Source organism: Rhizobium leguminosarum (genome assembly GCF_001679785.1).
GTDB lineage: Bacteria > Pseudomonadota > Alphaproteobacteria > Rhizobiales > Rhizobiaceae > Rhizobium > Rhizobium leguminosarum_R.
Genome location: NZ_CP016286.1, coordinates 4,780,015 through 4,894,218, shown reverse-complemented (window position 1 = coordinate 4,894,218; position 114,204 = coordinate 4,780,015). Strand labels below are relative to the sequence as shown.

The following is a 114,204-nucleotide window of genomic DNA, read 5'->3' as shown; positions in this document are numbered from 1 at the left end:
CGCCTCGAAGCCTTCGGCGCCAGCAAGGACGAGCCTAGCAGCCCGGCGCCGGCGGAACCCGCCGTCACGGAAACGGCCGGCTTCGAAGAGGCCCTCGGACCCGAAGCGTTCGACGTCGAAACACCCACCACTGAGCAGGCGGACATACCGTCTGACGAGGAGATCGTGCCGCAGGAGGCGATTTTCGAGAATGCCGTCGAGGCGCGCGAAGACGATGGCGCCACAGAAGAGCCGAACGTTATATACGAGGACGAGGCAACGGAAGGGCTGGAGGAGACGGCCAGCCAGATCGAGGTTCTCACCAGCTTCATCCCGCCGCGCATCAAGATGACGGGCGGGCTGTCGGTGGGAACGGTCGACCAACTGCCTGTTGCCGTGCTGATCCATATCGGCGATGCGTTGATCCATGCCAATCCGGAATTCATGCGGTTGACGGGCTACGGCACGCTCGAGGCATTGCGCGAAGTGGGCGGCATCGAAGCCCTGCTGCAGCGCCGCGAACTCGAGGAGAATGCCGCAGGCTCCGGCACCATGATGCTCGTCAAGGCCGATGATACGCTGGCGCCGGTGACCGCGCGGCTGCAATCTGTGCGCTGGGAAGACGCCAACGCCCTGATGCTGGCGCTGATGCCGGTGGAAGGCAAGGAGGATGGCCGCGGCGACGCAAACCGCTCCGAGGGCCGTTCCGAAGGCCGCCCTGAGCGGATGGTCGAGAAGGTCGCTAAACTCCAGGTCGAAGTGGAAGAATTGCGCTCGATCCTGGAAACGGCGACCGACGGCGTCGTCGTCATCGGCACGGAGGGCGACATCCGCTCGATGAACCGGTCGGCCAGCGCGCTTTTCAATTACGACGAACAGGAAACGCGCGGCAAACCCTTCGTCATGCTATTTGCCCATGAGAGCCAGAAGGCAGTCATCGACTATCTGAACGGCCTCTCCGACCATGGCGTGGCAAGCGTGTTGAACGACGGGCGCGAAGTGATCGGCCGCGAGGCCGCTGGCGGCTTCGTACCGCTGTTCATGACGATGGGCCAGCTCACTTCCTCCAACGGCTATTGCGCCGTCATCCGCGATATCACCCAATGGAAGCGCACCGAGGACGAGCTGCGCAACGCCAAGGGTGCGGCCGAAACCGCCAACGCCCACAAGACCGATTTCCTCGCCCGCGTCAGCCACGAGATCCGCACGCCGCTCAACGCCATCATCGGCTTTTCCGACATGATGGCCGGCGAGCGCTTCGGGCCGATCGGCCATCCGCGTTATATCGAATATGCCAACGACATCGGCCGCTCCGGCCGGCATGTCCTCGATATCGTCAACGACCTGCTCGACATTTCGAAGATCGAGGCGGGCGAGATGGATCTCGATTTTGCCGCCGTCGGCCTCAACGAGGCAGTCTCCGAGGCTGTGGCTCTGGTACAGCCGCAGGCGAACGGCCAGCGCGTCATCATCCGCACGGCGCTGTCGCATGCGGTACCCGAGGTCGTGGCGGATCTGCGCTCGATCAAGCAGATCGCGCTCAACATCCTGTCGAACGCCATCCGCTTCACCCCGTCAGGCGGGCAGATCGTCGTTTCCACCTCCTATGAGGCGAATGGCAGCGTTGTCCTCAGGGTCCGCGATACCGGCATCGGCATGACGCGCGGCGAGCTCGACCAGGCGATGAAGCCGTTCAGGCAGGTCTCCTCGACCCAGTCGCGTCATCGCGGCGACGGCACCGGGCTCGGCCTGCCGTTGACCAAGGCGATGGTGGATGCCAACCGAGCGACCTTCTCGATCAATTCAGCGCCGAACGAGGGCACACTCGTCGAGATCACATTCCCGTCGCAACGCGTGCTGGCCGGTTGATAAAGAAAAGGCAGCCAAGAGGCCGCCTTTGAATTTGGTGCTGTTCAACAAGAGCTCAGTCGATCAACGTCATGTTTCGGAGGCCGGAAGGCCCCAGGCCGCATCGTTCATGTGCGGCCCCCAAGTTAGCTTCACCTTTGACAAACCTTTCTTAACGAAAGGTTTCCATGACAGGAAATTGATAAAGGGTGAAAGCTTGTAATCTACGATCGCTGTCAATCCTTCAGCTCGCTTAGCCCGGCGAAGAGCCCCAGCGCCTCTGGATTGGCAAGCGCTTCCTGGTTCTTCACCGGCCGGCCGTGAACGACCTCGCGCACGGCAAGCTCGACGATCTTGCCGGACTTGGTGCGGGGAATATCGGCAACCGCGATGATCTTCGCCGGCACGTGCCGCGGCGAGGCGCCGGTGCGGATGCGGGTCTTGATCGCCTTGACGAGATCCTCGGTCAGCGTCACATCCGGGGCAAGGCGGACGAAGAGGATGACGCGCACGTCGTCGTCCCAGTCCTGGCCGATGCAGAGCGCCTCGGCCACCTCCTCCATCTGCTCCACCTGATTGTAGATCTCGGCCGTGCCGATGCGAACACCGCCTGGATTGAGCGTCGCATCCGAGCGGCCGTGGATGACAAGGCCGCCATGCTCCGTCCATTCGGCGAAATCGCCGTGGCACCAGACATTGTCGAACCGGTCGAAATAGGCGGCGCGATATTTGGCGCCATCGGGGTCGTTCCAGAACATCACCGGCATCGAGGGGAAGGCCTTGGTGCAGACAAGCTCACCCTTCTCCCCACGCACCGGCTTGCCGTCATCGTTCCAGACGTCGACCGCAAGGCCGAGGCCGGCCCCCTGGATTTCGCCGCGCCAGACCGGCTGCAGCGGATTGCCGAGCACGAAGCAGGAGACGATATCGGTACCGCCTGAGATCGAGGCGAGCTGTACGTCTTCCTTGATGCCCTCGTAGACGAAGGTGAACCCTTCCGGCGACAGCGGCGAACCGGTGGAGGTCATCAGCCGCAGGCTGGAGAGATCGTGGCTGACGCGCGGCGTCAGCCCGCCCTTGCGCACCGCATCGATATATTTCGCCGAGGTGCCGAAGATGGCGAATTTTTCGGCCTCGGCATAGTCGAACAGCACGTTGCCATCGGGGGCGAAGGGCGAACCGTCGAACAGGCAGAGCGTCGCGCCGCTGGCGAGACCGCTGACCAGCCAGTTCCACATCATCCAGCCGCAGGTGGTGAAATAGAACAGCTTCTCGCCCGTCTGCAGGCCGCAATGCAGCCGCTGCTCCTTGAGATGCTGCAGCAGCGTGCCGCCGGCCGAATGCACGATGCATTTCGGCACGCCTGTCGTGCCCGACGAAAAGAGAATGTAGAGCGGGTGCGAAAAACCAAGCTGCGTGAACTCGACCTCCCTTGCCTCATAGGGCGCGACAAAGGCCTCAAGCGTTAAAGCCCCCGGCGTCTTACGCGCCACGGCCTCCGCATCGCCGGCGTAGTGGACGATGACTGTGGGCACACCCAGATTTTTTGCGACCGTCGCGACCTTGGCGCCGACATCCTGCAGCTTGCCGGAATACCAATAAGCATCGCAGGCAATGAACAGCTTCGGCTCAATCTGGCCGAAGCGGTCGAGCACACCCTGCTCGCCGAAATCAGGCGAACAGGACGACCAGATAGCGCCGATCGAGGCGGCGGCGAGCATGGCGGCGACGGTCTCCGGCATGTTCGGCATCATCGCGGCGATGCGGTCGCCTTCAGAGATGCCGAGTGCTGCGAAGGCCTGCTGCAGCTTCGAGACCAGCGCGCGCAGCCGGTCCCACGACCAGCGGTCCTCGGCCTTGTCCTCACCGCGGAAGATGATGGCATCGCCCTCCCCGCGGCCCGACAGAAGGTTCTCGGCGAAGTTCAGCGTCGCATCGGGAAAGAAGCGAGCCTCCAGCATGCGGTCGCCATTGGCTAACACCTCTGCGCCGCGCTCTCCCTTGACGCCGCAGAAATCCCAGACGGTCGACCAGAAATTCTCCCGCTCGGCCACCGACCATGCATGCAGATCCTCAAAGCCTGAAAGAGAAAGCCCGAAATCGGCATTGCAGCGCTCCATGAAGGCATGGATCGGGCTTTTTGCAACGGCATCCTCCGAGGGCACCCAAAGTGGTCTGTTATCTTGCATTCAATCCTCCTCCCCAATACCGCCCTTATATCATGCTGCATTGCGTTATAAAGTACGGAACCGGCGTGATCCGATGCCGTCAATTCAAAGGTTACAGCGTCCTTTGCGCGTCTGAAAAGACGTGCGGCGCTGTAAGAGATTTGCATATGCCTGGCATTTCCTATATCCGGCGAAATCAGCGCATAACGGGATGACCGGCTGAATTTGCCGGCGGAGATCATGAGCACGTCAAGACATCGCAGGTGGCGCAGGAAGATCGGACCCGTTTCGCGCTGGCTTCCGGCCTTCGCCCGCCTGTCGACGGTGTTCCTGCTGATCGCGCTGGCGCTTTTCGTGGCGCTCAGGGTTGCCGCACCCTATCTCATCTCGACCGGCTTCGTGCGCTCCGGTATCGAGGACGCGCTGTCGAAATGGACAGGCTACCATGCCGAGATCAAGGGCAGTCCGGTTCTCGAATTCTGGCCGACGCCGCGCATCACGCTGAACCAGATCACTATCCGCCAGCCGCGCGAAAGCGGTGACAAGCTGCTCGGCAGCATTGAAAGCCTGTCGGCCGATTTTAGCCTCATCGATGCGTTGAGAGGCCGGACGAGTTTCCACGAATTCCATCTGGTGCGTCCCAACCTGGCACTGACGCGCGATGAAAAAGGGCTCATCGACTGGAGTTATGCCGGCCTGCTGGCACGCGCGATCAGCGGCGTACGCTACGAAAACGGAGCTGAGATGCTCGATCCCGATCTCGATGCCGAGATCGGGGCGGTGACCGTCGAGGACGGCACACTTGTGGTCACCGACATCAAGACCGCCAAGACCTATCATTTCGACAGCGTCACCGCAGATATCGCCTGGCCGAGACTCTCCGGCGCGATCTCGGCGGTGGTCATTGCCCGCATCAACGGCGAAGACCTGAAGGTCGATTTCGCCTCGCGCCAGCCGCTGCTCGCCTTTGCCGGCAGGAATGCCGAGACACGAACGTCGCTCACATCAAACCTTTTGACCGCGCACTTCCAGGGCATTGCCAGTATCGCGAGCCTTTCGGCCTTTTCCGGCAATGCCACCGTCACCATTCCCGATGTGCCCGCACTTCTGACATGGTCGGGCAAATCGGTCCCCGGCATCGCAACATTGAAGAGCGCCTCGCTGGAATCCGATATCATGTCGTCGGGCAACGGGCTGCGTTTCAACAATCTCAGCCTCTCGCTGAACGAAGCGAGCGCCACTGGGGTGATGGACCTTTTCACCCAACCCGGCAAACGACCGAAGATCGGCGGCACGCTCGCCTTCGACCAGATGAACCTCAAGCCCTTCCTCGACGCCTTCGCGCTCAGGCTCGCGGCCGGCGAGGCGGAGGACATATCCACCGGCATGAGCGGGCCGCTGCAGGTGCTCGATGTCGACGTCAGGCTTTCGGCACGGCGCGCGCAGATGGGTCTCTTCGAGCTCTCCGATGTCGGCGCCAGCATGATCGTTGCCGGCGGCGAGGCGAAATTCGATATTGGCGACAGCCAGTTCGAAGGCGGTGAAATGACCGCGCATCTCGAAGCAACGCAGCGCGACTTCGACGGCGGCGGCAAGCTGCAGCTGTCGATCCGCAATGCCGACTTCGCAGCCCTTGCCGAGCGCCTGCAGCTGAAGGGTCCGCTGCCGCTTGCAACCGGATCGCTCGATCTCGACCTGCAGTCGCCGAAGGCGATCTGGACGACCGGCCTTGCCGACGTCACCGGCAGACTGCACTTCTGGACGGGGGAAGGCACGATTCCCGGCATCGATGCCGCAGCACTCCGGACGCAGGCGGCCGAAAAACCGTTCTTTCCGCTGAGCGCGGCAGCAGGCGGCGTCTTCGCCTTCAACCAGCTCAACCTTCAGGCCGATTTCGCCAACGGTTCCGCCGAAATGCACGACGCCCGCATCGCCGGCGCCACACAGACGCTGACGCTTTCCGGCGTCATCACCTATCAGTCGAACGGGCTGGCGCTTTCCGGATCGCTTGATGCAACCGATCCGGCCAAGGCGGCGGAGCTGCCGCTTCTGCCGTTCTTCATCGGCGGTTCCTGGCCGAACCCGGTGATCTCGCCGGTTCCGCTTTTCGGCAATACGCCTCAGGCGCAATAAAGCGCGTCGCACGGCATCAGGCGCCGGCTGCTGCCGCACGCTCGTCCCGCTGGCGCTGGATTTCACGGCGCTTGGTGACGACCGAGGCGCAGATGACACCAACGGTCACGATCGCGATCAGGATCGTGCACACCGCATTGATCTCAGGCGTCACGCCGAGGCGCACCTGGCTGTAGATCCTCATCGGCAGCGTGGTGGCGCCCGGCCCCGAGGTGAAACTGGCGATCACCAGGTCGTCGAGCGACAGGGTGAAGGCAAGGATCCAGCCGGAGAGCACAGCCGGCGCGATGATCGGCAGGGTGATCTCGAAGAAAGTCCGCACCGGCGGCGCGCCGAGATCCTGCGCCGCTTCCTCGATCGATTGATCGAAGCTCAACAGGCGCGACTGCACGACGACGGCGACGAAGCACATGGTCAGCGTCGTATGCGCGAGCGTGATCGTCCAGAAGCCGCGGTCGAAACCGATCGCGACGAAGAGCAGCAGCAGCGACAGGCCGGTGATGACGTCGGGCATGACGAGCGGCGCGTAGATCATGCCCGAAAACAGCATGCGGCCATGAAAGCGGGTGTAGCGCACCAGCGTCAGCGCCGCCATCGTGCCGAGGATGGTTGCGACCGTCGCCGACAGGAGGCCGACACGGATCGTCACCCAGGCGGCGTCGAGCAGGCCCTGGTTCGAGAGCAGCGAGACATACCACTTGGTGGAGAAGCCGCCCCAGACGGTGACGAGCTTCGATTCGTTGAAGGAGAAGATCACCAGCAGCACGATCGGCAGGTAGAGAAAGGCAAAGCCGAGCGTGACGGAGATGATGTTGAAACGGGTCCATTTCAGCATGGATTATTTCCCCCGCTCTTCGGCCTTGGCCTGGGCGTTCTGGAAGAAGACGATCGGGATTACCAGGATCATCAGCAGGATCGTTGCGACCGCCGAGGAGACCGGCCAATCGCGGTTGGCGTTGAATTCGTTCCAGAGCGTCTTGCCGATCATCAGCGTCTGCGAACCGCCGAGCAGGTCGGGAATGACGAATTCACCGACGGCTGGAATGAAGACCAGCATGCAGCCGGCCACCACGCCGGGGATCGACAGCGGAAAGGTGACGCGCCAGAAGGCCTTGATCGGCGTGCAACCAAGATCCTGCGCCGCCTCGATCAGCGTACCGTCCATCTTCTCCAGAGCCGAATAGAGCGGCAGCACCATGAAGGGCAGATAGGAATAGACGATGCCGATATAGACGGCGGTATTGGTGTTGAGGATGATCAGCGGGCTGTCGATGATTTGCAGCGACAGGAGAAGCTGGTTGAGAAGCCCCTCCGGTTTCAGGATCGCGATCCAGGAATAGACGCGAATCAGGAAGCTCGTCCAGAACGGCAGGATGACCAGCATCACCAGCGTCGGACGGATGCTGCGCGGCGCCTGTGCCATGCCATAGGCAATCGGATAGGCGATCAGCAATGTGAGGAAAGTGGAGATCCCGGCAATCACCACGCTCGAGACATAGGCATTGAAATAGAGCGAGTCCTCGGTGAGGTAGCTGTAATTGTCGAAGGAGAGCTCTCCGATCTTGCTCCAGAGCCCGGCCCAACCGTCGGCAAGTGAGAAGACGGGCTCGTAAGGCGGCATGGCGATCGCCGTCGTCGACAGCGAAATGCGAAAGACGATGAAGAAGGGCGCCAGGAAGAAGAGCAACAGCCAAGTGTAGGGAATGGCGATGACGAGGCGATTGTAGAGGCCGGACGTGAGCTTGCCCATGATGTCAATCCTTCAGCAGAATGCCGGCGTTCTCATCGAAGGAGACCCAGACTTCCTGATCGTAGGTGAAGGGGTCGTCGACGGAGCGCTGCGCATTGAGGGACGAGGCCTTGACGATAGTGCCGCTTTGCAATTTCACATGGAAGACGGTCATATCGCCGAGATAGGCGATATCCCAGAGTTCGCCCCTGGCAGCGTTGACCGAAGCGTTGGCGGGAGGCGTGCGCCCGACCCGCATCTTTTCCGGCCGGATGGCGAAGCCGACGGCGCTGCCGGCCGAGGGTGTCTCGGAAGAGGCGACGCGCACGCTGAAGCCGCTGTCGATTGCGATCTCGATGGTGCCGTTGCCCGATGAGGCGACCTTGCCGTCGAAGATGTTCACGTCGCCGATGAAATCCGCGACGAAGCGGGAATTCGGCGCCTCATAGATCTCGGCGGGTGTCGCCACCTGCACGACCTTGCCGTGGCTCATGACGGCGATGCGGTCGGCCATTGTCATCGCCTCTTCCTGGTCGTGGGTGACGACGACGAAAGTGAGGCCGAGGTTCTGCTGCAGGTCCATCAGCTCGAACTGGGTTTCCTCGCGCAGCTTCTTGTCGAGCGCGCCGAGCGGTTCGTCGAGCAGCAGCACCTTCGGGCGCTTGGCAAGCGAGCGGGCAAGCGCCACGCGCTGGCGCTGGCCGCCGGAAAGCTGGTTCGGCTTGCGGGAGGCGAACTGCTCCAGCTTGACCAGCTTCAGCATCTGCGAGACGCGGTCAGTCATCTCGTCCTTCGACATGCCGTCCTGCCTCAGGCCGAAGGCGATATTCTTCTCGACCGTCATGTGCGGGAAAAGCGCATAGGACTGGAACATCATGTTGACCGGCCGCCTGTAGGGCGGCGTGCCGGCCATGTCGGTGCCGTCGAGAACGATTTCGCCCGAGGTCGGCTGCTCGAAACCGGCGAGCATGCGCAGGAGCGTCGACTTGCCGCAACCCGACGCGCCGAGCAGCGCGAAGAACTCGCGGTGATAGATATCAAGCGACAGATCGTCGACGGCGGTAAAATCGCCAAAGCGCTTGGTGACATTCTTGAAAGCAATGAAGGGTTTTGCAGACGGATCGGTCCAAGGCGCAAAAGCGCGGCGGATATTGCCGAGAGACTTCATATTATTCCCCGAAATATAAGGTTCTGCCGGCCTCCACCCCGGCCGGTAATTGAAAGGCCCGGACGTTTCCGTCCGGGCCCAAGGCTGCATTACTGGCCGGTGACGACCTTCGTCCAGAGGCGCGTCCCCAGACGCTGCGTTTTCGGATCCCACGGCTTGACGGTGAAGAGGTTCTTCATCACCTCTTCGGTCGGATAGATCGCCGGGTCTTCCAGAATCTCCTTGCTGACGAACTGCTGCGAAGCCTTGTTGCCGTTGGCATAGAAGGTATGGTCGCTCGCCTTGGCGATGACCTCAGGCCTCATCATGTAGTTCAGGAACTCGTGCGCTTCCGCGACATGGGGCGCATCGGCGGGGATAGCCATCATATCGAACCACATCTGGGCACCCTGCGAGGGGATCGAATAATCGACCTCGACGCCGTTCTTGGCTTCGGCCGCACGGTCGCGAGCCTGCAGCATGTCGCCGGAATAGCCGAAGGCGATGCAGATATCGCCGTTGGCAAGCGCATTGATATATTCGGACGAGTGGAATTTGCGGATATTGGGGCGGACGGCCGTCAACAGCTCTTCGGCCTTCTGAAATCCTCAGCCTTTGTGGAGTTCGGGTCGAGGCCGAGATAACGGAACGCCGTGGAGATGACGTCCTTCGGCGTGTCGAGAACGTAGATGCCGCAATCCTTGAACTTTTCGGCGACCTTCGGATCGAAGATCACTTCGAGGCCGGGCTTGACATCGGGGCCGAGGATTTCAGCGACCTTCTTGACGTTGTAGCCGATGCCGTCCGTACCCCACATGTAATCGACCGCGTGTTCATTGCCGGCGTCATATTCGGCGGTGCGCTTCTGGATCACATCCCACATGTTGGAAAGGTTCGGCAGCTTCGACTTGTCGAGCTTCTGGAAGACGCCGGCCTGTATCTGGCGCTGCAGGAAGTCGGCAGTGGGAACGACGACGTCATACCCCGTGCCGCCGGCAAGCAGCTTGGTTTCCACGGTCTCGTTGGAATCGAAGGTGTCGTAGACGACCTTGATGCCGGTTTCCTTGGTGAAGTCGGTCAGGATGGAGTCGTCGATATAATCCGACCAATTGTAGACGTTGACCACGCGCTCCTGCGCATAGGCCGGCGCGGCAGCAAGGAGTGCGGTAACGGCGGCGGCCGTCACGCATAGGATGGTTGACCTCATGACTTCTCCTGTTTTGTTCAAAGATTCCGCACCCGGAGCATCTTTTCCCTCTGGTTTTCGACGCAGACTAAGAAGGAATTTCTAAGCCCACAAGCGCAAAATCCTGCGCGCTCAATGATTTCACAATCACTGGAAGTCGAAGGCGCTGAGGCCTGCCACCATCTCGTCGAGCCCGAGCGGTCTCGTCACCGGCGGCTCGGCGCGGGAAAGGCATCCACGCCGCTCGCAAAGGCGGCAGGCCGGACCGACTGCGACCGGCTCGAGCGCCATCGCCTGCCCATAGACCACGCTCTCGCCAAGGGCAGAGTCGCACCCGATCAGGATCGCAGTGCGCCTGACCCTTTCCCCGAATTCGACAGTTGGTCCCTCCAGGGTGCGGGCGACCGTCAGGAAGGAAGCGCCGTCAGGCATGACGACCGTCTCGGCGAGGATCTGGCCCGGCTGGAGGAAGGCGGCATGGATATTGAGCTTCGGACAGCCCCCGCCGAAACGGGCCTGCGGAAAACCCTGGGCGCCTGCCCTGCGCAGCCGGTGGCCCGCGGCATCGATCTCGATCAGGAAGAAGGGAATGGCGGCCGCGCCCGGGCGCTGCAGCATGGCAAGGCGCGCAGCCGCCTGGCCGAAAGAGACGCCGAAGCGCGCACGCAGAATATCGATATCGTAGCGCGTCGCTTTCGCCGCCGAAAGAAAGGCCTCGTAGGGCATTGCGAGCGCGAGCGCGGCGATACGGGCAAGCTCGAAGCGGGCGATGCGGCGCGCCTCGGCGGAAGAGAGCGAGAGATCGGCGAGTTCGGCATCGATTGCCGGCAGCAAAGCGAGAGTCGCGGCCTCGATTGATATCTCATGCGCACGGTCGGCCTGTGACAGGCGCTCCGAGATGAAAAGCCGCATCGAATGGCGATCGAAACGGCGGCGCAGATCCGGCATGACATGGACAGGCAGGACACGTACCGCGATGCCGCGCTCGGAACGCAGCCAGTCCTTCAGCCCGGCAGCAAGATCGAGGCCGCCGGGGAGCGTTGCAGCAAAGGCTTCCGCCGCCGTCTCGATCTGTCCGAAATAAGCGGACCTACGCTCCAGCGTCTCGCGCACCTCGTCCAGCGGCAAGCGGCCGGCGGCGACTGGCGCATGCCCTTCGGCGGCCATCAGCGCCGTCAGATCGGAGAGCCTTGCCGCCTGCTCGCGATAGGCGCGGTAGAGCTTGATCATGCCGCTCGCGGCATTGGGGGCGGCCTCGGCCACCTCCACCAACTCCTGATCACCCGGCAGCTCGCCCAAAAGCAGTGGATCGGCAAAGACCTCCTTGAGCTGGCCGAGACTGCCGCCGGTCTGCCCCCGCAACTCTTCCAGATCGACCCTGTAGACGCTTGCAAGCTTGAGAAGGAGCTGCACCGTCAACGGCCGCTGGTTGCGCTCGATCAGGTTCAGATAGGACGGCGATATTTCAAGCGCCTCGGCCATGGCGGTCTGCGTCAGCGCCAGCGCATTGCGGATGCGCCTGACTTTCGGGCCTGCGAATATCTTCCGTTCCGCCATGTCACACCCTTTGACAGGAAGGAGCGCTCATGTTTACAAAATTTTACAAATTCACAGCGCCACTCTGTCAATCCTCCTCATCTTAACCTCTTTCTGCCCCGGAAATCAAAGGTTTTTCTGGTCATAGCGCGTCATATTGTCAATCTTGTCACGCAGCACCTTTGTCGGGCTTTTAGTGAGGAGAGCACATGACTGATTTTTACAAGCTTGTTCCAAATGCATCAGCCAGCCGCTTCGACGGCATCGAGAGACCGTACTCGGCCGAAGACGTGCAGCGGCTCAGAGGCTCGGTGGCGCTCAGTCATACGCTGGCCGAAATGGGGGCGGACCGGTTGTGGCGGCTTCTGCATCAGGAGGATTTCGTCAATGCGCTCGGCGCACTTTCCGGCAACCAGGCCATGCAGATGGTGCGCGCCGGGCTGAAGGCGATCTATCTCTCCGGCTGGCAGGTGGCGGCCGATGCCAATACCGCATCGGCGATGTATCCCGACCAGTCCCTTTATCCGGCCAATGCCGGTCCGGAACTGGCCAAACGCATCAATCGCACGCTGCAGCGCGCCGATCAGATCGAGACCGCGGAAGCCCAGGGGCTTTCCGTCGAGACCTGGTTCGCACCGATCGTAGCCGATGCCGAAGCAGGCTTCGGCGGGCCGCTCAACGCCTTCGAAATCATGAAGGCCTATATCGAGGCGGGTGCCGCGGGCGTTCACTTCGAGGACCAACTCGCCTCGGAGAAGAAATGCGGCCATCTCGGCGGCAAAGTGCTGATCCCGACGGCCGCCCATATCCGCAATCTCGACGCCGCGCGGCTTGCCGCCGACGTCATGGGCGTTGCGACGCTGGTGATCGCCCGCACCGACGCGGAAGCGGCAAAGCTCTTGACGTCAGACATCGACGAGCGCGACCAGCCCTTCGTCGACTATGATGCCGGCCGCACGGTCGAAGGTTTCTATCAGGTGCGAAACGGCATCGAGCCCTGCATCGCACGCGCCGTCGCCTATGCGCCGCACTGCGATCTCATCTGGTGCGAGACCTCGAAGCCGGACCTCGAGCAGGCGCGGCGTTTTGCCGAAGGCGTGCACAAGGTCCATCCCGGCAAGCTGCTCGCCTATAATTGCTCGCCTTCGTTCAACTGGAAGAAGAACCTCGACGAAGCGACGATCGCAAGGTTCCAGCGCGAACTCGGAGCGATGGGCTACAAGTTCCAGTTCATCACGCTCGCCGGCTTCCACCAGCTGAACTACGGCATGTACGAACTGGCGCGCGGCTATCGGCAGCGGCAGATGTCGGCCTATTCCGAGCTGCAGCAGGCGGAATTCGCCGCTGAGGTCAATGGCTATACCGCCACAAAACATCAACGCGAGGTCGGCACCGGCTATTTCGACGCCGTGTCGCTCGCCATCACCGGCGGCCGGTCTTCGACCACGGCGATGCACGGCTCGACCGAACATGCGCAGTTCAAGCCGGCTGCGGAATAAATCGAAGAGGAGGAGAAGATCATGGCATCCATTACACGCGTCAGAGAACGGGCCGAAGAGCAGGCAAGCAGCATGAGCGAGGATCAGCAGACGACGATCCGCATGCTCGCCAACGACCTGCATCGGCTGAACCAATCGGTCATGAAGGCCGTCGAGGCCGGCGTCTCGGTCGAACTGGTGCGCTCGGCCCGTCATCACGGCGGCGACGGCCACTGGGGGGACCTGCTGATCCCGGTCGTCGTCACCAACCGGCATTGACCAAAGCCGGCCGGCGGGCCGATGACGTCAGCCTGCTTCTTCAAGCGCCGCGCGACCTATCGGGCGCGCGGCGCTCTACGTCTCTATTGGATGCATGTCGCCCAAAACCGCTCACACTTTTCGGCATGATGCTCTAGCCGCGGCTCGGTCGTTTTCCGGCGAAGAGATCGGCATAACTTTTGATGAGCTTGGTCATGCGGTCGGCGACCGTCCGGATCTCCGGGCGGTGGCGGTCCTCGGCATTCATGACGATCCATTGCCGGTGACGCAATTCCGGCAACTCGCTGCCTTGCCGCTGCAATTCGGGATGGAGATCGCCGACGAAACAGGGAAGCACCGTCTTGCCGGCGCCGGCCCGCACCAGATCCGGCAGCGAGCGCGGCCGATTGACGGTGGCGACGATCCCCGCTGCCGCATGGGCGTGCGGCCAGCGCAGATAGGCCGATATCGCCTCTTCCTCGGTGACGGCAATCCAGCGCTCGTCGGTCTCGGCGGCGTTGCGCCTGACATAGACGGCATAGGCCACCTCCCCGAGCAGACGTGCGGCAAGATTGGCCTCTGCAGGCTCGAAGGCGCGAATACCGATGTCGCTTTCACGATAGGCAAGGCTTGCCCGCGCCTCACCGATGGTGAGCGAAATGGCGAAGGCATCGCCCGGCATGCGGATTGCGGCGAAATTCTCGGTCAGCAGCCAGGCGAGCCAGGTGCCGGCGGCGACCCTCACGGTGGTGCCGCCCTCGCCGGATTGCCGCCACGCAGCCACCTTGCGGGCGGCGGCCTCCATTTCCTGCAGGTGATCGAGCAGCGCCTGGCCATCCTGGGTCAGACGGTATCCGGTCTGGCTGCGCGAAAACAATGCGCGGCCGATTTCCTGCTCGAGATCGAGCATGCGCCGGCCGACGGTCGCAGGACTGAGCCCGCTTGCGGTGCTTGCCCCCGTCAGCCCGCCGAGCCGGGCCACCTGCAGGAAAAGCTGATAGGAATCCCAACTCGCATTTTTCATGGATGAAAAACATAGCGGGATTTTTCCCGTTTATAAAGAGAAATTCGACGCCTAGATCAGGTGATGTCTTACATAGGAAAGGACATTGTCATGATCGACATGCTCACCATCGCAGGCACCATCGGCTATCGGCACTATCCCCAGCGAAGCGATAGCAAGGCGGACGAGGACAGATTCTATGCCGAATTCGGAAACAATAGCCTCATTGGCTTTGCCGCCTGGCTGACGTCGCTCGACCTCAATCTAGGAAGGCGCCGCAAGGCCGCGGCGCAATCCCGCAGTGGCAGCGGCTGCGCGGTTCAGGCGACTCTTCTTGCTCCGAGATGAGCCGGTGCCGACTCTGCGACGATGCGGAACCGCTCGATCAGCGCCATCAGCGTATCGGCCTCGCCGGCAAGCAGACGGCTTGCCTGCGTCGTCTCGGCAACCATCGCCGCGTTCTTCTGGGTCATCTGGTCCATGGCGTTGACCGAACCGTTGACCTCCTGCAGCGCGGCCGACTGATCGCGGCTGGCGGTGGCGATGGTTTCGACATGACCGCTGATCGCGATGATCTCCTGGCTGATCGAGGCAAGGACGCTGCCGGTCTTCTGGACCAGTTCGGACCCTGCCGTCACTTCGCGGCTCGATGTCTCGATGAGCGACTTGATCTCGCGTGCCGCATCGGCCGAACGTTGGGCGAGTTCGCGGACTTCCTGGGCGACGACGGCAAAACCCTTGCCCGCCTCGCCGGCGCGCGCCGCCTCGATGCCGGCATTCAGCGCCAGAAGATTGGTCTGGAAGGCGATATCGTCGATCACCTCGATGATCTGCTCGATACGCTGCGAAGCCTGCTCGATGCGATCCATGGCGGCAACGGCATCGCCGACGACGGCGCCGGAATTGTCGGCCGTCTTCTTGGTCGCAGCCACGACATTGTTGGCTTCACGGGCACGCTCGGCGGAAGAACGAACCGTCACGGTAATCTCTTCCACCGCGGCCGCAGTCTCCTCGAGGTTCGCCGCCTGCGCCTCGGTGCGTTTGGAAAGCTCGCCGGCAGAGGCGGAGACGGCACCGCTGTTGCGCTGGATCGTCGCGGCGCTGTCACGGATACCGGACAGCGTATCCTGGAGCCGCAAGAGGGAAGCGTTGAAATCGACGCGCAGCTGCTCCAGCCGGCCGACGAAGGGCGTGGCGATCGTCTGCGAGACATCGCCCTGCGACAGGCGCCCGAGGCCGGCGGCAAGCTGGTTGACGGCAAAGTCGATCTGGCCGTCGAGCGAGCGCTTGTCGGCATCGTTCCTGGCACGCTCGGCATCGCTCAATTCGCGCTGTTCGGCAGCCTGGGTTTCCAGGTCGCGCCTTGCACGGGCACTGTCGCGGAAAAGCGCCAAGGCCCGGCCGATGTCGCCGAACTCGTTCCTCTTTTCGACACAAGGGATCGCCGCTTCGAGATCGCCCGCGGAAATCGAGTGCACGCTCACGGTCAGCGCCTGCAAAGGCTTCACCGACTGGCGGATCGCATAAAAGGCGAGAACGCCGACGAGCAGCATGACGATGCTGCCGACGCCGAGAACCAGCATCTGCAGCTCATACATGCGCTGGCAATAGAGCTCCATCGGAATGCCGATGAAGAGAATGCCGACATTGGCGTTCGAGGCGTTCTTGATGGGGAAATAACCGGTCATGAACTTGCGGCCGAAAAGCTCCGCCGGTCCATAATAGGCTTCACCCCTGGCGAGAACCGGCTGGGCAGGGTGCTCGGCTACCAGCTTGGTGCCGACGGCGCGGTCGCCGTTTTCCTTCTTGACGTTGGTGGAGATGCGGACGTAGTCGCTGCCCTGCTTTTGAAAGATGGTCGCAACGCCGGCGATCGATTGCGCCGTGCGGTCGACCAGCGAATGGTCGGCAAGGGCGGGAATAGCGTCTTCCGTGACAGTGGAGAGCTGATTGTCCTTCAGCTCGATCTTTGCGGCCTGATCGGCCGCGCCGTAGAGGACGGCCATGGCGCGGGTGGCATCCCTGGCGTCGGAGACAGCCCCGTCCATGACATGGTGGCTCAGATTGTAATAGGTCACGCCGACGATGGCGGCCGTGCTGATCGCCAGCAGAAACAGCGTGATCGCAACGATCTGGCTTACGATCGACGTAGAGAAAAGGCGCAGCATCGAGACCCCCGGGAGATAGACCAAGGTTAAATTAGACTAAAAGCGTTAAGGAAGATTCTCCGTAAATCAGGGTTGTCGGAGGTATTCATCGGTCTCGTTTTCGGACGGATCATCTCTGCGTGATCGCCGCACTCGCAATCCGGCCGATCGCGATTTCTGCGAAATAAATAGAAACGGCCCCGGAAAGTCCGGGGCCGTTCGAATAAGACGGGTCGGTCGATGATCAGGCGGCGCGATAGACCGGCGCACCGGTGGCTTCGCCGTCGATCTTGAACTGCTGGATGAGCCTGCGCAGCGAATCGGCCTCGTCGGCCAGTTCGCGGCTGGCGGCAGTCGTCTCCTCCACCATGGCGGCGTTCTGCTGGGTCATCTGGTCCATCTGGTTGACCGTCGCGTTGACGCTCTGCAGCGCGTTGGACTGGTCGTGGCTGGCGCGGGCGATCATCTCGACATGCTGGCTGATCGTGACGATCTGGGCGCTGATCTTGGCGAGCACCGTGCCGGTCTCCTGCACGAATTGCGAGCCGGAATTGACCTCGTTGGTCGACTTGTTGATCAGGCCCTTGATTTCCTGCGCCGCGGCGGCGGAGCGCTGGGCCAGTTCGCGGACCTCCATCGCGACCACCGCAAAGCCCTTGCCGGCTTCACCGGCGCGCGCTGCCTCGATGCCGGCGTTGAGCGCCAGAAGGTTGGTCTGGAAGGCGATCTCGTCGATGACGCCGATGATCTGCTCGATCTGGCGCGAGGCACCTTCGATGCGGCTCATCGCGTCGATCGCATTGCTGACGACGACGGCGGAATCGTCGGCGCTGCGTTTGGCCTGACGGACGATCTGGTCGGCATCCTTGGCGCGTTCGGCCGACGAGCGGACCGTGACGGTGATCTGGTCGACGGCAGCCGCGGTCTCTTCGAGCGAGGCAGCCTGCTGTTCGGTACGCTTGGAGAGATCCTCGGCCGACTGGGCCATCTGGTTGCCGTTGCCCTGGATCAGTTCGACATTGTCGCGGATCTGGCTCATCGTCGCCTGCAGGCGCATCATCGAACCGTTGAAATCCTGGCGCAGCTGTTCGAGACGGCCGATGAAGGGCGTTTCGATCGTCGTCGAGATATCGCCCTGCGACATGCGTTCGAGGCCGGCGGCAAGCGCATTGACCGCGAATTCGATCTGACGATCCATCTCGCGCTTTTCGGCGTCGTTGCGCTGGCGCTCGTGTTCGGCGGCAGCGCGTTCCTCGTCGCTCTGCTCCTCGATGCGGATCTTCGAGATGGCATTTTCCTTGAAGATGCCGAGCGCGCGGGCCATGTCGCCGATTTCATCGTGGCGCTGCTCGCCGGAGATGCTGGTATCCAGCGCCCCTTCGGCGATGCGGCGCATGGCGCCGGTGATATGGCTGATCGGGCGCTGCAGCGTCAGCACCAGGGCAATGCCGCCGAGGATCGACAGGAGGATGCCGAGACCGGTGGTCATGACGGAGATGCTGTTTGCCTGGGTGCGCTCGGTGCCGGCCGTCTGCTTCTGCAGCTCGGCGAAATCGGTCAGCTTTTTCCAGATCTGGTCGAGTTCCTGGCGGGCCGCGGCATAGGCAGCGACGCGCTGGCCGATCGTGTCGACGATCTTCGAACCGCCGCCGGAGATGACGTCGAGCGCCGGCTGGATCGCGCCGGATATGCCTTCGGCAAAGCCCATGCCCTTGGCGCTGGTGACCAGCACCTGCATGTCCTTACCGAGCGTGCCGGCCTGCTGCTGCAGGCGCACGAGATTTTCCTTGCTGGAGTCGGCGAGAAAGTCGGAAAGAACGATCTGAAGCGAATAGACGGAATTTTCGAGACGCCGCGTATCCTGCAGGACCGAATTGGCCTGGGCAATCCGGCCGTCGAGCGCGGCGAATTCCTGGGTCGCGTCACGCATCTTCTGCGTTGCGGTCAGCTGCGTATAGGTCGAGGTCTGGCGGAAGCGCGAAATGAGACGGCCGAGTTCGGTGGCGGTCTCGTCGGTCGGATTGGGCGTCTGGGCGATCGCCTTGATGCCGTCGATGGTCGCAGCCAGCGCATCGATGACATTCTTCTGATTGCTCGGAACCGAGATGGCGATCAGACGCTGCGATTTGATGATCTCCGGCATCTGTTCATTGATGAAGGCGATCTTCTCCTGCGGTGTCTGCGGCTTGCTGAAGCCGCTGGCGACGGTGCCGAGGAAATCGCCGCCCTTCAGCAGGCGGTCGGCCGTGCGAAGGGTAGCTGTGGCGGCGCTCTCGTCGCTCTGGACGGTGTTCTGCAACTGCTCGGCCTGGTAGGACACGGTGAAACGGGTGCTGATCACGCTCTTCTGGGCGGCGTCGATCTGCTCATGCAATGCCTGTTCCTGCTCGTGCAGGGCCCACAGCTTGTCGACGACGCCCGAAATTTCCTTGGTGCGGCGCGATGCTTCCGCAAGGCTGTCGCGGCCGGCGGCATCCTCACCGACCTGGTTCAGCGTCTGATCGAGCACGCCTTGCTGGGTCTTCAGATCCGCGATCAGCTTGTCGCGCGCCTCAGGGCTGGTGACGCGCAGGAAGTCGTCCATCGAACCATAGAGATCCTTGAAGCCGCTCAGCGACTGCAGCACGCTGTTGGATATTTCCATGCGGCCCTGCAGAAGTCCGGAAGCATAGAGCCCCGTCAGGCCCACCGCCGAAATGGTGACGACGAAAGGTAGAACGAAGATCAAAACCTTGGTCTTGATCCTGAAGCGGGAAAGAATCTTGTCAATCAACATGGCGTTCCGGGCCTTTCATACACCACTCCTCCCGCAGGCGGCCACATGGCGCCAGCCGGGTGCACATCGAGCTGTTCTTATTTTACATTGGGGAACCCGGAGGCCAGGCGGCAGTCATTGCCAGTTCACGTCCAAACAACTTGGAGATGCCCAAATATTCGCGAGCAATTGTGTCAGATTAGATATTAATTTTCGGATAAGCGGTTATGGCGGGTTAAGCCAAGGCAGTGAAATAGTTGCAAATTATGGGCCGCGACGCCGCGGTGCGACAGTGAGCATGTCGCAACGTTCGTTCCAGATCGGCGGACAGGATCAGATGAAGTGCGAGAGCAGCAGCGCGAGGCTGGCGGCGGTGGCGCCGGCTGCAAGCATCAGATAGCGCAGGGCGACCATCCGGGCGTTCGGCTTTGCCTCGGCAATTGCGATGGCGCGGGCGCGTCGTGCGTTTCTGTTCATGGCGAAACCTCACTTCTCTCTGACACAACAACAATCCAACAAATCGGCTCGCCGGTAAAGCTTAATTTAGGAACGACCTTACAAACCGCCAATTGAGACAGGATGGCGCACCTCTATTAAGAAGTCTTGAATCGCTATCTCCGGATACTTCCAAGGCATGTCAAAAAAGTGCAGCGGTTTTGGGCCCACGACATGCATCAAAACAAGGAGCGTTAGACGCATTCGCCCGCGGCAAAACCGGAAGCCCAGGCCCACTGAAAATTATAGCCGCCGAGCCAGCCGGTGACGTCGACGCATTCGCCGATGAAATAAAGGCCGGGCACGGCTTTTGCTTCCATGCTGCGGGAATCGAGCGCTGCCGTGTCGATGCCGCCGAGCGTCACTTCGGCGGTGCGGTAGCCTTCCGAGCCAGACGGTTTGACCACCCAGTTCTGGGCGCCGGCGGCAAGGCGCAGCAGCGCCTTGTCGGGCAGGTCGGCCATGTTGCCGGAGATCTTTTCGCGCTCAACGAGAAACTGCGCCAGCCGCTTCGGCAGGATGTCGCCGAGCGCCGTCTGCGGCGACTGGCGGCCATTCAGCTGCTTTGCTGCCTTCAGATGGGCAGCAATGTCGATATCCGGATCGATCGCAACGACGATCTCGTCGCCTTCGCGCCAGTAGGAGGAGATTTGCAGGATGGCGGGGCCGCTCAGCCCGCGATGGGTAAAAAGCAGCGCTTCGCGGAAGCCGGTCCTGCCGTGGTGGATTTCGGCCGGGGCTGCGATGCCGGCGAGCGGGGCGATGCTTTCCAGCAGACCGGGATCAAGCGTCAGCGGCACGAGGCCGGGTCGGGTTTCGAGCACGGCCAAGCCGAACTGCTCGGCGAGGCGATAGGCAAAGCCGGTGGCGCCCATCTTCGGGATCGACTTGCCGCCGGTGGCGACGATCAGCGACGATGCTTCACAGTGACCTTCGCTCGTCGATACACGGAAGCCGGCTTCGGTCTTTTCGACGCCTGATATCTCGGTGCCGAGATGCAGCACTGCACCGGCCGTGCGCATCTCCGCGAGCAGCATGCGGATGATGTCTTTGGCGCTATCGTCGCAGAAAAGCTGGCCGAGCGTCTTTTCGTGCCAGGCAATACCGTGGCGATCGACCATGGCGATGAAATCGGCGGGCGTGAAACGGGCAAGCGCCGACTTGCAGAAATGCGGGTTCGCGGAGAGGAAATTCTTCGGTCCGGCATGGATATTGGTGAAATTGCAGCGGCCGCCGCCTGATATGCGGATCTTCTCGCCAGGCGCCCTGGCATGGTCGAGGATGACGACCGAGCGGCCGCGTTTTCCGGCACGGATGGCGGCCATCATGCCCGCCGCTCCGGCGCCGATGACGATAACGTCGCTTTTGCGCTGCAAACCCGTTTCCCCGATCAAACCCGCGTCTTCTTTTTCCATCAAAGGGCGAAAGTCAACGTTCTCAACCCCTCGCCAATTGGCAAAGTCTGGTTATGATGGCGCCACGATCAATACAAACCGGTGTGTCATGTCCCCAAAAAAGACGACGCTGAAGCCTGCCAGAAACGTACCCGCCTCGAAGAAAACTCCCCCGGAGCCCGGATCCCTGCGCGGCGTTGCGAACTGGAAGGAAGCAGCGCGGTGGCTGAGGGACAGGGGCATCGAAGACATCGAATGCATCACGCCGGACCTTGCCGGCGTTGCGCGCGGCAAGATGATGCCGAGCTCGAAATTCACCTCCAACACCTCGCTGGCGCTGCCTTCGGCGATCTACCGGCACACGATTTCGGGCGAATATCCCGACGAGACGGAGAGCTTCCGCTATGAGCCGCGCGACAGCGATCTGAAGCTGATGCCCGACCTTTCGACGCTTTCCGTCGTGCCCTGGGAGACCGACCCGACGGCGCAGGTGATCTGCGACATCGTCGATTCGGACGGCGGGGAAGTCCCCTATACGCCGCGCAACGTGCTGAAGCGGATCATGAGTCTCTATCATGAGCGCGGTTGGAAACCGATCGTGGCGCCCGAGATCGAATTCTACCTTGTCGCCAAGAACGACGATCCCGACTATCCGCTCCACCCGCCAAAAGGCCGGTCCGGCCGCTCGATCCTCGGCGGCCAGGGCTATTCGATCGCCGGCATCAACGAGTTCGACGAACTGATCGACGACGTCTATCATTTCTCGGAGAAGCAGGGGCTGGAGATCGATACGCTGATCCATGAAGAGGGACCGGCACAGCTCGAGATCAACCTGCGTCACGGCAATCCGATCGAACTTGCCGACCAGGTGTTCCTGTTCAAGCGGACGATCCGCGAGGCGGCGCTGAAACACGACATCTACGCGACCTTCATGGCCAAGCCGATGCAGGGCCAGCCGGGCTCGGCGATGCATATCCATCAGTCGGTGGTCGATATCGAGACCGGCAAGAACATCTTCTCCAATGCCGATGGATCGGCTTCGAAGGAATTCTTCCACTTCATCGGCGGCATGCAGAAATTCGTGCCGAGCGCGATGGCGATGCTGGCGCCCTATGTGAATTCCTACCGGCGCCTGCAGCCCGATATGTCCTGCCCGGTCAACAATGCCTGGGGTTACGACAACAGGACGACGGCCTTCCGTGTCCCGGTCTCCGATCCGCAGGCGCGGCGCGTGGAAAACCGGCTGCCGAGCTCGGACGCCAATCCCTATCTCGCGCTCGCCGCGTCGCTCGCCTCCGGCCTGCTCGGCATCATGAAGCAGATCGAGCCGACGGCGCCGACAGAGGATTCGGCCAATGAGGGTTCGATCGACCTGCCGCGTGGCCTGCTGGAAGCCGTGGCGTTGCTCGAGGACGAACCCGCCTTCGAGGAGATATTCGGCAAGCAGTTCATCGGCCTTTATGCCGGTGTCAAGCGCGGCGAGTTCGAGACCTTCATGCAGGTGATCAGCCCCTGGGAGCGGGAATTCCTTCTGCTCAACGTGTGAGGGAAGCATCATGGCATTGCAGGAGACGTGGCAGAGCCCGATCGCGCCCGGGCTGTCCTGGTATCAGGCAACCGTCGGGGAGCGGCCCACCTACCCGGCTCTCGACGGCTCGAGAACATGTGACGTCGCGATTGTCGGCGGCGGTTACACCGGCCTGCAGGCCGCCTATAATCTTGCCAAGTCAGGCGTTTCGGTGGTCCTGATCGACGCCTGCCGCTTCGGCGACGGAGCGTCCGGGCGCAATGGCGGCCAACTGGGCACCGGTCAGCGATGGTGGCCGGAAGAACTTGAGGAGAAGATCGGCTACGAACGCTCGAAGGCGCTGTTCGATCTTGCCGAAGCGGCCAAGCGCCATCTCATCGATTTCGCCCGCGAGCATCAGATCGAGATCGACTATGTGCCCGGCCAGCTCAATGTCGCGCACAAGGCAAGCTACAAACGCGACTATTACGAAAATGCCGAAATTGCCGCCTTACGCTACGGCTATCCGCATCTCAGCTTCATGGACGAGGAGGAAACGCAAGAGAGGCTCGGCTCGAAGCGTTTCCATTGCGGCGTGCGCGATGTCGGCACCGGCCACATCCATCCGCTGAAGCTGCTGGTCGGGCTGGCGCGGGTCGCTGCCAATGCCGGTGCTGAAATCTTCGAGATGACCAAGGCAACGGCGATCCGCCAAAGCGGCGGCAAGGTGACGATCGAAACCGAAAGGGGGACGATCACCGCTGAGCGCGCGCTGATCGCCTGCGACGGCCATATCGACGGCCTCGAGCCGGTGACGGCGAGCCATGTCATGCCGATCCGCTCCTTCATCGGCGCCACGGCGCCGCTCGACGGGCATCCCGATGTGCTGCCCGGGGGCGAGGCCGTGGCCGATTCGCGCTTCGTCGTGCGCTACTTCCGCAAATTCGGCAACGGCCGCCTGCTGTTCGGCGGACGCGAGGCCTATACCTCGGACAATCCGCGGGACATTTCGCAGCACATCCGCCGGCAGATCGCCGAGATCTACCCGGACCTCAAGGACATCGAGATCACCCATACCTGGGGCGGCAGCGTCGGCATCACCCTGCCGCGCCAGCCCTTCGTGCGCGAGGTCATGCCCGGCGTCATCTCGATCGGCGGTTATTCCGGCCATGGCGTCATGTTGTCAAACTACTGTGGCAAGCTCTACGCGGAAACGGTGCTTGGAAAATCTCGCGATCTCGACCTCTTCACATCGCTTGATATTCCAGCCTTTCCCGGTGGTGCGCGCATGCGGGCGCCGTTGCTTTTCCTCGCCTTGTCGTGGTTTGCGCTTCGCGACAAGTTTTAGTCCGATTGCGGATTTCATCTTCCGGAAATTCGCTCTAAAACCGGTGCCTGAGAGATTCATTGCACTGCACACTGGCTTTTTTAAATCGATTAGATTAAAAGAGCCGTCAACCAAGCCTGATTGAGAGACAAGCTCATGAGCAGCCAAATCATTCCCGTTGAGCCTTTTGATTACGTCGTTTTCGGCGGCAGCGGCGACCTTGCCGAACGCAAGTTGCTGCCCGCCCTTTATCATCGCCAGATCGAAGGCCAGTTCAGCGAACCAACCCGCGTGATCGGCGCCTCGCGCAGCCCGTTGACCCACGAGGAATACCGCAATTTTGCCCGCGATGCGCTGAAGGAACACCTGAAGAAGGGTGAATATGACGAGGCTGAGGTCGAGAAGTTCTGTGCCCGACTTTACTACGTCTCGGTCGATGCACGCACCGACAGCGGTTGGGATCAGCTGAAGAAACTGCTCGATGAGGGCAAGGAGCGTGTGCGCGCCTTCTATCTGGCGGTCGCGCCCGGCATCTTCGGCGACATTTCGCAGAAGATCCAAGACCACAAGCTGATCACCAAGTCGACCCGCATCGTCGTCGAGAAGCCGATCGGCCGCGACCTCGCCTCGGCGCTGCAGCTCAACGACACGATCGGCCGCGCCTTCAAGGAAGAGCAGATCTTCCGAATCGACCATTATCTCGGCAAGGAGACGGTGCAGAACCTGATGGCGCTGCGCTTCGCCAACGCGCTCTACGAGCCGCTCTGGAACGCCAACTACATCGACCACGTGCAGATCACCGTGGCTGAATCGGTCGGCCTCGAAGGCCGCGCCGGCTATTACGACACGGCGGGCGCATTGCGCGATATGGTGCAGAACCACATCCTGCAGCTGCTCTGCCTGACGGCGATGGAAGTGCCCTCGTCGATGGATTCGGAAGCCGTGCGTGACGAGAAGCTGAAGGTGCTGCGCGCGCTGAAGCCGCTCAATGCCTCCAACGTCGAGCAGGCGACGGTCCGCGGCCAGTATCGCGCCGGCGCATCGGGCACGGGCCCGGTCAAGGGCTACCTCGAAGAGCTCGAAGGCGGCGTCTCGAACACCGAGACCTTCGTTGCCATCAAGGCCGAGATCAACAATTGGCGCTGGGCGGGCGTCCCCTTCTATATAAGAACCGGCAAGCGCCTGACCGGGCGCATGTCCGAGATCGTCATCACCTTCAAGCCGATCCCGCACGCGATCTTCGACCAGGCGGCCGGGCGCATCGTCGCCAACCAGTTGATCATCCGCCTGCAGCCGGATGAGGGCGTCAAGCAGTCGCTGATGATCAAGGATCCGGGTCCGGGCGGCATGCGCCTGCGCAACGTCTCGCTCGACATGAGCTTCGCCCAGGCCTTCAACGTCCGCAATCCCGACGCCTACGAGCGCCTGCTGATGGACGTGATCCGCTCCAATCAGACATTGTTCATGCGCCGCGACGAAGTGGAGGCCGCATGGAAATGGGTGGATCCGATCCTCAAGGGTTGGGAAACGACCGGCCAGCAGGTGCAGGGCTATACGGCCGGCACCTGGGGACCGAGCCAGGCCATCGCGCTGATCGAGCGTGACGGCCGTACTTGGCATGACGAAATCTAGGACGACATCGATGGCATCGACCCTCCATTCCTTCGCCAGCGCCGCAGACCTCGCCGGCAGCCTCGCCGATAAGGTCGCGAATACGCTTTCGGCAGCGATCGCCGCCCGCGGAACGGCGTCCATCGCCGTTTCCGGCGGCTCCACACCGAAGGCCTTCTTCCAGGCGCTTTCGACACGCGACATCGCCTGGGAAAAAGTGACGATCACCCTCGTTGACGAACGCTTCGTGCCGGCCGACAATCCGCGCTCGAACCATCTGCTGGTCGACGCCAATCTTCTTCAAAACAAGGCAAAGGCGGCGCGCTTCGTGCCGCTTTACCAGCCGGCACCTTCCGTCGAGGAAGCTGCAGGACTTGCGACGGCAAAAAGCGCCGAGATCGGCATCCCCTTCGACATCGTCATCCTCGGCATGGGTGGCGACGGCCACACCGCCTCGTTCTTTCCCGGCGGCAGCAATCTTGCCAAGGCGCTCGACGCATCGACGCCGCGCGGCATCATCACCATGGAAGCGGAAGGGGCCGGCGAGCCGCGCCTGACCTTCACCTTCTCCAGTCTTGAGGATGCCGCACTCCTGGTTCTCCATATAGAGGGCGAAGGCAAAAAAGACGTTCTCGCCAAGGCGGAAGGCAGCGGTGAAGAGGCAGAAATGCCGATCCGCGCCATTCTGCGCCGGGCCACTTCCCCGGTCGAGATCTACTGGGCTCCCTGATCCGCCGCAGATCTGAAATTCAGATCTAGGCCGGAGCCGCCGAAACAGATAGAGACAACGAACAAGGCAGGGATTTTCCATGTCCGCTCATGCACGCATTTCTGCGATCACCGATCGCATCGTCGAACGCTCGAAGCCCACCCGCGAACGCTATCTCGAACGCCTGCGCGCGGCCGCCTCGCAGAGCGTGCAGCGCTCGGTGCTTGGCTGCGCCAACCTCGCCCACGGCTTCGCGGTCTGTTCCCCCTCCGACAAGGATGCGCTTGCCGGCGACCGCATCGCCAATCTCGGCATCATCACCGCGTATAACGACATGCTCTCGGCCCACCAGCCGTTCGAGACCTATCCGGCGATCATCCGCGAGGCGGCGGCCGAAGCAGGCGGCGTAGCGCAGGTGGCAGGCGGCGTGCCGGCGATGTGCGATGGCGTCACCCAGGGACAGCCAGGCATGGAACTCTCGCTCTTCTCGCGCGACCTGATCGCCATGTCGGCGGGCGTCGGCCTGTCGCACAACATGTTCGATGCCGCCCTCTTCCTCGGCGTCTGCGACAAGATCGTGCCGGGCCTGGTGATCGCGGCACTGTCCTTCGGGCACCTGCCGTCGATCTTCGTTCCGGCCGGCCCGATGACCACAGGCCTGCCGAACGACGAGAAGTCGCGCGTGCGCCAGCTCTTCGCCGAGGGCAAGGTCGGACGCGCCGAACTGCTGGAAGCGGAATCGAAATCCTATCACGGTCCCGGCACCTGCACCTTCTATGGCACCGCCAATTCCAACCAGATGCTGATGGAGATCATGGGCTTCCACATGCCGGGCTCCTCCTTCATCAATCCCGGCACCCCGCTGCGCGAAGCGCTGACGCGCGAAGCTGCCAAGCGCGCGCTGGCGATCACCGCGCTCGGCAACGAATTCACGCCGGCGGGCGAGATGATCGACGAACGCTCGGTCGTCAACGGCGTCGTCGGCCTGCATGCGACCGGCGGCTCGACCAATCATACGCTACACCTCGTCGCCATGGCGCGGGCAGCCGGCATCCAGCTCACCTGGCAGGACATTGCCGAGCTTTCGGAAATCGTCCCGCTGCTTGCCCGCGTCTATCCGAACGGACTTGCCGACGTGAACCATTTCCAGGCGGCCGGCGGCATGGGTTTCCTCATCAAGGAACTCTTGAAGCACGGCCTGGTGCATGACGACGTGCGCACCGTCTTCGGCCAGGGTCTTGATGCCTATACGGTCGACGCCCGTCTCGGCGAAAATGGTGCCGTCCTGCGCGAGCCGTCGCCGGAAAAAAGCGTCGATCCCAAAGTGCTCTCCAGCATCGAGACGCCGTTCCAAGCGAATGGCGGGTTGAAGATGCTGCGCGGCAATCTCGGCAAGGCGGTCATCAAGATATCGGCCGTCAAGCCGGAGCGTCACATCATCGAGGCGCCGGCGATCATTTTCCACAGCCAGCAAGAGCTGCAGGATGCCTTCAAGGAAGGCAAGCTCAACCGCGATTTCATCGCTGTCGTGCGCTTCCAGGGTCCAAAGGCGAACGGCATGCCGGAATTGCACAAGCTGACGCCGCCGCTGGGCGTGCTGCAGGACCGCGGCTTCCGCGTGGCGCTGCTGACCGACGGTCGTATGTCGGGCGCATCCGGCAAGGTGCCGGCGGCGATCCACGTCACCCCGGAAGCGGTCGATGGCGGTCCGATCGCCCGCATCCGCGAGGGCGACATCATTCGCCTGGACGCGATCAAAGGCACGCTCGAGCTGCTCGTCGATGCGGCCGATTTGGCCGAGCGCGAGCCGGTGACCGTCGATCTCTCCGACAATGAATTCGGCATGGGCCGCGAGCTCTTCGCACCGTTCCGCCGCGCCGTCGGACCTTCGGACCAGGGTGCGAGCGTGCTCTTCCACCACTGAGCGTGGTCACTGGAGACAGACAAAAACCCACGGGGCGCGCGCAGCACCCCGTGGGTTTTTGATTTCAGTCGGATGGTCCCTCAGGCCCGGATATCGAGAACGTAGTCGCGGTGGGCCGGATGGGTGCTGTAGACGAAGATCTTGTTCAGCTCCTTCTGCGTCAGCAGGCGCAGGAAGCGCACGTCGATCGTATTGTTGACGTTGACCTTCATCAGCAGGCAGCCGACCTTGGTGATGCGGGCATCCGGAATATCCAGATAGAACTGCTTCGGCAGGCTGAACTGAGTCAGGATCGCGAGTGTCGCGCTGCTCATCGAGATCCGGACAATGTCGCAGCGGCGCGAAGCCGCGTGCATGACGCCCTTCTCCGTATATTCGATGCGCGCGGCATTCATCGTGTCCTCCATTTTGAACCGCGCCTCGCGGTCGTACATGAAGGATTCTTCCTTGCTCAGGAAATGAGATTTTGGCTGTGACGGATTGGAAGCGGCCACGTGCTTATCCCCCTCATAAATTGACGAGGAAAAGGTAGCAGCCGATCTTTAACAGAAAGTGAGAATTCGGCCCGTCCTGCACAATTCCTGGGGTAATCACCCCAAAAATGGCCGCCTCATTTCCGGTAGGTATGACCGGTTGCATCAAAGAGATGCAACTTCTGCCTGTCGGCGGCAAACCGCATCCGCTGGCCCTTCTTCACATCGTAGATGCCGGGCAACTTGACGACGATCGGCTCGCCGGGAACCAGGCCCTCGATATAAAGCAACGTCACTTCACCGAGCGCTTCGACGATCGACACTTCACCTTCGAAAAGGTAGTCGGCGCCGTCGGCAACCCCGAGATCCTCCGGACGAACGCCGAAGCTTGCCTGCTTGCCCATTTCCGTCGCGTCGGTCGCCACATCCAGCGTCACCGACATGCCGCCTGTCAGCGTCACCGTCGTTTGGCTTCCGGTCCCTGATATCGTCGCAGGGATGATGTTCATCGCCGGCGAGCCGATGAATTTCGCAACGAAGAGGTTTGCCGGGCGCTCGTAGAGGTCCAACGGCGCACCGACCTGCTCGATATTGCCGGCGGAGAGAACGACGATGCGGTCGGCGAGCGTCATCGCCTCGACCTGGTCATGGGTGACGTAGATCATCGTCGTATCGGCCATCTGTTCGTTCAGGCGGGCGATCTCGATGCGGGTCGCGACGCGCAGCGCCGCATCGAGGTTGGACAGCGGCTCGTCGAACAAGAAGACCTTGGGATCGCGGCAGATGGCGCGGCCGATCGCCACGCGCTGGCGCTGGCCGCCGGAAAGCGCCTTCGGCAGGCGACCGAGATATTGGGTCAGCTGCAGGCTCTCGGCCGCCGCTTTGACGCGGCGATCGATTTCCTGCTTGCTTTCGCCGGCGATCTTCATGCCGAAAGCCATGTTATCGAACACGGTCATATGCGGGTAGAGCGCATAGGACTGGAAGACCATGGCGATGCCGCGCTTGGAGGGCGGCACGTCATTGACGAGATGGCCGTCGATATACATCTCACCGCCGGTGATCGCCTCGAGACCGGCGATCATGCGCAGAAGCGTGGACTTGCCACAGCCGGACGGACCGACGAAGACGATGAATTCGCCCTGCTTGATATCGAGGTCGATACCGTGGAGAACGTCCACGGAACCGTAGGATTTGCGGATATCCTTCAGCGTCAGTCCAGTCATTTCTCTCTCCCCTGTTCCTTAGGCAAGACGGGCGAAATACGCCCCCCAGGCCGGAATATCGATCTTGTCGCCATAGTTGTTGCTGGTAAAGCCGTGGCCCGTCAATGCCTGCCATTCTCCCGCAGGCAGAATGACGGCGGCCTCGGCCGGGCTCATGTTGAAGATGCAGAGCAGCTTCTCATTGCCGTATTCACGGGTGAAGAGCAGCGTATCGCCCTGTGTTTCCTCGAACTCGATCTCGCCTTTGGCAAAAGCCGGGTGCAGCTTACGGAAGGCGATGAAGCGGCGATAGTGCTCCAGCACGGAAGCCTCGTCGCCCAGCTGAACGCTGACGGCACGCAGGATATGCTCGACCGGCACCGGCAACCAGGGCTTGACCGTCGAGAAGCCGCCCTGGGCGACCTGGCTGTCCCAGACCATCGGCGTGCGGCAGCCGTCGCGGCCCTTGAATTCCGGCCAGAACTGGATGCCATAGGGATCCTGGAGATCCTGATAGGCGAGATCGGCCTCCGTCAGCGCCAGTTCCTCGCCCTGATAGAGGCAGACGGAGCCGCGCATGGTCATCAGCAACGAGGCATAAAGCTTGGCAAAGGCGTCGTGATCGGCGACCAGCCCACCCCAGCGGCTGACATGGCGCATGACGTCGTGATTGGAGAAGGCCCAGCAGGCCCAGCCATCCGGTGCTGCGGCTTCGAAATCCTGCATCACCTCCTCGACCCGCTCCGGCGTCAGCGGATCGGGCGCCAGGAATTCGAAGGCATAGCACATATGCATCTTGTCGTTGCCGGAGGTGTATTCACCGACGATTTCGAGGCCGCGCTGGCTGTCGCCGACTTCGCCGACGGCGGCGATCGCCGGGAACTCCTCGAGAACGGCGCGGAAGCGCTTCAGGAAGGCAAGGTTTTCGGGCCGGTTCTTGTCGTAGAGATGCTCCTGAAAATTATAGGGATTGACCGCCGGCGCCGTCGAGGCGTTGCGGCGCTCGGGCGCAAGCGCCGGATTGTCGCGCAGTTGCGTGTCATGGAAATAGAAATTGATGGTGTCGAGGCGGAAGCCGTCGACGCCGCGATTGAGCCAGAAGCGTACGACATCGAGCAGACGGTCCTGCACCTCAGGGTTATGCAGGTTCATGTCCGGCTGCGAGGTCAGGAAATTGTGCAGGTAATATTGCATGCGCGTCGGATCCCACGCCCATGCCGAGCCGCCGAAGATCGACAGCCAGTTGTTCGGCGGCGTGCCGTCCGGCTTGGCGTCGGCCCAGACATACCAGTCGGCCTTGGCGTTGGTCTTGCTGGAGCGGCTTTGCACGAACCAGGGATGCTGATCCGAGCTGTGGGAGATGACGAGGTCAATCATCACGCGGATGCCGAGGCGATGGGCCTCGGCGATCATCGTGTCGAAATCCACCAGCGTGCCGAAGATCGAATCGACATTCTCGTAGTCGGAAACGTCATACCCGAAATCGCGCATCGGCGAGGTGAAGAAGGGCGAGATCCAGATCGCATCGACGCCAAGGCTTGCCACATGCGGCAGGCGGGCGGTGATGCCTTTAAGATCGCCGATGCCGTCGCCGTTCGAATCCTGGTAGGAGCGCGGGTAGATCTGGTAGATCACCGCGCCGCGCCACCAGTCCTTGTCAGGGGTCGAGATCGATTGGGGAGCCACGTTCATGGAATATCCTGTTTGAAGTCACGTTCGGGAATGATCAGCCTCCCTTGACCGAACCCGCCAGCAGACCGCGCACCAGGTAACGCTGCAGCCCGAAGAAGACGAGCAGCGGCACGATGATGGTGACGAAGGCTGACGCCGTCAAAATCTCCCAATTGCCGCCGCGTGAGCCGAGCAGCGCGTTCAGGCTGCCGGTCAGCACGATGTGGTCCTTGTCGGTGCCGAGGAAGACCATGGCGACGAGCAGGTCGTTCCACACCCACAGGAACTGGAAGATGGCGAAGGAGGCGAGTGCCGGGAAGGAGAGAGGTAATACGATGCGGACGAAGATCTCGAAATCGCTCGCGCCGTCGACACGGGCGGATTCGATGATCTCCTTCGGCAGGCCGGCGATATAGGCCCGCAAGAGATAGATGGCGAGCGGCATGCCGAAAGCGGTATGAGCCAGCCAGATGCCGGGATAGGTCTTCGACGGCTCGCCGAGCATGTTGCCGATCTCGTTGTAGAGACGCAGCAGCGGGATCAGCGACATCTGCAGCGGCACGACGATGAGGCCGACGACGAGCGCAATCAGAAGCCCGCGGCCGGGAAACTCCATCCAGCTGAGCGCATAGGCCGCGAAAGCGGCAATCAGGATCGGGATGATCGTCGCCGGGATCGTCACGGTCAGCGAGTTGATGAAGGATTGGCCGATGCCCTCGCCAGTCAGAACCGTGTTGTAGTTCTGCATCGTGAATTCCGGCGGCGCCGAGACGGATGCATAGATGCGCCGCGGGCGTTGGTCGGGCGAAAAGGCGGCGTTCTTCACATAGCGATAACTGCCGTCGCTGTTGATCTGGAGGGTTTCACCGTCGCCGAGATCGGCGGTCTCACCGGCCTTGAAGGCGGCCGGCTGCTGCACGCGGTTGCCGAAGGCCTTCACCTCGCGGCCGGTCTGGCCTTCCAGCACATTGCCTGAGATGACGTAGCTGGCGCCCTCTTGCTTTTGCTGGTCGGGTGTACCGAGGCGGACCGCGGCGGTTTGCGTCGAGCCGACGAAGGCCGTCCACCAGCCGGAGACGACGATTTGGTCCTTGTCGCGCAGGGCGCTGACGAAGATGCCGAGCGTCGGGATGAGCCAGATGATGACGATCAGCAGAACGGCGAGATGAACGAAGAGCCGGGCGGGGCCGATCTTGAAGTAGCTTCCGATAGCGGTCATCTCAGTGCCCCTTCAGTTCGCGATTGGCGCGGCGCACGTTCCAGACCATGATCGGCGTGACGGCGAGCATGATGATGATGGCGATGACGGCACTTCGGCCGGAATCGCCGCCACCGCGGAACATCCAGTCGAACATCAGGTTCGCCAGCACCATCGTCTGCCATTGGCCGTTGGTCATGGTCAGCACGATGTCGAAGACCTTGAGGACGAGGATGGTGATCGTCGTCCAGACGACGGCGATGGAGCCCCAGACCTGCGGCACCATGATGCGCCAGAAGATCTGCCAGCCATTGGCGCCGTCGATGACGGCGGCTTCGATCGTCTCTTCCGGAATGCCGCGAAGAGCGGCCGACAGGATGACCATGGCGAAACCGGTCTGGATCCAGATCAGAATAATCATCAAGAAGAAGTTGTTCCAGAAGGGAATGGAGATCCACACCTCCGGCGTGCCGCCGAAGGTCTGGACGATAGCGTTCAGCAGGCCGATCTGGACGTCGTTGCCGCCGCGATACTCATAAATGAATTTCCAGATGACCGAGGCGCCGACAAAGGAGATCGCCATCGGCATGAAGACGATGCTCTTGGCGATATTGCCCCACCAGATGCGATCGGTCATCACGGCGATGACGAGGCCGAAGAAGGTGCAGGCAGCAGGCACCACCGCGAGCCAGAGGATGTTGTTGAAGATCGACTGGCGGAATTCGCGGTCGCCGAGCGCCCATTTGTAGTTGGCGAGGCCGACGAACTGCAGACCGGCGCGGTCGTAGAAGGAGAGGATGAAGGTCGCAACGACGGGATAGACGAGATAGACGATGAGCAGGAACAGCGCCGGGCCGATGAACAACCATGGCCGGATCAATGCGCGGCGGTTGAGATTGCGCGATGCGGCGCGGATGTCGCCATCCTTCACTGGCAGTGCGAGATCCAGGATCTTGTTCGAAAAATAGAAATAGGCCGAACACGCGATCACGGCGGCGACCACGACACCCAAAGCGGACACTATCTGCGACAGCATTTCGTCCCTCCCCTGCTTCCCCTGATCTTATTCCGATCGGTTTTTAATTCTGACGGGTCGACCCCGGTCACCGTCAATCTCTTTGATTGCCTGATCACAATATATGCTGCGATGGCCGGGCTCTTTGCGAACCCGGCCAGTCATGCAAGCCATGCCGCCGGCAAGCCGGCGGCATCATTTTGAAGGATTACTTGATGCCGTCCCAGGCGCTCTGGATTTCGCCAGCGGCCTCTTCAGCGGACTTGCCGCCGACGAAATCGACCATGCCCGTCCAGAAGGCGCCGGCGCCGATCTTGCCCGGCATCAGGTCGGAACCGTCGAAGCGGAAGGTGGTGGCGGAGGTCAGGATATCGCCTTCCTTCTTCATCTGCGGGTTGGCATAGGCCTCAGTGCTGACGCCCTTATACGGCGTCAGGAAGCTCGACTGCGCCATCCAGACCTCATGGGCGATCGGAGTCTTCAGGAAGTCGATGAAAGCGCGAGCAGCCTTCGAGTCCTTGGCGATCGAGACGAGCGTGCCGGCGCCCAGAACCGGCTTGCCGAGTTCGGGATGCGAAGCAAAGGTCGGCATGTAGAAGAAGTCGGCATCCTGGCCGAGCTTCGTGCCTTCAGGGAAGAAGGACGGGATGAACGAGGCCTGATGGTGCATGTAGCACTTCGGCGGAACCGCGAAGAGGCCCTTCGGGCTGTCGCGGAAATCGGTCGAGGCCACGGCTGCGACGCCACCATCGACGTATTTCGCGTTCTTAGCGAACTTGCCGAACTCGTCGATCGCGGCAACGACGGCCGGATCGGTGAACTTCAGCTCATTGGTCGTCCACTTGTCGTAGGCTTCCGGCGGCTGCATGCGCAGCATAATGTCCTCGACCCAGTCGGTCGCCGGCCAGCCGGTGGCGCCGCCGGAACCGAGACCGATGCACCAGGGAACGCCGCCGTCCTTGACGATCTGGTCCGTCAGGGCATGCAGTTCTTCCATGGTCGTCGGGATCTTGTAACCGGCTTCCTCGAAGTTCTCCGGAACATACCAGACCAGCGATTTTACGTCGGCCTTATATGGGAAGGCGTAGAAGGCTTCCTTGCCATCCTTGCCCTTGTAGGTGCCGTAACCGACCCAGCTGTCGCCGGCGCCGTAATTGTCCTTGATCCACTTGGAGTTGTCATCGCCGAGCGGCGTCAGGAAGCCCTTGCTGGCGAGATCGGCCAGGAGGCCGGGCTGCGGCAGAACGGCGATGTTCGGTGGCGAGCCCGCCTGCGTGTCGATGACGATCTGCTGTTCGTAGTTTTCGGAAGAGGAGTATTTGGCATCGATGCCTGTGGCTTCGGTGAAATAGGCAAGCACGCTCATGAAGAACGCCTCGTCCTCGCCGCGCCACGGCCCGAAGATCGTCAGCGGCTGGCCCTTCAGATCGGCATGAGCAGCCTTGAACTCGTCATAGCTCTTCCAGTTGAACTTGGCATCCTGTCCCGGCGCAAATTTCAGCTCGGCCGCAGACGCAGCACCGGCAAAAAGCGCTGCCACGGCAACGCCCATCAAAAATGACTTTTTCATGTGATCATCCTCCCATCACAATCCCAACGGCGCCGATTTCCCTCAATAAAGAAATTTCAAAGCGCTTTGACACCCAACTCATTCCACTTTCGGTGGAATGGAGTCAAGTTAATTCGCGAAAACCCGCCGTGAAACATGCTGGATATCGCGGCATATCGCGGCGCAACAGCGCCTATCGGGAAATATGGAGCGATTTTCCTTGAGTCAAGCGCGCCAGATGATACATATTTGAAAGCGCTTTGGATGCCACTGGGAGGCGGCAGGTCTTTTTGAAGACGGCTAACGGGCGGGGCTGGGAGGAAGCATAGCAGGTGAATCTCAAACAGCTATCGGAATTGCTGGGGCTGTCTCAGACGACGGTGAGCCGGGCACTCAACGGCTATCCCGAGGTCAACGAGGCGACCCGGGAGCGCGTGCTTCAGGCTGTCAAGGAAACCGGATACAGACCGAACAAGGCGGCGCAGCGGCTTGCGACCGGCAAGGCAGGCTCGATCGGCCTCGTCATGCCGACGGCGCCCGGCCACCAGTCCGACGTGCATTTCGGTGAATTCCTGGCCGGGCTCGGCGAAGAGGCCGTGCGCCACGACTTCCACTTCGTCATCATGCCGGCCGACCCGGATGACGAGGTCGCGGCGCTGCGCCGCCTTGCGATCAGCGGCAATGTCGATGCCCTGTTCGTCGCCTATATGCGCGGCCACGACCCGCGGCTCGCCATGCTGAAATCGCTCTCCATTCCCTATGTCGTACACGGCCGTTCCTTCGGTTCGGAGCCGGATTACCCCTATCTCGATATCGACAATGAAGGCGCCTTCTACGATGCGACGCGGCTCTTGCTGCAGCTCGGTCATACGCGCTTTGCGCTGATGAACGGGCCGATGCATCTCGATTTCGCCATCCGCAGGAAGAACGGCGTCCTATCAGCCCTTGCCGAGCGCGGGCTCACGCTCGAGGAGGGTTGCACGAGCCACGCGCTGATGACGGATGAACAAGGTCTGCTGGCGATGGAACATTTCCTGCAATTGCCGGAGCGGCCGACAGCGATCCTCTGCTCCAGCACAGTGCTGGCGCTTGGCGCGATCCGCGCGGTCAACCAGGCCGGATTGCGGCTCGGTGAGGATATCTCGCTGATCGCCCATGACGACGTGCTGCCGCTGCTGAAACCGGAAAGCTTTTCCGTGCCGCTGACGACGACACGCTCTTCACTGCGGGCGGCGGGCGTTCGCATCGCACAGCGGCTGATCGGCACGGTAAAGCAGGCCGGCCCCTTCCCCGACCAGGAGCTCTGGAAGACCGAGCTGATCGTCAGGGCCTCGACCGGTCCCGTTCCCCAGGTCTAAAATCTGACTCCTGTTCTACATCATACAGTTAGAGCAAGATGTCGCCCAAAAACCGCTCACACTTTTCGGCATCATGCTCTCATCAAAACTGCGGCGGTGTCTGCCCTGCCGTGCGATGAGCGGCGATGACCGTGTTGGCCATCAGCATGGCGATGGTCATCGGCCCGACGCCGCCGGGAACCGGAGTGATGGTGCCGGCGACCGCCGAGACCTCTTCGAAGGCGACGTCGCCGACGAGCCGGGTCTTGCCCTCGCCTCTTTCGGGGGCTGCCACCCGATTGATGCCGACGTCAATGACCGTCGCACCGGGCTTCACCCAATCGGCCCTGACCATCTCCGGTCGGCCGACGGCGGCCACCAGGATATCGGCGTTGCGGCAGACCTCGGCGAGATTCTTGGTCCTGGAATGAGCAATCGTCACCGTCGCATTGGCGTTGAGCAGCAATTGCGCCATCGGCTTGCCGAACAGGTTGGAGCGACCGATGACGACGGCGTTGAGGCCGGAGAGATCCTCGCCATGGGTGCGGCGGACGAAGACCATGGCGCCGGCCGGGGTGCAGGAGACAAGTCCGGTCTTCAGGTCGCCGGTGGCGAGCTTGCCGGCATTGACGACGCTCAGGCCGTCGACATCCTTTTCCGGCAGGATCGACTGGATGATCGCCTCGCTGTCGAGCGGCTTCGGCAAGGGCAGCTGCACCAGAATGCCGTGGATCGACGGATCGGCGTTGAGGGTGGCGACGAGAGCTGCCAGGTCCTCCTGCTTCGTTTCCGCCGGCAGCGTGTGCTGAACGGACTTGAAGCCGCACTCCTTGGCCATGCGGCCCTTGGAGCCGACATAGGCGTGGCTTGCCGGGTCGTCGCCGACGATGACGACCGCAAGGCCGGTGGTGACGCCGCTGCTCTTTTCCAGCGCCGCCGTCGCACTCTTGACCGTCTGAATGACCGATGCAGCTACGTTCTTTCCGTCGATTACTGTCGTCACACGTGTCTCCGCCCTGTTTCGCGTCAATCTATGGATACTCGGCGAGCGTCAATTGCCCGCTAACGCCCTATCCTGTCGGAAAGCGGCAATGCAATAGCAAGCTTGCAAGGAAATTTTCGTTCAGCGCATCGGCTGCCGCGCTTCGAGCGCATGAACACGAAGCCGGTCGCGCAGGCCGGAGATTTCGGAGCGCAGCAGTTCCATTTCGTCGACCGGCGCGGGGGCCTGCGCGGGCATCGAGGGCAGTGGGGCCTGCGGCCGGGATATGGGCATTTTTTCCGTTGCGGAACCGGCGATGGGCCTACGCAGCCGGAGCAGCAAAGCCGCAGCAAGGCCTATCGCAAGGCCCGCCGCGGCACCGGTCAGCGCGCGGCCGGTCAGGCCATCGCTTCCCGATACTGTGGTTGCCAACGCCGGCTTCAGGAGGACGATACGACCGTCGGCGGCCGTTTCCACAGTTGCGGACGTCGCCTCTTCGAGGCGCGAGCGGGCGGCATTCGCCTTTTCGCTGAGTTCGGTCAGGCGTGACAAATCGACGCCGGTGTCCCGGCTCTGGGCGATCAGCGTGTTGCGGCGATCATTCAGGCCCTTGCGCGCATCGACGGCGGCCTTAGCAGTGAGGTTGGCAGTCTGGGCAAGACGGGTAAGCTCCTTGCCCATGTTCTCCTTGAGACCGTCCGTTTCGGCCTGCTGCTGCAAGAGGCGCGGATGGCGCGGGCCAAGCTCGGCCGAAAGCTGCGCAAGCGTCGTTTTGGCGACGGCATATTTGTCGCGCCAGTCCTGCAGCGCCGGCGAAAGCATATTGGAGGGGAGCGAACCGTCGAGCACTTCGGCAAGTTTTGCGGCCTTGAGCCCGTCGGCCTGCACCTTGGCGGCAAGGATGTTCTGGTCGGCCTCTTTCAGATCGGCATCGAGCCGGTCGATCTGGCGGCGAAGATCGATCGCTACCTTGACATTGCCCTCGCCGCTCTTCGCGGTGAAGGCGGCAAGCTCCGCTTTCACCTCGTTATAGGTTTTACGCAAGGCGGTATCGGTCTCGACGTTGCCGCCGGCTCCGCCTGCTGCGGACGCTTCGGCAAGCCTTGCGGCGATGCGCATGGATTTGCCGCTGTCGCCGGTCGTCACCCTGACGAGGATGGTGCCGGCGGCGGCATCGGGCAGTATCTCGACCGCATGTTTCAGCGTCGCCTCGGCGCGGGAGGCCGGATCGGCAGCAGCACCGGTCGCCGAAAGGAGATCGAGAGCGACGCCGAGCGCATTGGCGCTGGCGCCGGCAAATTCGGGATCATGATCGAGTTTCAGGGCGGCCACCGTCGCAGCAACCACCCTTGCCGACAGCAGCCCTTTCGCCGCGGCCTGGGTGAAGGCAGCGCGGCTTGCTGCATCGCTCTTCACCGCAAGCGTCGCCTCGGCACGGTAGAGGGTGGGCGAAGCTGGCATCAGCGCCGGCAAGCCCGCGCCGATCATCGTCGCGGCGGCTACCATCATCGCAAGGCCGATCCCGCTCGCCCGACGCCGCGGCGCTACCGGCCGGGGCTCGGCGGGTCCTTCACGGACCGCGGCCAGCGGTGCGAGTGAGATCATCGGCTGGTCGGCCGGAACGCCCAGCTCTTCATCGCCCGCCGGCTCCTGAGGAAGCGGATGGCCGACGTCGTTGGCGGCCCGAAGGCGGTTGCCGAGGATGGTTTCGATGCGGTCGACCAGCGGTGCGGTGCGTGCCGCACTTGCGCGCTGTTCTTCCAGCGCGCGGCCGATGGCGCGCAGCAATTCGGCCTCAGGCGGCGCGATATCAGGCCGGGTCGACCGGGGCGCCCCATAGGAATCGTCATAGGGGCGCGGCCCTGCGGCTGCGCGATCCTGGAAGCTGTTTCTGGCCCTGATATCGTACATTTGCGCCACATCTCATGCACATGATGGCCGAGTTCGCTCATCCGCACGAATGCAGATGATTAAACGACTCTAAATATTCATGGCAAAGAAATGGTTAACCGCAGCGGGCAAGAATTGCTAAGCCGCGCGTCCTGTTAGACACGCGGCGCTATTAGGTCAGCTCGCCTTCTTATGGTCCGATCGCGGTTGCAGCGCGTTGCCGTGCTCTTCCGGATGGCTGAGGATCCTTTCGCGCCGGCGGAAGCGGTAGCGCAGGACATGGAAGAGGAAGACCGGGATGCCGATGATGTAACGGCGCCAGAGGCGCGTCGGCTCCTGCAGCAGGCGATAGGCCCATTCCAGACGCATCATCCGCACCGTTTTCGGCGCGCGCGGGACGGCGCCGGAGACGAAATCGAAGAGAGCGCCCACCGTCAACACCAGCCGCGCATGATCGGCGCGAATGTGATCGTGAACCCATTTCTCCTGCAGCGGCGTTCCCATGCCGACAATCAGGATATCGACCTTCTGGCGCTCGAGCTCCTCGATGACATCAGTTGGATCGACCTTGTCGAAGTAACCGTCGGAAACGACGACGAATTCATGCCAAGGCGTGTGCCTGCGGAAATTTTCTGCCGCCGCCTCGACGACCGTGCGCGTGCCGCCGATGAGGCCGATGCGGCGCGGGGCCTCCATGAAGGTCAGGAAGGCCGGCACGAAATCGGTGCCGTTCAGATTGGCGGGAAACGGCGCACCATGGGCGATCTGCGATGCGATATTGAGGCCGATACCGTCCGGCAGCACCAGATTGTGCGACATGATCCGGTAATATTCGTCGTCGCGTAGCGTCGTCAGCATGTTGTGGGCGTTGACGAAGCAAACCACGGTCTGGCCGACGGGAATGGAGGCCAGCTCGTTGATGAAAACGAGGGCGTCGTCCCAGCCGAGATCGCAGACCGGCAGATCGAAGATCGTCCGCCGCGATGCGAGCACCGCGAAGTTTGCAATCAGATTCATTCCTACCTCCTGCCGAGGGTGCTGCATGCGCCCGACATCCCGGAAAACAAGCCCATATTTCCGCACCGGAGGTCTCGAAAGGACCGGTCGCGTCCCGCCGGTGCGCGTCCCTCCGATCCCGGATAAGCGGCGCATGCCAAGCTGTGACACCTGATATAACAGGACGGTTTCAAACAACCCTTAGGAAAATTCCTTGAATTTCCATGCTCGTATAAGTGGTTTATTAACCACGCGCGCCAAGGACAAACGGCGCCCTCGGGCGCCGTTTGTCGTCGATGATCGATGATGTCTAAAGCATGTCGCGCAAAAGTGTGCAGCGGTTTTGCGACAACGACATGCGCAAAAAACAAAGACCTAAAGCGCGAGGAGCGAATCTGAAAGATCGCGATGCGCTTTAGTGGGCCGCTGGCGCCGGTGCTTCGGCAGCCGGTGCGGTCTCGACGATCTTGACGGGTGCACCCACCTTCTTCGGCTGACCGGCGGAGCTTTCCTTGACCTCTTCCTTGGAGAGATAGTCGAGCTGCTCCAGCATCACGTCGGCGACGTATTCGCCACCGAGGCGCTCGTTCATGCCCTTCTTGATCTCTTCGCGAAAAGCGTTCGGATCGAAGGATTTGATGTGGGCGATATCGACCATCTTGTTGCCGACCAGCAGGCTGAAAAGCTCGTCCGTCGTCATCTCGCTCAGCGGCAGCGTCACGCCTTTCAGCATGTCCTTGTTCATCATGAACGAAACGCGGCCGAGGAAATAGCCGGTGATCGCACCGTTGCCGATGATCGGCACCGTGATCGTTTCGCCCTTCACCAGTTCAAGCGCGCTCTGCTTGGAATCCGTTGCTGCGGGCGCCGGCGCGGTCGCCAGGTACACCGAGAAATAGACCGAGGCCAAGGTGATGGCGCAAACCCAGACACCGGTGACGACGAGCTTGATCATCAGTTTCCACGCGCGGCGAATTGTTCCTGGGAATAGGTGCCGTCGGCGTCGGCGTCCTGAACTGCGTTCTTCAGCAGGTCGGCGACAGCGCGAACCGCTTCGAGATGCGCCTCAACGCGACGGGCATTGAGAACCAGCTTCTTCTTCAGGCCGTGCAGCTGATCGAGATGGGCAGCGGCAAGCTCGGCCGGATCGGTGTCGCGGAAAAGCGTCGACAGCTCGTAGAGGCAGCGGCTCTTATGGGCATTGGAGACCTTCAGATCGAACTGCGGGTCGTTGCCGATCCGGGTGTTCTCATTGTCGATGATCATTTCGAGGCGTCCGAGAACGGATTTGATCCTGTATTCGTTCGAAATTATTTCCATGGTACCCTCGGTTATGCTTCGCTTAGAGCATGATGCGAAAAACGTACGTAGTTTTCGGACAACAGCATGCTCTAACTGTTAATTGGAACGGGATTCGGATTTTTGGCCAACCGGCCTAAGATCATCCTGTTCTATCGGTCTTGGCTTCGGCAGTCGGCGTGCCAAAGGTCTTACGCTGGAAGTCGTCGATCATGCTGAGCGCGGTGTTGCGGTCATCGTCGTCGGTCGAGGCATTGACGATCTTGCCTTCCTGCCGGCGCAGAAGTTCGCTGTACATCTGCTTGGCAATGCCGATGCCGTCACCCTTGGCCATGGTGTTGCCGAGCTGCTCGGCCATCATGCCTTTCCAGATATCGCCGGTCGCGCCCTTGCCGTAGACCTCTTCGCTTTCGCTCGGCAGCATGGACTTGACGAAATTTTGCAGGACCATGGCCTCGAACTTCCGGTAGCTTTCCGGAACTTCCTCGGTCTTGGTGCGGTTCTGGATGTTGGCGAGGCCGCTCTTCTGGCCGACATGATCGAGAACGTCGACCGTGTTGGAGAAGCCCTTGCCATTCTCGGCGAGGCTCGTTGCGGCAAAGGCCGCACGATTTGCCTTCAACTTTTCCTGGGCCGCCTGAACCTCCATAGGGTCGGCAGCTTTGACAACGTCCAGGACCAGATCACTAGGGGGCGAAATAGCCACGTTACAATCCTCTGAATTTAAGATCGTAACGACTATGGTTTTTGAAGCTTGCTGGAGGCTGGCGTTGCGAATTGCTGATCGATGACATCGTAGACGGCATTGTCATCGGCCTCGCGGCGCTCGACTTCCAGGGCTTCCTTCATGCCGTTTTCGAGGCGGTCGCCCTTGGCACGCTCGCGCGTCAGCCGCATCTCATGGATCTGCTGCATGCCGGTTAGTTGCTGGTCCTTGATGGTGAGCTTGCCGAATCGATCGGCGTAATTCTGCGAGAAGGCGTGGTGGACGGGGTCCATCGAGCCGAGCGCGAGGATGACGTCGTCCATCGCCACATTGACCTCGACACGCTGGCGGCTGGTTTCGGCCAGGTCGTTCTCGGCAATTCTTTCGATATGCCGCTGCACCGAGAGCAGCCGCTTGAGCTTCTGAGAGCGCTTCCTTTCGATCATATCAGCCTCATCGCCCGATATAGATCGAGGCGAAGGACTGGCCGAACTGGCTGACCATCGCCGCAATCGAGAAATAGATCAGGAAGAGCCCGCCCATCAGCAGATAGGGCGTGGAGATGAAGTAGACCGGGATCTGCGGCGCCAGCTTGTTGATGAAACCGATCGAGACGTTGAAAATCAGGCCGTAGATCAAAAACGGGCTCGACAGCCGCAGCATGATGTAGGTGGTCTGCTGCAGCGTGTCGGTAAAGGAGATCAGCGTCGCGCGCATCTGCATCATGCCGCCGAATGGCATGGTCGTGTAGGAATCGATCAGCGCGCGGAAGACGATGTGATGGAAATCCATGATGAAGAGGATCATCATGCCGGCAAAGGTGATAAAGGCCGACAGGCTGGTCTCCGGCGTATCTTCTATGACGTCGGCGGAGCCCGGCTGGGTGTAGCCGACCATCATGGCGGTGATCGAGGCGGCGAACTGCATGCCGAGCGTGTAGATCCTCGCCAGCATGCCGTACATCACGCCGATCAGCGATTCGCTGAAGATCAGGCCGATATAGGTTCCGGCACCGGTGTGAACGGCCGGATAGACGGTATCCCAGAGCAACGGCATGACGGCGATCGAGAGCGCCCCGGCGATGAAGACCCGCAGCTGTGCGGGCACGCGCGCCGAGGAAAAACCCGGAAGAGCCAGCACACAGCCACCGATCCGGCAGAAAACCAGAAACAGCGCGAGAACGGTCCCTTGCGGGTCTGTTATCATGAAATAGAGCCCAAAATCTTTATCTCGATGCCCTTGGCCAGTTCGACATGCGACAGGACCGGGAGCGTGGCGAACAGCCTCTCGATGATCATGCGCACATAGGAGCGTGTTTCCGGCGACGTGACAAGTGCGAATGGCAGGCCGCGATCCATGAACTCACGGATAACTTTGGTGGCCTGTTCGCTGAACTCCTCCAGGCTGCGCGGATCGATGTCGAATTCGATCACCTCGCCCTTGGCGTCGCGCTTCAGCGCCTGATGGAAAGCCAGATCCCACTTGCTGCCCAGCCGCAGCACGCGCAGCACGCCGTTGTCGGCGAGATCGCCGCAAAGCTGCTGGGCCATGCGGATGCGGACATGCTCGACGATCTGCTCGGTCTTCCTGACATGCGGGGCGAGCTCGGCCACCGCCTCGAGAATGAGGTGCAGGTTGCGGATCGAGACGCGTTCGGCAAGCAGCAGCTTCAATACCGCCTGCAGGCCGGAATAGGACATGTGCGACGAGCAGATCTCGTCGGCGAGCTTCTTGTATTCGGGGTCGAGCCGATCGATCAGCACCTTGACGTCCTTGTAGGACAGCAGCTGCGGCAGGTTGTTGCGGATGACCTCGCTCATATGGGTCAGCACGACGGAGACGTTGTCGATCGGCTGGAAGCCCTCGCGTTTCAGATCGTCGGCGAAGTTTTCGAGGATCGAGACGGCAGGCATGCCGAAAGCGGGTTCGCGGATTTCGTCGCCGGGAATGCTCGGCCGACGGCCAGCACCGGTAACGACGAGGACTTCGCCGACGCGCAGCAGGTTGGAAGCGACCGTCGTGCCGTGGATGCGGATCTGGTAGGACTTCTCGGCGATGGCGATATCGTCGGTCACCTTGATCTCGGGCACGACGAAGCCGTATTGCGTGGCGAACTTCTTGCGCATCTTGCCGACGCGGAAGGCGAGCTCCTGGTGGGCGCCGAGCAGGCGCGTCGAGACCATCTTGCCGAGTGCAAGTTCGATTTCGGAGGTGCGCAGCACTGCCTTGACCGAATCCTTTTCCAGCTCCTTGTTCTGGACGACCTTCTTTTCTTCCTGCTCGCGGCGAAGCATGTTCTCTGCCTCGACTTGACGTGGGATGAACCAGGCGCCGAAGGCGAGAAGACCGCCGAGGACCACGAAGGGGATAAACGGCAGACCCGGCATCAGGGCCAGGATGAACATCAGCACCGCCGAGACGGAAAGCGCACGGGGATAACCGCTCAACTGGTTGACGACCGCCTGGTCGGTGGAGCCGGTGGTGCCGCCGCGGGAGACGAGAAGGCCGGCGGCGAGCGAGACGATGAGAGCCGGCATCTGTGCGACGAGGCCGTCGCCGACGGAGAGCTTGACGAAAACGTCAGCGGCTTCGCCGATCGGCATGCCATGGCGGAAATAGCCGATGATGATGCCGCCGAAAATGTTGATGCAGGTGATGATCAGACCGGCGACGGCATCGCCGCGCACGAATTTCGACGCACCGTCCATCGCACCGAAAAAGGAGCTTTCCTCCTCGAGCTCCCTGCGCCGGCGCTGCGCTTCCCTCTCGTCGATGATGCCGGCCGAGAGATCGGCGTCGATCGACATCTGCTTGCCGGGGATGGCATCCAGGGTGAAACGAGCGCCGACTTCGGCGATACGCGTGGCGCCCTTGGTGATGACGATGAAGTTGATGGTGATGAGAATCAGGAAGACGATCAGACCGATGACGAAGTCGCCGGACATCACCAGGCTTGCAAAACCGGCGATGACGCCGCCTGCCGCATCGTGGCCCTCATGGCCATGCGAAAGGATCACGCGTGTCGTCGCTATATTCAGCGCCAGCCGGGTCATCGTTGCGATCAGCAGAATGGTTGGGAAAGACGAGAAATCGAGCGGCTTCTGGATCCACAGCGCGACCATCAGGATCAGCACCGAGAAGGCGATCGAGAAGGCCAGTCCCATATCGATCAGGAACGGCGGGATCGGCAGGAAGAGAATGCAGATAATGCCGATGATGCCGAGGGCAAATCCGACATCGCGCAGGTTGGGGGCGACTTTTGGAAGGGGGAGTGCAGGTGGTTGCGCCATGACGATTCCGTCTCTTCATGAGAGGAGGCGGACATGCAGTCCGCCCAATTCGGATCGAGAATTAAATGGCGAAGCTTGCGCGAAGGTGGCTCAGAGCGGTTCAGCTTCTCATGGAAGCGTAGAACCGCTCTAACCTTTTGTTTCTACGCAATCCCCGACGCAAAACCGCTGCGCACTTTTGCTGGAATTGCCCTAGAAACCGGACTGGATGCGAGAGAAGACCAGATTGGTGAAAATCGAGATCTGCGAGCCGACGAAGGGTGCTGTGACCCCGACGGTGATCAGCACCGCTACGATCTTCGGCACGAAGGTCAGTGTCGCTTCCTGCACCTGAGTCAGCGCCTGGATCAAGGCAATGACGAGACCCACCACCATTGCCGCAATGACGGCGGGACCGGCGGCAATCAGGACGGTCCAGATCGCCGCCTGAAACAGATCCAATGCATCAGCTTCATTCATCCGAAGGCAACCTCATATCGCCCTGAAGCGGCCCCGCCGTGGCCGGACCGCCATTGATTGGTATCACCCGACTTATGCGGCGCACCGGCGCCGTGGGTATCAGGTATCGCTGGTGTCGGTCGACGTGGTCGGCGCCTTGTCGGCAATAGTGATTCCCGCCTGCACGAGTATATTCCCGCCAGCCGTGGTTGTCGCAATGATTCCGTCCGAATAAACCTTGACGGATTCGATGGTGCCCTTAACCTTACCGTCGGCGCTTTCCATGTATTTGCCGACGTAGCTGCTCGCTTGGGTGAGGCTGGAGCTTGCCAGAAGTGTGTCCAGCTTGGTGTTGGTCTGGATCGTCTGTTCGACCTGCGAGAAGCTTGCCAGCTGCGACATCTGCTCGCTGGCATCCATCGGATCGGTCGGATCCTGGTTCTTCATCTGCGCGATGAGCAGTTGAAGGAAATTGTCGTAGTTCAGCGTCGCCTTCGTCTGGGCCGTGTTCGTTGTGGTCGTCGAACTCGTTTTGGCCACGTTCGATGTTGCATCTACCGCCATGGTGCAATCTCCCTGCGAATCTGCTCGACCATCGTCGGCGGCATTTCGTGGTTGTTGAGGATATTGTCTTCGATGGCGTAAAGGCCGCGGATCGCCTTGAGTGCGTCGAAGGCACGGCCTGTCGAGACGAGCGCATCGATGCGCTTCAGTTCGGCGAGGATTTCCTCGTTCTTGAAGCAGGAGAGCAGCATGGTGATCGACTTGCGGAACAAAGCCGTCGACTGGTCCTTGCCCTCAGGGTTGATGAGGATCATCTGCGCGATGAAATAGAGCTGACGCAGCGGCGTCGTGGCGCCCTCCGGCTGGAGGACGTGGTTTTCGAGAAGGAACGTCACATCATTCAGGAATTCCAGCGCGACCTTACGGTCGACGCGCAGGACGGCGCCGTTGATGAAGATTCTTTCTCCGGCTTTCAGAGAAATGCGAAGTGTGCTTTTCATTTAAGTCCATCCCTGATGATGGTGGTAACGTCGATGATGCCCTGGTAGTTATTAGACTGACGTTTTCTGATCCTGTCGCATTCCTTCAATATCCAGATCGCGATCGAGATGAGGTTGGCCCTGAGCCCGATCTCCAGCTGGTTGTCGGGATGTTTGAGATCCTCGATGAAGCTGATCCACACCCGGCGGGTATAAAACAGGGCTTCAATGGCTTCCCGGCCGTATTTTTCCTTTTCGCGCGCCGCCGCCAGCAGGTCTATGGACCGGTCAAGAACCTGCCATTCCCGCTCTTTCGCGTCGGCCACCGAGTCCTGCATGACTTCGGCATATGAGAACTGATACATTCATGCATCCTTCTTTATTGCGCGCCTTTGATCATCAAAGGTAGTTTACTAGACTCAACTGCTGGATCTTCGAGACGATCGTGTAAGCCGTTTCAAGCTGCGTTTCCAAAGTCTTGACGAGGGTCGACGCCTCGTAAGGATCGACGCCCTGGAGATCGACGAGCTTGTTCTTGATGATGTTCGATTGAGCGTCGAGAGCGTCGTTGGACTTCTTGACGCGCTCCTGGGAAAGACCGAGCTGGCTTGCCTGTGTCACGAGGCCGCTGGTCGCCTTTGCTGTGTAACTGATCGCCTGCTTGGACACCGTGCTCATCGCATCGCTGCTGAGGCCCTGTCCTAACAGTGCCGAGGCCATCACCGAGGCGAGCGCGAAGTAGCGCATGCCCTCGGAATTGGCATTGGTCGAGGATTCGATCACTTCGGAGTTGCTGATGCGGCTCGTCATGTTCTGGTTCGACGCCTGCGACCAACCGGTCGTCGGGTCGGTCCAGGCAGCCTGGCTGAACATCGGCTCCACCGTCGTGGTGATGAAGGTGCTCATTTCGGCGCCGGTCAGATCCTTGACTGCCTTCGGGGGGACAAGAGCGGCGGCGTATGCATTCAACTGCGTGACGATGGCAGCACTCGTCGCGGCCGTCTTGTCTGTCAGCGGCTGCACATCGGTGTTGATGCCCGAGAACAGATATTCGCCGTTTACCATGGTATTGGCCGTATCCATCATCGTGGACAGGGCGCTGGTCGCCGATTGGATGGCGACGGTGATGCTGCCTGGGTCGTGGCTGCCCTGGAGCGCCGTCAGCTTCGAAACGAGGCCGTCGCCGACATCCTTCATCTTGGAAAGGCCGAGCTGCGAGGATTCCATGCGCGCGGTGACAAGCGAATTGCTTGATTTGATCGAGGCTATCCGGTCGACCTCGCGGCTGAAGTCGACGCTCCTGGCGGCGTTGCCGCCGAGCGAGACGCCGATATCGGCATAGACTCCCGTCGTCGCTTCCATCGTCGCCTTCGTCATCTGGTTCTGCGCCTGACGGATCGTCAACCGCATCGCATTCTGAATGGCCGAACTTGAAATAAATGAGCTCTTCATGGCTTAACTCGCAATATCCAGCAATGACTTCAACATTTCGTCAACGGCGTTCAGGATCTTGGTCGCCGCCTTGTAGGACTGCTCTATGTCGAGGAGCAGCGTCAGTTCCTCGTCCAGGTTGACGCCCGTCTCGTTGGAATAGGCTTCGTCGGAGCGTGACAGCGCCGCCGAGGTGTTTTCCGCCGCCGTCGTGGCGTTGCTGCGGTACTGTTCGAGCCAGCCGAGGGAATTTGTGGCGAATTCCATGATGCTGACGTTTGAATCGATGCCGGTCGTGGCGTCGAACCCGACCGGCGTCCCCGCCGCTGGATCGAAATCGATGTCGGAGCCCAATGCAGTATAGAGACGATCGAGTTCAGTCGTATAACCGCTGGCGCCTGACGTGTTCAGGACGAGGCCAGTGGCGTTGACGCCACCATCGCGCAGGCGCATCGGATCGCCGCCTTGCGAGGTAATGACTCTGCTGCTGACCGTGATAGTCGCCGCCATGCCGGCAACCGCGGTGGCGCCGGTATCGACCGTACCGCCGCTCCAGTTGAAGAGGCCTGGCACATAGGCGGGACCGGCCACCGTGTTCTGCTCCTTGAAGAGCGAGACCAGGCCGCGGGCGACTTCGTCGAGCTGCTTCTGGAAGTTCGGGGCGATTTCGTCGCGCACCTGGAGGAGAGACTGAAGGCTTCCCTGTGCCGTCGTCGTCGATCCGCTGCCGCGCGGAAGTGCCACACCGTCGATATAGACCGAATTGCCGGTGATGGTCGCGGTATAGACATCCTGAGACTTGAACGTCACCTTGCGCGGGATTGTCTCGAAGAGGATCGTCCCGTCAGACGTGCTCAGCACCATGTCGTTATTGTCGCGCGTCGTCGTGTTGACGCCGACGATCTGCGAAATCTGCTTGAGAGCCTTCTCACGTTCGTCGAGGGCGCCGGATGCATCCGCACCCGAGGCCGTGGCGGTCTTCACCGCATTGTTGGCCTTCTCGAAGTCGCTGAGAAGCGTATTCAGCTTATCGACGTCGGTGGCGATCTGCTTGTCGGCGGTGGCGCGGACGTTCTGAACAGATTGCGAGGCATTGTTCAGCGAGTTCGCGACGTCCTGCGCGGCGGTGATGGCGCCCTGAGCGGCGACGGTGCTGCCCGGCGTCGTGCGGAAGGCCTGAAGCTTTTGCTGGAAAACACCGAGATAGGTGGATGGCGACGTTTCGTAGTCGTTGCCACCCACGATCGACTTGAGGTCCTCAAGACCGCCGAGCAATGCCTGCTGGGCACTGTCCTGAGAGGATGTCTTCAGGTATTGGCGCAGCAGCGCCTCTTCCTGCGCCCGGTCGATCTTGACGACCTGCGCGCCGTTCAAGGACGTGGTGAGCATCGCCTGCCGGCGCACGTAATCTTTGTTGCCCGCATTCGAGATATTGTTCGATACGACACTGCTCTGAGTGCCCGTATTGTTGAATATGTTCTGCGCGGTATTAAGTGCTGACGTGAGCGACATGGCTTACCCGGTACCTTGCTTATCTCTTGAGGTTGACGAGAACGTCCATAATGTCGGATCCCGTCTGGAACACCTTGGAATTGGCGGTATAGCTGCGCTGCGATTCGATCATCTCGGTCAGCTCGCCGGCGAGGTCGACGTTCGAGCCTTCGAGAGCGCCTGATTTGATCGTGCCGAGACCGTTGGTCTGCGGGAAGCCGGTGACGGTGACGCCCGACTGGCCGTTGGCGCTGTAGACGTTGCCGCTCATCAGCGTCAGCTTGTCGGGGCTGGCGACATTGGCCAGCGGAATACGATAGAGCGGCTTGGTGCTGCCGTCTTCGTATTTCGCGTAGACGATGCCGTCCCCATCAACCGTGACGTCCTTGACCGGGGTCGCTGCCTGGCCGTTCGGCGTACCGGTGCCGGAGAAGTCGGCACCGAGCTGTGTGAAGGCCGAGAAATCCATGGCAATCGTCTGGCCAGTCACCGGATCGACAATGTTAATGGCGCCGCCCGTGGTCAACTTGCCGTTGGCGTCGAAGGTGATCGTTCCGGTGCCGACATCGCCCCCGGCGGTGGAGTAGGGGAAGGAGGTTGTGCCGCCGACCGCAGCATCGGCGTTGCGGAACATTGCCACTTCCCAGGTGGCAGCCGTAGCGGGGGGTGCCGGCGGCGGCGTCACGACCGATTGCTTCGTGAAGTAGAAGTCGTACATCACCTTGTTGCCGAGACGGTCATAGGCGACCATCGAGACCTTCTTCGTGTCGGTTGTCGTGGTGGCGGCATTGGCGCTCGGCAGCGTCGCAGGAGCGACCGGAGCGACCTTGGCGTTGGAATCGAGGTTGCCCTTGAAGACACCGGATGTCGAGGCAATGGCGGTCAGGCCATCCTGGTTGACATTGACGGGAACGAGGCCGTCGAAGCCGTTGACGACGACAGCCGGAGCGCCGGAGTCGTAGGAATAGCCCATCAGCTGAAAGCCGGCGGCGTTGACGAGGTTGCCTTCGTCGTCCTTGGTGAAGTCGCCGGCGCGGGTCAGAACCGGCGTACCATCTGCACCCTGGACGATGAAGAAGCCGTCGCCTGAGATTGCAAGGTCGGTGCTCGACGTGGTGTAGGAAATATCGCCCTGGTCGGAGACGGCCTGGCGGACAGAGGTCTGAACGCCGCCGGAATTGTAATTGCCACCCGAGGAGGGCAGAACCAGCGACGAGAAGCTCGTCGACACAGCCTTGTAACCGGTGGTGTTAACGTTGGCGATGTTGTCGGCGACGGTGCTGAGGCGGTTGGCCTGCGCGTTCATCCCCGATACTGCCGTCTTCATGCTGCCGAAAATGCTCATCTGAAAACCTCGTTTTACCTGTTATGCACGAGAGTATTTGTCGGGCCTTGCGTGAAGCTGTCTGTCATGCGAGCTGCGAGGCTAACTTGAGGTTCAGCCGGGCGCCGCCGCCCGGCCGAGAAATCAGGCCCAATCGATGCAGTAACCAAGGAAGCGCTTGGAATCGACCGGATCGACGCCGAGCTTTTTGCGCAGCTTCTTGCGCAGCTTCGAGATGTGGCTTTCGACGACGTTCTCCTCGACTTCTTCATCGAAGATGCCGTAGATGGCGTTGAAGATCTGGGTCTTGGTGACCCGGCGACCGCGATTGGCGATCAAATATTCGAGGATGCGGCGCTCGCGCCGGGGAAGTGCGAAGACTTCGCCGTTGATCTCGGGGTCACGACCATCCGAGAAGACGCGGATCCCGCCGATCTCGGTGTAGTTGGTGATCGCCTTCAGCCGGCGCCGGATCGCAGCCGCCCTTGCGAGGATCTCGCGGGGATGCACCGGTTTGCGCACCACGTCGTCGACGCCGCAATCGAAAAGCGCAAGAGTGTTTTCGAGCGAGTGCTGGTCGCTGACTGCAATCACCGGCGCCATCGACCGATCCCGGATCGCCCGGGGCAGTTCGAAGTTGCGCTGGCCCTGACCGATCAGAAAGGCCTCGACTGCAGCTATATCGGAATCGGCGGCGGTCTGTACCCACTCGCCAAATTCCGCTGGATCAAAGCCGGTGGAGGGAATGCCCTCACGACCGAACAGAGATGTGTATCCATCTTTCACGAGCTCACGCTCATCAACCACTACGATCATTCGTCCGCCTCCGAATCAGTGTGGCACTTCGATGATCTATGGGTACGAATCGCACGAATCGGCGACAACTCGTTAAAGTTAATGGCAGAAACTAATAATTGATTAAGATCTGGGTAGCGATTTGATCTATATCTAGTGGGTACGCCTGATTATGCACACCAAAATTTCGTGGAAAAGTTAACAGTCGGTTAAATATGACTTGCACGGGAGATTCACGCCGGATTCCTGCCACATTGTGACACAGTTTCGTCACAATACGCCTCTTCCATCTTTGGTTGAATCAATTTCGACAAAAGTTACTCGCATTGAGAGTCCACTTGCCGTAGCCCGTGGCGACGAGATTGGAGATGACGCGGCAGACATATTGCTTCTGCGCCGGATTGTTGTTGGGTCCGGCATGGTATCTGGCTACCGCCATCGTCCATGTCTCGTGACGGTCATGCAGATTGCGGAGGAATTTTGCTGCATACTCCACGTTGCGATGCGGGTCGAACATCTCCTCGGCGGAGCGGAAATTCTCGCCGTGAAAATAATGGTTGATCTGCATGCAGCCGATGTCGATGAGCTTCGCGCCGCCGCTGCGGGCGACATCGAACTGCCGCATCGCGTCCTGCTCCGAGGGCGGAAAGATCGCCTTGCCTTCGACGTTCATGGCGTAGGGATAGAGCGAGCCCTTGCGGCCGGTCTCCGTCAGCCCAACCGAATAGAGGATGCCTTCCGGGATGCCGTATTTGGCCGCTGCCGACTGGATCTCGCGTTCGCAGGCGCCGGTGGAGGCGATCGCCTCAGAGGTAAACGCCACCAGTGCCGCTGCTGCCGCCAGAACGAGTGTCTTCAATACTGGTATCGCCTGCGCCATTGAAGCCTCCGTCCGTCCGCTGTGCCGTCTGATTTTGGCGCTCGCGCGCCTCGCCGCCCTGCCCCTGCTGAGGAAGCGACTGCTGCTGAGAGGCCTGGCCCTGATTGCCGGCGTCGGGACGCTCGACCGGCGCCATGCTGATGGTGACGTTTTCGACCGCGTAACCCTGGCTGCGCAGTGCTTCGAGAATCTTGCCGTGATCTTCCTTCATTTGACGATAGGCCGCCCCGGTTTCGACCTTGAGGTCGATGTTCAGAGCGTCGCCGGACAGGCGCATGGTCGCCGTCACCAGGCCGAGATCGAGCGGGTTCATCTGGATCTTCAGCGTATTGACCACCTTGCCGGTGCTCGTCCATTCCGCCGCGTTGGAGAGCGCCGAGCTCGGCTCCATGGCGCGCGCCCATTCGGAATCGCCGGAGAGAGCAGCGGTGACGGCGGCGGAATTCGTATTCTGCATCAGGCCGATATAGCGGCGGGATTCGAGCACCGAAACGTTTTCGACATCGGCCTTCTTCGAACCATCTTTCGGCCCGGCCTGATCGGTGCCGATGTGGACATCCATCGACACGCCGCGGCCATCGGCGCGGCTGATCCTGAATGTCTTGCCATCGGCGGCTTCGGGATTCTCCGATCCGGGAACCCTGAGATCATCCGCTTTGCCGCTCTCGACGTTGCTGCTGACGGCAGCAAGAGCGTCCGACGCATGGCCGCCCGTCTTGGCTTCGATACCATTGAGTTTCTTGTCGGCCGTCTCAGCCTCATCGGCTTTGGCGGAGACGTGATGCGCGGCTACCGCCGTCGGCAAAGTCACGGCACCCTCGGCGGGCTCCTGCTTCAGCAGACCCAGAACATCCGAAATGCCGCCGTCATCATCGTCACTCGCCTTATCCGTATAGATTTCCAACGCGTCGGCCTTGGTGTGTTTGCCACCCTTGGCTGCCGGAGCGACCTCGTCTGCGGGGCTGTCCTTCGGATCGAGCTTGCCGAAGGCGAGATCGGCCGGCATTTTGACCTCAGCCTTTACGGGCTTTGTCGTGGCATTTTCAACACTGGCAATCGTTTCCGGCTGCACCTCGGCCTGTGCCTTCAGCGCGGCGTCGCCGAGGTCGATCAACGGCTTTGCACTGCTGCGGCCGCGGTTCGTCCGCGCCGCTTTCTCGGCGCCGGCATCGGCAGCCACGCCCTGATCCGGCTGCGCATCGTCGGGCTCGCCGTTGACGGCATCGCTGCCAGCCTTGGCAAGCGCGTCGAAGAAGCCGTTCTTTTGGCCGTCAGCATCACCTTTTCCGGCCAGTCGCGCGGATTTCGCAACCGCGGTCGTCTCCGTACCGGAGGCTCCGCCCGAGACGCTTATATCCATCATGGTTCGTTGCCTTCTTGCGCCAGAAGACCATCGATCTCATCGAGCTTGGATCGACTGGTCGTCACAAATGCGTTGAATGAGGGGTCGGTATCCTGGCTTTGGCCAGTCGATACCACACCTCCCGGAACAGGCTCGGGAAGCGCGCCTGGCGCTCCCGTTTTCATGGCTATCGCCGCAGCCTTTTCAGAAGTGATTTCTTGATGATCAGTGTTAGGATTGGAGGCTTGCGTCAAGCTTGCCGGGTCGGGAGCGCGCAGGATCTGCTCGGCAACGGATCGCGCCGCCTCCTGCAGCGCCTGATCCCGCCGCGAAAGCGCATTGCCGTCGATGCCGCTGACATTCTTTGCTGCCTGATCGATATCCTCCGTGGGAAGGCCGGCCATGCCGCCATAGAAATCCGCGAGCGGACCGAAAGCATTGTCGGTGCTGCCGCCAAGCGACTGCACGCGTCCGACCGCCATGCGCGCCAGCTCCGGCTTGCCTGATATAGCGGCGGCGCGGGCAATGCGCAGATAAACCTCGCGTTGGCGCGGTGCGTCCATGAAGGACAGGATGTCGATGACATCCTGCGGCTTTACGTCGTGATCGTGGCCGACGACGAGGGTGACGAAAAGATCGGCGAACTGGCTGGCATAGGGCGAATGCAGGAAGCGTCTGACATAGCGCTGCGAATAGGCCATTCCCTTGTCGAGCATCCCCTTGTCGACGCAAATGGCGAGTGAGCGGCGCAACGCCGCCTCCTCGACGATCGTGCCCGGGGCGGCAAGACGCGCCTGGTCGTAGAGATCCAGCGCGTCTGTCGGTTTCGTCGCGATCAGCACGTTGCCGCCGATCAGCGCAAGGTAGGGGCCGATCTTCTTGTCGCGATATTCCCTGGCCGTCTCCTGCAGCGTCTTGGCGACGAGGAGGCCCTTGCCGCTCAGATATTTGCGCAGCACGTCGGTGACACGGTTGTCGAAATAGCCGTTGACGTCGTGGGCGATCAGATATTCGAGCGTCTGCGGATTGCCGCCGCTCATCGTGTAGATCAACGCTGCGTCGACATTGCGGTCGTCGTCGAAGATCGACGGTTCAACGGTGCGCAGCCGCGTGTCGATCGTGCCCAGCATGAAGCGCTGCATCTCACCGGCCGAATGATCGCCGGTAACGACGGAATCCTGCACGAATTGCAGCGACCGCAGCATCTTATACGGCGCGAGATCGTCCGGATCCTGCGCTTTGGCTGCGGCCGGCGAAAGCATCGCCAGGCCGAGAGCCACAAATCCGACGTAGCGATGCTGCCGACGCGCCATTCGACTATCCTTGATCCGCCTGCACCAGAATCTCGATCCGGCGGTTGGTGGCGTTGAACGGGTCAGACGGCAGTTTCAGCCGACGGTCGGCAAAGCCGGAGACCTGGGAGATGCGTTTCTCGTCGAGCCCGCCGCGCACGAGCATGTAGTAGGCGCTCTGGGCGCGGTCCATCGAAAGCCGCCAGTTCTCGTTCTGCGTGCCCTTATACTGGCGACCGTCCGTGTGGCCGCGGATGGCAACCGCACCACCCCTCTCCTTCAGGATCGCGCCGATCTTTTCCATGGCGAGCACCATTTCCTGCCGCGGAACCGCAGAACCAATATTGAACATCGAATCGTCGGCCTGGTCGGAGATGCTGACCAGCAATCCGCCTTCGGACGCCGTCACGGTCAGGCCTTCGGCAAGCTTGCCGGCCACGCCGCCGATCTGCTGGGCGATCTGCGCCTGCAGTTGCTCGGCTTCCTTCTTCTGCTGCTGCTCGGTCTCGGCGGCACTCTTGTCCGCATCCTTCTGATGATCGGCGTCCTTTTGAGCTTCGGCCTTCTTGTCTTCGGGCGACTTGCCACCCGGCGTCTTGCCGTCCTTGGCTTCGGCCGCGCCCTTGGTTTCCTTCGTTTCCTCGGTTTCCTGGGCGGCCTTCTGATCGGTGGTCAGCGGTATCGGCTTGGCGTCCTCAAGCTTGGCGATCTCGGTCGTCTCGCTCTCGACCGCCTGGTCGTCGCTCTTGCCGGGCGGCAACGGCTTGCCGGCCGTCGAGACCTCGATCTGCTTCGTCCAGAAATCCGGATCGAAGGGATCACGATAGGCCTCGCCGCCATCGGCGCCGGTGGCCGGGCCGGAATCGGCGGCACCGCCATCACCCTTGGCGCTGACATTGGCCTGCTGACCGACTTCCTGGGCGATCTCGGCGAGAACCGAATAAGGGTTTTCGAAGAAATCGGCCTCGGAATAATTGGTTTGGTCGCCGGAGGTCGATGTCTGGTCGTCACCATCCGCCGCGGCCTTGCCGTCGTTCGGATCTTCTTCCTTCTGTTTCGACTTCTCCTGCTTCTCCTCGCCCTCGGCGTTGTCGACGGGCTTCTTCAGGCCCTTCTCGGTCGGCTTTTCGTCGGAAAGTTTGATCGGATTGAAATAGGTCGCGACCGAGGCCTTGGTCTCCTCGTTGGCGGCATTGACCAGCCACATGACCAGGAAGAATGCCATCATCGCCGTCATGAAGTCGGCATAGGCAATTTTCCACGCACCGCCATGGGCGCCATCGTGATCACCGCCGCCATGTCTCTTGACGATGATGATCTCGTTCTTGCCGTGGTGGTGGTTTTCGCCTTCGCTCATTCCAGAACTTTCTTCAAGCTGGCCGCCCAGGCGGACATACGGGTGACGATGACGGAATCACCGATTTCTATGGCAAGATCGATATCGTCGGTCTCAAAGTGGCGAACCGCGCCTGCATGTTCGCCGAGCTCGGCCTTCAATATGTCGAAAAGCCGGGTCGGGCCCCTGACGACGATCGCTCCGGCCGCGCCTTCGAGGATCGCATCACGCAACAGCGCGGCGAGGCTTTCGGCAGCCTTGGCGGCGAGCGCTTCCGTCATCACAGGCGCGATGACCTGGGCAGCGCCGGCGCTGACCAGCTGAGCGACCTCTTCGGCAATATCGCGGATGCGGGATGCAATGACCGCCGCAGCCTCGACTTCGTAACGCAGCTTCAGTTCCTCGAGTTCTCGCGCATGGACCTCCGCCAGCGTCCGCGCCTCGCGTTCGTATTTCTCGGTCAATTCCACGGTCGCTGAGGCATGACCTTCCGCATAGGCTTCGCGGCGCTCCGCCTCGACGTCGATCGCCGGTTCGCTCGGCATTTCGGGGAAATCGTCGCCGCCGAAATCGTTGATGTCGAGGATCGGCGCTGACGATTCCGGTTCACCGAAATCCTTCAAATACCGGGAAAGCGTAATGCTCATAAAAACCATCCAGCATTCGGGAGGCATGCAGCATGCCCGCCCCCGCTCAAAGTGACCTTGCGCGCCGGCATCCCCTTCGAAACGGGCAAGGGCCTGACCTTGCACCGGCACGGATTCGGACGATGCCTTCATGCCGGAAACTAGGCAGTCAAACTTGCGCGAGGATGAATGGCGCCGCCGCCACCCGTGATCGCGCCCACCCTATTCCAGCAGGATCAGGATCTTGCTTGCGGCCGTGTTGAGGATCGAGATCGCTTCGACGGCCATCTGCTTCTGGGTCTCGATCGCCTTCTGCCGGATCGAAGCCTCGTCCATGTCGGTATCGACGAGCGCGCCGACGCTCTTGTCGATCGAATCGGCTAGATCGGCGGTATAGTCGATCTGATCGTCGATGCGCGTCTTCATCACGCCGATGGACGCGGCCGTCGTCGTCAGCGAGGAGAGAAGCGCGTCGGTGACGTCAAGCATGTCGGTGAGTTGCGCATCGGTCGTGTTGTTGTCGATCGCAATTTCCGTACCCGTCGCCGGCGTGGTCGAGTTGGCGTTCAAAAGGTAGTAGTTGCGCGACGTCGCGCCACTGTTGTTGATCGCATTGGCATCGACCGACTTGGTCAGCAGGCCGCCGCCCGCATTGTTCTTGTCGATGAGGATGGTCTGCGACGATGGGAAATCGATGGTCTGGGCCTGATATTCGCCGGTCGGAGCGCGCACGAAACCAGAGATGACCTGCCATGTCGGCGGCGCAGCGGAGTCGCCGTTCAACAGCCAGTTTTCACCCGCAAACGACGTCGATTCAACGATCGTCTGCAACTGCTCTTTGTATTCGCTGATCTCGGCGTTGATCTTGTCCTTGTCGGCGCCGGGCTCTCTTGCCGAAACCAGCTTGGCGCGAATATCGCCTATGAGATCGATCGCCGAGTTCATCGCCGTGTAGGTCGCATCCACCTTGGCGGCACCGAGACCGAGCGCATCGCCGATCGTTCCGAGATTGGTGCTGTCCGAGCGCATGACGGTCGCGACCGACCAATAGGACGCATCGTCGGCGGCCGTCTCGATACGATATCCCGAGGACACTTGCTGTTGGGTCTGGTTGGCTTCTTTGTTGATGCTGCGCAGCACCGCAAGCGCATTCACCGCGGCCGCGTTGGTAATCTTAACGGTCATCGACAGGTCTCGGAATCGGGGTGAAAGGGCAGGCCGGATTGCCGGCGGCGACTGAGGTGGCATCATGCCTCCGGCAGGGTTTCCGCCGGTGTGTCGCAAAAGCAAATCAACTCGAGGCAAAGTTAACTCGATACCAACCTGTTGGGCAAGTGCGCGGCACTGAGCGCGGCGTGGCGATCGCCATTTCGATCAAGCCGTTGATATAAAAGAAAGAACCGCGCCATTTCGGGCGCGGTCCGGGATACTTTGCGCTTCCTGCCAGACGACGGCGCAAGATTGGGTCCAGCTTCAGCGCCTGATTTAGCTGCGGAACAGCGTGAGGATGTTCTGAGCGCTGGAGTTGGCAATCGACAGTGACTGGATGGCGAGCTGCTGCTGCGTTTGCAGCGCCGTCAGCTTGCTCGATTCCTCTTCCATGTCGGCATCGACGAGGCGGCCGACGCCCGATTCGATCGAGTCGCTGAGCGCGCCGACGAAGTTTTCCTGCAGATCGATGCGCGTGGAAATCGAGCCGAGCTGCGATGCAGCCTTGGTCATCGCCTCCAGGCCGGCCTCGATCGACGTCAGGGCCATGGAGATCTCAGCCGAGCCGAAAGTGCTGATGTCCATCGAGTAGATCGAGCCGATCGTACCGTATGATGTGCCGATGATGCCGGAACTCGTGTCGATCACGCCGGCCGAGGTCATGCCGAAGAGGACGTTGCCTGTGGAGCTCGAGTTCAGGATGTAGTCCGTCGTCTTGACGGAGACATTGCCATTGCCATCACGCACGAAGGTGGAAACGACGCTCCTGGTGCCGTCGGCGCCGGCAACCCAGTTTTCACCGGAGAAGGAAGCCGATTGCGCGATGCTCAGGAGCTGCTGCTGCAGCTGGCTGATTTCTTCCTGGACCTTGGTCTTGTCGACGCCCTTTTCGGTCGCGGCGACGATTTTCGCCTTGATTTCGCTGATGACGTCGATGGCGCTGTCCATGGCAGAGTAAGCGGTGTCGACCTTGGCGGCGCCGAGGCCGAGAGCGTCGGAAACAGCTCCGAGAGCCTTGTTGTCCGAACGCATGGTCGTTGCGATCGACCAATAGGCGGCGTTATCGGCTGCCTTTTCGACGCGGTAACCCGACGATACGTGGTTCTGCGTCGTCTCCAGGCTGTCGTTGATACCACGGAGTGTCTGAAGAGCGGCCATCGCCGCGACGTTCGTCAAAATGCTGGTCATGAAATGATTGCCCCTTGTCGGCATGTGGAAAAAAGGGACATTCCGGAAAGGTACCGGGAACGGGAAGCAGCCTCATGCCTGTTAACCGGTTCTTAAATTTGGTTAACTCTCCGTCTCGTTGGCCGCAGAAGACAGCATTATGGTTAATCATTGGTTAACGGAAATTAAAAAGCCGCGCTCCATCGGAGCGCGGCTCTATTCCGTGATGTCCGCCGAAGACCGGCGGGCCGATGTTTCTGCGGGTTATTAGCCGCGGAACAGCGTGAGGATGTTCTGCGAAGAGGAATTCGCGATCGACAGCGACTGGATTGCCAGCTGCTGCTGGGTCTGCAGGGCGCTGAGCTTGGAAGATTCTTCTTCCATGTTGGCGTCGACGAGGCGGCCGACACCGGAGTCGATCGAGTCGCTGAGCGCGTTGACGAAGTCTTCCTGCAGGCCGATGCGGGTGGAGATCGAGCCGAGAGCAGCGCCGGCGCTGGTCATGGCCTTCAGAGCCGATTCAACGTTGGTCAGAGCCGTCTGGATCTGGCCGAGCGTGAAGGTGGTGATGCTCATCGAGTAGACCGAGCCGGTAGCGCCCGACGAGGTGCCGAGGATACCGGTGGAGGTTTCGACCGAGCCGCCGCTCATGCCGAACAGGACGTTGCCGGTGGAGGTGTTCGAGAGAACGTAGTCGGTCGTCTTGACCGAAACGGCGTTGGAGGCGTCGCGGACGAAGGTGGAAACGACGCTCTTGGTGCCGTTTGCGCCGGCAACCCAGTTTTCGCCCGAGAAGGAGGCTGACTGAGCAATGCTCAGGAGCTGCTGCTGCAGCTGGGTGATTTCTTCCTGGACCTTGGCCTTGTCGACGCCGTTTTCAGTGGCGGCAACGAGCTTAGCCTTGATGTTGCCGACGACGTCGATGGCGCTGTCCATGGCGGAGTAAGCGGTGTCGACCTTGGCGGCGCCGAGTCCGAGAGCGTCGGAGACAGCCGAGAGAGCCTTGTTGTCCGAACGCATGGTCGTGGCGATCGACCAGTAAGCGGCGTTGTCGGAAGCCTTGCCGACGCGATAGCCGGACGAAACGTGAGCCTGGGTTTCCTGGAGGCCCTGGTTGATGCCACGGAGAGTCTGGAGGGCTGCCATTGCAGCGTTATTGGTGTTGATGCTCGTCATAGTTTGCTTGCCCCTTGTTGGCAGATTTTAAGAAGGGACATTCCGGATTTTCGGCCGGCCCACAGCGATCAGCATCATGCCTGTTAACCATTCCTGTTAGGGTTAACTCGCCGTTTCGATGGGCCTAGATGACAGCAAGATGGTTAAGGAAAGCTAAATTCGAATTGGAAATAGCGTAAAAATATCTGAGGCTTAGAAGGATTTTCATTAACCTTATGTTAAAACATTTCGCGGCCGGGGATGACCCGGCCGCGAAACTTGGAAGCCTTGTGCCGACCGGTCTTAGCGGAAGAGCGACAGGATGTTCTGCGAAGAGGAGTTCGCAATCGACAGCGACTGAATTGCCAGCTGCTGCTGGGTCTGCAGGGCGCTGAGCTTGGAGGATTCTTCTTCCATGTTGGCGTCGACGAGGCGGCCGACACCGGAGTCGATCGAGTCGCTGAGCGCGTTGACGAAGTCGTCCTGACTGTCGATACGCTTGGAGAGCGATCCGAGAGCTGCACCGGCGCTGGTCATGGCCTTCAGAGCCGCTTCAACGTTGGTCAAAGCCGTCTGGATCTGGCCGGAGGTGAAGGTGGTGATGCTCATCGCGTAGATCGAGCCGGTCGCGCCCGACGAGGTGCCAAGGATACCCGTGGAGGTTTCGACCGAGCCGCCGCTCATGCCGAACAGGACGTTGCCGGTGGAGGTGTTCGAGAGAACGTAATCGGTCGTCTTGATCGAAACGGCGTTGGAACCGTCGCGGACGAAGGAGGATACGACGCTCTTGGTGCCGGCTGCACCAGCCACCCAGTTTTCGCCGTTGAAGGAAGCCGATTGAGCGATGCTCAGGAGCTGCTGCTGCAGCTGACCGATTTCTTCCTGGACCTTGGCCTTGTCAACGCCGCTTTCGGTGGCGGCAACGAGCTTGGCCTTAATGTCGGTGACGACGTCGATGGCGCTGTCCATTGCGGTGTAAGCGGTGTCGACCTTGGCGGCGCCTACGCCGAGAGCGTCGGAAACAGCCCCGAGAGCCTTGTTGTCCGAACGCATGGTCGTCGCGATCGACCAGTAGGCGGCGTTGTCGGATGCCTTTTCGACGCGATAGCCCGACGAAACGTGGTTCTGCGTCTGGTTGAGGCCCTGGTTTACGCTACGCAGCGTCTGGAGAGCGGCCTGTGCGGAAGAATTGGTGTTAATGCTTGTCATAAGTCTGTCCCCTGGAAAACTAGATACAAAAGGAGGACATACCGGACTATAGTACCGGCGATGACGGACCAGCTTCATGCTACTCGGCGCCTTTTTGTTTGGCCCAAACCCGTCATGTCCAGGGCAATTTCGCAGCCAATGCTTGCCAACTTCTTAAAAATACAGACCCTCGGCCGGCTCCTTGCGGGGCATAGTTAATGCCTTCTCACAAGGCTTAGTTAATGCCTGTTGAAGATAATTTTTGGCATCCGAATTCAAGCGGCAAAAGAGAACTTTACCGGCGAAAGGAGCGCTTTCCTGGGATAGTCGAGGCTTTCCGAACAAAGCAGGCGCTCATCGCGCCACCGGTTTCAAGCAAGCTTCGAATGACAGTATGGTAGATGCCGGGATAGCATCATCGGACTGACCCCATTTTGGGGACGACGGTGCATGCGCGCTTCGGCGATCGACAGCCATGCCAGAACATTTCCTTCACGGAGTTGGGTTTTGAACAGCAAAGTTTCGTTCTCTGCGGCATCCAAGGATTACCAGATGGGCCGCTACACACAGTCCTTGGCGACGCTCAATCAGCTGATGGATATCCAGCAGGACGCCAAGACCTATGCGCTGCTGGCCAAGAACCTCCTGCAGCTCGGCTTCAAGGCCGATGCCGCGAAAGCCTATGGCCTGGCCGGCAACTGTGAAGGACCGAATTCCTACGAATATCAGAAACAGGCTGCCAAACTGCATTACGAGACCGGCAACGAGGACGATGCTCTGCTGATCGCCATGCGAAACCTCGCCAAGGCCCAGGAAGACCCGGAGCTTGCCTTCATCATCACCGCGATCTATCTGAAGCGCCAGCAGCGGGATATCATCCGGCCGTTCAAAACGGTGCTGTCGCAAAGCCAAAATCCCGATCATATGCGCCTGGCGGCCTTGCTTCTCAGCGACGATCTGAACGACCCAACCAACCAGAGCCTCTCGCGCAACCTCTTCAAGCGGTTTCCCGGCAATCTCGCATTCCGCTTCCTGCATCTGGTTTTCGCCCGCGAATTCAATGAGTTCGAAGAGGCTAGCAAACATCAGGCGGTGATCAACGCTGCACTCGCAAAGGGCGATGTCGAGATCCTGCGCAAGGACAACCCGTTCTATCACCTGCACTGGTGCGGCAACGAGGACTTCAACCGGTATGCGACGATCGGCTTCGCACCCCTCAACCCGGAACGGGTGTCCTTCCGCCGCAGCCAGCCGCACAGCTGGTCGGACAAGATCCGGATCGGCTACATGTCATCGGACTTCTGGGATAGCCACGCGACGATGAAGCTCTTGCAGCGCATCCTTGAACTGCACGACAAGGACCGGTTCGATGTGACGCTCTTCTGCCATACGGGCCCGGAGTACCTCGAGCACAATACTACCGACCGCAGCCGCTGGGGCCGGATCGTCACCGTTCACGGCTTCTCCGATCAGGCCGTGCTGGAAGTGGTGCGCGAGCACAATATCGACATCATGGTCGACCTGAAGGGCCATACATCAGGCAGCCGCGCCACGGCCTTCAACCTGCCGCTGGCACCGGTGCATGTCGGCTGGCTCGGTTTTCCCGGCAGCACGGTCAATATCGACCTCGATTACGTCATCGGCGACCATTCGGTATTGCCCGAGGCGGCAAAGCCCTTCTATCACGAGAAATTCTGCCGGCTGCCGGAGAGCTACCAGCCGAACGACCCGATGCATCGTCCGAAGCCGCGTCCTGTCCCCCGCGAGCAGCTCGGTCTGCCGGAAGATGCGTTCATCTTCGCGTCCTTCAACGGCAACCGCAAAATCACGCCGGAGACGATCGACAGCTGGTGCCGCATTCTCAAGCGCGCGCCGAACAGCGTGCTCTGGCTGATGGCGAATACGCCGCGCAACCAGGCAAACCTCTTGAAGCAGTTCCAGACGGCGGGCATTTCGCCCAAGCGGATCATCTTCTGCCCGCGCGCCCCTTACGAAGAACATATCGACCGTCAGCAGGCAGCCGACCTCGGCATCGATACCTTCCCCGTCAACGGCCATACGACCACCTCGGAGCAGCTCTGGGGCGGCCTGCCGGTCCTGACCGTCAAGGGCACGAACTTTGCTTCACGCGTCAGCGAGAGCCTGCTCAGGGCCATCGATCTGCCCGATCTCGTCGCAGCCGACCTGCAGGCCTATGAGGATATGGCTGTCGAACTGGCTGAGAATCCCGGGCGGATCGCCGAATACAAGGCGCATCTCAGGGAGAAGCGTTATATCGCGCCGCTCTTCGATGCCGAACGGTTCTGTGACCATCTGGAGAAGGCCTATGAAATCATGGCCGAGCGTGCCAAGCGGGGTCTTGCACCCGATCACATGGATATTCCGGCGCTGCCGCCGCGCACGGCACCGTTCGCGGCCGAGTGAGACTTTTCGACCACGACTGCGCCGCGCGTCTTTCAGAGACGTAAAGGACGCTTGGCACCTTGAATTGCTGCATAATGAAAGAACCCGCCGGAGCAATCCGACGGGTTCTTTCATTGGCGAAAAATCCAAGCGGCAGCAGCCGGTCAGCTGAACGAGCGCACCAGGCTGCCGACGAGCAGGTTCCAGCCGTCGATCAGCACGAAGAAGAGAATCTTGAAAGGCAGCGAGATCGAGGTCGGCGGCAGCATCATCATGCCCATCGCCATGGTAATGGTCGCGACGATGAGGTCGATGACGAGGAACGGCAGCACGACGAGGAAGCCGATTTCGAAGCCGCGGCGAATCTCGGAAATCATGAACGCCGGGATCAGCACGCGGTAGTCGATCGGATCGGTCGTCTGGATATTCTGTCCGCGTTCGCGCGCCAGGTCGACGAAGAGCGCCAGATCCTTGTCGCGGGTATTGGCCGCCATGAAGGTGCGGAAGGGTTCGCCGATACGCTGGACCGCCTCGGTCTCGTTGATCTGATTGGCAAGCAGCGGTTGCACGCCGCTCTGCCAGGCCTGATCGAAGGTCGGCGACATGACGTAGAAGGTCATGAACAACGACAGCGACAGGAGGATCATGTTGGAGGGCGTCGAGGAGAGACCCATCCCTGAACGCAGGATCGAAAAAGCGATGATGAAGCGCGGAAAGCTCGTCACCATGATCAGGATACCCGGCGCGACCGAAAGAATGGTCAGTAGGCCGAATGTGCGGATGATCCAGGCGGCGACGGAACCATCGACCGGCAGGTTCAACAAGTCAGTCGGCAGCTGCTGTGCCACCGCCAGTTCCGGTACCGCCATCATGGCGGCAAGGAAAACTATGAGACGAATCATTCGATGACAAATGTCCTGAACATGACCTTCGATACCCGCCCTTGCGAGCGAAGGTCAACACGTTCCTGGATGTCATCCTTGAGATATTGAAAGCCCCGCGGTCCCTCGATCTGCTGGAGGGAAACGGTCCTGATATAGGCGAGGATATCCTGGTGAATATCCTCGGAAACCTTGACATCCGGCGGCCCGTTGAACAGCAGCGCGACTTCGAGTCGCACCCAGTTTTCTGAAGGGTAGGCGAGGTTCGAGGTGATCGGCTCGAGCTGGACGACGTTGTTGGCCTCGGTCGAGATGCGCGCCAGGCCTTCCTCGGCCTTCTTCTTCGCCTCCGCATCCTTGGCCTGCTCGACCTCCTTGGCCCCTTTGATGTTGGGCGCGACGATCGTGCCGACCGCCCAGCCGCCGCCGGCGCCGAGCAGAGTCAGGACGGCGATGCCGATGATCGTCATCAGCGAGCCGGATTTCTTCTGCGATTGACCTGCGCTTGCGTCTGGTTCTGCCATCGTCGTTCAGCCTCAAAGCGGCGAGAAAAGATCGACGGCCTGCTGGCCGCGCGGAGGCTGCTGCACTTCCATCAGACGGCCGCGGCCACCGTAGGAGATGCGGGCTTCGGCGATCTTGTCGTAGGAGATCTGGTTGTCGGCATTGACGTCCTGCGGGCGAACGATACCGGCGACATTCAGGATGCGCAGCTCCTGGTTCAGGCGGACTTCCTGCGAGCCTGATATGACGAGGTTGCCGTTTTCGAGAATGCCGGTGACGACGGCGGCGACCAGAAGGGTGAGCTTGTCGGTGCGCTCGATCTTGCCCTTGCCGTCGGTGCTGGTGTCGGAGCCATAAGTCAGGTCGGTCTTCGACTCGGGCGTCCAGCCGAAGATCTGGGCGTTGACGTCCCAGTTCATGCCGCTCGAATTCGTGCGGCTGCGGTTGGTCTCATTGTCGAAGGAGGCCTTGTCGTTGATCTGGATGTCGACGGTCAGGATGTCGCCGACGTTGAGCGCGCGCGCATCCTTGAAGAGGGCGGCCTGAGAATCGCTCCACAGCGAATAGCCCTGCGCCACAGCACGCGGCTGCTTCGGATAAAGCGCCATCTGTGGTGTCTGGCCGTAGGCGAGGCCGCTGCCGATCGGGCTCATGGCAGGCGCACGGCCGATCTCGCTGACCGCCGTCGGAGACTGGCAACCTGCAAGGAGTGCGAGGGCGGCGATCGCGGCCGGGAAACGCATATTCATGAAGGATCCTTCGACGTATTGGGATCGGACGCACTGGCAATAACGCTGGCGATGACCGCGGCTTTCTCAGGGTCCATCTCGTTGAGGATGAGGCTCGACTGACGCGGGCCGAGCCGCATGATCACGGCGGAGGCCACCTCGATCTTCATGTCCTGCAACTGGAGTGCGGCCGCATCCGGCTTCATCTTCCTGTAGATTTCAGTGAGGCCGGCTTCCGCCTGCTTCAGGAAATCGTCCCGCCGTTTCAGCCAGTCCTGGTATTCGGCCTTGCGCTTGTCCATTTCCGCCATGCGGGCGTCGATGTCGGCGCGAAGCTTTTCCAGCTCCTGCTTCTGCAGGAGGTAACGCTGGTCGCGGGCAGGCTCTGCAATGTTGGTGCAGAACTGCTTGATCTCGTCCTGGGAGGTGAAGTCGCCTGCCGGCGCATGTTCCTGCGCGAAGGCGCTGGGGATCGACAGAAGGACGAGGCCTGCGGCCGGCAGCGCCAGCCGGCGCAGCAATTGCAGAACCGTCATGTCAGGGTTGATGATATCAATCATTGCAGCACAAGCTCCGCCTGCAGAGCGCCTGCCGACTTGATGCCCTGGAGAATGGCGATGATGCCATCCGGTTTCACACCGATATTGTTGAGGCCGGCGACAAGCGTCCTGAGATCTGGACCGTCGATGATGGCGACGCGCCCGCCAGTCTGCTCGGCCGCGATATCGGTCTGCGGCTGGACGGCGGTCCGGCCGCGCGAGAAGGGTTCGGGCTGGATGATCTGCGGCGTCTCGGTGACCTGGACAGTCAAGGTGCCGTAGCTGACGGCGACCGGCGAGACGCGGACGTCGGAGCCGATAACGATCGTTCCGGTGCGCTCGTTGATGACCACCTTGGCCGGCGTATCGGTTTCGACGATGAGGTTTTCGACGTCGGCCATCAGCCGGGTGAGATCGGCCGCGCGCGGCTTCTGGATCACGACTTCCTGCGAATCCTTGGCTTCGGCGACCGGGCCGCCGAAGCGCGCCGAGGCATAACCGTTGACGATGTCGGCGATACGGATCGCCGTCGAGAAGTCTGGGTTGCGCAATTGCAGGACGAGATTGACCGAGTCCTTGAAGCGGGACGGCAGTTCACGTTCGATGATCGCGCCGCCGGGCACGCGGCCTGCGGTGGTGACGCCTTCGGTCACGGTCGCCGCCTGGCCCTGCGCCTGGAAACCGGAGACGATGACAGCGCCCTGCGCGACGGCATAGATCTGGCCGTCGGCGCCGGAAAGCGAGGTCATGACGAGCGTGCCGCCGCGCAGCGACGTCGCGTCGCCGAGCGAGCTCACCGTCACGTCGATACGACTGCCGGGACTTGCGAAGGGCGGCAGGTTGGCGGTGACCATCACGGCCGCGGTATTCTTGGCGTTGGACTGACCGCCCTGCGTCGAGATGCCGAGATTCTGCAGCATTGCCCGCATCGACTGCTCGGTGAACGGCGAGGCACGGAAGCCGTCGCCGGTTCCCTGCAGGCCGACGATGAGGCCATAACCGATCAGCTGGTTATCGCGCCCGGCCTGAAGGGAGGCAATATCCTTGATGCGGGAGGTCAGCGCCCAGGCGGGCGCGACATCGGCCAAACTCATGGCGAGAACCGCGACAAGGGTGACGAAACGGAAGAACAATTTCATTTTGCCCTCACATGGACCGTGCCGTCCGCAAGCACCGTGCCGCTGACGATGACGCCGGAGTCCATATTGCGCGCGCGAACGACCTGCCCGATCGTGCCGTCTTCGAGCGGCGTGCCGGCGGCGGAGATCGTCATCGCGCCGAGCGATAAGACCAGGCGGATCGAAGAACCGCGCGTCACCGTATAGGCCTCGCGCAGACCCGAAACCGAAATCGTGCGGCCCGGCAACAGCGTGCGCTTGGAGACCATGCCTTCGACCTGGGAAATGGATTTGGCATAGTCGCCGGCGAGGTTGGGGTTGGTGACCTCGACCTCCTGAAGCTGGCTCGACGACAATGTGTCGCCGGGGTAGATGATCGTCGTCGGGACGACGGCATAACCCATGCCGGCATCCACGTCCGCGGGCAAGAAAATGCCCGCGACTGCGATCGTGGCTGCCGCCACCCATCCTGAGATGTGTCCTGCCCGGCAAAACATCATGTTTCGGCCCTTCCCTTTACTTCAGGTTCTTGCTGACGATGGAGGCCATTTCGTCAGCGGTGGTGATCACCTTGGAATTCATTTCGTAAGCGCGCTGGGCCGAGATCAGCTCGGTGATTTCCTTCACCGGGTCGACGTTGGAAGATTCCAGATAACCCTGCTTCATGTAGGCGAACCCTTCCTCGTCAGGATTGCCGATGACGGCTTCGCCGGAGGCCGGCGTTTCCTGGAAGAGATTGTCGCCGAGCGGCTGGAGACCCGCCTCGTTGACGAAGTCGGCAAGCGTCAATTGACCGAGCACGGTCGCATCCGTCGCACCCGGCAGCTTGGCCGAAACCTGGCCGGAGCGGCTGATCGTCAGCTCGGTCGAGCCCGTCGGAATGGTGATGCCGGGAAGGACCTCGTAGCCGTCGATGGTGACGAGCTGGCCCTGGTCGTTCTTGTTGAAGGCGCCGGCGCGGCTGTAAAGCGTCGTACCGTCGGTCGACTGGATCTGGAAGAAGCCCTTGCCGATCAGCGCCACGTCGAGATCGTTGCCGGTCTGGGTCAATTCGCCCTGGAGATGCAGGTTGCGGACCGCCGAGGTCTGGACGCCGAGGCCGATATTGGCACCTTCCGGAACGACGGCCTGGTTGGCGCGGTTGGCGACACCCTTGGCACGTTCGGTCTGGTAGAGAAGATCCGAGAATTCGGCGCGGGCGCGCTTGAAACCGGTCGTATTGATATTCGCGATGTTGTTCGCGATGACTTCCAGATTGGTCTGCTGGGCATCCATGCCCGTTGCTGCGATGGCGAGCGCTCTCATGTGTTCGTCCTCAAATCAGTTACATCTGCATCTTGGTGACTTCGAGAAAGGCCGAGACGACCTTGTCGCGGATGGCAATCGCGGTCTGCAGCGTTTGCTCGGCCTGGAGCATGGAATCGACGACTTCGCGCGTCGTCGCCGTGCCCTTGATACCGGCAAAGGACATGCTTTCCGCACCCTTCAGGCTGCTGACCGCGTCGCTCGCCATGTTGCCCATGACAGAGGCGAAGCTCATGCCATTGGCCGCACCGGCGGCGCCCGGCATGGTGGCGGCAGACGACGAGGCGGAATTTTCGGTATCGACGGCGCCGAGCGCACGGGTCATCGAAAGGTTGCTGACATTCTGGACGCTGCTGATCATTATTATTGGCTCTTCAGGAGGTCGATCGTGGAGGAGATGAGATCGCGGGTCTGTTTGATGGTCTGCAGATTGGCGTCATACGAGCGGTTGGCTTCGCGCATGTCGGCCATCTCGACCAGGATATTGACGTTCGGCAGTTTGACGACGCCCTTCTGATCCGCAGCCGGATTGCTGGGGTCAAATTCAGTGCTGAAGTCGCCTTCGTCGACGCCGACCTTCTTGACGCCGACAGTCTCGACGCCGTTGCTGCGATCCATCTGCTGGCCGAAGGTGATCGTCTTGCGACGATAGGGGTCAGCGCCGGGCGTGTCGCCGGTCGAGCGGGCATTGGCGATATTTTCCGAAACGATGCGCAGGCGCGTCGATTGCGCCTCGAGCCCGGAACCGGCAATTTTCATTGCTGCTGAAAGCGGATCCATGACTTTACCTCCTGACCGTCATCAACATCATGCGGTTGAAGGAACTGACCAACGAGGTGTTCAGATCGTACTGGCGCTTGATATCGCCCGACTTGGAGAGCTCCTCGGCCAAACCGACCGTATTGCCGGATTCCTGGACACCGATTTCCTGGTCGAGCGCGGCGTCCTTGACGTCGATATCGCCGCTGTCGCTGAAATCGTTGCCGCTGAGATGCGCCGGATTGGTGCGCGCCATGTTGATATTGGAATTGTCGAGCACCGCATCAAAGGGCGTAACGTCCTTGGCGCGGAACTTCGGGGTATTGGCATTCGCGATGTTGCCGGCAACAACCTGCTGACGGATCGTCAGCCATTCCGCCTGCCGCGAAGCCAAGTCGAAAAGTTGGATCGGTTGCATGAGAACTCTCCGTTTTTACTGTCCCGAACCTAGTGCGGTAATCTTGCGTGGGACTTACGGGGAATTCAGGCGTCGACGCGGTTTTCGGCGAACGCCGCCGCGATGATAACGCCGCGCGTCTTTCGGATGCGCAATGACGTTGTAACTCTTTGAATTTCTGCGTCATTCCCTAAATCGGAATCGATCTGGGAAATGACGGAATAAAAAACAGGGGCTCCGGCCAGTTCGCGGCGGAGCCCCTGTTGCCTTCGGCGTTTGCGGACAGGTTCAATTGTTCTGGTAGATCTCGCCCTTGGAGGTGACGATCACCCATTTGCCGTCGCGCTGCTCGAGTGTCGCAAGACGGCTTTCGTCGGGCAGGATCGAGCCGATGCGCACCACATACATGCCCGAGGGATCCTCGATCAGCGCCCGGCCGTTGGAAACATGCAGCAGGCGGAAGGAAGATTTGCCGGGGAAAGGCTGATCTTCCTGTATGGCGCGGCCATCGCGCTCCTTGCCGAGATCGGAGACCGTCGCCGTCGTCAGCGGATCGATCGGCGGGGCCTTCTTGTCCGCCTCGTTCTTGTTGACCATGGCAAGCGGCGAGACGCTGAAGACGTTGCGGGCCGGCCAATCCGGCAGTTCGCGGGAATTGCCGCTGGTTGCGACATTAATGCCGAACTTGTCCGCGTTGAAGAAGACGTACCAGGGGAAGAAGGCGGCGGCGCCGGCAAGCGCCAGGCCGGTGAAGGTCAGAAACCGATCCAGGATGGCGGCTTTCCTGCGCTGCTTCAGGGAAGCGATACGTTCGTCGTCGAAATCAGCCACGTCTAGGCTCTCCTCTGAATAGGTGCGCCCTGATTGCCCATGCCGGCTGCAGCCTTGAGCGCGCCGGCGAGATCGGTGAAAGCGTCGAGCGAGTCGCGATCGCCCGGAGACTGCTTCAGGACGTCGTAAATAATCGGCACCTGCTTGATCGCCATGTCGAGATCGGGATCAGCACCCTGGCGGTAACCGCCGATCATGCGCAGGTCGCGTGTCTCTTCGAAACGATGGATCAGCACCTTCAGCCGCGATACCAGCTTTTCCTGATCCGGCGTCCAGGCCTTGCGGGCAAGACGCGAGATCGAGGCGAGCGGATCGATCGGGGGATACCGCCCTTCTTCGGCGAGACTGCGCTGCAGGACGATATGTCCGTCGAGGATGCCGCGGGTCGAATCGGCGATCGGGTCATTGTGATTGTCGCCGTCGACGAGGATCGAGATGATCGCCGTGATGGTGCCGGCGCCCTCGGGACCGGGACCGGCGCGCTCCAGGAGGCGAGGCAGCTCGGTGAAAACGGAGGCGGGATAACCGCGCGCGATCGGCGGTTCGCCGGAGGCGGTCGCCACCTCGCGGATCGCATGGGCGAAACGCGTGACGCTATCGACGATGAAGAGGACGTTCTCGCCCTTGTCGCGGAAATGCTCGGCGATGGTGACCGCCGTCAGCGGCGCCATCTTGCGCAGCATCGGGCTCTCGTCGCTGGTGGCGACGACGGCGATCGCCTTCTTCATATTGCTGCCGAGCGTATCCTCAATGAATTCGCGCACTTCACGGCCGCGTTCGCCGACGAGCGCAATGACCACCTTGTCGAAGGCATCGGCGCGGGCGAGCATGGACAGAAGCGTCGACTTGCCGACGCCGGAACCGGCGAAGATGCCGAGGCGCTGGCCGAGGCAGAGCGGCGAGAAGATGTCGATCGCGCGCACGCCGGTCTTGAAGCCGGTCTCGACACGCTTGCGGGTCATCGAGGGCGGCGCGGTATTGGAGATCGAGCGGCGATCGAGGCCCTCGGTGATCGGGCCCAGCCCGTCGATCGGCTCGCAGAGCGAGTTGACGGTGCGCCCGCACCAGCTGTCCGTCGGTGAAATCCGGAAGGCGCCCTTGCGGATGACGGTATCATGGATACCGATCGGTTCGCCGGGTTCGATCGGGCAGACATAGATCAATTCCGGCTCGACGCGCACGACCTCGCCCAGATGGATGCCGGTGGCCGATTTATGGGCCACGAACTCGCCGAGGCGAACATGGCGGGAGAGACCGTGAACCGTGTAGTGGCCGGCAGCGATGGTCTGCACGCGGCCGCCATGGGCAACCGCGAACTCCGGCGATGCGTATCGGTCGACGAGGTCCGCCAGATGCGCCAGCTTCGGAGAAAGACCGTCCACTGATGGTAGCGTGGTGCTCATGCTTCAAATCCCACCCTAAAATACGTCGCGTGCAGCTTGCTGCATGCAACGTATTCTGGATCTTTGTTCTTCATGTCGTTCTCCCAAAACCGCCGGACACTTTTGGGCGACATGCATTAGCGGCTGCCCCCAAGCGTCTGAACCGCTTCCTTGAAGGAATCCTCGCTGTCGCGCATCAGCGACGAGACGCTTTCGAAGGCGCGGTTGACTTCGATCAGCTGGGTGATCTCGCGCATGGCGTTGACGTTGGAGTTTTCGAGATAACCCTGCTCGACACCGACATTGAAGCGGTCGACGACGGCGCGCGGCTGGTCGGTGGTCATGATGCCGCTGTTCTCGTAGCGCAGGTAACCCTTGCTGACATCGGCCTCGAACAGGCCGAGCGAGCCGATCTGGCGGCCGCCCTGATAGATGATGCCGTCAGTGCCGACGGCCGGCTCGCCGCCTGTCGTGTTGAGCTGGATCGGCGCGCCGCCTGCGTCAAGAACCGGGTATCCGCGGATCGAGACGAGTTCGCCGGTATCCTTGATCGTAAAGCGGCCGTCCCGCGTCAGGACGCGGCCGGCCGGCGTATCGAGCGAAAACCAGGCATCACCCTTGATGGCGAAATCGAGCATGTTGCCGGTGTGTTGCAACTCGCCATTTCCCTCGTTCAGGTAGTCGTTGCCCTGGGAAACGAAGGCGACCTTGGTGTTCAGCTTGTTCTTGGTGGCTGCCACCATCTCGTCGAACTTCACCTCGGTGGCGCGAAAACCGGTCGTGTTCACGTTCGCCATGTTGTCTGCGATAGTGGTCAGGCGCTTTTCGAGGGCCATCTGCGACGACAGAGAAACATAAAGACCGGATTGCATGTCGGTAAGCTCCAAGCATTGGCGATGAACGGAACGAAAAGCCGGGCGTCGTCTTATGTGGTTCGGCCGGGATTTCGCTGAGGCGGCATCTCAGAAACGGGCGCGGGCACCCATTCGTCCCCTTTAGACTGACGGCAGATGCTTGCGCGAAGCTGGCACGCGGAAATGCCTCGCGAGCGGGCCTTTCATCAGCCTCACGCAAGGCAGAAACCCTATCGGTCTCAATGAAAAGCAACGTTCAGATTGGGCTGACGATGAACATCATTATCGGATTTATAGTGACTTGCGGCTGTGTCATCGGCAGCTTCATGGCGATGGGCGGTGACGTGAACGCTCTGTTCCAGCCCTTCGAATTCGTCATCATCGGCGGCGCCGGTCTCGGCAGCTTCATCATGGCGAACCCGATGAAGGTGGTGAAGGATTCCGGCAAGGCGCTCGGCGAAGCCTTCAAGCATGCCGTGCCGAAGGAACGTAACTATCTCGATACGCTCGGCGTGCTCTATTCGCTGATGCGCGACCTGCGCACCAAGTCGCGAAACGAAATCGAAGCCCATATCGACAATCCGGCCGAATCGACGATCTTTCAATCGGCTCCGACCGTTCTGAAGAACAAGGAACTGACGGCGTTCATCTGCGACTACGTGCGCCTGATCATCATCGGCAACGCCCGCAGCCACGAGATCGAGGCGCTGATGGATGAAGAGCTCAACACCATCATGCACGACAAGATGAAGCCCTACCACGCGATCCAGATCATGGGCGATTCCTTCCCGGCGATCGGTATCGTCGCGGCCGTTCTCGGCGTCATCAAGGCGATGGCCCACATCAACGATTCGCCTGAAGTGCTCGGTCACCTGATCGGCTCGGCGCTCGTCGGCACCTTCCTCGGCATTCTCTTGTCCTACTGCGTCTGCTCGCCGCTGGTCTCCCAGATCAAGGTCGTGCGCAACAAGCAGCACCGCCTCTACGTCATCGTCAAGCAGACGCTGCTTGCCTATATGAACGGCTCGGTACCGCAGGTCGCTCTCGAATACGGTCGCAAGACTATCTCGGCTTACGAGCGTCCGTCCATCGATGCGGTCGAGCAGGAAATGATGAACCCAGGCGGCGAAAACAAGGCGGCTTAAATGACTATGAGCAATGCTTCGCACGACAAACCGGCAATGGATCCTGCCCTCCTCGCCAAGCTGACAGGCGGGCTTGGCGACAGAGGCAGGGTCGCCAAGATCTGCAGCTCCTTCGGGGAAATCTACAGCGAATTCTTTCCCGACGTCATCAAAAGCGAGACCGGCCTCGACGTGACGGTCAACTATCTCGGCTGCGAGATCGGCTACAAGAACCACCTCATCGAAGACCTGAGCGCGAACGTCACACTCGTCGACGCAACGCTGCGCAACTGGTCGCAGAACATTACGCTTGCCTGCGGCAACGGCTTCGTCATCACGCTGATGGAGCATCTGCTCGGCGCCACAGCCGATACGATCGAGGAACCGGCCGACCGGCTGCTGTCGATCATCGAGCTCGATCTGGCGGTCATGGTCTTCGACAAGATCGCCAAGGTGCTGCGTTCGGCCGTCAACGCGCCGGGCGGTTTCGAACCGAGCCTTTCGGCCCCGTACGCCCATGACATGCGCGCCCGGCCGCAGGAGGATCGTCCGGATGAATTCGCGGCCGCCATCAACATGTCGATCACGCTTGCCGGCATCGTTTCGGAATTTTCGTTGATCGTTCCGCAGACGGCACTGCTCAAGACCAAGGTAACGCCGCCGAAGCCGAAACGCCAAGCCAGCAGCAACTCAGCGGAATGGACCGAACAGCTTGGCGACCAGGTCCGCCGCTCACATGTCACGCTCGAGGCTAAGATCAGGCTGCAGGACCTGACGCTGCGCACGATTTCGAAGCTGATGGTCGGCGACGTCATTCCGTTCCGCGACCACGGCGACGTGCGCGTCGAGGTCAGCGCCAACAGCAAGGAATTGTATGTGTGCGAGTTCGGGCGTTCAGGCGAAAACTACATGGTCCGCGTCAAGGATACGATGAACTCGGATGACGAACTCATCCGTCATTTAATGAATTAATCGGTTCTCTGGCTTTTGGGCTGCAAAGGCAGTTTGAGGCAAGTTTCAACTGGAATAGTGATTTCATGGCTACGAAGAAAACACAGCAGAACAGCGACCTCTCCCTGGATCTTCCGGGCAGCGAAGCCGATCTCGACCAGGCGATCGACGATCTGCGCGGCGTGCTGAAGCAGGATGCCGATGGCGACCTGTCGCAGTTTGGCGACGACCTGCAGAGCGACCCCTTCGCAGCAGGAACGGACTTGGCGGCCTTTGGCGGCGAGACTTCGGAAACCCCGTTTGGCAGCGACGATTTCGGCGGCGACTTCGGCGGCGGCGATGCCAGCCCGGCGGCCGGCATGGATTTCGGGAGCAGCCCCTCCTTCGAGGCGTCGCCGGCCCCGCTCGGCAGCGCTTTGAATTCCAACTTCGACCTGATCATGGACATCCCGATCGACGTCCAGATCATGCTCGGCACCAGCCGCATGCAGGTCTCCGGCCTGATGAACCTCAATGAAGGGGCGACGATCGCCCTCGACAAGAAGATCGGTGAACCGGTCGAGATCATGGTGAATGGCCGCAGGATTGCCCGCGGCGAAATTACGGTGCTTGATAACGACGACACTCGATTCGGTGTGAAGCTGATTGAAGTTTTGAGTACGAAAAAAGCCTGATCCCTGTGTGGGACGGAGAGGTTAGACCATGATGGACTTTGACGATTTCGGCGGCGCACTAGCCGGGAAACCGTTGACCCAGGCTGAAAAGGCGGCGGCTGTTCTTCTCGCTATGGGAAAGGGTGTCGCCGGCCGGCTGTTGAAATATTTCACCCAGGCCGAACTGCAGACCATTATCTCATCCGCCCAGTCGCTGCGCGCTATCCCGCCGGACGAGCTGCTGTTGCTCGTCTCCGAGTTCGAAGACCTCTTCACCGAGGGCGCCGGGCTGATGGACAACGCCAAGGCGATCGAGGCCATTCTTGAAGAAGGCCTGACACCCGACGAGGTCGACAGCCTGCTCGGCCGCCGCACCGCATTCCAGGCCTATGAAACCTCGATCTGGGATCGCCTCAGCGAAGCGGAGCCGACATTCGTCGCACAGTTCCTGCTGCGCGAACATCCGCAGACCGTCGCCTATATTCTTTCGATGATGCCCTCCGCCTTCGGCGCCAAGGTGCTGCTGCAGCTTCCCGACAACCGCCGTGCCGACATCATGAACAGGACGGTCAACATGAAGGCGGTCAGCCCGAAGGCTGCGCAGATCATCGAGAACCAGGTCATGACGCTGCTTGCCGAGGTCGAGGCAGAGCGCAATGCAGCCGGCTCGACGAAGGTCGCCGATCTCATGAACGAGCTCGACAAGCCGCAGGTCGACACGCTGCTCAGCTCGCTCGAATCGATCAGCCGCGAGTCGGTCAACAAGGTTCGCCCGAAGATCTTCCTGTTCGAGGACCTCATGTACATGCCGCAGCGCAGCCGCGTCATGCTGCTCAACGACATCTCGGCGGACGTGCTCACCGTCGCGCTGCGCGGGTCGCCGCCCGAGATCCGCGAATCGGTTCTCTCCGCCATCAGCCCACGCCAGCGCCGCATGATCGAATCGGATCTGCAGAGCGGCATGGGCGGCGTCAATCCGCGCGAGATCGCGATTGCCCGCCGCGCCGTGGCGCAGGAAGCGATTCGCCTGGCCAATTCCGGCCAGATCGAGCTCAAGGAAAAGGAAGGCAACGCTTCGGCGGCCGCCTAAAACGCGTCGCAGTGAACTGATTCATGCGACTCGTTTTAGCTCCTTGTTTTATGCACGTCGTTATCCCGGAACCGCTGCACACTTCCGGGCGACATGCATCGGCACGTCGAGACTGTTGACAAATCCGGCATGCCGAAAGGCGGCTGTTGATCGCCGTGTCACAGACGACTACCTTTCCAACAATAGACCGTGCTCTAAAGCGCGTCGCATAGAACTCGGTTCTTGCGACGCGCTTTGGGTCTTTGTTCTGATGCATGTCGTCATCCCAAAAGCGCTGAACGTTTTTGGCCGACATGCATTGGCTGCGGCCTGTTTCTTTGACGGAGGGCCGCAACTTGGCAGACGATGACAAGGACAGCAAAACAGAAGCCCCAACCGCGAAAAAGCAAAGCGATGCCGCGGAAAAGGGCAACGTGCCGTCTTCGCGCGAACTGTCGATCTTTGCGACCATCCTCGCCACCTTCATCTATCTGGTGTTCTTCCTTCCAGAAAGTGTCGGGCGCATGACTGAAATGCTGCGCGACATCTTCGAGCAGCCCGACCAGTGGAAGATCGAGACGGGACCGGATGTCCTGGCGCTGTTCGTCCGGATCGGCTGGGCAAGTGCGGCGCTGGTGGCGCCCGCCTTCATCCTGTTCATGGTGTTCGGCGTCGCCTCCTCCGTCTTTCAGAACCTGCCGACGCCGGTGCTCGAACGCATCCGCCCGCAGGCCTCGCGTATCTCGCCGATCAAAGGCTGGTCACGGCTCTTCAGCCTGCCCGGCCTGGTCGAATTCGGAAAGTCGCTGTTCAAGGTGGTCGTCGTCGGGGTGATCCTGTTCTTCGTGCTCAGGAGCGAATATTTCGGCTCGATCGACGCGATGTTCTCCGATCCGCAGACGATCCTGGTGCGGATTATGGCGGCGATGCGCAAGATCATCATCGTCATGCTGATCGCCACCGCGATCGTGGCGATCGCCGATCTATTCTGGACGCGCCATCACTGGTTCACCGAATTGAAGATGACGCGGCACGAGGTGAAGGAAGAAAACAAGCAGGCGCAGGGCGATCCCTTGGTCAAGAGCCGGCAGCGCTCGCTGATGCGCGACCGGGCGCGCCGGCGCATGATCGCCAACGTGGACCGCGCGACGCTGGTGATTGCAAACCCGACGCACTATGCGGTGGCGCTGCGTTACGCGCGCGAAGAGAACGACGCGCCGGTGGTGCTGGCCAAGGGTCAGGACCTGATTGCGCTCAAAATCAGGGAGATCGCCGAGAAGAACGGCATACCGGTGTTCGAAGATCCGCCACTTGCACGCTCCATGTTTGCGCAAGTCTCGATCGATAGTGTCATCCCGTCAGTCTTCTACAAGGCGGTAGCGGAGCTCATCCACCGGGTCTACGCTGCGGACGCCAAGAACAAACGGGTAAGATAAGCCGAATGAAAAAATGCCCCCACTCTACCCAGCGTGAAAAGATCCTCGCAGACGCGATCAGCCCGGTCGCTACTGAACTGCGCCTTCTGGATGCTTCTGACCTTATCTCACTGCTGCGCTTCGAGTATTACGGCAATCTTTCCGATCTCGTCGCTTCGGCGGCGGAGCTTTTCTTTCATCCGGGCACGGTGAATTTCGGCCTGGGCGGCAACTATACTCTGGAGTGGGGCGGCAAGCCCGAAGTCGTTCTCGATCTGGAAATCAAGCCGCGCGGCGTCACCGTTTACGCGCAGCTCACGCTTGCCGAAGATCACGCCGGCATCGAGATCAGCCATATCGCTTTCCAGGAGCCCTCGGCCGATCCGGACGAAAATACCATCTTCCTCAAAAAGAGCCTTCGGGAAGCGCGTTACAGCGTCAACCAGCCGCCGCAGGCGCTGGCCGGCTGACTTTCTTTCGAGACAATCGCGCTTTCATTTCGACTTGGACAACAATTCAAAGCTTTACAGCGTCCGTTGCGGTAAAGGACTGGGCGGGTTCAGCTGATATAACCGAGCCGGATCGCCTTAGCGATCGCCTGGATGCGATTGACGGAATCGAGCTTGATGGTCGCCGAGCCGAGATAGGCGTTCACGGTGTGCACGGACAGGCCGAGCTTGTCGGCAATCTCTTCGCTGATGCGGCCGTCGCCAGCAAGCTGCAGACAGGCGATCTCGCGTTCGCTGAGCGCCTCGGCGGCAGCCGTGCGGCGTTCGTCGAGCGAGAGCAGGTCCATCATGATGTGGCAGCAGCGACCGTGCAGCTCGACGATGGTATCGCTCGAAGGATCGATCTCATCGCCGGTGAAAAGGATGAAACCATTGCCGACGGCGCCGAGCCGCACCGGAAAGGCAAGTCCGGAGAAGGGCAGAATACCGTCCTGCAGTCGCGTCATGAACGGCGAGAAGTCTGCCGGACCGGGTGCAGCACGGTCGTAACCGCCGGCCCATGAGAGCGGCAGCAGCGACTTGTCGATATGATCGAGAAGAATATCGCCGTAGGCATCCGTGAAGGCCTTGCCGAAACCGGCATTGGAAGACCCCCAGTTCTCAAGCTCGCAAACAAGCCTCTGCTTTGCCGGAAGGCCCGAGCCGCTGACGCGGAAGATCGCGAAGCCTTGCGCATCGGCGAGCTTCTGCATCGCGATCAGCCGCGGAAAAAGGTCGGACCGGCTGGAAATCCTGTTCACACGCACCGTGCGCAGCTGCTCGGCGCTGCTCATCGTCCTGCCTGCTGGATAGCCCATAGATCCCCCTATACGAGATTATTGCGGACGGCGAAGGCAATGGCCTCGGACCGGGTCTTGGTCGCCGTCTTGCGCATCACGCTGGTGATGTAGTTGTTGATGGTATTGCGGGAGATTCCGAGGATCATCGCGATCTCGTCGCTGGTCTTGCCTTCGGCGATCCAGAACAGGCATTCCAGCTCGCGGTCGGTCAATTCGAAATCGCGATCGACCTTCGTACCACCGCAGCGCAGGAAGCTCGCGACATAACCTGCAAGCAGGCCTACGTCCCGCAGGCGCTCTGGCGAAAGGATGAACCCCTCGCCGAACAGGAACATCAAGGCCAGCCGCGACCGGCCGACATTGAAGGTCACCGAACAATATTGGCGGCTGGCGCCATCCGGAATCTCGGCACTGTCAGGCAGAAGAGCAAAATTCGGCTGGAAGACCTGCATGCATTTTTCCAGCTCTGTCGAGCGGGCATAGCCGCGGACCAGATCATTGGCGATGTCCCTGACCAGATCGAAAGGCCAGTCCGACGAAACGATGAAATCGAGGCCACTTTCCTGAAGGAGATCGCAGCGCGCCAGAAGGTAGTGCGAAGCACCCACGTAGTCCGTCAGAGCGCGCAGACCAGACTGCAACCTGCCGGTGCTGGCAACGCCGTGGAGGCGCTGGAGCAGCTCATCGCGCGGCAGCAGATCCGGCACCACCGCACTCGCGAAATTCGCCATATGCCTCTCGCCTTTGCTCGCCTGAATTACATTCATATCCATTGGCAATGTCCTGCGGCTGAGAAACGATCGAACTCGGTGCAACAGCAATTTTTCTGTAAAGGATTCAGGTCAAGTCCCGCTCGAATCCCACTTCGAATCACCTAAGGGTAAGCCAGCCGATGCAAATCACCATCTCCGACTTCTAGGGATTTACTTTCGCTGTCGCCAATGCACTGATTCGACCACTCGTTCCAGCCTTCAAGATCTAAGGAGGCTAAGGTGATTCTGGCGGCATCGCAACCAGCTTCGCGTTTTACGCGAATCCCTCTCATCATGTCGCGTTACAGCCGCATTTAAGTAGTCGGGTCTATAGTGTTGTTCGAATTCCCAACCCTGATTGTCATGCCCCAAGTCTCTCACAGAGCCGGTCATGGTTTTCAGCAACAGCGGTCAGCAAATCCAGCTTTGGTACCGACATGAAAAAAGGCCGGTTGCCCGGCCTTTCCTTTACGCTGCTTCGTCGATCGCCCATTTCCTGAGGATTTTCGCGGCGCGTTCCTCGTTGATCTCGACCATACGGGAAAGCTTGCGTTCCGGGCCTTCCTTGACGCGGCGATTGAAGTTTCCATCGTCGTCGCCTAGGCTGAGCAGGTCCTCGGTGCTGTCGAAGCCGAAGTCGGACCCGAAGCCGTCCATGAGAGCGCCGCCGGGTGCTCCCGATGCAGGCGCGAAGTCCGGAAGCTCGAGGCCGGCCGCTTCCGGCGTCGCGTCGCCGAAAGCCGCTGAGCTGCCGTTGCCGTTGATGCTGCGCACCAGAGGCCGCAGGCCCATCCAGACCACCACGAAGGCGACCGCGACAAAGGCGAGCGAGTTGATGATGCCGGCAAGGTTGCGGCTCAGCATGTCCATGACGCGGACGCCGCCGGTGGCGTCTTCGAGCAACTGGTTCTCGAGGAAGTCCATGGCCGTCACGGTGACGACGTCGCCGCGCTTGGCGTCGATGCCGGCCGCCGAAGAGACGATCTTCTGCATTTCGGCAAGATAGGCGTCGACCTTGGTCTGATCGGCTGGCTCACCGACCATCTTGGCGATGCGGCCCTTGTTGACCACCACGGCGATCGAAAGCTTTTCGACCTTATAGCTGCTACGGGTCGTCGCCGTCGTCTTGCTGTTGATTTCGTAGTTGGTCTGCTCTTCGCGCTTGTCGGACTTGTCTTGCGATTCAGGCCCGGCGGAGCCGCCAGCCTCGGGAGCCGCCTGCGGAATGTTCTGCTCGACCGTCGTCGCGCTATCGGACTGCTTCTGCTGCGACTGCTGGGCTTCCTTCGTCGAGCGGACCGAGCGTTCGACCTTGGATTCAGGATCGAAAACCGTTTCCTGGATCTGCTGGGCGTCGGTGTTGAGATCGGCGGTGACGCTGGAGCGGAAGTTGTCCATGCCGAGGAAGGGTGCCAGCGCCTTGTCGATGTTGGATTCGACTTCCTGCTGAACGTTCTGGACGATGTTGAGCGAGCGGTTCAGCGAGCTGTTGCTCGCCTCGTCGCCGGAAGCGAGCAGCTGGCCGGCGGAATCGAGGATGGTCACGTCATCGACGTCAAGCCCCGGCACGGCCGAGGCGACGAGATGGCGGATCGAGGTCGCCGCGCTGCGCCCGGTGGTGGCGCTTGCGCGAATCATAACGGATGCGGTCGGCTTCTGCTCCGCTTTCCGGAAGTTTCCAACCTCCGGCATAACGATATGGACGCGCGCGGCGGTGATACCCGAGATCGACTGGATGGTGCGGGCGATTTCACCTTCCAGCGCTCGAACCCGCGTCACCTCCTGCATGAAGGAGGTCAGGCCGAGGGAGCCGACATTATCGAAGAGTTCATAACCGGCATTGGCGCTGTTCGGCAGGCCGCGCTCGGCAAGCATCAGGCGGGCCTTGCCCGTCATCCCCGCGGGAACGCTGATGCTGGAGCCATCCGTACCGACCTGGAAATCGACGTTGGCTTCGGCAAGCGCCATGCTGATCTGGTTGAGATCCGGCGAGTCCAGACCGACATAGAGGGTTTCCTGTGCCGGCTTGTTGACGAAAAGGGCGGCCGCAAGGACGATTGCAATGGAAACGGCACCGACGCCTCCAAGAATCATCAGGCGTGTTCGGCCAAGGGAACCGAAGTTCTTAAAGATCTGAACTAATTGATTTAACAGATTCATTCTGTTCTCGCACGATCCGTCAAAGACAAAGCAGGCTTATTGCCTCATCAGACGAATAGTCGGCGAAACTTGTGCGAGCGTTTCGTGAGAGTGTGCGGGAGCGAAGAGGCCTCAAGTAATTTCAGCAAAAAGGCGCGGCGGTTTTGCGACCGGAATTGCGCAAGCGCAGGGAGAGAGCGTTCCCGTGTCCCGGAGAAAAACGGAGAGTTCTAGAAGAAATCGAAGTCGCCGGCTGCCTTGCTCAATGGCTGGGAATGGCCGTGGCGTGTGGCGCCGCCCAATGCCTTCTGCATCTCTGCCAGCTTGACGAGGCTGAGCGCGGTTGCGACGTCGACTGCCCAGCCGTGCGGGATTTCGCCGGTGATGGTGTCAATGAATTCGGCAAGGCCGCGCGATTTCTGCACGGCCAGATCGATTCCCTGCATGACCTTCATGGCATCCGGCGAATTCAGGATTTCGGCGCCGCCGATTTCGAGAAGCTGCGGCTCGATGCGCTCGATGAGGTAGGCGACATCGTGCAGTTCGGACACGATGCGCATCAGGATGTCGCTCAGCGCTTCGACAGGCGCAGGCGGCTCCATCATCTGGGTAAATGTCATATGAAAATCCTCGCCATCAAAAAAATTCGATACTGGTTTCGACGGGTTTCTGCGGAGCGGCGGGGCGCTGCTCGAGAGCGACGGTTCTCTGCGTTTCGGCGCCGGTCAGGGGGTATTGCCGGGCACGACCGGAGACCGGCCAATATTCAAGCTTGCGTCCATGCTCTCCGCCGGTCGAGGAACCGACCACAGGAATGCCTTCATCCCTCAGGAACTGCACGGCGAAGGCCGCGTTCTGCTCACCGACATTGGAGAATGTCGAGATCGTCTTCGCGCCGCCGAAGATCTTTGCCTCCAGCCGGTCGCGCCGGGCGCCCTGCTTCAGGAGACCATTGATCAGCAGTTCCATCAGATGCACACCGTATCGCGTGGCATCGCCGCCTGATGTCGGCGACGTCGCCGAACCGGGCAGCAGAAAGTGGTTCATGCCGCCGACACCGGCGACAGGATCTCTGAGGCACGCAGCCACGCACGAACCGAGAATGGTCGAGAGGACCGCATTCGGATCGTTCAGAACCTTGTACTCGCCCTGAATGATGTGCACGCGGCGGGCTGCCCCCTCAGTGATCATTTCAGGGCTCCAAACACGGCTTCGATGGCCGCTTTCATCTTCTCGATCGTGAACGGCTTGGCGAGCACGTTGTTGGCGCCGAGCTGGGCCGCCTTCTGCACCAGTGCGCGGTCACCCTGCGCGGTCAGGATGATGAAGGCCGCCTTCTTGGTGTTGGGGTTGGTGCGCACTGCCTGAAGGAAGCCGATGCCATCCATCTTCGGCATGTTGAAGTCCGAGATCACCAGGTGGTGCGGCTGCTCGGCCATGATCTTCATGCCCTGCTCACCGTCACCAGCCGACGTGATCTGCTTGAAACCGAGCTGGGTCAGCGCATCGCTGAGCAGCAACCGGCTCGTTACCTGATCGTCGACGATCAGAACTTTGATTTTCTCCGCGAGCGACATTTATTCGGTCCCTTCCTTTCGGGCGGCTGTCATTTTCAATATTTCTTCACCGATGGCAGACAGCGGCAGCTGCTGCTCAACGGCGCCAAGTTCATGAGCAACCCTTGGCATTCCGTAAACGACACAGGTTTTTTCGTTCTGGCCGAGCGTTCTGGCGCCGGCGTGGCGCATTTTCAACAATCCGGCGGCGCCATCGCGGCCCATTCCGGTCAAAATCACGCCGACGGCATTGCGGCCCGCCAGTTCTGCGACCGAATCGAACAGCACATCCACCGAGGGGCGGTGACCGTTGACCGGCGCGCGGTCAATGAGACGGCAGCACGGCGCCGAGGCACCGCTGACCTGGAGGTGACGCTCGCCGCCCGGCGCCAGATAGATCTTGCCGATTTCGAGCCGGGCACCGTCGGTCGCTTCCTGCACCACCGGCGCACAGAGGCGGTTCAGCCGTTCGGCGAAGCTTTTGGTGAAGGTCGGCGGCATATGCTGGGTGATGACGGTCGGCGGGCAATTCGCCGGAAATTTCTGCAGCACGGCAATAAGTGCCTCGACGCCGCCGGTCGACGAGCCGATCGCAACGATCTTGCGGCCGACGCGGAAATCTGCGACCGACGGTGGTGGCGCAACGGCGGCGACGGACTGAGAATACTGGCGTTGCGTGCGCGCGGCGGCCTTGACCTTCTCGGCGAGGTCGCCGAAAGGCCTGAGTTCGCCCGGTGCCGGCTTGCCGACGCAGTCGAACGCGCCGATCTCCAGCGCCGCAAGCGTCGCCTCGGCGCCGCGATGGGTCATCGTGGATACCATGATCACCGGCATCGGACGCAGCGTCATGATCTTTTCGAGGAAATCGAGGCCGTTCATGTTCGGCATCTCGATGTCGAGCGTCAGGACGTCGGGGTTCAGCCGCTTGATCGCCTCGCGCGCTTCCAGAGCGTCGCCGGCCTGGCCGATGACGTTGACCTCGGGGTCGGAACTCAAGACGGCGGTGATCAGGCCCCGCATCGTCGGCGAGTCGTCAACAACGAGAACTCTTGCCGGAGCGCTCATGCCTTCCTCCCGAGACCTTTGGCCGTGTAGCGATAGGTCGTGATGCCGATATTGTCGAAGACGTGTTTTGCCTCGCCGGAGACACGCTCGGAATGGCCGATATAGAGATGACCGCCCTCCGGAAGCAGACCAGCGAAACGCTGCCAGATCTTCATCTGCGTCGGCTCGTCGAAATAGATGACGACGTTGCGGCAGAAGATGACGTCGAACTTGCCCTTGAACGGCCATTGCGCCATCAGGTTCAGCTCGTTGTAGGTGATCAGCCGCTTCACGCGGTCGTCGACCTGGAACTTCCGGCGGCCCTGTATCTCAACTTCGCTGAACCATTGCTTGCGCATGGCAGGCGACACGGTTTCGAGCGCGCCCTCGTCATAGGCGCCGGCGCGGGCGATCGCGAGGATCTTCGGATCGATGTCTGTTGCCAGGATCTTGAAGTCGTAATCCGCGACATTCGGCATCAGCGACAGCACCGTCAGCGCGATCGAATAGGGTTCCTGCCCGTCGGAGGAGGCGGCCGACCAGATGCGCACCCTGCCGCCCGATCTCGCCCGCTGCAGAAGCTCCGGCAGGACATGGTCGCGCAGATGGTCGAAATGGTGGTTTTCGCGGAAGAAGCGGGTAAAATTGGTCGTTAGATGCGAGAGCATCTCGCGGCGCGGCGCAGCACCCGCCGGCGAAGCGACGAGGTCGCAATATTCGCGGAAGCCGGACAGGCCGAGATTGCGGATATGCTTCGACAGGCGCGAATAGACGAGCGACGCCTTGGTCTCGTTGAGGAAGATGCCGGCATCCGAATAGATCATCGCGGCGATCTCGGTGAGGTCGCGGCGCGTCAGCGGATATTCTCCGCTCGCCAGGACCTCGTCGGATCCCTGCCTCTGATCTTTTGCGCCCATTACACTCATGCGGCTTCGCTTTCGGTCTCTGGAAAGAGGGATTCGAGTTCGATCAGGCAGATCAGGCGCTTCTCGATGGCGAGAACGCCGCGAGCAAATTGACGCTCGAGCTCGGAGGTGATCTCGGGCGTCGGCTGAATGGTTTCTTCGGTCACCGTCAGGATATCGGAAACGGCATCGACCAGCAGGCCGACGACCTTGCGTCGGACCTGGGCGACGATGATGACATGACGGGCAGTCGGATCGGCCGGCTTCATGCCGAGCCGGGCCGCAAGATCGATGATCGGCAGCACCGCGCCGCGCAGGTTGATGACACCCAGCATATAGCCAGGCGAATGCGGCATCGCGGTTGCCGGGGTCCAGCCGCGGATTTCGCGAACCGACATGATGTTCACGCAAAATTCCTGATCCCCGATGCGGAACGCGATCAGCTCGCGATCCCCCTCGTTCAGATTTTTTACAGTGTACGACATTCCCTTATCCCACCGCTGCTAACGACATTTCCGCTTTGAGCGACTGGCCGCGCGAGGCGCCGACGACCGCGTCGACATCGAGGATGAGAGCGACGCGCCCGTCACCGAGGATGGTGGCGGCGGCAATGCCCGGCACATGGGTGTAGTTCGCTTCCAGGCTCTTGATGACCACCTGGCGCTGACCCTGGATGGCATCGACCATCAGGGCGCGCTGGCCGCCGCCTTCGGATTCCACCAGAAGCGCCACGCCCTCGACCGGATTGGCCTGGGTGGCGCGGAAGTTCAGGATGCGGCCGACATCGACCAGCGGGCAGAAGCTGTTGCGGATCGAGATCAGCCGGTGGTTCGCACCGAAGGAGTGGATCGCGGCCGCTTCCGGCTGCAGGGTTTCGACGATCGCCGTCAACGGCACGACCAGTGTCTGACCGGCGACGGTGACCACCATGCCGTCGAGGACGGCGAGCGTCAGCGGCAGGCTCATGGTGAAGACCGAGCCGTGACCCGGCTTCGAGGTGATGTTGATGCGGCCGCCGAGCGCCTGGATCGAGCGCTTGACGACGTCCATGCCGACGCCGCGGCCGGAGATGTCGGAGATCTTGTCGGCCGTCGAGAAGCCCGGCAGGAAGATCAGGTTGTCGATTTCCTCGTCCGACAGGTTGGAATCGGCCGGGATGAGGTCGTTGTCGATCGCCTTCTGGCGGACCTTCTCGCGGTTGATGCCGGCGCCGTCGTCGGCAAGCTCGATCAGGATGCGTCCCGAACGATGCTTGGCGGTCAGGCGGACCGTGCCTTCGGTGTTCTTGCCGGCGGCTGCACGCTTTTCGGGCGTTTCGATGCCGTGGTCGACGGCATTGCGGATCATGTGGGTCAGCGGTTCGGCGAGCTTGTCGATGACTGTTTTGTCGACTTCGGTGTTTTCACCTTCGGTGATCAGGCGGATCGATTTGCCGGTCATGTCGGCGATTTCGCGAACGATACGCGACATGCGCTGGAAGACCGGCTTCACCGGCTGCGCGCGGATCGCCATGACCGAGTCCTGGATCTCGCGGGTGAGCTGCTGCAGCTCCTCGAGGCCCATATTGATCGAGGAGGTGCCGGTCGTGTCGTTCTCGATGACGCTCTGCGACAGCATCGCCTGGTTGATGACCAATTCGCCGACGAGGTTGATGAGGCGGTCGACACGGTCGAGATCGACGCGGATCGTCTGGCCGGCACCGGCGGCATTGTTCTGGGCGGCGGCACTTGCTGCGGCCGCTGCGGCGGCTGCCGATTCCTTCTTCTCGACGCGGGCGGCGACAATCTGCGTGACGTTGGAGGCAGTCTCGGCGGCAGCAACGGCTGCGGCCGTCTCCCGCGCGTCCGAGGCGGAAACCTCTTCCATTGCGCCCGTTTCGTCCAGGATCGACAGATCGAAGGGAACCGGCACCATCGGCAGTTCGTCGTTGCTGGTGGCGTCGGCCCTTGCTTCTTCGACCGGCTTGACCGTCAGTTCGCAATCCCACTCGGCGAATTCGAAGACGGTGCGGATGGCGTCCTCGCCCTTGTCCGTCTTGATCGTGACGTTCCAGAAGAAATAAGCGCCTTCCGGGTCGAGTTCCTCGAGGCCCGGCAAGTCATCCGTATTGCAATAGATCGTCATTTCACCCAGGCGCGAGAGATCACGCAGCAGCAGGGTGGCGTCATTGCCCTTGGAATAGAGTTCGTAGCGCGGCTTGAAGATGACTTCATAGGTCGGCATGCCGCCTGCATCGTCTTCGCCGCCAAAATCGTCGAAGGAAAAGGGGACCGGCTGGAAGCCGCTGTCGTCAGTCGGCTTGGAGGTCGGCGCCGGAGCGGCCGGAGCAACCTTTGCGGCGGCCTTCGGCGCAGGCGCCTCGGCTGACGCCGAGGGAGACGGCAGTTCGCCGTTGGCCAGCGCCTCGAGCTCCTTGACGAGGCCGCGGCTGCGGCTTTCATCGACGCTGCCGCCGTCGCGCGCAGCATTCGTCAGGTCGGCGAGCACGTCGGCCGACTTCAGCATCACCTTCAGGACGTCCTGATTCGGCTCAAGCTTGTTGGATCGAACGCAATCGAGAGTGGTCTCGAAGACATGGGCGAAGGCGACCAGATCGTCAAGGCCGAAGGCGCCGGCGCCACCCTTGATCGAATGCACGGCACGGAACACCGCATTGACGGTTTCCGGATCGCGATCGCCATCATTCAATTTCAGAAGACCGGATTCCAACTCGGCGAGCTGTTCCTCGCACTCCTGGAAAAAGATCTCTTTGATTTCGTTCATATCCATAGGAGCAAATCCTGGGTTTAAGCGGTTACACGCTCAATGGCATCGATCAGCTTGGCCGGGTCGAAAGGCTTGACGATCCAGCCCGTGGCACCAGCCTGGCGGGCACGGTTCTTCTTTTCCGCGTCGCTTTCGGTGGTCAGAACCAGGATCGGGATCGCCCGATATTTCTCGTTGCGGCGGACACCTTCGATGAAGCCGAAACCGTCGAGGCGCGGCATGTTGATGTCGGTCACGATGACGTCAGGATTGGACTCTTCGAGGATCTCGAGGCCCTCGATGCCGTCTTCCGCCTGGATGGTCTCGAAGCCGGCATTGTTCAGCGTCACGAGAAGCATGTTTCGGATGGTGCGGGAATCATCCACGGTCAGCACTTTTTTCTTCATTGCCGAATCTCCTTGGCAAGCAGGTGGTCAATATTGACGCCAACCAGCTGCATGGTTTTCTGAAATGCGTCGGACACCTTGGAGAAGGTGAACGGCTGCTTGTCCTGCTCCCAGGTCTTCTCGGCGGACATCAGAACCTGGGCGCAAAGAGCACCGATCCGTTCGACGCCGGAAGCGTCTATCGAAAGACCGCTGCCCCGGAGAGAGAGGAGTTTATCGCGCAAGGCGGAAGCCTCGTTGAGGTCGAGCACCGCCGTCAAGTCCAGCGTCTTGCCACTCTTCTTTGCTGCCATCAGCTTTTCCTTGTCCCCTTATCCCCGGCCCGAAGACGAGCTCAGGCAATCATCCGATAGGTTAGTAAACATTCCGCCCACCTCCGACGTTTGCGAACGCTTGCGGAAGGCCAAAATCGTCATTTTCGTATTCGTCCACGACCGGTGCCGGGCGGGTAGCGCCCTCAAGGGCGCGCGGCGGTGTCACGCGCACCGGCGCCGAGCGCCCGGCAGTGGCGTTTTCCCGGGCGATGCGGAATTCGCGAATCGTCTGGCCGAGCTCGAGAATGACGGTGTGGAGGTGGTCGGCGCCTTCGGCCGAGCGCTCCGCAAGGCCGGCGCTGTCGGCCACCTCGCCACCCAGGCCCTTGACGTCGGCTGTCACGCTGTCGAGGCTTGCGGCATGTTCGCCGGTTCGGGTGGCGATGCCTGATATGGCGGCGTTGATGTCGGTGACCTGACGCACGATGCTGCCGATCGAATCCTGTGTGCGGCCGACCATCTGCACGCCGGCGTTGACCTGCGCCTTGGTCGTCGTCACCAGGGTCTTGATCTCGCGGGCGGCTTCGGCCGAACGCTGGGCAAGGGCGCGGACTTCCTGGGCGACGACGGCAAAGCCGCGGCCGGAATCGCCGGCGCGAGCGGCCTCGATGCCGGCATTCAGCGCCAGAAGATTGGTCTGGAAGGCAATCTCGTCGATCGCACCGATGATCTGGCCGATCTTTTCGGCCGACTGCTCGATATCGGCCATGGCGCTGATCGCGCGGCCGACGACCTCGCCGCTTTCCTCGACGGCGGCGCGCGTCGTGGCGGCCGCCTGTTCGGCAACGCGGCTGTCGGCAGCACCATCGCGGACACTGCCGGCGATGCCGGCAAGGGCAGCGGCGGAAAGCTGCAGCCGGTCGGCCTGGCCGGAAGCCGTGCCGGCGAACTGCCGCGACAGGCCAGCAAGCGAGCCCGTCGCCGCTTCGGCCTTGACCGTGCGCTCGGTAATAGCGGTGAACTCGGCCTGCAGGCCGTCCAACGCGCCGTTCAGCGCGGCGGCGATCCCGGCATGAGCGCCGTCACCGTCGACGGGGGCTCGCCGCGTCAGGTCGCGTGCGGAAAGACCTTCGATGACATCGCCGAAGATCCGGGCAATTTCGGCCTCGTTGTCGGCGCGCTGATCGGCGAGCGCGCGGCTCTGGGCGGCGCGCAGCGCATTGAAGCGGAGCGAGATGGCGATTTCCACATCGACCATGACGATGCGGATGATCGCCGTCATCAGATCGGAGATTTCGCGGGTGCGGCGCTTGGCCGACGGCAGCAGCGGACGGCCGGCGATCTCTTCGGCGAGGCCGGAAACGACATGCTCCAGCATGACGCCATGGCCAGCCACGTGCCAGCGCGGGTCGAGGCCCATCTTGCTTTCGGTATCGGAGAGAACCTTGACGCGCTCGGCATAGAGGCTGTCGAACCGCGCATCCGTCAGCACGTCCCAATGCGAGGACTGCAGATCGTGCAGGCGCTCGACCTGGCGCTCGCTCTCGAAATTGCGTGAGGCGTCGGGGAATGACTGGAACCTGTGGAAGAGATCCCTTAGGCCTGCCTTCAGATGCGCTTCGAGCGCCGGCCGGTTACGGCGCACCAGTTCGCACTGGTCGGCATCGAGACCGGCAAAGCGCAGGCGGTCGCGCAAGCTGCCTGCCTGCGCTCCACGAGCCTGATCTGATGGCATGTCCTGCCTCAACGCCTGTCCCCAACCACTTTCCGGGCGAAGGCCCGGCCAAAAACTTGCGCAGCATCCGTTGAACGCGAAGCGTGGAGACGGTCCTCACCACCGGTTACAACCGGCGGATCGAAACCCCCTGATCAGCTATGTTTCGGAGCTGTCTGAAGAGATGGATACCGGATCAACCCGGTACGGCGGGACGGCGTCATGCCTGGTGGGAACGAGTGCATCTTCCCATTCCGACGTGTACATCAACGTTTATGGTTAATTCCTTGCCCGAAGGTTAATAAGCCTTTCGCCGTGCAGGCTTTTGAAGCAATTCAAGGCCGTTCGCAGCAAATACTGTTGCGGAGTTGCATGGCTGCTACAAGGCACACGCAAGCTCCGTGTTATATGCCGGTCGATAACCAAGACATGACGTCGACAAGGACAGAGCAATGATTGTTCTCGGATTGGGTGCCTGCTTGATTGCAATGACGCTGCTTGCAGCCGTCGCCCGCCTCGATTCCCTCGCCGCAAACCGCGATATGCGCGCCCTTCGGGTGTTCTAAAAACCCATCCTTCCCCGTTGGCAGTCCGGCACCTTTGGTGTATCGCACTCGCGCCTTTCATGTCAGCGGAACTATCGGTTCATGTCCCCCAGATCTGGTCTCCTCATCGTTCTTGGCTTCACGCTCTGGCGCGTCGTCATGCTCAATTTCGATGTGACGGACCTTTTCGTCGACGAGGCGCAGTACTGGTTCTGGTCACGGAATCTCGATCTCGGCTATTATTCCAAGCCGCCGATGATTGCGTGGGTGATCCGGGCAATGACCGAGCTTTCCGGCTCCAACGCCATCTATTGGATCAGGCTGCTCGGACCGCTGATCCACATGGCAGCGGCACTGGTGCTGATGAAGACGGCAAAACGTTTCGTCGGGCCGGAGATCGAAGGCTGGACGGGCGCCACCTACATCACGCTCCCCGGTGTGGCGCTTTCTTCGGTGTTCTTCTCGACCGATGTGATCTTGCTGTTCTTCATCGCGATCGCCTTGCTTGCCTACTTTGGCTTGACGCAGCGGCGCTCGGTCGGGCTGGCGCTGATCATGGGCCTTGGCGTCGGCCTCGCCTTCCTGACGAAATATGCCGTGCTGTTCGTCGTTCCGGGCGGCGCGATTGCCCTCCTCCTCATTCCGGCGGCGCGCATCGCCATTCGCGATTTCATCATCGCGGTCGCGGTCGCGGCAGTCGTCGCGCTGCCGAACCTCTGGTGGAACCTGCAGCACGACAACACGACGGTGCGGCATACGCAGGACATTGCCCATTGGAGCGAACTCGGCATCAATCTCCGTCGCGGGCTTGAATTCTTCTCCGCCCAATTCGGCGTCGTCGGGCCGATCATCTTCTTTGCAATGCTCTGGGCGGTCTACCGAATGGCCAAGGGCAGGAGCGATGACCGGGAAAAGATGCTGGTCTGGCTGTCGATGCCGGTGGTCGTGCTCATCACGCTGCAGGCAACGGTCGCCAAGGCCTATGCCAATTGGGCGGTGACCGCCTATGTCGCAGGCACCATCCTTGCCGTCTGGCTGCTTTACCTGAAGTGGCCGAAGGGGCTCAGGCTGTCGCTGACCATCAACGGCATCGCCAGCCTGCTCTTTCCGCTGGCGACGATCTTTCCGCATCAGTTGCTGCTGCCGAACGGCGACGCGCTGATGAAGCGCTATCTCGGCCGCGCCGAGGTCAGCCGCGAGACCGCCGCACTCGCAGCGCAAGCCGGCACCGATATCATCGTCACCGACAATCGCGATATAGTCGCCGATCTTTTCTATACGCTCCGCGATGCATCCTACAGGATCTATGCGCGGGCGCCCGCCGGCCTTCCGGAAAGCTATTACGAGCAGGAATTCGCTCTGCCTGCCGACATCACCAGCAAGGTGCTGTTCCTGACGGAAGGGGCTTTCACCTGCGCCACCGAGACGCCCGAGGTGCTGAAGAACTGGCAGCCGACGGAGGGCAACTACAAGGGCAAGGCGCTCCACATCTACAAAGTCTCCGCCGCCTGCCTGGCGCCCTGAGCCGGTTCAGCCTGCCCGATGACAGCGCCGCGCGTCTCGAGGCGCAAGGGCTGTAACACTTTGAATTATGCAGCGGGCAGGCAGAGACCGGTGCCCGTCCCTTCGATCTCCACGAATTTGACGCCGCCTTCCTCGAAGGCGAAGCGCAGCTGCGCCTCCGTCGCCCGATGGATGTCGTGGTGCCGGCCCTCGTAATCGCGGATGGTGCTGCGCGAGACGGCGGCCCTCTCGGCAAGATCCGTCTGGGTCCAGTCCAGCAGGCCCCGCGCCGCGCGGCAGAGAGCGGGGGTGAGAATTGTTTCCCTTGCGCCTTGACCCATGATTTCAAGTTGCCCATATTGGTCGATATAGACCATATATGTCATATTACTGACGGGATTTCCAGATCGGGAGACAAGGATGCCACACGATACGCCCTTGATTTCGACAATCGTCGGCGGCATCGTGCTGGCTTTCATCTTTGGGGCCTTCGCCCATCGGCTGCGGATGCCGCCGCTCGTCGGTTATCTGATCGCCGGCGTGCTCGTGGGGCCACATACGCCGGGTTATGTGGCGGATCAGAGCCTTGCCCCGGAGCTTGCCGAAATCGGCGTCATCCTGCTGATGTTCGGCGTCGGGCTGCATTTCTCCCTAAAAGACCTGCTGTCGGTGCGCGGCATCGCCGTGCCCGGGGCGATCGTGCAGATCGCTTTCGCGACATTGCTCGGCTGGGGGCTCGGCGCCTTCATGGGCTGGTCGACCGGCGGCAGCCTGGTCTTCGGCCTGGCGCTTTCAGTCGCCTCCACCGTCGTGCTCTTGAAGGCGCTGCAGGAGCGGCGCCTGGTCGAAACCGAGCGCGGCAGGATCGCCGTCGGCTGGCTGATCGTCGAGGATCTCGCCATGGTGCTGGCGCTGGTTCTGATCCCGGCCGCCGCCAGCATCGGCGGTGAGGGTCACGCTCCCGTCGAGCCGCTCTCGGCCGCGCTGAGCAGCCTGTTCGACCTCGATCTCGGCATCGGCGGCATGATCGCCATGACGCTGGTGAAGGTGGCATTGTTCGTGGCGCTGATGCTGGTTTTCGGCCGCAAGCTCATTCCCTGGACGATGCACCGCATCGCCCATACCGGTTCGCGCGAACTCTTCCGGCTCGGCGTGCTGGCGATCGCGCTCGGCGTCGCCTTCGGAGCGGCGAAGCTCTTCGGCGTGTCGCTGGCGCTCGGCGCCTTCTTTGCCGGCATGGTGCTTGCCGAAAGCGAGCTCAGCCATCGCGCCGCGCAGGAAAGCCTGCCGTTGCGCGACGCCTTTGCCGTGCTGTTCTTCGTCTCGGTCGGCATGCTGTTCGATCCGAACGTCCTGATCGACAAGCCGCTGCCGATCCTCGCCACCATCTTCATCATCGTCATCGGCAAGTCCGTCGCCGCCTTCCTGATCGTGCTCGCCTTCAAGAAGCCGCTCGGCACGGCGCTGACGATTTCGGCAAGCCTCGGCCAGATCGGCGAATTCTCCTTCATCCTCGCCGCCCTCGGCGTCGAACTCGGGCTGCTGCCGGAGGAGGGCCGCGATCTGATCCTTGCCGGCGCCATCATCTCGATCATCCTCAATCCGCTGCTCTTCTTCCTCTGCGACCGCATGCGGCCGCTGCTGGATGGTGCAAAGCGCGAAGACGTCGTGGCAGACCCTGCTCCCGCTGCGGATGCGATAGCAGCGCAGGAGGAGATGCTGCCCGAAGACGACGAGGTGCACCCGACCGCTCTCAGCGGCCACGCCATTCTCGTCGGCTACGGGCGGGTTGGCAGCATCGTCGGACAGAATCTCAAGTCGTCAGCCACACCTTTTCTCGTCATCGAGGACTCCGACAAGCGCATCGGCGAGCTGAAGGCGCAGGGTATCGAAACTCTGTCGGGCAATGCGGTGATGCGGGAAACGCTCGACCTTGCCAATCTCTCCGGCGCCCGCAGCATTGCCATCGCCATCCCGAACGCCTTCGAAGCCTGCCGTATCGCCGAGCAGGCGCGCAGCGTCAATCCATCCATCCTCATCGTCGCCCGCGCCCATTCCGACGCGGAGGTCGATGAGCTGAAGCAATATGGCGCCGACACCGTCATCATGGGCGAGCGTGAAATCGCGCTGGGCATGGTTGACCGGCTCGCGCAAGTGCATCATGAGAGTGTGCCCTATGAAGACGGGCATGGGCCTGATACAATTATGCCGACGGATGACCCTCCGCCGGGAAGAGAATGAGAGATTGGCGCGCTTTTGAGCCGATACGGGAGTGACATAACCGGGACGGAGAAGATGGAGCTGGACCAGCGCCGTCTGACGAGCCGTATCGCCGCCTCCCTCCTCGTCGCCGTACTTGCCTATCTCGGGCTGCTTTTCGGCGGCAATCTGGTGATCTCGCCGGTCGCCGCCGCCAATACGCTTTCCTCTTCCGATCGGGATTCGCAGCCGCCGCAGTTGACTGCGCGCGACGCCGTGCGCGGGTTGCTTGCCACTGAACGCAAGCTTGCACCGAAGCAGGCGGCGCATGACGCCGGACCGCTTGCCCTTGCCGCCGCCCCGGCTGCCGATTTTTCCGGCTGGACCATGGCCGCGCCTTTTCCGGCATTTGAAGCTTCGCTTCATGCCGCAGTCTCCAGGACCCATCAGCCGCGCGCACCGCCGGTCGCTGCCTGACGCTCGCGCCGATCGGCGCTCCCGACCATTGACGACATGCCGCCAGCGCCCGAGCGCCGGCCCTCGATATCAAGGAATACAACATGCGTACTTCACGATGGCTGGTGGTCACCTATACGGTGATCATCCTACTCGGCCTATTGATCGCCCTGCCGAACGTCCTGCCGCAATCCGTCCTCCAGCGCGTGCCGGCCTGGCTGCCGCATGAGCAGGTGTCGCTCGGCCTCGACCTTCGCGGCGGTTCGCACCTCGTTCTGGAAGTCGATGAAGCTGACCTTACCAAGGAGCGGCTGCAATCGCTGCTTCAGGACGCGCGCCGCGTGCTGCGCGAAAAGGGCATCCAGCCGAAAGCCGTGGTCCGCAGCCAGAACCAGATCGTCGTGACGCTCGCCGATGCCGCGCAGAGCGATGCTGCCGTCACCGAACTCAAGACGCTTGCCAACCCGATCAGCACCGGCCTCAGCGCCGGCCAGGCGGATCTTGATGTCACGGCGAACGGCGCCACCATCACCGTCGGCTTCTCGCGGGCCGGCATCGCCGCCAATGTCGACAACGCCGTCCAGCAGAGCCTCGAGGTCATCCGCCAGCGCGTCGACCAGGTCGGCGTCTCCGAGCCGACCATTCAGCGCATCGGCGCCAACCGCGTGCTCGTCCAGCTTCCGGGCGCGCAGGATCCGTCGCGCCTGCGCGAACTTCTCGGCTCCACCGCCAAGATGTCGTTCCATATGCTGGCGCCGAACAATGCGCCCGGACCCGGCGTGACCATGCTGAACGACGATGAGGGCAGGTCCTATCCGGTTCTCGACCGCGTCGAAATCTCCGGCGACCGCCTTTCGGATGCCCGCGTCAGCTTCGATCCGAATACGCGTGAGCCGATCGTCAGCTTCCGCTTCGACAGCGCCGGCGCCACCCGCTTTGCCGAGATCACCCGCCAGAACGTCGGCAATCCCTTCGCCATCGTCCTCGACAACAAGGTGCTGAGCGCGCCCGTCATCCGCGAGCCGATCACCGGCGGTTCCGGCCAGATCTCCGGCAGTTTCTCGGCCGACAGCGCCACAACGCTGGCCGCCATGCTGCGCGCCGGCGCCCTGCCCGCCAAGCTGACGGTCATCGAAGAGCGCACCGTCGGAGCCGATCTTGGCGCCGACGCCATCAAGATGGGCATTTATTCCGGCATAGTCGGTTTTGCCCTCGTCGCCGCCTTCATCTTCGTTCTCTATGGCTCCTGGGGCTTTCTGGCGAATATCGCGCTGTTGATCCACACGATCCTGACCTTATCGGCGCTAACGCTGGTTGGTGCGACGCTGACGCTGCCGGGCATTGCCGGTGTCGTTCTCGGTATCGGCCTTGCGGTCGACGCCAACGTTCTCATCAACGAGCGCATCCGCGAAGAAACGCGCAAGGGCAAGAGCGCCTTCGCCGCCATCGACACCGGCTTCCGCCGTGCCTATTCGACCATTATCGACGGCAACATGACGGCCCTGATCGCTGCGGCCATCCTGTTCTTTTTCGGCTCCGGACCGGTTCGCGGCTTTGCCGTGACCATGGCGCTCGGCCTGATCATCTCGATGTTCACATCGGTTGCCTTCGTGCGTGTAGCGATGATCGAGATCACCCGCCGCCGCAAGCTCAAGGTGCTGAACATCCGGCCGTTGATCCCGTTCAGCCCCTATGACAAGCACATCGAGTTCATGAAGGCCCGCTTCTTCGGCGTCACCGTCTCGGCGCTGCTTTCGATCGCCTCCGTCGTGCTCTTCATTTATCCCGGTCTCAACTACGGCGTCGATTTCCGCGGCGGCATCCAGATGGCCGTCAAGACCCAGGGTGCGGCCGATCTAGCGAAGTTCCGCGAAGGTCTTGATAGTCTCGGCCTCGGCGAAATCACCCTACAGTCCTTCGGCGACAAAAGCAGCATTCTCGTTCGTGCCCAACGGCAGGAAGGCGGCGAAGAGGCGCAGACGGCAGCAGTGACCAAGCTGAAGGCCGAAGTCGCCAAGATCGATCCGACCGCCACCGTCGAAGGCACGGACGTCATCGGTCCGAAGGTCAGCGGCGAGCTTGCCTGGGCCGGTATCCTGTCGGTGGTGATCGCAAGCTTCGCGATGCTCCTCTATATCTGGGTGCGGTTCGAATGGCCATTTGCCGTCGGCGCCATCGTCACGCTGGTGCTCGACGTCACGAAGGCGATCGGCTTCTTCGCAATCACCGGCCTCGACTTCAACCTGACAGCGATCGCCGCCATCCTGACGCTTGTCGGTTATTCGGTGAACGACAAGGTCGTCGTCTATGACCGCATGCGCGAAAACATGCGGCTCTACAAGTCGATGCCGCTGCGCGAGATCATCGACAAGTCGATCAACGAGACCTTGGCGCGAAGCCTTTACACCAATGCGACGGCCTTCCTTGCGCTGGTGCCGATGGCGATCTGGGGCGGTAGTGCTGTCTCGAGCTTCGCGATCCCGATGGTCTTCGGCATTCTGGTGGCCGGCGCCTCGTCGATCTTCATCGCGGCACCCATCCTACTCTTCCTCGGCGACTGGCGCCGCCGCCATGCCAAGGCCGCACCGGCAACCGATGAGGCAGTCGAGATCATTCCGCCGGAACAGGGTCGCCCGCGCAAATCCGCGAGCTAAAATCCCATTAACGCATCCTTGATAGGGCGCCGGTTGCAGAGCCGGCGCCCTCTTTCTATTGTCGGCTACTGCATTATTTGCCATTTCAAGGAGTTACAGCGTCCTTCGCGCGTCCGAAAAGATGCGCGGCGCTGTAAAAAGATCGGGGAAACCGCCAGATGTCATCTTACCCGACGAAACCCACTTTTGCCGGAGACAGCGAGGAGCGCATCAAGCGTTTTCTCGCGACCGCTTCGCACGACCTGCAATCGCCGCTCCGCCATATCGCCATGTATGCCGAGCTACTGCTCGACGATCTCGAGGAGACGCTCGACGGCGAACAGCTTCAGAGCCTGCGGATGATTATGGAAAAGGCGCAGACGGCGCAGCGCCTCACCAAGGCATTGATGAGCCTTGCCGGTGGCACACCCCAGGTGACGCCTGAAGAGGTCGATCTGCAGGCGCTCGCCGAAAATGTCTGGGGCGAACTGACCGACGAGACGGCGGTCGGCGAAGCGACGCTCGAAAGCAACGGCCTGCCCTCCATCCGGACCGATCCTGCCCTCTTCGGTCTGGTGCTGCGGCACTTGCTGACCAATGCCCTCATTTATCGCAGCGAAGCGGCGGCGCATGTGGCCATTGCCGCGGAGCGCGAGGGAACGGACTGGTTCATCCGGATTTCCGACAATGGGGCGGGCATCGATCCCGCCTATCGGGAGCGGATATTCGAGCCTTTCTGGAAATTGCCGAAGCCGGGAACGGTCCAGGGCGCCGGTCTCGGATTGACCACGGCGCGGGAGTTTCTGACGGCGCTCGGCGGCGATATCAGCCTCGAACATTCGGATGAAAGCGGCAGTCGCTTCGTCATCCGCCTTCCGATTGCCTGAGATTAGAGCAATTCCAGCAAAAGTGTGCAGCGGTTTTGCGTCCGGAATTGCGAAAGTACAAAGACTAAAGCGCGACAAGCGAATCCGAAAGATCGCGACGTGCTTTAGATACTGTAATCGTCCTTCCAGAATTCCGGGACGTCATAGGTTACATATTCGCGGATGATGTGCTGCAGCGTCTGGGCATCGATTTCGTCCTTGCCGATGCGGAAATCGACGCCATAATCCGGGAATTCCTGGAAATAGCCGCCCGATATATCGGTCGAGACCACGCCGATGGGACCAGTGTAACCGATGCCGCGCAGCTCCGGCACCGTGTCGCGGAAATCGGCATTGGGCAAAAGGCGATTGTCGAGCAGGATGAGATCGAAGCGCGCCGCGCGGATCTTTTCCAGCGCGTCACCGATCGATTGCGAATATTCAACCTCGACGGTCGGCTCGGAGAGATCGGCGATCTTCTTCTTGAGCGCGCGGAATTCGATGAATTCGTCGTCGACAAAGAGGACCTTTACGGCATTCCTTCGGCTCGTTTCGGTGATCATCGTCTCATTTCCCCAATCCGAAACCAACTTCACGAAACCAAACCATTCCTCAAGGCGATCGCCACCATATGAACGCGGTTCACAGCGTCAAGTTTGCGCGCGGCCGCGGTGATGTGCGAATTGACCGTATGTTCGGAAAGACCGAGAATGATCGCGATTTCCGCCGACGTCTTGCCTTCGCTCGTCCATTTGACGATTTCCGATTCGCGCTGGGTCAGCCGTCCGGACATTTCCGGCGTCAGGATTTCCTCGTAGAGCTTGTCGAAAATACGCATGGCGTCGAGAAGCATGTCGGCGATCTCACTCTGATCCGGCTCCTGACGCTCGCCGCTGAGGACGAGGCAATATCGCCGCCCTTCCGGCGTGAACAGCGGGATGAAGAGAAAGACGCCGCTCAGGAACTCGTTGAAAACAAGATCGGACGGATAATCTGCCGGCTGTACGTTCCGGCCATGGACCGGCGTTGCCAGGAACTGGGCGGTCTTCGCCCGGACGGTGCCCAGCGCTTCCTTCAACGTCGTGATGAAAAGACCGACACGCCGCTCGGCAACATTGGTGATGACGATATCGCGTTCACCGAAAGGGGCCGAAGCCTCGGAAATGCGGGCAAGCGCGAAATTGTCGAAGTTGTAATGCTGCGCCGCGGATTTCAGCAGACGGAAAAAATCGGTGCGGTTGATCGCCCGGCTCAACTCCGGTCCGGCATGAAAGGGAATTGCCTGGGCATTGTTCATTCCCACTCTTCCTCTCCTCCCGCCAATGCCTCTAATCCCGAAATCTTGGGATATACGTCTTAAACGCGAAGAGCTACAAAAATTGCGAGACGATTGATGAGAGATATCGAAAACGGGGACTTTCGATATGTAAGGCGGAAATCATCAATTATCTCAGCTAAAGGTGATGCACGGGCAGATTTTACTGAGGGGCAGTAGCTCTTACCTGGGTATCGTATTCTTCCTGCATTCAACATCCATGAATGCGAGAAGGCAGTGCCAGACGTAAGCGCGAGAGAGCCGATAGACCCATTCAGCTAAGGGGTTGGCTGATGTTCGTGGCGGCGAACGCGGGTTGATCGGTTCTCTCAGCGCTTATTTTGCGTTCCATATTCTTCGCTTCGGTTGCATCTTGTGATGCGTCCTCGCCCTTGTCAATTGCGGTTTGTCATATGGTTGGGACGAATGAGGAGGAACAGGTCATGCGGCTTTCGCCGTTTTCTACATCTCAAGATTGAGAATGACCGTGGCAAGGTCAAGTGGCTTTTCCAGATAGACATCGGCGCCGGCATCGAGTGAGCGCGCGCGGTCCTCGGCAGCATCCGATCCGCTGCAGATAGCAAGCCGCATCGCCTTGAAACGATCATCCAGGCGCAACCGAGTGATCAGGCCGATGCCGCTATCGAGCGGCATGTAAAGATCGGCGACCAGCAGATCGGGCAAGATCTTGCCTTCCGCCGCGCGCGTCTCCAGTGCCTCCAGCGCCATTTCGGCGGTCGAAAAACAGAATAGATCGACGTCTATCTGCTGCTTTTTGCTCATATAGTCGACATAGAAGAGGTCATCCTTGCTGTCGTCGACATAAAATAGGGTGGTCATCTAGCACCGTGATTTGGATATTGTTCGAATGAACCTCGCTGTCCTTCGACATCACCATACCGCGGTTCCACTAAAATTCGATATACCTCATCGCAGATCATTTCGCAAAAAGCGCGGCACCCCCCTGCCTTGCCTATTGAGTATTCCTCGATTTCGGAAAAGATGGCCGCGCAAACCGAAGGAGGACGCACGGGTGCAGGATCAGGGCAACGTGGACCTGCAGGACCAGCCAAGGCGACACTACCGAGCCTTTGCGATTGCCGTCGGCTGCCTGATGTTCCTTCTCGGCGTGACGGCGGTTGCCGGCTGGCTGCTGCAGGCCGAGATTGTCATTTCGCTGGTTCCCGGCTTTCCGTCGATGGCCTTCAATACCGCGCTCTGCTTCGTGCTTTCCGGCGTGGGGCTTGCCGCTTCGACACTCGCCGCCCGCCGCTTTCGAGCAACGGCGACGATCACGGCAGGGCTTGCGGCGGCGATCGCCGCGGCCCGGCTCGTGGAAATCGTCATGATCGGGCGGACTTTTCACAATGTCGACCTGTTGATCTCGCGCTTCCTGGTTTCGCCGGATTTCATCGCCGAGATCGGCGGCGGCATGGGGCCGAACACGGCGCTGGTCTTCCTGATCGCCAATCTTTCGCTGCTGCTCTCGCTCCAGGTGGAGAGGTCGAGAAGCCAGGTGGTGCAGGAATTGACGAGCTATGTCGTTATCACGCTCGGCATGATCGCACTAGCCGGCTATGTCACCGATGCCGAACAGGGCTACCGCTGGGGGCCCTATGCGGCGATGGCGCTGCATACGGCGGTCGGCATGGTGATCTTCGGTTCCGGGCTTCTCGCCCGCTCCTGGTGGATGCAGCCGGCAAACCGGGCGCAGATCCCACTCTGGATCCCGGCTGCGGTCTGCTTCACCGGCCTTCTCGTCGATCTCTATACACCGCTGGGTGTCGCCAACGGCATTCTCTATGTACCGCTGGTGCTGACGGCGCTCTGGTTCGGCAACAGAAATGCGCCGCTTTTCTTCGCCTTTGCCTGCACCGTGCTGCTGATGCTCGGCTTCTTCGCCGTCAAGCACGACGAGGCGGGGTTCTGGCAGGAGATCGCCAACCGCACCATTACGGCTGCCACGCTTTGGCTGATCGCGCTCCTCGTCTTCTATTTCATGCGCAACACCCATCACCTCGAAAGCGAGCGCGTCCGCTTCGGCGCGTTGGTGCGCGGCACGCCTGATGCCGTCGTCGTCATCGACGAGCGTGGAACGATCAAGAATTTCAATCCGGCGGCTGAAGCCATGTTCGGTTACTCCCTGCAGGAGACAATCGGCAAAAACATCAAGATGCTGATGCCCGAACCCTACCATTCCGAGCATGACGGCTATCTCGCCCATTACCGGCAGACCGGCGAGGAGCGCATCATCGGCACGACGCGCATGGTCTCCGGACGACGCAAGAACGGCATCGTCTTTCCGATCGATGTTTCCATCAGCGCCGTCGTCGCCGGCCATACCAAAACCTTCGTCGGTATCGTGCGCGACATCAGCGAGCGCGTCCGGCAGGAAGAACGGATGAAAACGACGCTTTCCCAGCTCGAGGCCTATACAGCCGAGCTCGAGCGCAGCAACCACGACCTCGATGAATTCGCCTATATCGCCTCGCATGATCTCAAGGAACCGCTGCGCGGCCTGCACAACCACTCCCGCTTCCTGTTGGAAGATTATGAAGACAAGCTCGATGCGGACGGCGTGCGCCGGCTGAACCGGCTCGTGCGTCTCAGCCAGCGCATGGAGAAGCTCGTCAACGAGCTTCTTTATTTCTCCCGGCTCGGGCGCCAGCAGCTGGCGGTCAAACGCACCGACATTGGCCTGATCGTCAAGGATGTCGTCGCGACGATGGAGCTGCTGCTGGAGGAGCGGCATGCCAAGGTCATCATCGACGGCCGGCTGCCGGAGGTGGTTTGCGACGCGCCGCGGTTGACCGAAGTCTTCCGCAATCTCATCACCAATGCGATCAAATACAACGACAAACCGGCGCCACTCGTCTCGATCGGTTATCTTGACCGGTTCGTCGGCAAGGACGGCACGGTTGCCCGCAACGTGTTTTTCGTTAAGGATAACGGCAAGGGCATTCCGCAGGAATTCCACGAGGATATTTTCCGCATTTTCAAACGGCTGGAAAAGTCGCAGGATTCCGACGACGGGACCGGAGCAGGCCTCACCTTCGTTCGCAAGATCATCGCGCGGCACAATGGCGATATCTGGCTGGAATCCGAGGTCGGCACCGGCACGACATTCTACTTCACTCTGGGAAAAAAGCGCGAGGGGCAGAATGCAGCAGCGTGATACGCAACCGATCCTGATCGTCGAGGACAGCGAAGACGATTTCGAAGCGACGATGCGCGCCTTCAAACGCACCAATCTGCGCAATTCGATCCGCTGGGCAGCCTCCGGTCAGGAAGCGCTCGACATGCTCGCCGAGATGGTGCCGAAACCCGGGCTGATCCTGCTCGACCTCAATATGCCTGGCCTTGACGGCCGCAAGACGCTGGAGGCGATCAAGTCGAACGCCGGCTTGCGCAAGATCCCGGTGGTGATCCTCACGACCTCCGACGACGAACGTGACATCGAAGGCTGCTATGCGCTCGGCGCCAATACCTATGTGCAGAAGCCGGTGGATCTCGACGGGCTCTTCGCGGCGATCCAGCGGCTGAAGGAATACTGGTTCGAAATCGCGATCCTGCCGCTCGAGGACTGACAGATTGGCGGAACACTGCTCTATTCTCATCATCGACGACAACATCGACGATCTCGAGGTCTATCGCCGCATATTGGGGCGCGTTTCCAGCACTGCCTATACCGTCGTGGAGGCGGAGACCGGCGAAGAGGGTCGTGCGCTGAACGGCCGGAAACGGCCGGACTGCATCCTGCTCGACTATTCGCTGCCGGGGCGCGACGGGCTCGGCGTTCTTGCCGATATCCTGGAGGATAATCCCGCCGCCAACGTCATCATGCTGACCGGCCAGGGCAACGAAACCGTGGCCGTCGAGGTGATGAAGAGCGGGGCACGCGACTATCTGACGAAGGATTCGCTTTCGCCCGAGACACTGCATCGCTGCATTCAGAACGCCATCATGCACGGCATGCTGGAAGCAAAGCTGGAGCAGAAACGGCAATCGCTTGAGATTTTCACCCGCGCCATGGCCCATGATTTGAAGGAGCCGCTCCGGACGATCAAATCTTTCAGCCGCATCCTGCACGGTTCTGCAGCGCTTCCGGCCGAAGACCGGGAATTGCTCGATTACGTGCTCAGCGCCGCCGACCATATGGAAGACCTGATCGTCAAGGTCTCGGGCTTCACCAAGCTTGAGGCCTCCGGCGGGCTGGAGCTCAAGCCGGTCTCGCTCTCTGATGTGCTCGGCCAGGTGGAGGACAATCTGCGCCAGCAGACCGAAAGCCGCGGCGCCGTCATCATCCGCGGGGCGCTGCCGGAGGTCATGGGCGACGCGACGCTGCTGACCCAGCTCCTGCAGAACCTGGTGTCGAATGCCATTCGCTATTGCGAGCAGAAGGTTCCGGAGATCAGCATCACAGGCGAAGCGCAGGGCGATACCTGCCGCCTCACCGTGCGTGACAACGGGCCCGGCATCGACCCCGAGCACCGCGAGCTGATCTTCCAGCCGTTCAAGCGTCTCGTCGGGCGCGGCATCGAAGGCACCGGGCTCGGCCTTGCCATCTGCCGCCGCATCGCGCAGATGCATGGCGGCTCGATCTGGTGCGAGGCGGAAAATGGACCCGGCGCCACCTTCATTCTGGAAGTGCCGCTCGCCGAGGCGCGGCCCGCGCCGCCGGCCGCATCGCCCGTCCCGCACAGCGTCAGGCCGGCGGAGCAGCCAGGCGAAGGTCCGGGCAGGCTCGCCGAAGTACTGCTGGTGGAAGACAGCCCGGCCGACATCCAACTTCTGAAGATCAAGCTGATGCGGCGGGAGAAGGTGAGTTTCAACCTGCATGTCGCCACCAACGGACGCGAGGCGATGCGGCTGCTCGAAGAACGCGCCGGCATCGCCGATGTGCCACAGATCGATCTGATGCTGCTCGACATCAACATGCCGATCATGGACGGCTTCGAGGTGCTGCATGCGCTTTCCGTCGATGCCCGCCTCAAGCGAATTCCCGTCTGCATCCTCAGCACATCGAGCGACGAGACCGACATGCGCCGGGCCAAAAATCTCGGCGCACGCGCCTATATGGTCAAGCCGCCGACCCTGCAGCAATTGGAAGAGGCGCTCGAAGATGTCGAACATTTGGAGTTATTGCAGCGCGGCGATTCGCTTGCGCTTTGTGCGGAACAAAATTAAGCAATGGTCATTGGCAACGGTATGACCTTCGCAGCTCTCATACTCGCGCTCCTGACGACGCCGCTTCAATCAGGACTGCTCTCGATGGTATCAGGCATACATCACATTACGGCCATCACCCGAAAGGTGCAGGCAAATGTGGATTTTTACACTGGGTTTCTCGGCATGCGGCTCGTCAAGCAGACCGCCGGTTACGAGGACGCGACGCAACTTCATCTATTCTACGGCGATGCGGCGGGAACGCCGGGATCCCTCCTCACTTTCCTCGCTTGGGAAGATGGCGCGCCCGGCCGGGCCGGCTATGGCCAGATCAGCGAAATTTCGTTGGCGATCGACCCCGCCAGCATCGGCTACTGGCTGACGCGGGCCATGAGCTTCGGTCTGAGATCCGAGGGACCGGCCGACGAATTCGGCGAGCCCGTCCTGCGGCTGAAAGACCCTGACAACATCATCCTCAAGCTCGCAGGTGCAAAGAACCTGACATCGCCGTCCGCCTGGGACGACGCTTCGATCCCGGCCGAGCACACCATACAGCGTGTGCGCGGCGCCACCATGCTGACGGAAAAACCCGCCGAAAGCCGCAACTTCCTCGAGAGCCATTTCGGCTACCGCTTCCAGACCAACCGAGGCACGATCGACAGGCTGGTTTCGGAATCGGGCGACGTCATCGACGTGCGCGATGCACGCGGCTTCTGGTCCGGCGCGCCAGGCACCGGCACGGTCGATCACGTCGCCTTCCGGGCCCCTGATGAGGACGCGCTGCGTTCGGTATCCAAGGCGCTGGAGACGACCGATGCGTCGCCGACCAACATGCACGACCGCAAGTATTTTCGCTCGCTCTATGCCCGCGAGCCTGGCGGCACGTTGGTGGAGCTTGCAACCGACAAGCCCGGCATGACTGTTGACGAAGAGCATGCATCCCTCGGCACCAAGCTCTTCGCGCCGCCGGAAACAATCACCAATCTCGACGACCTGAAGGTGATTCTGCCGCAGTTTTCGATGCCCGGCCAGCCCCGCATCAACTACCGCGAACTGCCGTTCGTCCATCGCTTCTATACGCCGCCGAATCCCGACGGCAGCGTCTTCGTGCTCCTCCACGGCTCGGGCGGCAATGAGACGACGCTAATGCCGCTCCTGAACAAGGCGGCGCCTCGAGCAACCCTGATGGGCGTGCGAGGGCGCGCGACGGAAGAGGGTTTTCCGCGCTGGTACAAGCGCATTACACCCTTCTCCTTCGATCAGAACGACATCAAGACTGAGGCCGAAGCCTTCGCGGCCTTCATCGAAGGCGCTGTCAAATCCTACGGCCTCGATCCCAAGAAGGTGGTCTATGTCGGCTATTCCAACGGCGCCAACCTCTTGAACTCTCTGCTCTACCTGCACCCGAACCTTGTTCACAAGGCGGTGCTGCTGCGCTCCATGCCGGTTCTCAGCGACTATCCGCATGCCGATCTGAAGGGCACCGACCTGCTCGTCATCAGCGGCAAGACGGATGCCTACGGCAAATATGCGAGCGAGCTGGAGGAAAGGCTGAAGAGTTCGGGCGCCACCGTCGATTCCGACGTCATCTCCGGTGGTCATGACCTCGGCGATGCCGATGTACCGATCATCCAGAAGTGGCTGCTGCAGAGGATGGGTGATGATCCACAGCCGCTGGAGCAGCAAGCGGTTAAGCCGGCGCGCGAGACGTCCGGGCAACCATGATGCCGGCGAGCACCACCGCGGCGCCCAGCGCCTGCATCGTCCCGATCGCCTCATTGAGCAGCGCCCAGGCAAGGATTGCCGCAACGACCGGCTGCAGCAGCAGCGTCAGCGATGAAAAGGCCGCCGGCAGATAGGCGAGCGCATAGGTGATCGCCACCTGTCCGCCGGCATGGCTGACAAAGGCGAGGCCGAAGAGGATCGACCAGCCAAAGACGGTCGCGGGCAGCATCTGGCCTTCGAAGAAGACGGCTATCGGAAAGATGCATACGGCTGCCGATGCCGTGCTCCACAGCATGATGCGGATCGTATCGAACCGGCTGCGCAACCTGCCGATCGCCAGGATATAGCAGGCATAGAAGAAGGCGGCGATCATCGCGGCGCCGTCGCCGCTAAGGTCGCCATTGCCGACGGCCGCCGGTCCGCCCTTCAGAATAACCACTCCGGCGAGTGCCAGGACCAGTCCCAAGAGGAAGACGATGCTGGTTCTCGCCCTGAAAAACAGTACGGCGATCAGCGTGACGAAAACAGGCGCGAGATTTGCAAGCAGCGTCGCGTTGGCGACCGAGGTCATGGTGAGCGAAAGATGCCAGGCGGCCAGGTCGAGCGCCAGCATGAGGCCCGGAAGAGTCAGCAGGGCACAATCGGAAATGCTTTGCGGCTTTGGTCCCGCATCCTTCTTCACGAGCGAGACGATGAATATTGGGATCAGCGCAAGCGCCACACGCCAGAAGGCAGTGGCCATCGGCCCGGCCTCGGACAGTCGGACGAAGATCGGCGAGCCGCCGATCGCCGCCCCGCCGAGAACGAGCGCGGCAAGGGCCAGACGATTGGAAGGCGAGGCATTGGAGAGGGTGGAAGCAGTCTGCGACATGATCTGGATATTTCTGATTGCCCGAACGACGACGGCCGGCCATCGACTGCCGAGTGCGTAGCAGAAGTCGACCGCCGGCGACAGTCGAAGAGCGACATCGAAACTGAAAATCAGACGGGCGTGTTCGTCTTGGCCAGCCGCAGCTTTTCGGCGATCTCGCCGGCGATGAAGAACGCATGCTCGGTCACCTGCGGCAGTCCCATCAGCTCGCCGAAGGTGCCGCGCGCCAGCGGGCCGGAGATCAGCAGCGAAGGATCTGCCTTTCCTGACGGGCCGATCGCCTCCGAACGTTCGGTGCAGGCAAGGCCGAGGCCGGTCGGGTCGAGCGACAGGTGGCCGCTTGCCGCGAGTGCGGCGAGCCAGGGCTGGGTTTCGAGAATGCCGCCATGCGCCGGGCCGGTGGTGACGACGACGGCGTCATAGCTTCGCTCTAACGGCTGGCGCTGATGACGCGGCTGCAGTGTGCAAAGAATGAACTCGCCTTCGATGCGCGCATCGGCGACCGAGCCGGCCAAGATATGGAGGCGGCCCGAGGCAATCGCCGCGTCGAGCACGGCGTCGACCTGCGGGGCGATACGGAAACGGTGGACATCCCAATAGGGACGCAGATGGCGGACGAGGCGGCGGCGTTCGGCAACCGGCAGCGCCTGCCAAAGATCGTATCCCTGCGCCCGCACCTGGTCGATCACACCATGCCAGCTTATGCCCTCCACCTTCGCCGCTTTTATCGCGGTGCGGATCCCTGTTAGCAGCAACACGGCGGAATGGGGTGCATCGGAGACGAAATCGCCGAAGAGCTGTTGCGGCACCGGCGCATGCCCACGAGACCGCAGACCGCGGCGCGAGATCGCGGTTACCGGGCCGTCATGCCCGCGCTCGGCAAGCGAGGCAATGACATCCGCGGCCGTCAGGCCGTTGCCAATGACCAGCACCCGGTCATGCCGGCGGATCACGTCGAGCGCGCCCGGCTTGGTGGTATCAGCGACGAAACGGGGATGGGCGGCAAGCCGGCTCTCAAGCCGGCCGGGGGCAGCCGGCGGCGGATGGCTGGTGGCGATCGCGACGATATCGGCCTCCGTCACGCCGCCTCTGTCGTCGAGGATCAACCAGCGGCCGGCACGGCGTTCGACAGCCGTCACTGCAGCGCGGCAATGACGCACGGTACCGTCTTCCAGCAGCGGCTTCAGCAGCGAGGCGACATAATCGCCGAACAGCCGGCGCCGGGGGAAGAGCGAGCCATCGGGCTGCCTGGCCTCGGGGTCGCCGGCGACGGCGTCGCGGGCTTCGATCCAGGCCAAGAATTCACCCAGGTCATCGGGCTGCAGGCTCATCTTGGCGGCTGGAACATTGATGCGGTGGGCCGAATCGGCCGTGTCATAGGCAAGGCCGCGGCCGAGTTCGGCGCGCGGCTCGAAGACCACGATGGCAGGGCGCTCGCCGCAGCTGGCTCTGGCGAGATGATAGGCGACGCCGGCGCCGGAGACACCGCCGCCGATGATGGAGACGAGGGGCTGTTCAGACGTCGGGAGAGGCTTGGGCTGCATGGTGGCCGGGATCATCGCTTTCGATGCCCGAGCATAGAAGCGGGGCAGTGGTCACGCAATCCTCCGCTCTCGATTGTCTATAATTATTATGTAGATTTAGCCTTACCCCGATATCGTCGTCGAGAACTCGGGATTGCCGCGGATGGTGTTGCTCACCGTGCAGATCTCGTCTTCGGCGGCATGGGCGATTTTCTGTCGGGTTTCTTCGTCGATATCGCCCTTGATCGAAAAAACGATATTGAACTTTGAAACGCGCGAAAGGCCTTCCGTCGCCTTCTCGCCGGTGACGTCGGCAGTGATCTCGCTGATCTTATCGAGAGCGCCCATCTGGCTGGCGGCGATGCGGGCGCTGAGCACCAGACAGGCCGAGAGCGAGGAATAGAGCAGATCGAGCGGATTGAAACCCGGCTGCGACGGCGCGGTGACGATATCGATCTCGCCTTTGGTGGCGGAGGTGACGTGCGGAAAACCGGTGCGGCCGAGAACGGCGGTGGCGCCGGTCGGGCGCGGACGTGCCTTGAGATCGGCCATGTTGAAATCCTCTCACGAACATCTTGCAGATGGTGATTTCCGCCTGAGGCGGCAATGGCAAACGCCGCCCATGGGTTTCGGAACCTTTCCATCCGTCATCAGTTGAATACACCTGAACGAAATCAGTGACAAAGGTGGATTGCGATGCCTGACGTCCGCAGCATGGATGACCAACGCCGGCGGATGGATGCCCGCGATCGGCTGATCGTTGCGCTCTATGCGCAGCTGAAGGCCGAGCGGGAAACCCGCGAAACGCTGGAATGGGCGATCCGAAATGGCGCCGTCTCACAGGAGGTGCTGGAAGCCATCGCTGCCGATCCGGTCCCCGTCGTCACCAGCGAGGATATCGCGTCGCTAGAGAAGATCATTGCGCTCGATGAACGGCGCAAACCAAATCGGAACTAGCCGACGACATCATGCACCCTATTTGAGTGAGAAGAGGAGATCCGAAATGGCCGATATCACCTATCAGGTCGTGCCGCATGACAATGGCTGGGCCTATAAGCTCGGCGACACGCTTTCGGAAACCTATGCGACAGCTGATGAAGCGATTGTCCATGCCAAGGACGCCGCATCGCGCCAGAAGATCGGCGATGGCGATGCGCTACTCGCCTATCCCGCGCCCGACGGCCGCGGCTGGGCATTTCAGGAAATCGAAACCGACAAGAGCGGCAGCCGGCTCTGATTTGCTGCGGAGGATGGAATGGCCGCTCGGGCAAGCTGGAAGGGTCATCTGAAGGTGGGCGACCTTGCCTGTGCCGTCGGGCTCTACACCGCCGTTTCCTCCTCCGATCGCGTCTCCTTCAACATCATCAACCGCAGGACCGGCCACCGGGTGGAACGGCAATTCGTCGACAGCGAGACCGGCAAACCGGTCGAGCAGGGCGACCAGGTCAAGGGTTACCAGATGGAGAATGGCGACTACATCGTCATTGAAGGTGACGAGATTGCCGAAATCATGCCGGAAAGCGACAAGATCCTCAATATCAAGGCTTTCATCGCCTATGACGATATCGACAAGCTTTATTTCGACCGCCCTTACTATCTCGCGCCCGTCGACGAACATGACGAGGAGGCGCTGTCGCTGATCGCCAGGGGCATGCGCGACGGCAAGGTCGCGGCTCTGGCCGAAGCCGTGCTTTTCCGGCGCAACCGGACGCTGCTGATCCGTCCGCATGACGACTACATCGTCGCGACGATGCTGAATTTCGACTACGAGGTGCGCTCGGCCGATACGGTTTTCAAGGACATTCCCGACATCAAGTTCGACAAGGAAATGATCGCGCTTGCAGGCCATATCATCGGCACCAAGCAAGGCAGCTTCGAACCGAGCGAATACGAAGATCGCTACGAGGCTGCCCTCGTCGAGCTGGTGAAGGCGAAGATCGGGGGCCGGGCGCCACCGAAGAAGAAACCGGCCCAGGAACGCAAGGTCGTCGACCTGATGGAAGCGCTGCGCCAGAGCGCCAAGATGAGCGGCAAGGGCTCGGCGAAGAAGAAGGCGCCGGCGCGCAGCGACAGCCAGAGGAAGAAGGCGGGCTGAGATGGCTCTCGAAACCTATGAGGCGATGCGCCATTTCAAGCTTATTCCGAACAGCAGCGGCAACAATTTGTCATCCGGAAGCCCGATGCGACCCGGCTGCACTGTGATTTCCGGCTGGAGCTGGATGGGGTGCTGAAGAGCTGGGCGGTGACGAAAGGATCGAGCCTCGACCCGCTCTGATTTGGGTTACGCAACTCCGACCGGAAACCGCCTCGCACTTTCCCGAAATTTCTCTAGCGGGGTTTGCGCCCGCCTTCGGCCGCCAGGCTCTTTTTCAGCGCATCCATGATATTGATGACGTTGCCGGTCGATTTCACCGGTGCAGGTTTTTGCGCGGGCGCCGCCTTCTTCAGGCTCTTCTGCTTGCCGCGGATCATCGACTTCAGGCGTTTCTGGATCGGATCCTGCACCACGGCCGGGCTCCAATTCTTCGTCTCTTCCTTCACCAGTTGCGTCATCAGCGTCAGCAGCTTGCTGTCGATTTCAGTTTTGCTATCGAGTTCGGCCACGGGATCACGCACCTCGTCGCCATAGCGCAGGGTCCAGAGAACGATGCCTTTGCCTAGCGGTTCCAGCAGCACCGCACGTTCGCGGCGATAGAGAACAAGGCGGGCGATGCCGACGACGTCATTTGCCTTCATCGCCTCGCGGATGACGCAGAAGGCTTCCACCCCCACCTTGTCCTCGGGCACCAGAAAATGCGGTTTGTCGTACCAGATCCAATCGATCGAGCCGCGCGGCACGAAACTGTCGATCTCGATGGTGCGGGTGCTTTCGAGCCCGACCTCCTCGATCTCCTCGTCCTCGAGAAGCACATAGTCGTCCTCGCCGCGCGGATAACCCTTTACCTGGTCCCTGTCGGCAACCGGCTTGTGGGTGACGCTGTCGACATAGCGGCTTTCGACGCGATTCTTCGTCTGGCGATTGAGGACGTGGAAACGGACCTTGTTGCTTTCGGTCGTCGCCGGCGTCAGCGAGACGGCGGCGG

At 61.2% G+C, this 114,204-nt stretch carries 106 protein-coding genes and 2 pseudogenes (2 of these 108 cut by a window edge); 31 read left to right on the top strand and 77 right to left on the bottom strand.

The features are described 5' to 3' along the window. Window positions 1–1,848, top strand: the 3' end of a protein-coding gene (locus BA011_RS23785; RefSeq protein ID WP_065282239.1) for an ATP-binding protein. The gene continues 2,016 nt to the left of window position 1, outside the view; only the last 1,848 of its 3,864 coding nucleotides appear in the window; its start codon lies beyond the left edge, outside the window; it ends in the stop codon at window positions 1,846–1,848. 215 nt (window positions 1,849–2,063) lie between these two features. Here the strand turns inward: BA011_RS23785 and BA011_RS23780 are convergent, their stop codons facing one another. Then, entirely contained in the window at window positions 2,064–4,016 is a 1,953-nt protein-coding gene (locus BA011_RS23780; protein WP_065282238.1) for an acetoacetate--CoA ligase, read from the bottom strand. A gap of 219 nt (window positions 4,017–4,235) precedes the next feature. Here BA011_RS23780 and BA011_RS23775 point away from each other — a divergent pair, with 219 nt between their 5' ends. Beyond that, window positions 4,236–6,128 carry an AsmA family protein gene (locus BA011_RS23775; protein ID WP_065282237.1) on the top strand — a complete coding sequence of 631 codons (1,893 nt, stop codon included), beginning with the start codon at window positions 4,236–4,238 and terminating at the stop codon, window positions 6,126–6,128. A 16-nt stretch (window positions 6,129–6,144) separates the two neighbouring features. On the opposite strand, the gene BA011_RS23770 is transcribed toward BA011_RS23775, so the two are convergent. From BA011_RS23770 to BA011_RS23750, 5 genes and pseudogenes are all read right to left on the bottom strand, one after another. After that, window positions 6,145–6,963: an ABC transporter permease gene (locus BA011_RS23770; protein ID WP_065282236.1), complete on the bottom strand. Its 819-nt coding sequence runs from the start codon at window positions 6,961–6,963 to the stop codon at window positions 6,145–6,147. A 3-nt stretch (window positions 6,964–6,966) separates the two neighbouring features. Next, window positions 6,967–7,878: an ABC transporter permease subunit gene (locus tag BA011_RS23765; RefSeq protein WP_065282235.1), complete on the bottom strand. Its 912-nt coding sequence runs from the start codon at window positions 7,876–7,878 to the stop codon at window positions 6,967–6,969. Between the two features lie 4 nt (window positions 7,879–7,882). After that, complete coding sequence (locus tag BA011_RS23760; RefSeq protein ID WP_065282234.1) at window positions 7,883–9,025, bottom strand: ABC transporter ATP-binding protein; 1,143 nt, start codon at window positions 9,023–9,025, stop codon at window positions 7,883–7,885. A gap of 89 nt (window positions 9,026–9,114) precedes the next feature. Continuing rightward, window positions 9,115–10,211, bottom strand: a pseudogene (locus BA011_RS23755) (polyamine ABC transporter substrate-binding protein). 126 nt (window positions 10,212–10,337) lie between these two features. Beyond that, window positions 10,338–11,747 (bottom strand): helix-turn-helix domain-containing protein, encoded by a 1,410-nt coding sequence (locus BA011_RS23750; protein WP_065282233.1) that lies wholly within the window; start codon window positions 11,745–11,747, stop codon window positions 10,338–10,340. 188 nt (window positions 11,748–11,935) lie between these two features. Here BA011_RS23750 and aceA point away from each other — a divergent pair, with 188 nt between their 5' ends. Together aceA and BA011_RS23740 are read left to right on the top strand one after the other, a co-directional pair. Next, entirely contained in the window at window positions 11,936–13,225 is a 1,290-nt protein-coding gene (gene aceA / locus BA011_RS23745; RefSeq protein WP_064652538.1) for an isocitrate lyase, read from the top strand. Between the two features lie 21 nt (window positions 13,226–13,246). Beyond that, window positions 13,247–13,483: a hypothetical protein gene (locus BA011_RS23740; protein ID WP_003545603.1), complete on the top strand. Its 237-nt coding sequence runs from the start codon at window positions 13,247–13,249 to the stop codon at window positions 13,481–13,483. Window positions 13,484–13,616: 133 nt separating this feature from the next. On the opposite strand, the gene BA011_RS23735 is transcribed toward BA011_RS23740, so the two are convergent. Next, window positions 13,617–14,486, bottom strand: coding sequence for a LysR family transcriptional regulator (locus tag BA011_RS23735; protein ID WP_065282232.1), 870 nt, complete (start codon window positions 14,484–14,486; stop codon window positions 13,617–13,619). A gap of 90 nt (window positions 14,487–14,576) precedes the next feature. Between BA011_RS23735 and BA011_RS23730 the strand changes: the two genes are divergently transcribed. Then, the gene (locus BA011_RS23730; protein WP_065282231.1) at window positions 14,577–14,813 is read left to right on the top strand and encodes a hypothetical protein; all 237 of its coding nucleotides are present in this window, start codon (window positions 14,577–14,579) and stop codon (window positions 14,811–14,813) included. Here BA011_RS23730 and BA011_RS23725 read toward each other — a convergent pair. From BA011_RS23725 to BA011_RS23715, 4 genes are all read right to left on the bottom strand, one after another. Further along, complete coding sequence (locus BA011_RS23725; RefSeq protein WP_065282645.1) at window positions 14,786–16,633, bottom strand: methyl-accepting chemotaxis protein; 1,848 nt, start codon at window positions 16,631–16,633, stop codon at window positions 14,786–14,788. The two genes, BA011_RS23730 and BA011_RS23725, sit on opposite strands and share 28 nt — an antisense overlap. Before the next feature lie 223 nt (window positions 16,634–16,856). After that, a complete protein-coding gene (locus BA011_RS23720; protein WP_065282230.1) occupies window positions 16,857–19,388 on the bottom strand; it encodes a methyl-accepting chemotaxis protein in 2,532 nt (843 codons plus the stop codon). A 312-nt stretch (window positions 19,389–19,700) separates the two neighbouring features. Next, window positions 19,701–19,844: a hypothetical protein gene (locus BA011_RS44415; RefSeq protein ID WP_012756101.1), complete on the bottom strand. Its 144-nt coding sequence runs from the start codon at window positions 19,842–19,844 to the stop codon at window positions 19,701–19,703. A 212-nt stretch (window positions 19,845–20,056) separates the two neighbouring features. Next, window positions 20,057–21,277, bottom strand: a complete 1,221-nt coding sequence (locus BA011_RS23715; protein WP_065282229.1) for an NAD(P)/FAD-dependent oxidoreductase — start codon at window positions 21,275–21,277, stop codon at window positions 20,057–20,059. A gap of 88 nt (window positions 21,278–21,365) precedes the next feature. On the opposite strand from BA011_RS23715, the gene BA011_RS23710 reads away from it, so the two are divergent. The 5 genes from BA011_RS23710 to edd all read left to right on the top strand — a co-directional run bounded on the left by BA011_RS23710 (window position 21,366) and on the right by edd (window position 28,334). Next, complete coding sequence (locus tag BA011_RS23710) at window positions 21,366–22,802, top strand: glutamine synthetase family protein (RefSeq protein ID WP_033181612.1); 1,437 nt, start codon at window positions 21,366–21,368, stop codon at window positions 22,800–22,802. A 10-nt stretch (window positions 22,803–22,812) separates the two neighbouring features. Beyond that, the gene (locus tag BA011_RS23705; protein ID WP_065282228.1) at window positions 22,813–24,111 is read left to right on the top strand and encodes an NAD(P)/FAD-dependent oxidoreductase; all 1,299 of its coding nucleotides are present in this window, start codon (window positions 22,813–22,815) and stop codon (window positions 24,109–24,111) included. Window positions 24,112–24,246: 135 nt separating this feature from the next. Beyond that, entirely contained in the window at window positions 24,247–25,722 is a 1,476-nt protein-coding gene (zwf, locus tag BA011_RS23700) for a glucose-6-phosphate dehydrogenase (protein ID WP_065282227.1), read from the top strand. A gap of 10 nt (window positions 25,723–25,732) precedes the next feature. Further along, complete coding sequence (gene pgl, locus BA011_RS23695) at window positions 25,733–26,431, top strand: 6-phosphogluconolactonase (RefSeq protein WP_065282226.1); 699 nt, start codon at window positions 25,733–25,735, stop codon at window positions 26,429–26,431. A 79-nt stretch (window positions 26,432–26,510) separates the two neighbouring features. Next, window positions 26,511–28,334 (top strand): phosphogluconate dehydratase, encoded by a 1,824-nt coding sequence (gene edd / locus BA011_RS23690; RefSeq protein WP_065282225.1) that lies wholly within the window; start codon window positions 26,511–26,513, stop codon window positions 28,332–28,334. An 80-nt stretch (window positions 28,335–28,414) separates the two neighbouring features. On the opposite strand, the gene BA011_RS23685 is transcribed toward edd, so the two are convergent. The 6 genes from BA011_RS23685 to BA011_RS23660 form a co-directional block, all read right to left on the bottom strand. Then, entirely contained in the window at window positions 28,415–28,768 is a 354-nt protein-coding gene (locus BA011_RS23685) for a hypothetical protein (RefSeq protein ID WP_032991295.1), read from the bottom strand. A 176-nt stretch (window positions 28,769–28,944) separates the two neighbouring features. Then, window positions 28,945–30,033 (bottom strand): ABC transporter ATP-binding protein, encoded by a 1,089-nt coding sequence (locus BA011_RS23680; RefSeq protein ID WP_065282224.1) that lies wholly within the window; start codon window positions 30,031–30,033, stop codon window positions 28,945–28,947. Between the two features lie 18 nt (window positions 30,034–30,051). After that, window positions 30,052–31,704: an alpha-glucosidase gene (locus BA011_RS23675; protein WP_065282223.1), complete on the bottom strand. Its 1,653-nt coding sequence runs from the start codon at window positions 31,702–31,704 to the stop codon at window positions 30,052–30,054. A gap of 34 nt (window positions 31,705–31,738) precedes the next feature. Next, window positions 31,739–32,902 carry a carbohydrate ABC transporter permease gene (locus tag BA011_RS23670; protein ID WP_065282222.1) on the bottom strand — a complete coding sequence of 388 codons (1,164 nt, stop codon included), beginning with the start codon at window positions 32,900–32,902 and terminating at the stop codon, window positions 31,739–31,741. 1 nt (window position 32,903) lies between these two features. Then, complete coding sequence (locus BA011_RS23665) at window positions 32,904–33,917, bottom strand: carbohydrate ABC transporter permease (protein WP_065282221.1); 1,014 nt, start codon at window positions 33,915–33,917, stop codon at window positions 32,904–32,906. Between the two features lie 187 nt (window positions 33,918–34,104). Beyond that, entirely contained in the window at window positions 34,105–35,466 is a 1,362-nt protein-coding gene (locus BA011_RS23660; RefSeq protein WP_065282220.1) for an ABC transporter substrate-binding protein, read from the bottom strand. Window positions 35,467–35,777: 311 nt separating this feature from the next. Between BA011_RS23660 and BA011_RS23655 the strand changes: the two genes are divergently transcribed. Then, on the top strand, window positions 35,778–36,803 hold the full coding sequence (locus BA011_RS23655; RefSeq protein WP_065282219.1) for a LacI family DNA-binding transcriptional regulator: 1,026 nt from the start codon (window positions 35,778–35,780) through the stop codon (window positions 36,801–36,803). A gap of 82 nt (window positions 36,804–36,885) precedes the next feature. On the opposite strand, the gene folD is transcribed toward BA011_RS23655, so the two are convergent. The 26 genes from folD to BA011_RS23525 form a co-directional block, all read right to left on the bottom strand. Further along, the gene (gene folD / locus BA011_RS23650; RefSeq protein ID WP_065282218.1) at window positions 36,886–37,785 is read right to left on the bottom strand and encodes a bifunctional methylenetetrahydrofolate dehydrogenase/methenyltetrahydrofolate cyclohydrolase FolD; all 900 of its coding nucleotides are present in this window, start codon (window positions 37,783–37,785) and stop codon (window positions 36,886–36,888) included. A 120-nt stretch (window positions 37,786–37,905) separates the two neighbouring features. Further along, window positions 37,906–39,675, bottom strand: coding sequence for a succinoglycan biosynthesis protein exop (locus tag BA011_RS23645; RefSeq protein ID WP_065282217.1), 1,770 nt, complete (start codon window positions 39,673–39,675; stop codon window positions 37,906–37,908). Between the two features lie 156 nt (window positions 39,676–39,831). Then, on the bottom strand, window positions 39,832–40,671 hold the full coding sequence (locus BA011_RS23640; protein ID WP_065282216.1) for a WecB/TagA/CpsF family glycosyltransferase: 840 nt from the start codon (window positions 40,669–40,671) through the stop codon (window positions 39,832–39,834). A gap of 394 nt (window positions 40,672–41,065) precedes the next feature. Further along, complete coding sequence (locus tag BA011_RS23635) at window positions 41,066–41,605, bottom strand: hypothetical protein (RefSeq protein WP_065282215.1); 540 nt, start codon at window positions 41,603–41,605, stop codon at window positions 41,066–41,068. Beyond that, window positions 41,605–41,970: a hypothetical protein gene (locus tag BA011_RS23630; RefSeq protein ID WP_017959015.1), complete on the bottom strand. Its 366-nt coding sequence runs from the start codon at window positions 41,968–41,970 to the stop codon at window positions 41,605–41,607. Before BA011_RS23630 ends, BA011_RS23635 begins: the two co-directional genes overlap by 1 nt. Before the next feature lie 121 nt (window positions 41,971–42,091). After that, on the bottom strand, window positions 42,092–42,655 hold the full coding sequence (locus BA011_RS23625) for a rod-binding protein (protein WP_065282214.1): 564 nt from the start codon (window positions 42,653–42,655) through the stop codon (window positions 42,092–42,094). Window positions 42,656–42,687: 32 nt separating this feature from the next. After that, window positions 42,688–43,101, bottom strand: coding sequence for a hypothetical protein (locus BA011_RS23620; protein ID WP_065282213.1), 414 nt, complete (start codon window positions 43,099–43,101; stop codon window positions 42,688–42,690). 7 nt (window positions 43,102–43,108) lie between these two features. Beyond that, window positions 43,109–43,861 carry a flagellar biosynthetic protein FliR gene (locus BA011_RS23615; protein ID WP_065282212.1) on the bottom strand — a complete coding sequence of 251 codons (753 nt, stop codon included), beginning with the start codon at window positions 43,859–43,861 and terminating at the stop codon, window positions 43,109–43,111. After that, window positions 43,858–45,945, bottom strand: coding sequence for a flagellar biosynthesis protein FlhA (gene flhA, locus BA011_RS23610; protein ID WP_017959011.1), 2,088 nt, complete (start codon window positions 45,943–45,945; stop codon window positions 43,858–43,860). Before flhA ends, BA011_RS23615 begins: the two co-directional genes overlap by 4 nt. 192 nt (window positions 45,946–46,137) lie before the next feature. Next, window positions 46,138–46,404: a flagellar biosynthesis protein FliQ gene (gene fliQ, locus BA011_RS23605; protein ID WP_009992823.1), complete on the bottom strand. Its 267-nt coding sequence runs from the start codon at window positions 46,402–46,404 to the stop codon at window positions 46,138–46,140. Window positions 46,405–46,503: 99 nt separating this feature from the next. After that, window positions 46,504–46,947: a flagellar hook assembly protein FlgD gene (gene flgD / locus BA011_RS23600; RefSeq protein ID WP_017959010.1), complete on the bottom strand. Its 444-nt coding sequence runs from the start codon at window positions 46,945–46,947 to the stop codon at window positions 46,504–46,506. Continuing rightward, entirely contained in the window at window positions 46,938–47,387 is a 450-nt protein-coding gene (gene flbT / locus BA011_RS23595) for a flagellar biosynthesis repressor FlbT (protein ID WP_017959009.1), read from the bottom strand. Before flbT ends, flgD begins: the two co-directional genes overlap by 10 nt. Continuing rightward, on the bottom strand, window positions 47,384–47,731 hold the full coding sequence (flaF, locus tag BA011_RS23590; protein WP_003556569.1) for a flagellar biosynthesis regulator FlaF: 348 nt from the start codon (window positions 47,729–47,731) through the stop codon (window positions 47,384–47,386). Before flaF ends, flbT begins: the two co-directional genes overlap by 4 nt. A 34-nt stretch (window positions 47,732–47,765) precedes the next feature. Further along, the gene (locus tag BA011_RS23585; protein ID WP_017959008.1) at window positions 47,766–48,818 is read right to left on the bottom strand and encodes a flagellar hook-associated family protein; all 1,053 of its coding nucleotides are present in this window, start codon (window positions 48,816–48,818) and stop codon (window positions 47,766–47,768) included. 3 nt (window positions 48,819–48,821) lie between these two features. Beyond that, window positions 48,822–50,309 (bottom strand): flagellar hook-associated protein FlgK, encoded by a 1,488-nt coding sequence (gene flgK / locus BA011_RS23580; protein ID WP_065282211.1) that lies wholly within the window; start codon window positions 50,307–50,309, stop codon window positions 48,822–48,824. A gap of 19 nt (window positions 50,310–50,328) precedes the next feature. Then, a complete protein-coding gene (locus BA011_RS23575; RefSeq protein ID WP_065282210.1) occupies window positions 50,329–51,633 on the bottom strand; it encodes a flagellar hook protein FlgE in 1,305 nt (434 codons plus the stop codon). A gap of 123 nt (window positions 51,634–51,756) precedes the next feature. Next, complete coding sequence (gene rem, locus BA011_RS23570) at window positions 51,757–52,428, bottom strand: transcriptional activator Rem (RefSeq protein ID WP_003545558.1); 672 nt, start codon at window positions 52,426–52,428, stop codon at window positions 51,757–51,759. Between the two features lie 280 nt (window positions 52,429–52,708). After that, window positions 52,709–53,266, bottom strand: a complete 558-nt coding sequence (locus tag BA011_RS23565; protein WP_065282209.1) for a transglycosylase SLT domain-containing protein — start codon at window positions 53,264–53,266, stop codon at window positions 52,709–52,711. Further along, the gene (locus BA011_RS23560) at window positions 53,214–54,650 is read right to left on the bottom strand and encodes a flagellar hook-length control protein FliK (RefSeq protein ID WP_065282208.1); all 1,437 of its coding nucleotides are present in this window, start codon (window positions 54,648–54,650) and stop codon (window positions 53,214–53,216) included. The genes BA011_RS23565 and BA011_RS23560 overlap by 53 nt, the downstream gene beginning before the upstream one ends. Then, entirely contained in the window at window positions 54,647–55,942 is a 1,296-nt protein-coding gene (motC, locus tag BA011_RS23555) for a chemotaxis protein MotC (RefSeq protein WP_065282207.1), read from the bottom strand. Before motC ends, BA011_RS23560 begins: the two co-directional genes overlap by 4 nt. Before the next feature lie 4 nt (window positions 55,943–55,946). Continuing rightward, on the bottom strand, window positions 55,947–57,278 hold the full coding sequence (locus BA011_RS23550) for a MotB family protein (protein WP_065282206.1): 1,332 nt from the start codon (window positions 57,276–57,278) through the stop codon (window positions 55,947–55,949). Next, window positions 57,275–57,904: a hypothetical protein gene (locus BA011_RS23545; RefSeq protein ID WP_065282205.1), complete on the bottom strand. Its 630-nt coding sequence runs from the start codon at window positions 57,902–57,904 to the stop codon at window positions 57,275–57,277. Before BA011_RS23545 ends, BA011_RS23550 begins: the two co-directional genes overlap by 4 nt. A gap of 201 nt (window positions 57,905–58,105) precedes the next feature. Then, on the bottom strand, window positions 58,106–59,068 hold the full coding sequence (locus tag BA011_RS23540) for a flagellin (protein WP_065282204.1): 963 nt from the start codon (window positions 59,066–59,068) through the stop codon (window positions 58,106–58,108). A gap of 300 nt (window positions 59,069–59,368) precedes the next feature. Beyond that, a complete protein-coding gene (locus tag BA011_RS23535) occupies window positions 59,369–60,280 on the bottom strand; it encodes a flagellin (protein WP_065282644.1) in 912 nt (303 codons plus the stop codon). 246 nt (window positions 60,281–60,526) lie between these two features. Further along, the gene (locus BA011_RS23530; RefSeq protein WP_017958998.1) at window positions 60,527–61,435 is read right to left on the bottom strand and encodes a flagellin; all 909 of its coding nucleotides are present in this window, start codon (window positions 61,433–61,435) and stop codon (window positions 60,527–60,529) included. Between the two features lie 282 nt (window positions 61,436–61,717). Further along, window positions 61,718–62,623, bottom strand: a complete 906-nt coding sequence (locus tag BA011_RS23525; RefSeq protein WP_065282203.1) for a flagellin — start codon at window positions 62,621–62,623, stop codon at window positions 61,718–61,720. A gap of 429 nt (window positions 62,624–63,052) precedes the next feature. Between BA011_RS23525 and BA011_RS23520 the strand changes: the two genes are divergently transcribed. Continuing rightward, window positions 63,053–65,026, top strand: coding sequence for a glycosyl transferase (locus tag BA011_RS23520; RefSeq protein ID WP_065282202.1), 1,974 nt, complete (start codon window positions 63,053–63,055; stop codon window positions 65,024–65,026). A gap of 143 nt (window positions 65,027–65,169) precedes the next feature. Here the strand turns inward: BA011_RS23520 and fliP are convergent, their stop codons facing one another. From fliP to flgF, 13 genes are all read right to left on the bottom strand, one after another. Continuing rightward, a complete protein-coding gene (gene fliP, locus BA011_RS23515; RefSeq protein ID WP_065282201.1) occupies window positions 65,170–65,907 on the bottom strand; it encodes a flagellar type III secretion system pore protein FliP in 738 nt (245 codons plus the stop codon). Beyond that, on the bottom strand, window positions 65,904–66,410 hold the full coding sequence (locus BA011_RS23510) for a flagellar basal body-associated FliL family protein (protein ID WP_003545539.1): 507 nt from the start codon (window positions 66,408–66,410) through the stop codon (window positions 65,904–65,906). The genes fliP and BA011_RS23510 overlap by 4 nt, the downstream gene beginning before the upstream one ends. Before the next feature lie 12 nt (window positions 66,411–66,422). Next, complete coding sequence (gene flgH / locus BA011_RS23505; protein WP_011650477.1) at window positions 66,423–67,139, bottom strand: flagellar basal body L-ring protein FlgH; 717 nt, start codon at window positions 67,137–67,139, stop codon at window positions 66,423–66,425. Then, complete coding sequence (locus BA011_RS23500) at window positions 67,136–67,678, bottom strand: MotE family protein (RefSeq protein ID WP_065282200.1); 543 nt, start codon at window positions 67,676–67,678, stop codon at window positions 67,136–67,138. Before BA011_RS23500 ends, flgH begins: the two co-directional genes overlap by 4 nt. Beyond that, window positions 67,675–68,796, bottom strand: coding sequence for a flagellar basal body P-ring protein FlgI (locus BA011_RS23495; RefSeq protein WP_003545536.1), 1,122 nt, complete (start codon window positions 68,794–68,796; stop codon window positions 67,675–67,677). The genes BA011_RS23500 and BA011_RS23495 overlap by 4 nt, the downstream gene beginning before the upstream one ends. Beyond that, entirely contained in the window at window positions 68,793–69,275 is a 483-nt protein-coding gene (gene flgA, locus BA011_RS23490; RefSeq protein WP_003545535.1) for a flagellar basal body P-ring formation chaperone FlgA, read from the bottom strand. The genes BA011_RS23495 and flgA overlap by 4 nt, the downstream gene beginning before the upstream one ends. A gap of 16 nt (window positions 69,276–69,291) precedes the next feature. After that, window positions 69,292–70,080 carry a flagellar basal-body rod protein FlgG gene (gene flgG / locus BA011_RS23485; RefSeq protein ID WP_018072568.1) on the bottom strand — a complete coding sequence of 263 codons (789 nt, stop codon included), beginning with the start codon at window positions 70,078–70,080 and terminating at the stop codon, window positions 69,292–69,294. Window positions 70,081–70,099: 19 nt separating this feature from the next. Next, window positions 70,100–70,441, bottom strand: coding sequence for a flagellar hook-basal body complex protein FliE (locus BA011_RS23480; RefSeq protein ID WP_028734021.1), 342 nt, complete (start codon window positions 70,439–70,441; stop codon window positions 70,100–70,102). 2 nt (window positions 70,442–70,443) lie between these two features. Continuing rightward, window positions 70,444–70,860 carry a flagellar basal body rod protein FlgC gene (flgC, locus tag BA011_RS23475; protein WP_003545531.1) on the bottom strand — a complete coding sequence of 139 codons (417 nt, stop codon included), beginning with the start codon at window positions 70,858–70,860 and terminating at the stop codon, window positions 70,444–70,446. Window positions 70,861–70,864: 4 nt separating this feature from the next. Continuing rightward, window positions 70,865–71,257, bottom strand: a complete 393-nt coding sequence (flgB, locus tag BA011_RS23470; RefSeq protein WP_003545529.1) for a flagellar basal body rod protein FlgB — start codon at window positions 71,255–71,257, stop codon at window positions 70,865–70,867. A gap of 267 nt (window positions 71,258–71,524) precedes the next feature. Next, complete coding sequence (locus BA011_RS23465; RefSeq protein WP_065282199.1) at window positions 71,525–72,067, bottom strand: flagellar protein; 543 nt, start codon at window positions 72,065–72,067, stop codon at window positions 71,525–71,527. A 2-nt stretch (window positions 72,068–72,069) separates the two neighbouring features. After that, window positions 72,070–73,470: a flagellar protein export ATPase FliI gene (fliI, locus tag BA011_RS23460; RefSeq protein ID WP_065282198.1), complete on the bottom strand. Its 1,401-nt coding sequence runs from the start codon at window positions 73,468–73,470 to the stop codon at window positions 72,070–72,072. Between the two features lie 116 nt (window positions 73,471–73,586). Further along, window positions 73,587–74,321 (bottom strand): flagellar basal-body rod protein FlgF, encoded by a 735-nt coding sequence (gene flgF / locus BA011_RS23455; protein WP_027666384.1) that lies wholly within the window; start codon window positions 74,319–74,321, stop codon window positions 73,587–73,589. A gap of 254 nt (window positions 74,322–74,575) precedes the next feature. Here flgF and motA point away from each other — a divergent pair, with 254 nt between their 5' ends. The 6 genes from motA to BA011_RS23425 all read left to right on the top strand — a co-directional run bounded on the left by motA (window position 74,576) and on the right by BA011_RS23425 (window position 79,985). Next, the gene (gene motA / locus BA011_RS23450; protein ID WP_011650470.1) at window positions 74,576–75,448 is read left to right on the top strand and encodes a flagellar motor stator protein MotA; all 873 of its coding nucleotides are present in this window, start codon (window positions 74,576–74,578) and stop codon (window positions 75,446–75,448) included. After that, window positions 75,449–76,399 carry a FliM/FliN family flagellar motor switch protein gene (locus BA011_RS23445; RefSeq protein ID WP_003545522.1) on the top strand — a complete coding sequence of 317 codons (951 nt, stop codon included), beginning with the start codon at window positions 75,449–75,451 and terminating at the stop codon, window positions 76,397–76,399. A 65-nt stretch (window positions 76,400–76,464) separates the two neighbouring features. Continuing rightward, window positions 76,465–77,052 carry a flagellar motor switch protein FliN gene (fliN, locus tag BA011_RS23440; protein ID WP_027666382.1) on the top strand — a complete coding sequence of 196 codons (588 nt, stop codon included), beginning with the start codon at window positions 76,465–76,467 and terminating at the stop codon, window positions 77,050–77,052. Window positions 77,053–77,080: 28 nt separating this feature from the next. Then, a complete protein-coding gene (fliG, locus tag BA011_RS23435) occupies window positions 77,081–78,121 on the top strand; it encodes a flagellar motor switch protein FliG (protein WP_017958984.1) in 1,041 nt (346 codons plus the stop codon). 335 nt (window positions 78,122–78,456) lie between these two features. Then, the gene (gene flhB / locus BA011_RS23430; RefSeq protein WP_065282643.1) at window positions 78,457–79,536 is read left to right on the top strand and encodes a flagellar biosynthesis protein FlhB; all 1,080 of its coding nucleotides are present in this window, start codon (window positions 78,457–78,459) and stop codon (window positions 79,534–79,536) included. Between the two features lie 5 nt (window positions 79,537–79,541). Beyond that, window positions 79,542–79,985, top strand: a complete 444-nt coding sequence (locus tag BA011_RS23425) for a hypothetical protein (protein WP_017958982.1) — start codon at window positions 79,542–79,544, stop codon at window positions 79,983–79,985. 89 nt (window positions 79,986–80,074) lie between these two features. On the opposite strand, the gene visR is transcribed toward BA011_RS23425, so the two are convergent. The 13 genes from visR to BA011_RS23360 all read right to left on the bottom strand — a co-directional run bounded on the left by visR (window position 80,075) and on the right by BA011_RS23360 (window position 92,340). Then, window positions 80,075–80,821, bottom strand: coding sequence for a transcriptional regulator VisR (gene visR, locus BA011_RS23420; RefSeq protein ID WP_028740340.1), 747 nt, complete (start codon window positions 80,819–80,821; stop codon window positions 80,075–80,077). 8 nt (window positions 80,822–80,829) lie between these two features. Beyond that, on the bottom strand, window positions 80,830–81,576 hold the full coding sequence (visN, locus tag BA011_RS23415) for a transcriptional regulator VisN (RefSeq protein WP_026154436.1): 747 nt from the start codon (window positions 81,574–81,576) through the stop codon (window positions 80,830–80,832). Between the two features lie 447 nt (window positions 81,577–82,023). Continuing rightward, window positions 82,024–83,715 (bottom strand): flagellar basal-body MS-ring/collar protein FliF, encoded by a 1,692-nt coding sequence (gene fliF / locus BA011_RS23410; RefSeq protein WP_065282197.1) that lies wholly within the window; start codon window positions 83,713–83,715, stop codon window positions 82,024–82,026. Window positions 83,716–83,924: 209 nt separating this feature from the next. Beyond that, window positions 83,925–84,314, bottom strand: coding sequence for a chemotaxis protein CheT (gene cheT, locus BA011_RS23405; RefSeq protein WP_003545510.1), 390 nt, complete (start codon window positions 84,312–84,314; stop codon window positions 83,925–83,927). 16 nt (window positions 84,315–84,330) lie between these two features. Then, window positions 84,331–84,885 (bottom strand): chemoreceptor glutamine deamidase CheD, encoded by a 555-nt coding sequence (cheD, locus tag BA011_RS23400; protein ID WP_003545509.1) that lies wholly within the window; start codon window positions 84,883–84,885, stop codon window positions 84,331–84,333. Further along, window positions 84,882–85,271 (bottom strand): response regulator, encoded by a 390-nt coding sequence (locus BA011_RS23395; RefSeq protein ID WP_003545503.1) that lies wholly within the window; start codon window positions 85,269–85,271, stop codon window positions 84,882–84,884. Before BA011_RS23395 ends, cheD begins: the two co-directional genes overlap by 4 nt. Beyond that, a complete protein-coding gene (gene cheB, locus BA011_RS23390) occupies window positions 85,272–86,315 on the bottom strand; it encodes a protein-glutamate O-methylesterase CheB (protein WP_065282196.1) in 1,044 nt (347 codons plus the stop codon). Then, window positions 86,312–87,220 (bottom strand): protein-glutamate O-methyltransferase CheR, encoded by a 909-nt coding sequence (cheR, locus tag BA011_RS23385; RefSeq protein ID WP_065282195.1) that lies wholly within the window; start codon window positions 87,218–87,220, stop codon window positions 86,312–86,314. The genes cheB and cheR overlap by 4 nt, the downstream gene beginning before the upstream one ends. Next, window positions 87,217–87,684, bottom strand: coding sequence for a chemotaxis protein CheW (locus tag BA011_RS23380; protein ID WP_020048469.1), 468 nt, complete (start codon window positions 87,682–87,684; stop codon window positions 87,217–87,219). Before BA011_RS23380 ends, cheR begins: the two co-directional genes overlap by 4 nt. A gap of 4 nt (window positions 87,685–87,688) precedes the next feature. After that, the gene (locus tag BA011_RS23375) at window positions 87,689–89,968 is read right to left on the bottom strand and encodes a chemotaxis protein CheA (RefSeq protein ID WP_065282194.1); all 2,280 of its coding nucleotides are present in this window, start codon (window positions 89,966–89,968) and stop codon (window positions 87,689–87,691) included. Window positions 89,969–89,985: 17 nt separating this feature from the next. After that, window positions 89,986–90,351 carry a chemotaxis response regulator CheY1 gene (cheY1, locus tag BA011_RS23370; protein ID WP_017958972.1) on the bottom strand — a complete coding sequence of 122 codons (366 nt, stop codon included), beginning with the start codon at window positions 90,349–90,351 and terminating at the stop codon, window positions 89,986–89,988. After that, complete coding sequence (locus BA011_RS23365; RefSeq protein WP_003545491.1) at window positions 90,348–90,644, bottom strand: STAS domain-containing protein; 297 nt, start codon at window positions 90,642–90,644, stop codon at window positions 90,348–90,350. Before BA011_RS23365 ends, cheY1 begins: the two co-directional genes overlap by 4 nt. Before the next feature lie 61 nt (window positions 90,645–90,705). After that, window positions 90,706–92,340: a globin-coupled sensor protein gene (locus BA011_RS23360; RefSeq protein ID WP_065282193.1), complete on the bottom strand. Its 1,635-nt coding sequence runs from the start codon at window positions 92,338–92,340 to the stop codon at window positions 90,706–90,708. A 626-nt stretch (window positions 92,341–92,966) separates the two neighbouring features. Between BA011_RS23360 and BA011_RS23355 the strand changes: the two genes are divergently transcribed. Next, window positions 92,967–94,388: an ArnT family glycosyltransferase gene (locus tag BA011_RS23355; RefSeq protein WP_065282192.1), complete on the top strand. Its 1,422-nt coding sequence runs from the start codon at window positions 92,967–92,969 to the stop codon at window positions 94,386–94,388. 65 nt (window positions 94,389–94,453) lie between these two features. Here BA011_RS23355 and BA011_RS23350 read toward each other — a convergent pair whose 3' ends face one another. Continuing rightward, a complete protein-coding gene (locus tag BA011_RS23350; protein ID WP_065282191.1) occupies window positions 94,454–94,753 on the bottom strand; it encodes a helix-turn-helix transcriptional regulator in 300 nt (99 codons plus the stop codon). Window positions 94,754–94,787: 34 nt separating this feature from the next. Between BA011_RS23350 and ybaL the strand changes: the two genes are divergently transcribed. The 4 genes from ybaL (at window position 94,788) to BA011_RS23330 (ending at window position 100,542) form a co-directional block, all read left to right on the top strand. Then, entirely contained in the window at window positions 94,788–96,608 is a 1,821-nt protein-coding gene (ybaL, locus tag BA011_RS23345; RefSeq protein ID WP_065282190.1) for a YbaL family putative K(+) efflux transporter, read from the top strand. 54 nt (window positions 96,609–96,662) lie between these two features. Further along, the gene (locus BA011_RS23340; RefSeq protein WP_065282189.1) at window positions 96,663–97,043 is read left to right on the top strand and encodes a hypothetical protein; all 381 of its coding nucleotides are present in this window, start codon (window positions 96,663–96,665) and stop codon (window positions 97,041–97,043) included. Window positions 97,044–97,126: 83 nt separating this feature from the next. Continuing rightward, complete coding sequence (gene secD, locus BA011_RS23335) at window positions 97,127–99,676, top strand: protein translocase subunit SecD (RefSeq protein ID WP_065282188.1); 2,550 nt, start codon at window positions 97,127–97,129, stop codon at window positions 99,674–99,676. 158 nt (window positions 99,677–99,834) lie between these two features. Next, complete coding sequence (locus tag BA011_RS23330; protein WP_065282187.1) at window positions 99,835–100,542, top strand: sensor histidine kinase; 708 nt, start codon at window positions 99,835–99,837, stop codon at window positions 100,540–100,542. A gap of 104 nt (window positions 100,543–100,646) precedes the next feature. On the opposite strand, the gene BA011_RS23325 is transcribed toward BA011_RS23330, so the two are convergent. The 3 genes from BA011_RS23325 to BA011_RS23315 form a co-directional block, all read right to left on the bottom strand. Then, window positions 100,647–101,084, bottom strand: coding sequence for a response regulator (locus BA011_RS23325; RefSeq protein ID WP_065282186.1), 438 nt, complete (start codon window positions 101,082–101,084; stop codon window positions 100,647–100,649). A 29-nt stretch (window positions 101,085–101,113) separates the two neighbouring features. Further along, complete coding sequence (locus BA011_RS23320) at window positions 101,114–101,818, bottom strand: response regulator transcription factor (protein WP_025393134.1); 705 nt, start codon at window positions 101,816–101,818, stop codon at window positions 101,114–101,116. 480 nt (window positions 101,819–102,298) lie between these two features. Then, on the bottom strand, window positions 102,299–102,676 hold the full coding sequence (locus BA011_RS23315) for a response regulator (protein WP_065282185.1): 378 nt from the start codon (window positions 102,674–102,676) through the stop codon (window positions 102,299–102,301). A gap of 28 nt (window positions 102,677–102,704) precedes the next feature. Between BA011_RS23315 and BA011_RS23310 the strand changes: the two genes are divergently transcribed. The 4 genes from BA011_RS23310 to BA011_RS23295 are packed head-to-tail and all read left to right on the top strand — an operon-like array spanning window position 102,705 to window position 108,727. Continuing rightward, window positions 102,705–105,011 (top strand): sensor histidine kinase, encoded by a 2,307-nt coding sequence (locus BA011_RS23310; protein WP_186806481.1) that lies wholly within the window; start codon window positions 102,705–102,707, stop codon window positions 105,009–105,011. Further along, complete coding sequence (locus BA011_RS23305) at window positions 104,998–105,423, top strand: response regulator (RefSeq protein WP_017958959.1); 426 nt, start codon at window positions 104,998–105,000, stop codon at window positions 105,421–105,423. Before BA011_RS23310 ends, BA011_RS23305 begins: the two co-directional genes overlap by 14 nt. Before the next feature lie 4 nt (window positions 105,424–105,427). Then, window positions 105,428–107,023: a response regulator gene (locus tag BA011_RS23300; protein WP_065282183.1), complete on the top strand. Its 1,596-nt coding sequence runs from the start codon at window positions 105,428–105,430 to the stop codon at window positions 107,021–107,023. A 21-nt stretch (window positions 107,024–107,044) separates the two neighbouring features. Next, complete coding sequence (locus BA011_RS23295; RefSeq protein WP_237352522.1) at window positions 107,045–108,727, top strand: VOC family protein; 1,683 nt, start codon at window positions 107,045–107,047, stop codon at window positions 108,725–108,727. Here BA011_RS23295 and BA011_RS23290 read toward each other — a convergent pair. The 3 genes from BA011_RS23290 to BA011_RS23280 form a co-directional block, all read right to left on the bottom strand. Further along, entirely contained in the window at window positions 108,693–109,598 is a 906-nt protein-coding gene (locus tag BA011_RS23290; RefSeq protein WP_065282182.1) for a DMT family transporter, read from the bottom strand. The genes BA011_RS23295 and BA011_RS23290 overlap by 35 nt on opposite strands. Window positions 109,599–109,708: 110 nt before the next feature. Further along, window positions 109,709–111,157 carry an FAD/NAD(P)-binding protein gene (locus BA011_RS23285; RefSeq protein WP_186806480.1) on the bottom strand — a complete coding sequence of 483 codons (1,449 nt, stop codon included), beginning with the start codon at window positions 111,155–111,157 and terminating at the stop codon, window positions 109,709–109,711. Window positions 111,158–111,244: 87 nt separating this feature from the next. After that, the gene (locus BA011_RS23280; protein WP_065282181.1) at window positions 111,245–111,673 is read right to left on the bottom strand and encodes an OsmC family protein; all 429 of its coding nucleotides are present in this window, start codon (window positions 111,671–111,673) and stop codon (window positions 111,245–111,247) included. 144 nt (window positions 111,674–111,817) lie between these two features. Between BA011_RS23280 and BA011_RS23275 the strand changes: the two genes are divergently transcribed. The 4 genes and pseudogenes from BA011_RS23275 to BA011_RS46345 form a co-directional block, all read left to right on the top strand. Then, entirely contained in the window at window positions 111,818–112,078 is a 261-nt protein-coding gene (locus BA011_RS23275; protein WP_065282180.1) for a hypothetical protein, read from the top strand. Between the two features lie 46 nt (window positions 112,079–112,124). Beyond that, a complete protein-coding gene (locus BA011_RS23270; protein WP_065282179.1) occupies window positions 112,125–112,358 on the top strand; it encodes a DUF2188 domain-containing protein in 234 nt (77 codons plus the stop codon). Between the two features lie 18 nt (window positions 112,359–112,376). Further along, window positions 112,377–113,216: a Ku protein gene (locus tag BA011_RS23265; protein WP_065282178.1), complete on the top strand. Its 840-nt coding sequence runs from the start codon at window positions 112,377–112,379 to the stop codon at window positions 113,214–113,216. Between the two features lie 57 nt (window positions 113,217–113,273). After that, a pseudogene (locus BA011_RS46345) lies at window positions 113,274–113,390 on the top strand (DNA polymerase ligase N-terminal domain-containing protein); the annotation flags it as partial. A gap of 59 nt (window positions 113,391–113,449) precedes the next feature. On the opposite strand, the gene BA011_RS23260 reads toward BA011_RS46345, so the two are convergent. Then, on the bottom strand, window positions 113,450–114,204 hold the 3' portion of the coding sequence (locus tag BA011_RS23260) for a Ku protein (RefSeq protein WP_065282177.1). The gene runs 49 nt beyond the window's last position; 755 of the gene's 804 nt are visible here — the last part of the coding sequence; its start codon lies off the right edge, out of view; the stop codon is at window positions 113,450–113,452.

What these genes read in the sequence shown, in the direction of transcription:
- BA011_RS23730 (WP_065282231.1), top strand. Translation starts at nt 14,577, where the DNA reads ATGATCGACATGCTCACCATCGCAGGCACCATCGGCTATCGGCACTAT.
- BA011_RS23750 (WP_065282233.1), bottom strand. Translation starts at nt 11,747, where the DNA reads ATGGCGGAACGGAAGATATTCGCAGGCCCGAAAGTCAGGCGCATCCGC.
- flgD (WP_017959010.1), bottom strand. Translation starts at nt 46,947, where the DNA reads ATGGCGGTAGATGCAACATCGAACGTGGCCAAAACGAGTTCGACGACC.
- BA011_RS23330 (WP_065282187.1), top strand. Translation starts at nt 99,835, where the DNA reads ATGTCATCTTACCCGACGAAACCCACTTTTGCCGGAGACAGCGAGGAG.
- BA011_RS44415 (WP_012756101.1), bottom strand. Translation starts at nt 19,844, where the DNA reads ATGAACAGAAACGCACGACGCGCCCGCGCCATCGCAATTGCCGAGGCA.
- BA011_RS23295 (WP_237352522.1), top strand. Translation starts at nt 107,045, where the DNA reads ATGACCTTCGCAGCTCTCATACTCGCGCTCCTGACGACGCCGCTTCAA.
- BA011_RS23495 (WP_003545536.1), bottom strand. Translation starts at nt 68,796, where the DNA reads ATGAAATTGTTCTTCCGTTTCGTCACCCTTGTCGCGGTTCTCGCCATG.
- BA011_RS23445 (WP_003545522.1), top strand. Translation starts at nt 75,449, where the DNA reads ATGACTATGAGCAATGCTTCGCACGACAAACCGGCAATGGATCCTGCC.
- BA011_RS23500 (WP_065282200.1), bottom strand. Translation starts at nt 67,678, where the DNA reads ATGATTGATATCATCAACCCTGACATGACGGTTCTGCAATTGCTGCGC.
- aceA (WP_064652538.1), top strand. Translation starts at nt 11,936, where the DNA reads ATGACTGATTTTTACAAGCTTGTTCCAAATGCATCAGCCAGCCGCTTC.
- BA011_RS23395 (WP_003545503.1), bottom strand. Translation starts at nt 85,271, where the DNA reads ATGTCGCTCGCGGAGAAAATCAAAGTTCTGATCGTCGACGATCAGGTA.
- BA011_RS23660 (WP_065282220.1), bottom strand. Translation starts at nt 35,466, where the DNA reads ATGAAAAAGTCATTTTTGATGGGCGTTGCCGTGGCAGCGCTTTTTGCC.
- BA011_RS23620 (WP_065282213.1), bottom strand. Translation starts at nt 43,101, where the DNA reads ATGATCGAAAGGAAGCGCTCTCAGAAGCTCAAGCGGCTGCTCTCGGTG.
- flgA (WP_003545535.1), bottom strand. Translation starts at nt 69,275, where the DNA reads ATGATGTTTTGCCGGGCAGGACACATCTCAGGATGGGTGGCGGCAGCC.
- BA011_RS23645 (WP_065282217.1), bottom strand. Translation starts at nt 39,675, where the DNA reads ATGTACGATATCAGGGCCAGAAACAGCTTCCAGGATCGCGCAGCCGCA.
- BA011_RS23585 (WP_017959008.1), bottom strand. Translation starts at nt 48,818, where the DNA reads ATGAAGAGCTCATTTATTTCAAGTTCGGCCATTCAGAATGCGATGCGG.
- BA011_RS23685 (WP_032991295.1), bottom strand. Translation starts at nt 28,768, where the DNA reads ATGTACGACCGCGAGGCGCGGTTCAAAATGGAGGACACGATGAATGCC.
- cheR (WP_065282195.1), bottom strand. Translation starts at nt 87,220, where the DNA reads ATGAGTGTAATGGGCGCAAAAGATCAGAGGCAGGGATCCGACGAGGTC.
- BA011_RS23640 (WP_065282216.1), bottom strand. Translation starts at nt 40,671, where the DNA reads ATGAATCTGATTGCAAACTTCGCGGTGCTCGCATCGCGGCGGACGATC.
- BA011_RS23705 (WP_065282228.1), top strand. Translation starts at nt 22,813, where the DNA reads ATGGCATTGCAGGAGACGTGGCAGAGCCCGATCGCGCCCGGGCTGTCC.
- visN (WP_026154436.1), bottom strand. Translation starts at nt 81,576, where the DNA reads ATGGATATGAATGTAATTCAGGCGAGCAAAGGCGAGAGGCATATGGCG.
- BA011_RS23775 (WP_065282237.1), top strand. Translation starts at nt 4,236, where the DNA reads ATGAGCACGTCAAGACATCGCAGGTGGCGCAGGAAGATCGGACCCGTT.
- cheD (WP_003545509.1), bottom strand. Translation starts at nt 84,885, where the DNA reads ATGATCACTGAGGGGGCAGCCCGCCGCGTGCACATCATTCAGGGCGAG.
- rem (WP_003545558.1), bottom strand. Translation starts at nt 52,428, where the DNA reads ATGATCGTAGTGGTTGATGAGCGTGAGCTCGTGAAAGATGGATACACA.
- BA011_RS23315 (WP_065282185.1), bottom strand. Translation starts at nt 102,676, where the DNA reads ATGACCACCCTATTTTATGTCGACGACAGCAAGGATGACCTCTTCTAT.
- BA011_RS23720 (WP_065282230.1), bottom strand. Translation starts at nt 19,388, where the DNA reads ATGTTGATTGACAAGATTCTTTCCCGCTTCAGGATCAAGACCAAGGTT.
- BA011_RS23270 (WP_065282179.1), top strand. Translation starts at nt 112,125, where the DNA reads ATGGCCGATATCACCTATCAGGTCGTGCCGCATGACAATGGCTGGGCC.
- BA011_RS23670 (WP_065282222.1), bottom strand. Translation starts at nt 32,902, where the DNA reads ATGACCGCTATCGGAAGCTACTTCAAGATCGGCCCCGCCCGGCTCTTC.
- BA011_RS23525 (WP_065282203.1), bottom strand. Translation starts at nt 62,623, where the DNA reads ATGACAAGCATTAACACCAATTCTTCCGCACAGGCCGCTCTCCAGACG.
- BA011_RS23290 (WP_065282182.1), bottom strand. Translation starts at nt 109,598, where the DNA reads ATGTCGCAGACTGCTTCCACCCTCTCCAATGCCTCGCCTTCCAATCGT.
- fliF (WP_065282197.1), bottom strand. Translation starts at nt 83,715, where the DNA reads ATGAATCTGTTAAATCAATTAGTTCAGATCTTTAAGAACTTCGGTTCC.
- BA011_RS23740 (WP_003545603.1), top strand. Translation starts at nt 13,247, where the DNA reads ATGGCATCCATTACACGCGTCAGAGAACGGGCCGAAGAGCAGGCAAGC.
- BA011_RS23725 (WP_065282645.1), bottom strand. Translation starts at nt 16,633, where the DNA reads ATGCTGCGCCTTTTCTCTACGTCGATCGTAAGCCAGATCGTTGCGATC.
- BA011_RS23265 (WP_065282178.1), top strand. Translation starts at nt 112,377, where the DNA reads ATGGCCGCTCGGGCAAGCTGGAAGGGTCATCTGAAGGTGGGCGACCTT.
- BA011_RS23275 (WP_065282180.1), top strand. Translation starts at nt 111,818, where the DNA reads ATGCCTGACGTCCGCAGCATGGATGACCAACGCCGGCGGATGGATGCC.
- BA011_RS23630 (WP_017959015.1), bottom strand. Translation starts at nt 41,970, where the DNA reads ATGGAAATAATTTCGAACGAATACAGGATCAAATCCGTTCTCGGACGC.
- BA011_RS23760 (WP_065282234.1), bottom strand. Translation starts at nt 9,025, where the DNA reads ATGAAGTCTCTCGGCAATATCCGCCGCGCTTTTGCGCCTTGGACCGAT.
- BA011_RS23635 (WP_065282215.1), bottom strand. Translation starts at nt 41,605, where the DNA reads ATGATCAAGCTCGTCGTCACCGGTGTCTGGGTTTGCGCCATCACCTTG.
- BA011_RS23710 (WP_033181612.1), top strand. Translation starts at nt 21,366, where the DNA reads ATGTCCCCAAAAAAGACGACGCTGAAGCCTGCCAGAAACGTACCCGCC.
- BA011_RS23305 (WP_017958959.1), top strand. Translation starts at nt 104,998, where the DNA reads ATGCAGCAGCGTGATACGCAACCGATCCTGATCGTCGAGGACAGCGAA.
- pgl (WP_065282226.1), top strand. Translation starts at nt 25,733, where the DNA reads ATGGCATCGACCCTCCATTCCTTCGCCAGCGCCGCAGACCTCGCCGGC.
- flgK (WP_065282211.1), bottom strand. Translation starts at nt 50,309, where the DNA reads ATGTCGCTCACGTCAGCACTTAATACCGCGCAGAACATATTCAACAAT.
- flgH (WP_011650477.1), bottom strand. Translation starts at nt 67,139, where the DNA reads ATGAATATGCGTTTCCCGGCCGCGATCGCCGCCCTCGCACTCCTTGCA.
- fliP (WP_065282201.1), bottom strand. Translation starts at nt 65,907, where the DNA reads ATGATTCGTCTCATAGTTTTCCTTGCCGCCATGATGGCGGTACCGGAA.
- BA011_RS23665 (WP_065282221.1), bottom strand. Translation starts at nt 33,917, where the DNA reads ATGCTGTCGCAGATAGTGTCCGCTTTGGGTGTCGTGGTCGCCGCCGTG.
- BA011_RS23535 (WP_065282644.1), bottom strand. Translation starts at nt 60,280, where the DNA reads ATGACCAGCATTTTGACGAACGTCGCGGCGATGGCCGCTCTTCAGACA.
- cheB (WP_065282196.1), bottom strand. Translation starts at nt 86,315, where the DNA reads ATGAGCGCTCCGGCAAGAGTTCTCGTTGTTGACGACTCGCCGACGATG.
- BA011_RS23380 (WP_020048469.1), bottom strand. Translation starts at nt 87,684, where the DNA reads ATGTCGTACACTGTAAAAAATCTGAACGAGGGGGATCGCGAGCTGATC.
- flgB (WP_003545529.1), bottom strand. Translation starts at nt 71,257, where the DNA reads ATGCAACCGATCCAACTTTTCGACTTGGCTTCGCGGCAGGCGGAATGG.
- BA011_RS23350 (WP_065282191.1), bottom strand. Translation starts at nt 94,753, where the DNA reads ATGACATATATGGTCTATATCGACCAATATGGGCAACTTGAAATCATG.
- BA011_RS23735 (WP_065282232.1), bottom strand. Translation starts at nt 14,486, where the DNA reads ATGAAAAATGCGAGTTGGGATTCCTATCAGCTTTTCCTGCAGGTGGCC.
- BA011_RS23770 (WP_065282236.1), bottom strand. Translation starts at nt 6,963, where the DNA reads ATGCTGAAATGGACCCGTTTCAACATCATCTCCGTCACGCTCGGCTTT.
- ybaL (WP_065282190.1), top strand. Translation starts at nt 94,788, where the DNA reads ATGCCACACGATACGCCCTTGATTTCGACAATCGTCGGCGGCATCGTG.
- BA011_RS23375 (WP_065282194.1), bottom strand. Translation starts at nt 89,968, where the DNA reads ATGGATATGAACGAAATCAAAGAGATCTTTTTCCAGGAGTGCGAGGAA.
- visR (WP_028740340.1), bottom strand. Translation starts at nt 80,821, where the DNA reads ATGGGCTATCCAGCAGGCAGGACGATGAGCAGCGCCGAGCAGCTGCGC.
- secD (WP_065282188.1), top strand. Translation starts at nt 97,127, where the DNA reads ATGCGTACTTCACGATGGCTGGTGGTCACCTATACGGTGATCATCCTA.
- BA011_RS23360 (WP_065282193.1), bottom strand. Translation starts at nt 92,340, where the DNA reads ATGCCATCAGATCAGGCTCGTGGAGCGCAGGCAGGCAGCTTGCGCGAC.
- BA011_RS23480 (WP_028734021.1), bottom strand. Translation starts at nt 70,441, where the DNA reads ATGATCAGCAGCGTCCAGAATGTCAGCAACCTTTCGATGACCCGTGCG.
- flgF (WP_027666384.1), bottom strand. Translation starts at nt 74,321, where the DNA reads ATGCAATCCGGTCTTTATGTTTCTCTGTCGTCGCAGATGGCCCTCGAA.
- BA011_RS23425 (WP_017958982.1), top strand. Translation starts at nt 79,542, where the DNA reads ATGAAAAAATGCCCCCACTCTACCCAGCGTGAAAAGATCCTCGCAGAC.
- BA011_RS23715 (WP_065282229.1), bottom strand. Translation starts at nt 21,277, where the DNA reads ATGGAAAAAGAAGACGCGGGTTTGATCGGGGAAACGGGTTTGCAGCGC.
- flhA (WP_017959011.1), bottom strand. Translation starts at nt 45,945, where the DNA reads ATGGCGCAACCACCTGCACTCCCCCTTCCAAAAGTCGCCCCCAACCTG.
- cheY1 (WP_017958972.1), bottom strand. Translation starts at nt 90,351, where the DNA reads ATGAAGAAAAAAGTGCTGACCGTGGATGATTCCCGCACCATCCGAAAC.
- flgC (WP_003545531.1), bottom strand. Translation starts at nt 70,860, where the DNA reads ATGGATCCGCTTTCAGCAGCAATGAAAATTGCCGGTTCCGGGCTCGAG.
- BA011_RS23680 (WP_065282224.1), bottom strand. Translation starts at nt 30,033, where the DNA reads ATGACTGGACTGACGCTGAAGGATATCCGCAAATCCTACGGTTCCGTG.
- BA011_RS23540 (WP_065282204.1), bottom strand. Translation starts at nt 59,068, where the DNA reads ATGACCGTTAAGATTACCAACGCGGCCGCGGTGAATGCGCTTGCGGTG.
- flbT (WP_017959009.1), bottom strand. Translation starts at nt 47,387, where the DNA reads ATGAAAAGCACACTTCGCATTTCTCTGAAAGCCGGAGAAAGAATCTTC.
- motC (WP_065282207.1), bottom strand. Translation starts at nt 55,942, where the DNA reads ATGGCGCGTCGGCAGCATCGCTACGTCGGATTTGTGGCTCTCGGCCTG.
- BA011_RS23340 (WP_065282189.1), top strand. Translation starts at nt 96,663, where the DNA reads ATGGAGCTGGACCAGCGCCGTCTGACGAGCCGTATCGCCGCCTCCCTC.
- edd (WP_065282225.1), top strand. Translation starts at nt 26,511, where the DNA reads ATGTCCGCTCATGCACGCATTTCTGCGATCACCGATCGCATCGTCGAA.
- fliG (WP_017958984.1), top strand. Translation starts at nt 77,081, where the DNA reads ATGATGGACTTTGACGATTTCGGCGGCGCACTAGCCGGGAAACCGTTG.
- BA011_RS23765 (WP_065282235.1), bottom strand. Translation starts at nt 7,878, where the DNA reads ATGGGCAAGCTCACGTCCGGCCTCTACAATCGCCTCGTCATCGCCATT.
- motA (WP_011650470.1), top strand. Translation starts at nt 74,576, where the DNA reads ATGAACATCATTATCGGATTTATAGTGACTTGCGGCTGTGTCATCGGC.
- BA011_RS23560 (WP_065282208.1), bottom strand. Translation starts at nt 54,650, where the DNA reads ATGATGGATATAAGCGTCTCGGGCGGAGCCTCCGGTACGGAGACGACC.
- flaF (WP_003556569.1), bottom strand. Translation starts at nt 47,731, where the DNA reads ATGTATCAGTTCTCATATGCCGAAGTCATGCAGGACTCGGTGGCCGAC.
- BA011_RS23530 (WP_017958998.1), bottom strand. Translation starts at nt 61,435, where the DNA reads ATGACGAGCATCAACACCAATAACGCTGCAATGGCAGCCCTCCAGACT.
- fliI (WP_065282198.1), bottom strand. Translation starts at nt 73,470, where the DNA reads ATGAGCACCACGCTACCATCAGTGGACGGTCTTTCTCCGAAGCTGGCG.
- BA011_RS23310 (WP_186806481.1), top strand. Translation starts at nt 102,705, where the DNA reads ATGAACCTCGCTGTCCTTCGACATCACCATACCGCGGTTCCACTAAAA.
- fliN (WP_027666382.1), top strand. Translation starts at nt 76,465, where the DNA reads ATGGCTACGAAGAAAACACAGCAGAACAGCGACCTCTCCCTGGATCTT.
- BA011_RS23355 (WP_065282192.1), top strand. Translation starts at nt 92,967, where the DNA reads ATGTCCCCCAGATCTGGTCTCCTCATCGTTCTTGGCTTCACGCTCTGG.
- BA011_RS23365 (WP_003545491.1), bottom strand. Translation starts at nt 90,644, where the DNA reads ATGGCAGCAAAGAAGAGTGGCAAGACGCTGGACTTGACGGCGGTGCTC.
- BA011_RS23520 (WP_065282202.1), top strand. Translation starts at nt 63,053, where the DNA reads ATGCGCGCTTCGGCGATCGACAGCCATGCCAGAACATTTCCTTCACGG.
- BA011_RS23675 (WP_065282223.1), bottom strand. Translation starts at nt 31,704, where the DNA reads ATGAACGTGGCTCCCCAATCGATCTCGACCCCTGACAAGGACTGGTGG.
- BA011_RS23510 (WP_003545539.1), bottom strand. Translation starts at nt 66,410, where the DNA reads ATGGCAGAACCAGACGCAAGCGCAGGTCAATCGCAGAAGAAATCCGGC.
- flgG (WP_018072568.1), bottom strand. Translation starts at nt 70,080, where the DNA reads ATGAGAGCGCTCGCCATCGCAGCAACGGGCATGGATGCCCAGCAGACC.
- cheT (WP_003545510.1), bottom strand. Translation starts at nt 84,314, where the DNA reads ATGACATTTACCCAGATGATGGAGCCGCCTGCGCCTGTCGAAGCGCTG.
- BA011_RS23545 (WP_065282205.1), bottom strand. Translation starts at nt 57,904, where the DNA reads ATGAGCATTACGCTTTCCCGGTATTTGAAGGATTTCGGTGAACCGGAA.
- BA011_RS23325 (WP_065282186.1), bottom strand. Translation starts at nt 101,084, where the DNA reads ATGATCACCGAAACGAGCCGAAGGAATGCCGTAAAGGTCCTCTTTGTC.
- fliQ (WP_009992823.1), bottom strand. Translation starts at nt 46,404, where the DNA reads ATGAATGAAGCTGATGCATTGGATCTGTTTCAGGCGGCGATCTGGACC.
- BA011_RS23780 (WP_065282238.1), bottom strand. Translation starts at nt 4,016, where the DNA reads ATGCAAGATAACAGACCACTTTGGGTGCCCTCGGAGGATGCCGTTGCA.
- BA011_RS23550 (WP_065282206.1), bottom strand. Translation starts at nt 57,278, where the DNA reads ATGAGCGAAGGCGAAAACCACCACCACGGCAAGAACGAGATCATCATC.
- BA011_RS23280 (WP_065282181.1), bottom strand. Translation starts at nt 111,673, where the DNA reads ATGGCCGATCTCAAGGCACGTCCGCGCCCGACCGGCGCCACCGCCGTT.
- BA011_RS23615 (WP_065282212.1), bottom strand. Translation starts at nt 43,861, where the DNA reads ATGATAACAGACCCGCAAGGGACCGTTCTCGCGCTGTTTCTGGTTTTC.
- zwf (WP_065282227.1), top strand. Translation starts at nt 24,247, where the DNA reads ATGAGCAGCCAAATCATTCCCGTTGAGCCTTTTGATTACGTCGTTTTC.
- BA011_RS23320 (WP_025393134.1), bottom strand. Translation starts at nt 101,818, where the DNA reads ATGAACAATGCCCAGGCAATTCCCTTTCATGCCGGACCGGAGTTGAGC.
- BA011_RS23575 (WP_065282210.1), bottom strand. Translation starts at nt 51,633, where the DNA reads ATGAGCATTTTCGGCAGCATGAAGACGGCAGTATCGGGGATGAACGCG.
- BA011_RS23285 (WP_186806480.1), bottom strand. Translation starts at nt 111,157, where the DNA reads ATGATCCCGGCCACCATGCAGCCCAAGCCTCTCCCGACGTCTGAACAG.